Source organism: Candidatus Omnitrophota bacterium (assembly GCA_003598025.1).
GTDB lineage: Bacteria > Omnitrophota > Gorgyraeia > Gygaellales > Profunditerraquicolaceae > Profunditerraquicola.
Map to the genome: position 1 here is coordinate 288,358 of QZKH01000006.1, position 85,669 is coordinate 374,026.

Here is an 85,669-nt window from a genome sequence, read left to right on the forward strand (position 1 = left end):
GAAGGTTACCGGGGCAGAAGGAATGATCCGGCTCACATAAGCACTCTTGTAGCCGAGATGGCAAGGATCAAGGATTTGAGTATTGAAGAGGTAGCTTCTGTAACGACAGCAAATGCAAAGTCATTTTTTGGGTTAAAATGAATTCAAAGGTTTCAGTAGTTAAATGTAATGATTATAGCCTTGATGCGGTTTATAATAGCGTTAAGGAAGCTGTCGGTATTTTGGGCGGCTTAGATAAATTTATAAGGCCTAAAAGCAGGGTTCTGGTAAAGCCAAACCTGTTAATGGCTGTACCGCCTGAAACAGCGGTAGTCACTCATCCTTCGGTGGCCAGGGCAGCGATACGTCTGCTTAAGGAGCTTGATTGCCGAGTGGTTGTTGGTGATGGTCCCAGTGTATGGGGAGGCAATATTGAAAATATCGAAGATGTATATAGGATATCCGGGATAGAGCATGCTTGCAGAGAAGAGGCGGTAGAGTTAATAGATTTAAAAAAGAGGCGCTGGAGAAAAAAATTCCCTCTGGCAGCAGTATTGGATGAGTGTGATCATGTTGTTAATCTGCCTAAGGTCAAAACCCACAATTTTACTGTCATGTCTTGCGCAATAAAGAATCTTTTTGGCCTAGTCAGCGGCACATATAAAACAGAGCTGCACAAGATATATTTTGAGCAAGATGATTTTGCTGATATGCTGGTTGATATATATGAAGAAGTAAAGCCCTGCCTTTCGATTGCAGACGGGATATTGGCTATGGAAGGCGACGGCCCAGGGACATCGGGTAAGCCCAAGGCACTGAATCTTTTGCTTGCCAGCAGCAATGCAGCGGCTCTGGATTCAGTGGTATCTTTAATAATGGGCATGAACCCGCAAGATGTGCCGACAATACGTAAGGCAGCCTCCAGGGGCTTAGGGCCGGCGGATATGGATAATATAGAAATACTCGGCCAGGACATAGACAGCATAAAAGATAAATCATTTTTATTACCGCAGGCCAGTTTTGTTAAGGGAAAGATCCCTAAATCAGTATTAAGGTTAGCTAAAAGCCTTATTAAATATTATCCGTGCGTTGAAAGGGATAACTGTATATCTTGTGCTGCCTGTATAAGAGCATGCCCTAATAAATGCATATCTTTTAAGAGGGAGATCATTTCTTTTGACTATAAGAATTGTATTTCCTGTTTTTGCTGCCAGGAGGTTTGTCCGAAATCAGCGATAAAAACAAAGAAGAGCATCCTGGCTAAATTGATCGGTTTGTAGAATATGAGCTTTCATTCTAGATTAGCTAGCTTAAGGGACAGGCTTGATCGCGAAATAACTTATGGTACGATTATAAAGGCAATGAAGCTGGCAAGGCAAGGTTTACTTAAAGCCGAAGAAGCAGGCTTATTGGCAGAGCAAAATTATTTCAGGGGACAAATTGCCCTTTTGCGCAAAAATTACGCTACTGCTATAGAGTATTTTGATTCTGCCATCAAACTAAACCCTAAAGACGGAGCTGCTTATAATGACCGGGCTCTGTGTATGGTGGAGCTGGGAATAATAGAAGAAGCGTTTGAGTATTTTGATAAAGGTATTAATGCCGAACCCGATTATTCAACTGTTTATCATAATAAAGCCTGGTTGTTAAATAATATCGGCCGGTATACGGAATCGGTAGTTTATTTTAATAAGGCCCTTAGCCTTGATAAGGACAGGGCAGTAACTTATGACGGCTTAGCTGATAGCCTGTATAATTTGGGCGATATAAAGGGGGCATTGAAGGCGTATAAAAAAACCTTGTCTTTACTTAAAGATGGTCAATGCCGTTCAATAAAAAACCAGATAATTGAAAAAATAAGACTGCTGGAAGGTGAAATCCAGAATCAGGGAGAATATGGGTATGGGCATAAAGACAATTGATTGGGCAAATAATAGTATAAAACTTATTGATCAGACACTCTTGCCGGGCCAGTTTAAATATATTTATATTGATGATTTAAACGGGATTTGGAATGCAATAAAAGAAATGAAGGTGCGCGGCGCACCTGCCTTAGCTGCAGCTGCGGCTCTTGGTGTTTATGTTGGCTGTAAGGACAGCAGGGCCCGGAGTTTTAGCGAGTTTAGCGGAGAAGTAAACAGAATAATCGCTTTTATAGGTTTAAGCCGGCCGACTGCCAGGAACCTTTTTTGGGGCTTGGAGAGGATGCGAAGAGTAGTAACTAATAGTTACGGCTTGAAGCTTGCGGAGATTAAGAATGCTCTATTAAACGAAGCCAGGGCTATAATTAATGAGGACCGTAAAGCCTGCAGGAGCATCGGAAATCATGGAGCCAAGCTGTTTAAAAACGGGGATAGTGTTCTTACTATCTGTAATACCGGCATATTGGCGACCGTGGATTACGGCACTGCCCTGGGAGTGATATATAGCGCAGTTAACAGCGGAAAAAAAATAAAAGTATATGCCTGCGAGACCAGGCCTATGTTCCAAGGAGCAAGGCTGACCAGCTGGGAATTGAAGAGGCACAAGATCGATGTTACACTGGTATGCGACAGTATGGCAGCAGCCCTTATGAAGCAAGGGAAAATAGATAAGGTTATAGCTGGCGCTGACAGGATCGCAGCTAATGGAGATACCGCAAATAAAATCGGCACTTACAGCCTGGCAGTATTAAGTAGATATCATAATATACCTTTCTATATAGCTGCCCCGGAATCAACTATAGATAAAACATTAAGAAGCGGCAAGCATATCGTTATTGAAGAGCGTAACCCTAAGGAGCTGACGGACATGTTTTTTAAAAAACCAATAGCGCCAAAAGGGGTAAAAGTCTATAATCCAGCTTTTGACATTACCGATAATAAACTGATAAGTGCAATAATCACCGATAAAGGAACAGTATTTCCACCTTTTAAAAATAAGCTTGTGAGATTGTAAATGACAAAAAATAAGCTGATCAGCAGCCTGGGAGAATTTGGCCTTATTAATAGCTTTAGCAGCAGGATTAAAAATGATTCTTCTGTTTTAGTGGGCCCGGGAGATGATTGTGCTGTGATAAAATGGGACAAGGCTAAATTATTGCTTTTTAGCTGTGATATGATAATTGAAGGAGTCGATTTCCTGGCTCGGGATAAACCAGAGTTAATAGGCAGAAAGGCTTTGGGGGTATCAATAAGTGATATAGCCGCCTGTTCAGGCGTCCCAAAATATGCCGTAGTTTCCATCGGGTTGCCCAGAAAATCTAAACTTGAAAAAGCAAAAAGAATATTTAATGGCCTCAATTCTATTGCAAGAGAATATAGTATTAACATTGTCGGCGGTGACTTAAGCGACAGTGATAGGCTTGTTATTGATACGAGCATATTAGGATTTGTAGAAAAACGCAGGCTTGTATTGCGTAGCGGTGCTAAGCCCGGTGATGTTATATTTGTAAGCGGTGCGCTTGGAGCTCTCGGGTCCGGAAAGCATTTTAAATTTATTCCCCGGGTAGAAGAAGCAAGATACCTGACCGCAAGATTCGATATTAGCGCAATGATAGATATCTCTGACGGCTTGGTGCAGGATTTAAAGCATATAACAGATAGAAGCTCCGTTGGTGCATTGGTTTATTATTCAAAGATACCACTGGCAAGGGGCGTTAAAGATGCAAGGCGTGCGCTTGCCTCAGGTGAGGAGTTTGAGCTGTTATTTTCTTTGCCGAAGAAGCAGGCAGCCAAGCTTATCATGGAGAGAAAATATAAATTTACTCCAATAGGAGAGGTAGTTGACAAGAAAAAGGGATTAAAGTTAATCGGACCTTCAGGCAGGGAAATGGATATTTGCCGATTCAGCGGTTACAGGCATTTTTGACATATGAAAATAATTTCTCATTCTCCGGAAAATACCTTTAAACTTGGAAAGAATCTTGCCCGCTATGTTTCTAAAGGCGACATCATTTGTTTGTCGGGACAGCTGGGTTCGGGAAAGACTGTATTTGTCAAGGGTTTAGCTGCAGGCTTAGGCATAGATAAAGAAGAGGTTATCAGCCCAACTTTTGTTATAGTCCGTAAATATGAAGGCAGGATTAAGTTGTTCCATTTGGATCTATATAGAATAATTATGCCTTTTGAGTTAGCAGATTTAGGCTATGATGAGCTGCTTTATAATGATGCAGTTTCCGCCATAGAATGGCCGGAAAAGCTCGGAAATTTGATGCCCGAGAATTTTTTAAAGATAGACATATCTATTATTGATAACGGCAGGATTCTTGGGTTTGTTCCCATGGGCAGGCATTACCAAGAAGTAACCAGGAGCTTTTATGAGGATATTAGGAATAGACACAAGCAGTAAGAATTTTTCGTTAGGCCTATTTAAAGATGGAAGGGCATATTCATACAATCTGGAGACCGGAGCCAAATTATCGGGATTAATTCTAGAGGCTATTACTGAGACCGTTAATTCAACCGGATGCAAGATAGGTGAGATCGATTATTTTGCCTGTGGTTTGGGCCCGGGTTCATTTACAGGCATAAGGATAGGCGTATCTGTCATAAAGGCGCTTAGTTGGTCGCTAAGAAAACCTTCTTTTGGATTTTCCAGCCTTGATGTTATTGCCAGGAATATGGCGTTTTCAGACGGTTATATTGCAGTCGTTACAGATGCCAAGAGGGGCCTGGTGTATCACGGTTTGTATAGGATAAAAGATCACTCCTGCCTGAGAGTCGGAAAATTGAAGTTAGCCAATATAGATTCTATCTTAAGCGGTATAAAGCATAAATGCATATTTACCGGAGACGCTATAAGTTTCTATAAAGAGAAAATCTTAAACAGCCGTAAATGTTCGGCATTAGCTGATAAGGACATGTGGTATCCAAAGGGCCATAATATAATTAATCTATGCTTAGAAAGGGTAAAGAAACCATTCAAGGAAGATTTGAACCCTATTTATCTGTATCCTGAAAATTGCCAGGTTAAGAGGGTGAATGTATCTTGAGGCTAATTCAATAGTGACGGATTTTAATTATTGTATCATTGAGATGAATGTTATTTATATCGGAGCGTATGAATGAAAGATCGGCATGCTATAGGGTTTAGGCCAACATGGGCTGAAATAAACCTGAATAACCTTGAGTATAATTTTAAACAGTTATCTAAGATTGTCGGCCCTGGCGTTAAAGTAATGGTTACAGTCAAGGCCGATGCTTATGGCCATGGGTTGATTAAGGTATCCAAGAAGCTTGAGGCGCTCGGGGTCGATTATCTGGGAGTAGCCTCTATAGATGAAGGCATAATGTTGCGTAAAGCAGGGGTCAATACGCCTATATTAATATTAGGGGTGGTGCTTAAAAATGATATCGGCCCGATATTTGAATATGATCTCAGTGCCACGGTTTGTTCTAAAGAACTGGCAATTGCCCTGAATAAAAAGGGCAGAATGCTGTTTAAGGCTGCCAAGGTGCATGTAAAGATAGATACTGGCATGAACAGGATAGGCGTATTATCTGAAGACGCAGTCAGGTTCATAAAATGGCTTAAGAAAATGGAATATATTGATATAGAGGGGGCTTTTACTCATTTAGCATTCGCAGATTTAGACCGTAATTTTACCAATAAACAAATAAATATATTTAGCAACATTATAAGTTCTCTTGGCAAAAACAATATCAATATCCCTATAATTCACGCTGCTAATAGCATGGGTGTTATTAATTACAAAGACAGCCATTTTAATATGGTCAGGCCGGGATTGGTAATATACGGGTTGTATCCTGTCCGCGATCTAAAAATAATACTTAAACCGGTTTTAAGCCTTAAGACAAAAATAATTTATAAAAAAGTGGTGCCAAAAGGCTCAGGTATCAGCTATGGCCATATCTATATAACAAAAAAAAGGACGACTATAGTCACATTACCGATTGGTTATGGAGATGGCTATCCGCGCATTTTATCAAATAAGGCAGATGTTTTAATAGGCGGAAGGCGCTTTAGGATCAGCGGAAGAATATGCATGGACCAGATTATGGTTGATGTCGGAGATTTTCCTGTTAAGGTTGGCCAGGAAGTGGTTTTGATAGGCAGGCAGTTAAATAATGAAATCAGTGCTGAAGAATTATCCGTTAAAAGCAGTACCATACCTTATGAGATAGTTTGTGGATTAGGCAGCAGGATACCGAGGGTGTATATAGATTAGTTCACTGTTTACAGATCACAGTTCGCGGAGATAGTTAAATATTGCTGTGAACTAGTTAGGGTATTTTACTTATTAAATACAGGCCGATGCTTAGAGCGATGATATGGCTTAGTGTTGCTGCAGTTAAGGGGGGCAGTACTCCTTTTTTCCCCAAGGCTATACTTACCGCATTCATGCCATAATAGAGGAATCCCATCATAATTGATAACCCCAATGATGATATCCCCGCAGCACGCCTTCTTATAACGAATGAGAACGGTATCCCCAGGATTATTATTACCAGGCTGGTAAACGGAGAGGCAAATCTCTGGAAGAGCTCTACCTTGAGGTTGTTTATGACGTTTTCTGCCCCGCTTTTTGACAGCCTCCATATGTAATCATCAATTTGCGCGATGGTCATTAGATCTGTCCGCTGTCTTTGGCTAAGAAAGTCTTTTGGGGTTTCAGCTATGGCCATTATTTCCTGGTCAAAATAAACCGGCTCATCTTTAATCTGGCCGTTCTGGTCGAAATTATAGGTTATACACTGAAAAAATTTCCATAACCCATTCTCATATACCCCTTTAGAGGCCACTATTTTCTTTACTATATTCTGTTTCTGATCTTGCTCGAGTATGGTGATCCCAAACATGGTATTCGTGGCAACGGAAAATCTCTTAATGAAAAAAAGCCTGTTTCTCAACCCATACATGGAAAGATTAGTGATATCCTCCTGTTTTGTTTCTGTTGATTTCTTTGGGTTGCTTTTTTCCATATCTTCTTTTATTGCTTCCGTAGTCGCGGAGGCATTCGGGACAAATTTGTCATTTACCCAAAATACAAGCATGCTTATTATAGCTCCGAAGAGCACCACTGTTTTAGTAATCTGGAATATACTCATCCCTGCAGAGCGCATTGCAATAAGCTCATTGCTGGTATTTAGCTTGCTAAAGGTATATAGCGTGCTCAATAGGCATGATATGGGCGTGACTTGGACAAATATTATCGGCAAAAATGAAAGGTAATATTTAATCAATACAGATAATCCTACTTTCATTTTAAGGAAATCATCCAAGTGCGAGAATATATCTACGACTACATAGAGGAAAAGGAATGTCAGGGTGCAGCCGATAAATATCCCGACTACAGATTTTAAAATATATCTATCTAGTATGCGCATATTTTATAGGTAAGAAAGGCGCCGATTAAGATAAATAAAATATTTGGCAGCCACATAGCGATCATCGGATCCATTTGCCCCTGTAAACTCAAGGCTTCTGAGCCCATTAATAAAAGGTAGTATATACCTACGACGACAAACGCTATGCCGAAGTTGATGGATTTTTCCCTTCTTTTTGTCATGATCGCAAGAGGCACACCTAAAAGTATGAAGACAAAACAGGAGAAGGCCAGTGATATTTTCTTGTTTATTTCGGTTATAAGAGGAGAGGGGTCAATACCTTCCTTTTTGACGGTATTTACTTCCTTTTTAAGCTCTTGTATTGTCATATCTTTAGGTTTTTTGTTTATCTCTTTGCTATCCTGGGCATTATTCATATTCAGGGTCATGAAGTAGGTCTTAAAGTTGAGTTTGTAAAAATTACTTGGGTTTTCAGGGTCAGGTTCATCAGAACTCCCGTCAATCAATTTAAGCTTGACCATATTTTTTTCTGGATCTGCAACAAATTCGCCTCTTTTTGCAACGATTGTCCTGGTCGGTTTATCATCTCCCTGGGGTTCATATATACGTATGTTGCTTAATTTATTCTGATCAATACGATAGATAAATAAAATATATTTCTCAAAGGAATCAATGAAGACCCCGGGTTCAAGGGCAGCGGCAGGGTTTTTAATCCCTACTTCAATGAGAGTTTTTCTTGCCGCGAAATGTGCATAGGGGATAACCCTGTCGTTAAAGACCACCAGGACCAGGCTGAGGAGTGTGCCGGTAATCAGAAGGGGAAAAATAAGTTTAAAAAGGTTAATTCCGCTTGCCTTAATAGCGATTATTTCATTATCGCTGGATAACCTGCCAAGGGAGAGTAAAACGGCGGTCAATGCTGATATTGGCAGGGTGTAGGTTAACAAGTAAGGCGCCATAAATAAGAACAGTTTTGCTACATTGAAGATATCAACACCCTTATTGATTATCAGGTCGGCGATCTTGATCAGATTACCGATAAGCATTACGAAAGTAAGGACCCCCAGGCTTAAAAATAAAGGGCCCAAGAATTCTTTTAAAAAGTAATCTCTGAGTATTTTCATATTTAATTTGCTAGCGTTAAGGCAAATACTATATTAGCTCCGGATTTTTTTAAAACACAGGCTGCTTCAGAAAGAGTAGCGCCGGTTGTAAACACATCATCTACGAGCAGTATATTCTTGCCCTTGATTGCAGAGGTCTCTATTGTGCGGAAAGCGTTCTTGATATTTATAAAACGCTCTTGTCCGTTAAGTTCTGCCTGTGATCTGGTGTTGACTACTCTAGATAAGGCGTTGTTTAAGACAGGTTTACTTAATATCATGGAAAGACGTTCCGCTAAGAGCTGCGACTGGTTAAATTCCCTTTCTCTGAGCCGTGCGTTGTTTAGCGGTATAGGAACCAGGAAATCTATAAACCTGATCGGTATCTCATATTCGTTAATAAAATTAATCAGTAGGTTCGCCAGCGGCTTATTTAAAAATTTTTTATTATTATATTTAAAATTATGTATCAATTTTTTTATAGCCCCTTCATATCTGTACGGGCTGAAGGCGCGGTCAAAATAAACGTTTGACCTTACGCATCCATCACAAATACTTTTATTAATATTTTTTCTCTGGAGTTGCCTTCCGCATTGCTGGCAAAATGGCGGTTTATTTCTGCCGATTTTTTCCCAGCATTTTAAGCAGATCAGTTTTTCAATGGAGGCATCTTCCGATATTTTTGTATTACAAGCGATGCAAACCCTGGGATAAATAATGTCTTTTATGCCCTTTAAGAGGCTAATAAACATAACGATATGATACCAATGAAATAATGCTTTGTCAAAAGGTTATAGATAGTTCATAGATAATGGTTCATAGTTCATGGTTCATAGATCATAGATAATCTCTATTTCTTCGAATGCGACTATCAACCATGGACAATGAACCCTGCCTACCGGCAGGCAGGCGTGAACTAACTCATTGACACTCCCAAAACAGGATAGTACAATATTAATTTATGGAAACCCAGTTAAGGGATATAAACTATTATCGAGGGCGGTTGCATTCTCTTTTAAAAAGAGAGGCGCTCAAGAAAGGGAAGTTTGTGCTATCTTCAGGAAAAGAAAGCACTTATTATTTAGATGGGCGCATAGTCACCCTTTCTTCAGAAGGGGCTTATTTAGTAGCTAAGATTATCATCGAAATGATCAAAGGATTGAATATATCTGCTGTAGGAGGGCCCACCCTGGGAGCTGACCCGATCGTAGGGGCCCTGGCCGCAATCAGCTACCTGGAGAAAAGCCCGGTGAATACTTTTATTGTTCGTAAATCTGCAAAGGGCCACGGCATGCAGAGGCTAATCGAAGGCCCTAAGTTGAATCCGGGGGCTAAAGTTGTTCTTGTTGACGATGTTGCTACTACAGGCAAAGCTATAATTGAAGCTAAGGCAGCTTTGGACCAAGCCGGCCTGAAAGCGGATACTGCAATTGTCGTTGTCGATAGATGCGAGGGTGCGGATAAGAACCTTTCTGAACACGGAATAGTTTTAAAGCCAATTTTCAAAATATCTGATTTTGATATTTAATATTTGCACCACTCAATTTGTAAATGCAAAAAATCATCGTAATAGGCGCTGGCCCTGCAGGGATGATGGCTGCTATAAAGGCATCTCAGTCAGGCACACCGGTAACTCTTATTGAACAGAACCCTTCCTTAGGCAAGAAACTTCTTATAAGCGGTAAAGGCCGCTGCAATCTTACCAATGCGGTCGAATTAGAACAATTCCTGGCCAGGTTTTCTAATAATGGCGAATTCTTAAGGGACGCCTTTAAAGTATTCTTTAATAAAGAGTTAATAGAATTTTTCCAAAGCAGAGGCCTCGGGATAAAGGTCGAGAGGCAGCAGCGCGTCTTTCCCGCTACCGATGATTCTGCAAGTATAGTTCAGGTACTGGCGCGCGAACTTAAGGCAAGTAAGGTAAAAATAATGTTTTCTACGCCGGTCAAAGATGTAATAGCTGAGGATGGTATGGTCAGAGGGGTAAGGCTTTTTGATAACAGTTTGCTTGAGACGGATCGATTGATAATGGCAACAGGAGGAATTTCGTATAGCTTTACCGGTTCCGACGGTAAGGGCATAAAGATTGCCCTGAGGCTTGGGCACAGGGTTGTTGCTTTAAGGCCGGGATTGGTAGCTTTAGATACAGCTGAAGATTTTATCAAAGATTTAGCAGGCATAACTTTAAAAAATATCCGTTTACGTTTTAAAGGGGATAAAAAGAGCATTGTATCAGATATAGGGGAGATTCTTTTTACGCATACTGGTATTTCCGGACCACTTGTGTTTACTTATAGCGGCAGGATAGTAGATTGGCTTAAGGACGCAAAAGAGGTCGTTGTCGAAATAGACCTTAAGCCAGCCTTATCGGATGACCAGCTTAACCTGCGATTGTTGAGGGATTTTAAAGGAAATGGCAAGAAAGCTATCAAGAATGTGCTTAAGCTTTCTTTACCACAGAGGTTAATAAGTGTTTTTCTTTCTCTGTCCGGTATTGACGGGGATAAGAAAATAAGCTATATCTCGGCAGAGGAGAGGAAAAAACTTTGTAGTTTGTTTAAGTCATTTACGTTGAGGCTGGTTAAACCCAGGCCTATAGAAGAGGCAATGATCACTCGGGGAGGGGTGTCTCTTAAAGACATTAACCCGCGTACTATGGAATCTAAGATTGTCAAAGGATTGTATTTTGCAGGCGAAATGATAGATGTTGATGCTGATACAGGAGGATTTAATCTGCAGGCAGCTTTTTCTACCGGATATTTAGCCGGTAAAAGCGCTTCAGCCAGTTAATATGGAATTAATATATTTAGCTTCCAGATCTGCTGCAAGAAGAAAGTTGTTAAAGAGCCTTGGTTTACGTTTTAGGGTTGTTCCTGCCAGGATCAACGAAATAATGCATTCTCCTTCAAGAAACTATCCTCATATAGTTAAAGCGAATGCTTTGATGAAAGCAGAATCTGTTGCCCGAAAGATAAAGAAAGGCATCGTAATCGGAGCTGATACTATAGTTGTACAGGGAAATACAGTCTATGGCAAACCCAGGACTCTTAAAGAGGCAAAAAGGATGCTTATCAGGCTTTCAAGTAAACCTCACTGGGTCTATTCCGGTTTTGCAATAATTGACCTAGAACGCAATATAAGAAAGACAGGTTATGATAAAACAAAGGTCTATATGGATAAATTAAGCCCTAAACAGCTTAAGGATTATTTTTCAAAGGTGCACCCCTTAAGCATGGCCGGAGGTTTCGATATCCAGGGCCAGGGTGCACTTTTTATACGTAAAATAAATGGTTGTTTTTATACGGTGGTGGGTATACCTATCAGTAAGCTATTCGCTGCTTTAAGAAAAATCGGAATATTATTATTTTTATTTGTTTTACCCGTACTAATAAGCGGTTGTTCTACGGAGTATAACATAGTGACAGGCAGGCAGGAGGCCTATTTTTACAGTACGGACAAAGAGATACAAATGGGAAAGAACATTTCAAAAGAAGTAGAGAAAGAATATAAGCTTGATGAAGACCCTTTGGTCCAAAAGCGGGTAAGGGATATAGGCAAAAAGATAGCTCTTGTCTGCGACAGGAAGGACGTAAGTTATATTTTTAATGTTATTGATGATGAAGAGGTAAATGCCTTTGCCTTACCCGGAGGTTTTGTATATGTTAATAAAGGGCTCATTGATAAAGTTGATAATGACGATGAGCTGGCTGCGGTATTAGCCCATGAAGTAGCTCATGTAGTTGCCAGGCACAGCATAAAGAAATTGCAGGCAGTAATGGGGTATTCTCTTTTAAGGATTGCTGTTGCAAGCGTGCCTGATTCTTCCGGTGCAGGTACAGCAGCAGATTATGCTTTTACTGAGATACTTTTAGGTTATTCGCGAGATGATGAATTGCTTGCCGACCAGCTTGGCGCACGATATACAGCTTTGGCAGGGTATAAACCAGGAGCGATGATAGATTTCCTGGAAAAGCTCCAGGAGATTAATAAAAGAAAACCGCTTAGGCCAAAAAATTACTTTAAGACGCACCCCTATGTTCCTGATAGGATACGGATAGTCAAGCAGGAGCTCGGACAGGATATGGACTTTAACGATTATATTAATATTGAAGAAATAAAGAAAAAATGAAGAAGGCTGCAGTCATTTTACTTATGTTATCAGTTTTTATCTCTTTTTATTGTAATATTTATGCGCAAAATTCCGGAGGAAACATTATGAATGATAAAAAGAATCCTTTTGGTGTCCTTGAGTTTTTCCATTGGAACCACGCATGGAACAAATATAAATATAACAATACCGATACTATTAAGAAATCGGTGGCGCTTTTAAAGGAAGCCGGCATAGGTATAGTGCGATTGGATTTTTTATGGTCTGATATTGAACCTTTTCAGGGCAAATTAAACTTTAGCAAATACGATGATATAGTAACTATTCTAACCGATAACGGTGTTGAAATACTGGGGATACTTAACTATAGCACTGATTGGGCTTCACCGGATAAGAAATGGAATTCTCCGTCAACTGACAATGGCATGTTCATTAATTATGTTACAGAAGTCGTGAAAAGATATAAAGATAAGGTAAGCTATTGGGAGATCTGGAATGAGCCAGACTCTCATATCTACTGGTCGCCCCAGGATGGATTGAAGCAGTATTGCAGCTTGCTTAAGGATTCTTATAAGAAAATAAAGGAGATAGCTCCGCAAAGCATAGTGTTAAACGGCGGCCTGGCTAATGGCCCGGCAAGTGTAAACAGGCTTTACGATAATGGGGCAAAAGATTATTTTGACGTGATGAACATACATATTTTTGATTCTCCATTAATAGAAGGGTCGTCAGTGAGGGTACTTTCTCAAATAAGGCTGACTGAGAAAATAATGCGCAGGAATAATGATTCTGATAAGCCTATTTGGATAACTGAGTTGGGTTGCCCGGGAGTTGCCCCCGGTATAAAGACTAAGGATTGGTGGATGGGCAAGAACCCCAGCGAAGAAGAGCAGGCTGCCTGGCTTAAGGAAGTATATGCAAAAATATTGAAAGAGACTCAGGTCGAGCGCATTTTCTGGGCATTTTTCAGGGATTGTAAAGACCACTGGAAAGATGGGGTCGATTATCTGGGTTTAATAAGATGGGATTTTTCAGCTAAGCCAGCCTTTGCCGAGTATAAGAAAATCATCTCTTCTTGGAATAATTTACAGCGGTAAGTTATCTGCTCTAAACTGTCAACCGTGCACCGTAAACTAAAATCAATTTTATCATGAGCAAGTTAAGAGATATAAAAATCCAGTATTTAAAAGGGGTTGGGCCGAAAAAAGCAGCTATTTTTAAGAGTATTGGCATCAGCAATATAGAGGATCTTTTTTATTATTTCCCTAAGCGTTATCAAGACAGGACAAGTTTTTTAAATATTTCTCAGCTTGCTGACGGTCAGGTCTGTACTATAAAAGGTACGGTTTTGGCCACAAAGCGCAGGGTATCTTTTAAAAGGCGCGGTTTAAATATATTTGAAGCAGTAGTTACTGATGGTTCGGGTAAAATCAGCTGTGTTTGGTTCAGCCAGCCGTATTTAAAAGAATATATTAAGCCGCAAGATGAGATTATTTTATACGGTAAAATAAGAAGCTACAGGGGCAGGCTGCAAATGAATGCCCCTGAATTTGAGGTTGTTGAGGAAGATGCCTCTTCCGAGCCCGCAGGTATTGTGCCGGTTTATACCCTTGCCGGCAATATGACCCAGAGATATTTTAGGACTCTATTAAGATCAGCGCTTAAGGAGTTTTTGCCTCAGGTTATAGAGTTTATACCTTATGATGTAAGGTCGCGCAATAAATTGTTGAATCTGCCAAATAGCCTCACTAATATACATTTCCCGCAGGATCACCAGATGCGTAATCTTGCCTATCAAAGGCTGTCATTTGAAGAATTTTTACTTTTCCAAATCCCGATAATATTACTAAAGCTTTCTAAAAAAGAATCCAAAGGGTTTATCCATAGAGAAAAAGTTGATTTAGTTTCGGATTTTATTAACAGCCTTCCGTTTAAGCTTACCGCCGGACAGGAAGGTGTTATGAAAGAAATACGGCAAGATTTGTTAAACAGCCCGCCTATGCAAAGATTGTTGCAGGGAGATGTCGGTTCGGGCAAGACCGTAGTAGCAACGGCTGCGGCAATGATCGTGGTAGGCGCAGGCCATCAAGTAGCCTTCATGGTTCCTACAGAATTGTTGGCCAGGCAGCATTTTGAAAAGATATCCACCCAGATTGCCTCCATGGCTTACCATGGCAAGCGGATCAAAATAGGACTTCTTACCAGCAGCCTCTCAAAAAGCGAAAAATCAAAGATTTATGCTTCTTTATCTGCCGGTTCAATCGACATTTTAATAGGTACACATGCTCTTATCGAGGAAGATATAAGATTCAAAGAATTAGGTTTAGTGATAATTGACGAGCAGCATAAATTTGGCGTAGGACAGCGTGCGCTTTTATCGAGAAAAGGCAGTAACCCTGATTTACTTATCATGACAGCTACGCCTATACCGCGGACATTAGCTATCACTATGTATGGCGATTTAGACATTTCTGTTTTAAACGAGTTGCCTCCGGGCAGGCCTGCGATAGAAACAGTCCATTTTACATCCAGCCAGAGGCCGACGGCATATTCTATCGCTAAGCAGCATATGGATAATGGAGGGCAGGTTTATATAGTTTATCCGGCAATAGAAGATTCGGATAAACTGGAATTAGAAGGGGCGAAAAACAGGTTTGAAGAATTGAAGAGGGGACAATTAAAGGACTATAAACTGGGACTTATACATGGCCAAATGACAGATATCCAGCAGAACAGGATAATGTTTGATTTTAAGGACGGTAAATTGGACGCTTTGGTATCAACCACGATTTTAGAAGTAGGTATTGATATACCGAATGCCAGTTGTATCATAATAGAGAGGGCTGAAAGGTTTGGTTTGAGCCAATTACATCAGTTGCGCGGCCGCATAGGCAGAGGAAGCAAACCCTCAGTATGCATCTTGATAACTGACCCAGAGACAGAAGAAGCTAGGGCGCGGATGCAGGCTATGGTAAAATATAACGATGGATTTAAGATAGCTGAAGAGGATTTAAAAATCCGCGGCCCGGGGGAATTCTTCGGGCAAAGGCAACACGGTTTGAGCGAGTTAAAAATAGCTAACCCGTTAACACAGATGCGCCTGTTAAAATTGGCAAGGCAGGAGGCTATCAGGATTATCGGGCGCGATCCTGTGTTAGCCGATAGAAGCAATCTTTTGTTAAAGCAGGAGCTCATCAAAAGATTCCCTGGTTATGAAAGGCTTAAAGTAATTTCTTAGTTGATATGATGCGTATAACTTCAGGAGCCAATAGAGGCAGGTCGTTAAAAGTACCTAAAGGCATAAGGCCTACTCAGGAAAAAGTAAGAAAGGCCGTTTTTGATATATTGGCTGATGTAGAAGGCCTGAGTTTCCTGGAACTGTTTGCAGGATCAGGAGCGGTAAGTTTTGAGGCAGCTTCCCGCGGGGCAGGGCCGTTAACTATTGTTGAAAGCAACGCCGGATGCGTTAAAGCGATAAAGGGCAATATGGAGGCTCTTGGGGTTAAAGACGCCCGGGTGCTGGCAAAAGATATAGTATCGGCTATAATCGCCTTGCAGAATAATGGTAATAAGTTCGATATAATTTTCTTAGATCCGCCTTATTATAAAGATTTGGCAAAAAAAACCTTGCAAACGCTAAGTGCTTATGATATATTAGCGCCCAATGGTTTTATTATAATACAACATTTCAAGAAAGATTCGCTTATTATCCCGCAAGACAAGTTTAAAATTGTTAAGCAGTCAACTTATGGGGATACCATATTGACTTTTTGCAGGAGAATTGCTGAATAATGTGCCAAAAAGCTGTATATCCAGGAAGTTTTGACCCCATAACCTACGGGCATATTGACCTTATTAAGAGGGCCCAAGAGATTTTCTCTGAGGTTATAGTGGCAGTTGCAAATAATAGCCAAAAGGCCCCGTTTTTCAGCGTTAAGGAGAGGCTTGAACTGCTTGAAAAGGCTACCCGTGGCATGAATGGGGTGCAAATAGATAGCTTTGACGGGTTGGTTGTGGATTATGCCCGTAAACAAAAGGCTAAAGTGATTGTCCGCGGCTTAAGGATGATTTCAGACTTTGAATATGAATTTCAAATGGCTTTAACTAACAGGAAGCTCTCTCCTGATATAGAAACAATCTTTCTAATGCCTCAGGAATCTTATAGTTATCTTTCTTCAAAGCTCCTCAAGGAAGCCGCCTCTTTGGGTGCTGATTTATCTAACTTCGTGCCTGATTTTGTGGTAAAGGCGCTAAAAGCTAAGCTTCAAAAGAGCAAGTGAAAATCAGTATTTTGAATATACCACCTGAAGGTGTGGTTATAAAGGAACTTGTTCCCGCTAAAAGCCTGGATTTAGATACTGATTTAGTTAGCTTTGATACGCCTTTAATGGTTACTGCTGAGGTATCACGCATCACAAATGCAGTAAGTGTCAACTTTAATTTATCGGCAACAATGAATATTACCTGCAGCAGATGCCTGTTGCAGAAGCAGGTTGAGCTGGATAGAAGCTTTAGAGTCGATTATCCTTTGGATAAACACGAAACTGAGATCGATTTTAGCAGCGACATAAGGGAAGAATTGATTTTGAGCTATCCGATTAAGACCCTCTGTAGCAGTGATTGCAGGGGGATATGTTTAAAATGCGGCAAAAACTTAAACGAAGGAGGGTGTAACTGTGCCATTACCTAAGAGAAGACATTCCAAATCACGCGGCAGAAAACGCCGTACACATTGGAAATTAAAAAAGCAGAATTTGATACCTTGCCCGCAATGCAAGCAGCCAAAACCTGCGCATCAAGTCTGTAAACAATGTGGATATTATTCCGGGCACCAGGCTATTGAAATCAAAATAAAAGAAGAAACAAAGAAGAAGGGTTAAATATCATGAGAATAGTTGTTGATGCTATGGGCGGTGATCATGCACCTGATGTCGTAGTCGAAGGTGCTATTGCTGCCGTAAACGAATACGACAACGTCAAAGTCATACTCGTTGGCGATGAATCAAGAATTGGCCCGTTGCTTAAAAAGGCCAAATTTGACCCTAACAGGATTGAGGTAAAACATTGCAGCGAAGTTATAGAGATGCATGAATCTCCTGCAGCAAGCGTCAGGCGTAAAAGAGATTCTTCAATAGTGGTAGGATTAAATCTGGTCAAGGAGGCTAAAGGAGATGCTTTCTTTAGTGCCGGCAACACAGGGGCAGTCGTGTGCGCGGCAACCCTAAGCCTGAGAATGTTGCCCGGGATAGAACGCCCGGGTATAGCTATAGTGACCCCAACCCTTAAAGGCATTTCTTTGATAATAGACGTAGGGGCCAACATTGATGCTAAGCCGATACAATTATTACAGTATGCAGTCATGGCAGATGCCTATTACAGGTATATACTTAATAAAGATAATCCCAGCGTAGGCTTATTGAATATAGGAGAGGAAGAAAGCAAGGGAACGGATTTTGTCAAGGAAACATTTGAATTGCTTGAGAAGAGCAATCTGAATTTTATCGGTAATGTTGAAGGAAAAGACCTGTTTTCCGGCAAAAGTGACATAATCGTATGTGACGGATTTGTTGGCAATGTTGCCTTGAAAGTATCGGAAAGCCTGGCAGAGGCGATGCAGGAATTTCTCAAGAAACACCTTTTAAGCACATTAATAGGAAAGTTGGGTGTTGTATTGCTGAAAAGCAGCCTGATGAGATTCAAGAAAGAGATCGATTATTCTGAATATGGAGGGGCCCCATTGCTGGGTGTTGACGGAGCGGTTATAATCGGCCACGGGCGTTCTAACGTTAATGCCATTAAGAATGCAATAAGGGTTGCCGAAGAAGAGGTTGACCGCAGGTTTAATGAGAAAATAATAGAGGCGCTTTCAAAAACTGATAACAAGGTAACTTAATATGAAAAAAGTGGGAATAATAGGGTTAGGCGAATATTTGCCTAAGCGCGTGCTTACCAATGCCGATCTTGAAAAGATGGTTGATACTTCCGATGAATGGATAACTACCCGTACCGGAATCAAAGAGAGAAGGATCGCTGACAAGGGTGAGGCAACCAGTGATATGGCCACTAAGGCGGCCAAGGAAGCATTAAAAGAAGCAAAGCTTAAGGCCCAGGATTTGGAGTTGATAATAGTGGCAACTATTACGCCAGATATGTTTTTCCCTTCTACTGCGTGTTTTGTCCAGGCAAATCTTGGCGCTAAGAATGCTGTTTGCTTTGATATATCCGCAGCTTGTTCAGGATTTGTGTATGCGCTTATTACTGCCCAGCAATTTATTGCCAGAGGTGCGTATAAAAACGCTTTAGTAATAGGTGCAGAAGCGCTTTCCTGTGTAACCGACTGGACAGACCGTAACACCTGCGTTCTGTTTGGTGACGGAGCTGGTGCCGCGGTGATTTCAGAAGTAAATTCAGGCGGGATAATTTCTTTTTATTTAGGCAGTGACGGTTCATATACGGATTTATTGATGATACCCGGAGGCGGTTCCAGGAATCCTGTCAGCAGCAAAACTGTCTCAAACCGGCTCCATTATATAAAAATGCAGGGTAACGAACTTTTTAAGATAGCTGTAAAAACGATGACGGAAGCGGCTAAGGTCGCAATTGAAAAAGCCGGCCTTAAGCCTTCTGATATTGATCTGGTTATACCGCATCAGGCAAACGTGCGTATAATATTGGCTATGGCCAAAAGGCTGGAGTTTCCAGAAGACAAGATTTATTTGAATATAAGTAAGCGCGGCAATATTTCTTCTGCTTCTACTATTACGGCCCTGTGCGAAGCGGCTAAAGAAGGCAGAATAAAGAAGGGTGATTATATACTTTTGGATGCTTTTGGCGCAGGCCTGGTTTGGGGTGCCTGCGTGATCAAGTGGTGAATATGATTAATAAGTCAGGTATATTATTTGCAGGCCAGGGAAGCCAATATATAGGTATGGGTAAAGATTTGTATGATGCATTCCCTGATGCAAAGCGTATATTTGATGCAGCTGATGAAGCTTTGGGTTTTTCTTTGAGTAAACTTTGCTTTGAAGGCCCCCAAGCAGAGCTTACCAAGACCCAGAATTGTCAGCCGGCTATTTTGACTATGAGCATTGCTTGCTGGCAGGTCTTTATTAAAGAAACGGGTTTTGATTTATCCGGTGCTGGTTTTACTGCCGGACTGAGTTTAGGAGAATATTCGGCTTTAGTCGCAAGCCAGGCCTTAAATTTTAGAGATGCAGTAAGACTTGTAAGGCGCAGGGGCCAGTTTATGGAAGAAGAGGCTTCTAAAACCCCGGGTAAGATGGCTTCAATATTGGGTTTAGACCTCAAGCTTATAAAAGAAGTGTGTTCATCAACCGGTGTGGAGATAGCTAATATTAATTCTCCGGGGCAAATAGTTATTTCTGGTGCCGGTCAGGATATAGACAAAGCTGTGGTTGAAGCTGAAAAGAAGGGTGCCAAAAGAGCGATTTTGCTGGATGTGAGCGGAGCTTTCCATTCTTCTTATATGAAGGGTGCCGGGGTAAGGCTGGCAGCAGAACTTGATAAGGTGCAGGTAAATCCCCCCAAGATACCTGTTATAAGCAATGTAAGTGCACTGCCCGTCACCTCTACGGAGGAGATTAAACTAAATCTGATAAAACAGGTAGCAAGCAGTGTGCTTTGGGAAGATTCTATGCGGTTTGCCATATCATCGGGCGTCTTGGATTTTTTTGAGTTTGGCCCGGGAAAGGTCCTAAAAGGTCTCATGCGCAGGATTAATGAAACTGCTAAAGTGGTTAATGTGGAGAAAAAAGAAGATATTATTAATTTAGCAGAAAAAAGGAGTTCATAATGCTTTTAAAGGATAAAGTATCCCTTATCACCGGTGGAGCAAGAGGCATAGGCCGTTCGATAGCGTTAAAGTTGGCAAAGGAAGGCTCAGACATAGTTATTTGGGATGTGAACATTGATGAAGCCAAAAATACCTGTAAAGATATCGAATCTCTCGGAAGGAAAACTCTTTACGATCAAATAGATGTGACTAATTACGAAAAAGTTGAAGAAGGGATTAACAAAATTCTTGACAAATTTGGAAAGGTTGATATATTAATTAACAATGCAGGGATTACTAAGGATGGACTCATCCTTAGGATGTCTGCTGGTGATTGGGATGCAGTTTTGAATGTAAACCTAAAAGGCACATTTAATTGCACAAAAGCTGCTTCCAAATCCATGATAAAAGCGCGATATGGCAAGATAGTAAATATCGCTTCGATCATTGGTATAATAGGTAATGTTGGGCAGGCTAACTATTCTGCTTCTAAGGCCGGGATAATTGCTTTGACGAAATCAACCGCAAAAGAGTTGAGTTCCCGTAATATAAATGTCAATGCAGTTGCGCCGGGTTTTATACAAACAGAAATGACAGCGAAATTGCCTGACGAAGTTAAGCAGAAAATGCTGACTGCTATTCCGCTGGGCAGGTTTGGTACCCCGGAAGATATTGCCGCTACATGTTTATTCTTGGCTTCTGAGGAATCAAATTATATCACCGGGCAAACGGTTATTGTTGATGGCGGGATGGTAATGGTATAATTTGTGGGTAAACACAAGGAGGAAAAAAGAATGTCAGTTCAAGACAAGGTTAAATCAATAATTGCTGAACAACTGGGAGTTAAGCCTGAAGAGGTTACGCCTGAGGCATCCTTTATCGATGATCTGGGCGCCGATTCTTTGGATACCGTAGAATTGGTAATGGCGTTGGAAGAAGAATTTGGCGTTGAAATACCGGATGAAGATGCCGAGAAAATAGCAACAGTCGGCGACGCAGTTAAGTACATTGAAGAAAAGACTGCTAATAAATAACGCCTTGAGATATATTAAGTTTATATAAAATACCCCGCTCGCATTTAAGCGGGGTATTTGCTAATGGACAAAAAATGAGCACAGATAAAAGAAGAGTTGTGGTAACAGGATTAGGGGTCGTTTCTCCTGTAGGCAATGATGTGGCTAGCTTTTGGAAGTCATTGACCGAAGGCAAATCCGGCGTAGGCAAGACTACAACGCTGGATGTATCGGCTTTTGTCAGTCAGATCGCCGGAGAAGTTAAGGGTTTTGACCTTTTACAGTATGGTTTTAATAAAAAAGACCTGCATAGAATGGAGAAGTTTGTCCAGTACGCTCTGGCCAGTTCCATACAAGCTGTTAATGATTGCGGTTTTGAACTTGATAAAATAGACAAAGAAAGAGCCGGCGTGCTTATTGGCTCCGGCATAGGAAGTTTGAGGATTATTGAAGAAGAATATAAGTTATTCCTGGAGAAGGGGCCTTCAAGAATATCTCCTTTTCTGATACCTATGCTTATAGTAAATGAAGCTTCGGGCCATGTTGGGATGAAATTCGGCTTTAAAGGCCCGAATTTATGCATAACTACAGCATGTGCTTCTGGTTCTCATGCTATAGGAGATGCTTTCCGCATTATTCAGAACGGAGAAGCTGATATTATGATTACCGGCGGTACCGAAAGTTGCATAACAAATCTGGGCGTCGGCGGTTTCTGCGCCTTAAAAGCTTTATCTAAAAGAAATGATGAACCGCAGAAAGCCAGCCGTCCTTTTGATGCCCAAAGGGATGGTTTTGTTATGGCTGAGGGCTGCGGAGTTGTTGTTTTAGAGGTTTTGGAGCACGCCAAAAAGAGGGGCGCAAAAATTTATTGTGAAATTTCCGGATATGGCAGGTCTGCAGATGCCTACCATATAACTGCTCCGGACCCTGATGGCAGCGGGGCTTCTCTGGCGATGAAATGGGCGATGCGGGATGCGCAAATCGGCCCCCAAGAGATCACTTATATTAATGCACATGGGACTTCTACCAAGTTGAATGATAAGGTGGAAACCATGGCTATAAAGACGGCTTTGGGCGAACATGCCAAAAAAGTAATGGTAAGCTCAACAAAATCCATGACCGGGCATTTATTGGGGGCAGCAGGTGGTGTCGAATTCCTGGCATGTTGTTTAGCTATAAGAGATAATGTAGTCCCTCCGACGATAAATTATGAGTATCCGGATCCTGATTGCGACCTTGATTATGTGCCTAATAAAAGCCGTAAACATAAGGTTGATGTTTGCATGTCAAATTCCCTGGGATTCGGAGGCCACAACGCTACTCTTATCGTAAAGAGATTTAAGTAAGATGTTACATATGGCTGCTCAGGGTTAATTAAAGTTACAGAATGTTGCATAAATAACTTCATGTAGCTTTAATTAACTTTACGCTTTATATAACATAACAAAATATTATATGGCATACACAATTGCAGAAAAGATACTAATCGCACATAGCGGCAAAAAAGATATTCAACACGGAGAATTCATCGAAGCCAGAGTGGATTTGGCTTTGGGCAATGATATCACTGCCCCCTTAGCCATAGAAGAATTCAGGAGGTCCGGTTTTAAGAAGGTTTTTAATCGTAACAGAATTGCTCTTGTTCCCGATCATTTTACCCCTGCGAAAGACTTAAGAAGCGCTAACCAATGCAAGGTACTTGCTGATTTTGCAAAAGAACAAAAGATTAAAAATTATTTTGAGGTAGGATGCATGGGTATAGAGCATGCCTTATTGCCGGAAAAAGGATTAGTTTTGCCTGGTGATTTAGTTATCGGCGCTGATTCCCATACTTGTACTTACGGGGCTTTAGGTGTTTATTCGACCGGTGTCGGGTCAACTGACTTAGCCAGGGCGTTTATCGACGGCAAAGTCTGGCTTAAAGTTGCCCCTACGGTTAAATTCGTATTCAAAGGGAGATTAAAGAAATGGGTTACCGGAAAGGACCTGATATTATATACTATAGGTAAAATCGGGGTTGACGGAGCTTTGTATAAGGTTATGGAATTTTCCGGACCTGTAATCCGGAAATTGCCGATTGATGATAGGTTCTCGATGTCAAACATGGCTATAGAAGCGGGTGCCAGGGCAGGATTGATTGAACCGGATGAGATTACTTTGGAATACGTAGAAGAGGCTATGAGGAATCAGGGGGACAAGGAATCAAGTGGTCGGGGGGCGAAGGCGATAAAAAATAAATCGAAGATACTTTATTCCGATAAAGATGCTAAGTATGATAAAGTTTACGAATGGGACGTATCTGAGCTTGATCCGGTTGTTGCATGCCCTCATCTGCCAAGTAATGTTAAGCCGGTAGCAGAGCTTAAAAACATAAAAGTTGATCAGGTCGTCATAGGCTCCTGCACAAATGGCAGGATAAGCGATCTTAGGATAGCAGCAGGAATATTAAGAAATAAAAAGGTAGCCCCGCAAGTAAAGCTTATTGTGATACCCGCTACTCAGAAGATATATCTTGAGGCTGTTAAAGAAGGATTGGCTGAAATTTTTGTGAAAGCAGGAGGCGTGTTTTCTACTCCTACCTGCGGTCCGTGTTTGGGAGGCCATATGGGTATACTTACCGAAGGGCAGACTTGTATCGCAACAACCAATAGGAATTTTATCGGCAGAATGGGCAGCCCTAAATCATTTGTTTACCTGTCCAGCCCTGCTGTTGCTGCAGCTTCTGCGATAGCCGGTTACATCAACCACCCCGCAAGAGTATGATTATAAAAGGCAAGGTTCATAAATTCGGCGATGATATAAACACAGACGATATAATTGCCGCTAAATATTTGGTTTCAACCGATCCTAAAGAGCTCGGAAGCCACTGCATGGAAACGATTGCTCCTGATTTCTCCAAAAAAGTCGCAGATGGCGATATTATTGTTGCGGGCAAGAACTTTGGATGCGGTTCTTCCAGAGAGCATGCACCGGTTGCCATAAAGGGATGCGGGATATCTGCAGTTATCGCTAACAGCTTTGCGGCGATTTTTTTCAGAAATGCAATAAATATCGGTTTGCCTTTTCTGGAGTTAGAAAATACGAAAGAAATAGAAGACGGAGACATTATTGAAATAGATCTTTCAAGTGGTATAATAAAGGATATAACTCAAAATAAAACTTATAAAACTCAGGCTTTTCCAGTATTCTTACAGGAGATAGTACAGCAGGGAGGATTGATCGCCTGGGTTAAGTCAAAGGCCAGGAGGGCGTCACCATGAGAGTGGAAAAGGAGAGGCGCAAGGTCAATATTTTTTGTGAAGACAAAATACTTCTTAGGGGTTTTATTCATATCAATCCAGGCGAAAGAGTAATTGATTTTATCAATGACCTCAAAGAGGACTTTATTGCGGTTACCGTAGTGCAGGTGTATTACCCTGATACAGGCTTGATTTCTAAGAGAGGGAAATCAGAAGAAAAAGGCCTGATTATATTGAATAAAGCGAAAATAAACTGGATTGAAGAAGTAACCAATTAATTAAAGGATTGCTATGTATAAAATTGCCGTGATACCGGGTGATGGCACCGGCCCGGAAGTTATAGCTGAGGGTTTGAAAGTATTGGAATCTGCAAGCAGGAAATTTTCATTTGAATATAAAGCCGATGCTTTTGAATTCGGCGGAGCAAGATACCTTAAGACCGGTAAGACTTTGGAAGACAAAGATATCGACAATCTTAGAGAGTATTCTGCCATATACCTTGGAGCGATAGGCCATCCTGAGGTCAAGCCCGGGATATTGGAAACAGGCATACTTTTAAGATTAAGGTTTGCTCTCGACCAATATATAAATTTAAGGCCGATAAAATTGTACAATTCCAATTTCTGCCCCCTTAAAGACAAGAAGCCGGAAGATATTGATTTCGTTGTGGTACGCGAGAACTCTGAGGGCCTTTATAAAGGAATGGGTGAGTTCAGAGATAAGGGTACCAAGGACGAAGTAGCAATACAGTTGTCTTATAATACCCGTAAGGGTGTCGAACGCTGTATAAGATATGCTTTTGAGTTTTGCCGAAAGCGTAATAAACGCAAGAAGCTTACTCTCTGCGGTAAGACTAACGTCCTTACCTATGCCTGGGATTTGTGGGAGAGGACATTTTATGAAGTAGCCAAGGAATATCCCGATATAGCCGTTGATTATGCACACGTGGATGCGACTACGATGTGGTTTGTCAAGAATCCGGAATGGTTTGATGTTATTGTTACAGATAATATGTTTGGAGACATAATAACTGACTTAGGTGCAATGATCCAGGGAGGGATGGGTATTGCCGCCGGCGGAAATATTAATCCGGGCGGTGTATCTATGTTTGAGCCTATCGGAGGCAGCGCACCTAAATATACAGGCAAAAATGTAATTAATCCCTTAGCGGCAATTTGTGCATTAGGTATGATGCTGGAAAGCCTGGGAGAGGTAAAAGCCGCAAATGCTATAGAGGCTTCGGTAATTAATTTGGTGAGGACGAAATTAAAATCTTTAGCCGCAGGGAAGATGGGTTTCTCCACATCTGAAATCGGAGATATAATCTCTAAATCACTATGAAAAAATATAATATTGCTGTAGTAGGAGTCGGTGCTGTAGGTATAGAAATGTTGCGTGTCCTTAAGGCGCGTAATTTTCCTGCCGGAGAAATCAAAGTTTTGGCCCGTTCTTCCAGGGATATTGTTGTAGACGGGGTTAAATATTCCGTAGAGGCAATCGGTAGCAACTCGTTTAGGGGAACAGACATTGCTTTGTTTGCCGGTACTGAGGGAGAAAAGGGGGCAGCCGTAACTTTTGCCAGGGAGGCTGTAAAGTGTGGTGCTGTGGTTATCGATAACGGTGCCGATTTTAGAATGGATAAGGATGTGCCTCTGGTGGTTCCGGAAGTAAACGGCCGGGATGTAAAAAAGCATAAAGGCATCATTGCCAATCCTAATTGTTCTACCATACAAATGGTGGTAGCGCTTTGGCCGATTTATAAAAAAGCAGGCATTAAAAGGATAATCGTTACCACTCTGCAGGCTTCTTCAGGTGCTGGTAGGTCTGCCGTTGAGCAGTTAAAGGAAGAAATAAATATGATAGCTGCCGGAGGATTTGATAAGGTAAACGTTAATGTCGATAATCCTAGTATGCCGCAGCAACTGGCTTTCAATGTATTTCCTCAAATCGGAGGATTTACTGAGTGTGATTACACAAGCGAAGAGTGGAAGCTGGTAAAAGAGACGCATAAAATAATGCATGACAGTAAGATTAAGATTTCAGCCACTACAGTCAGGGTCCCGGTCAGGACCGGGCATTCAGAATCAGTATATATAGAGACTGTAAAACCGATATCAGTTGCTTTAGCTAAGAAAATATTAGCCAAATCAGAGGGGATTGTTTTAATCGATGATCCCAAATCAAACCTTTATCCTATGCCCAAGGATGCTGAAGGCAAGGATGAAACTTTTGTCGGCAGGATACGTAAGGATTGTTTTGTGAAAAACGGCATGTGGCTTTGGGTTGTTGCAGATAATCTCCGTAAGGGCGCTGCTACAAATGCTGTTCAGATTGCTGAAATTCTAATTAAATGAAACAAGGCAATGCTGCAAAGCCCAACAAGACGGTTAATAACCTGAAGCGCAATATCAGGCTTGGAATAGAATACGATGGCACAAATTATTGTGGCTGGCAGACTCAGACCCGCAGCAAGCTTAAGCCCAGCATACAAGAGGTAATAGAATCCGTCCTTACTAAAATCCTCCAGGAAGAAATTAATATCACTGGCGCCGGCAGGACCGATGCCGGAGTGCATGCTTTATCACAGGTAGCTAATTTTAAGACCCATTCAAAATTATCATTAGTCAAAATTAAAAAAGCACTAAATTCTTTGTTGCCTAATGATATCGCAGTAAAAAACATAAAAGAAGTCCATATTGATTTTCACAGCAGGTTTAATGCTAAATCCAAATTGTACAGGTACATCATAGTCAACTCATCGGATAGGTGCGTATTTTTCAAGAAATATGCATACTTTTGCGCTTATGGCCTTGATATCAAGCTTATGCGTAAAGAGTCGAATTCTTTGCTGGGCAGGCATGATTTCAGTTCGTTCTGTGCAAGCAGCAGCTCTGTAAGAGATAAGGTCAGGACGATATTCAATGTCAGCTTAAAAAAAATAAAGCCAAACATATTTGGCTTGAGCTATAATGTCACGGGCAATATCATTGCCCTGGATATAGAGGCGGATGGTTTTTTGTATAATATGGTACGCAATATTGCGGGTACGCTTATAGACATTGGAAGAGGCAGATTAAAGACAGGTATTAAGAGAATATTGTCTGCTAAAGATAGGCGCTTGGCCGGGCAAACCGCTCCTGCCTGCGGGCTTTTCTTGGTAAAAACTACCTATTAAACCCCATCCTGGTGCTTAAACAGTTGGTTATAGGTATAAAAAAATTGTAAAATATATTGACTTATATAGCAGATATGTTATACTTTTAGTTCATTATTTTTATAGGAGAGTTTTATGAACAGGACCTTTATAGCTAAAAAAAGAGAGATAAAAAGAGGGCAGTATATTGTAGATGCCAAGGGCAAGATACTTGGCAGGCTTGCTGTAAAGATTGCCGTTATTTTAAGAGGGAAACACAAACCCGAATTTACGCCGCATATAGATACGGGTGATTCTGTGATCGTGTTTAATGCGGATAAGATAAGAGTTACAGGCAGGAAAATGACAGAAAAGGTTTACCGCAGGTTTTCCGGATATCCCGGCGGCTTGCGGGAAGTCAGCCTTGAAACCTTGCTTAAGAAAAACCCTTCTAACGTTATAAGGCTTGCGGTTAAGAGGATGCTGCCTTCAGGGCCTCTTGGCAGGGATATGATAAAGAAATTGAAGGTATATAATACAGAGCAGCACCCGCATAAAGGCGGCAATTTAATTAATTTGGAGGTCTGATTTTTTATGGAAGCAGCAACGCAATCTAAGGCATTAGGCAGAAGGAAAGAAGCTATAGCAAGGGTGAGGGTTATGCCTGGCTCTGGCAGGATTTCTGTTAACGGTAAGGATTTTTCAGAATATTTTATCAGGGAAACTGACAGGATTATCATAAAACAGCCTTTAATGGCTACAAATACTTTGGATAAATACGATATTTTCGCAAATTTAAGTGGGGGCGGTTTAACTGGGCAGGCTGGTGCTTTGAGGCTTGGTATTTCTCGCATATTAGCTTCATTTGACCCGAGCTTTAAGGATTTACTCCGTAAGCAGGGTTTTATCACGCGTGACCCGCGCATGAAAGAGCGCAAAAAATACGGCCGTAAAGGAGCACGCAAGCGCTTCCAGTGGACAAAGAGGTAAGGAATGTTAGTTCATAGTTCATAGTTCATAGTTCATAGATGTGAGATAAGAGATCCCGCTGGATAAGCGGGATTTTTTATTTTACGGGGATATTAATCGACGAGAAATTTCTTGACTATGCAATTTTTTTATTCTAAGATGGTCAATAAACGATGGAGAAATTAGAAATGAATATAAAAGTTGGTATTATCGGGGCTACAGGGCATACCGGCGAAGAATTAATCGGCATACTTCTTGGACATCCTTATGTTTCTATATGCGGACTTTATAATACCGGCAAGGACCCGCAGGTGATTTCGCAGGTTTTCCCGAAATTCAAAGGTAGGCTTGACAGGGTCTGCAAAAAAGCTGATTTTAAGGAGATAGCTGATAAGTGCGACCTGATATTTTTGGCTTTGCCCCATACAGTTTCTATGGATTTTACGCCGAAATTACTTAAGATCAATAAGAAAATAATCGACCTTAGCGCAGATTACCGGATTAAAAATACCAGGGTTTTTGAGAAATTTTACGGGAAGAAACATAAGGATAATCTTGGTTTGCGTAAGGCAGTTTATGGTCTGCCCGAGATTTATAGGAATAAAATCAAGCATGCTAAACTTGTGGCAAACCCAGGGTGTTATCCGACTGCTGCAATATTAGCTTTGGCGCCGTTAGTTTCTTTGGGATTAGTGGATAACAGTTCCATAATAATTGATGCCAAGTCAGGTGTTTCCGGGGCGGGAAAGAAGCTTACGAAGGAATTTCTATTTTCTGAGGTAGCCGGTAATTTCAGCGCATACAAGGTTAACACCCATCAGCATATGCCGGAGATCGAGCTGTATCTAAGCAGGCTTGCCTCATCCAAGGTAAAAATTAAATTCGTGCCGCACCTTCTCCCGATAAACAGGGGGATAATCGAGACGATATACGTAAACAAGAGCCATGCAGCTAAAGGTAAGAATATCTTGGGGATATTCAAGAGTTTTTATAAGAATGAACCTTTTATCAGGATCAAAGAAGAGGGTAAATTCCCCAAAGTCAGTGATGTGTATGAAACCAATTACTGCGATATAGGGATAAAGGATTGCGGTGATTCGGTTATAATAATAGCGGCAATAGACAATCTTTCAAAAGGCGCTTCCGGGCAGGCTGTACAAAACATGAATATTATGTATAAGATCCCCGAGACTACGGGGTTGTTATGAACATACTGAATAAAGCTTATTTACCCTGCGGGTTTAAGGCAGCGGCAGTCGCTTCAGGCATTAAGAAATCCGGAAAATTGGATTTAGGTTTAATTATTTCTGAAGTCCCAGCTAAAGCTTCCTGTGTTTTTACTGCCAATAAGATTAAAGCAGCCCCTTTAAAAATTGACAAAGAACATCTTAGCAAGTCTAAATTCTTCCAGGCGATTATTGTCAATAGCGGCAATGCCAATTGTTTTACTTCCGGACAGGGGATTAAAGATGCGTCTAGAATGGCAGCTATGGTGGCTGAGCCTTTAGGCTTGCTAAAAGAAGCGGTATTAGTTGCTTCTACCGGGATAATAGGCAAAAGGATGCCTATGGAGAATGTAAGTAGGGGTATCATTAAGCTTTTTCCTTTACTTTCAGCGAGCGGCATAGATAAGGCCAAAAAAGCGATATTAACAACAGACACCTTTGCTAAAGAGATAACCGTAAGATTTAAAATAGGTTCAAAAGTCGTTACTATTTGCGGGATTGCTAAAGGAGCAGGGATGATCTCTCCATCGATGGCCACTATGCTTTGTTTTGTCCTTACCGATGCTAGTATCACCCAGAGGGCGCTTGATAAATCTTTAAAAGGAGCGGTAGAAAGTTCTTTTAATAGCATAACCGTTGATGGTTGTATGAGTACGAATGATAGTGTGATGGTTTTAGCTAATTCCCTTGCCGGCAATAAGCTTATTGATAAAGGGGCAGCTTTTGGGATTTTTACCAAGGCGCTGAACACTGTTTGTTTAGAGTTAGCTAAATTGATTGTCAGAGACGGCGAAGGCGCAACGAAATTCATCAGGATAAATGTTAACGGTGCTAAAAGCTATGGACAGGCAAGAAAAGGGGCTTTAGCTATAGCAAATTCAGATTTGTTTAAAACAGCCATATACGGGCAGAACCCAAACTTTGGCAGGATAGTCGCCAGCCTTGGCGCATCAGGTATTTTGTTGAACGAAGACAAAATCAGGATTAAGGCCAGTTCTCTTGCGAAAAAAGATATTAACATAGATGTTTATTTAGGGGCAGGTAAATACTCCGCTACTGTTTATACCAGCGACCTTACTCCTGAGTATATAAAAATTAATGCTGAGTATAACTAAAGGAAGATAAATATGGAAGAAGCGATTAAAAAAGCTAATGTTCTTATTGAGGCCCTGCCTTATATTAAGAAATTTCATAAAAAAATCGTCGTAATAAAATACGGCGGCAGCATATTAAGCGAAGAGAAGATCAGGAGAGGTATACTCGAAGATATTGTCTTCTTAAGCTTCATGGGCTTAAAGCCGGTTCTTGTTCACGGTGGCGGGCCAAATATAAGCGACCGGATCCGGGAGTCAGGTAAAAAGACAGAGTTTATCGACGGTATGAGAGTGACCGACGAAGACACATTAACTATCGTTGAAGATGAGCTGGATAAACTTAATAAGATGATTGTTGCGGAGATAGTTCAGATTGGCGCTAAGGCCGTAGGGTTAAATGGCAAGGAAAATATAATCCTGGCTAAAAAAAAGAAGGCCAAGATTGACTTAGGGTTGGTCGGCGAAGTTGCTCAGGTTGTCACAGATAATATTTTGGACAGGCTTAAGTCAGATACTGTTGTTGTGGTATTGCCCATGGGCACAGGCAAGGATAAAAAAACATATAACATAAATGCCGATGAGGCAGCTTCTAGTATAGCTTCAGCCTTATCAGCCGAGAAGCTGGTTTTGCTTACCAATGTAAAAGGGATCATGAGGAATCCGGATGATCCGCATTCTTTTCTTTCGACGCTGAATACTGAGGAGGCAAAGGGTCTTATAAGCGAAAATGTGATTAACCAGGGTATGATACCGAAGGTCCAGGCCTGCGTAGATGCCTTGAATAACGGGGTTAAAAAGACGCATATCATTGATGCGCGTATACCGCATGGTCTGCTACTTGAAATTTTTACCGATGAAGGTATCGGCACAGAGATAGTGAAATGAAATTAGAAGATATATTACAATCATATAGTGATTTTATTATGCCTACATACAATAAGACACCATTGGTCTTCACAAAGGGCAAGGGCAGTTGGTTATGGGATATACATAATAAGGCATATTTAGATTTTTTCCCGGGGTGGGGCGTTAATAACCTTGGGCATTGTCACCCTAAGGTGATGCAGGCAGTCAGGGACCAGATATCAAAGCTGATATTCATACCTAATAATTATTATCAAGTCCCCCAGGCCGTATTAGCAAAAGAATTAATCAATGTTATTTTTCCTGCTAAGGTATTTTTTTGCAATTCAGGCGCAGAGGCTAATGAAGCAGCAATAAAATTCTCGAGGAAATTCGGCAAGGGCAAGTATGAAATCATAACTTTTACAAATTCATTCCACGGCAGGACTCTGGCAGCACTCGCAGCTACGGGGCAGAAGAAATACCAGGAAGGCTTTGAGCCTTTACCTGCCGGATTTAAAACTGTTGAGTTCAATGATATAGAAGCAGTTAAGAGGGCAATCACGGATAAAACAGTAGGTATAATGCTTGAATTGATCCAGGGCGAGGGTGGTATAAATGTCGCCTTAAGGGATTTTGTGGTGGAGCTAAGGAATGTCTGCGATGAAAAAGGTTTGCTTTTGATTATCGATGAGGTTCAAACTGGCATAGGAAGGACAGGCAAAATGTTTTGCTATGAGCATTACGGTATAAAACCGGATATTCTGACTTTGGCAAAGGCTCTTGGCGGCGGCTTGCCTATAGGCGCAATGGTGGTTAAAAAGGATATTGCCGATCTGCTTTTGCCCGGCATGCACGCTTCTACTTTTGGTGGCGGGCCGGTTATTTGTAAAGCAGCTTTAGCGGTATTAAGGTCGATTAAGAAAGAAAAGATCCTTAAAAACGTAGAGGTTGTAGGTGATTACCTTTATAAGAACCTTATGAAACTTAAAGAAAAATATTCGGTTATCAATGATGCCAGGGGTCTTGGGCTTATGTTCGGAGTAGAGCTTAATATAGAGGGGAAACCGATCGTCGAAAGGTGTATTGGAGAAGGGCTGTTGATTAACTGCACCCACGGTTCGGTTTTAAGGCTTATGCCGGCATTAAACGTAACTAAAAGAGAAATTGATAAAGCAGTTCAAATATTAAATAAAGTAATGAAGGATGTTTGCCATGGATAAAGATCTTATTTCAATCGTAAACCTTAAAAGGAGCCAGATAGAGGATATTCTTTCTCTAACTGATAGCTTGATTGCCGATAGGCAAAAGTTCTCCCGGCATCTGACCGGCAAGACTTTAGCGCTGATATTCCAGAAACCTTCTAACCGGACCAGGGTTTCTTTTGAGGTTGGCATGTATCAATTGGGAGGTAATTCTATTTATCTTTCTCCCGGCGAGATCAACTTGGGAGTAAGGGAGTCGATTAAGGACGTGGCTAAAACCCTTTCCAGGTATGTCGACGGTATTGTAATAAGGACTTTTGAGCATGCTAATGTGGTTGAACTTGCTAAGTATTCTTCTGTTCCGGTAATAAACGGCCTGTCAGATTTCTCACACCCATGCCAGGCACTGGCTGATATTTACACGGTTACAAGGAAACTTAAAGATAGGCAGAAAATAACGCTAGCTTACATAGGAGACGGAAATAATGTAAGCAATTCTTTACTGTATGTTTGTGCAAAGCTCGGTATAAATATGAAGATGGCTACTCCAAAAGGTTATGAACCGGATGGAGGAGTCCTTGAAGGGGCTGTAATTTTGTCTAAAGAGACAAATTGCCTTATCAGCCATTCCTATGATCCGGCAGAAACAGCAGAAGGAGCAGATGTTATATATACAGATGTCTGGACAAGCATGGGGCAGGAGAAGGAAGCAGCCAAAAGAAAGAAGGCATTTGAGAAATTCCAGATTAACTCTAAGTTAGTTAGCTTGGCAAAGGCGGGCGCATTGATTATGCATTGTCTTCCCGCCCATAGAGGGGAAGAAATTACAGATGAAGTCATTGACGGAGCTAATTCTATAGTGTTTGACCAGGCTGAAAACAGGCTCCATGTGCAAAAGGCGATATTGATAAAATTATTAGGAGACAATAAATGAAGAAAGTTGTACTTGCTTATTCAGGGGGGTTAGATACTTCTTGCATTGTTAAGTGGCTAACTTTAAGAGGATATGATGTGGTATGTTTCGTAGCGGATTTGGGCCAGGGTTTAGGAAGCGGCGAGGATCTTAAAGCTATAGAGAAAAGGGCTTTTTCTGCGGGGGCTTCCAAAGTTTATATCAAGGATTTACAGGAAGAGTTTATAGATGATTATATTTTGCCTGCGTTAAAGGCTAATGCAATATACGAAGGCAAATACCTGCTTGCTACAGCCTTAGGAAGGCCGTTAATTGCCAAGCATTTAGTTGACCTGGCGCATAAAGAAAAAGCTTCTTATGTTGCGCATGGTTGTACCGGAAAAGGCAATGACCAGGTTAGGTTTGAAGTAAGTGTCGGCATACTTGACCCGGGCTTAGAGATAATTGCGCCTGTCAGGGAATGGGAGTTTAAATCCAGGGATGAGGAAATTGAATACGCAAAAATGCATAATATCCCCATAGATGTGAGCAAAAAAAAGCCGTACAGTATTGACAGGAATATTTGGGGTATCAGTATAGAGGCAGGGGTATTAGAAAATCTGGAGCAGGAGCCTCCGGAAGATGCCTACATGATCACTAAAAACCCGGGCGGGCAATCTTCTTACCCTAAATATGTGGAAATCACCTTTGATAAAGGAGTGCCAAAAAAGATTGACGGTAAATCCTATACGTTAAAGAACCTGATAATACAGCTTAATGAGGTGGGCGGGACTCATGGCGTAGGCAGGGTTGATTTAGTTGAGAACAGGCTGGTAGGTATTAAATCCAGGGAGATATATGAGGCGCCTGCTGCAACCATACTTTTTGCCGCGCACAAAGAATTAGAGAGCCTGGTGTTAGACAGGGAATGCGCCCATTTTAAGGAGCTGGTTTCCATGAAATATTCCGAAATGGTTTATTATGGCTTATGGTTCTCACCGTTAAAGGAAGCTTTAGACGGGTTTGTAAATTCAACCCAGAAAAGCGTAAGCGGTACTATTAAACTTAAACTTTTTAAAGGCAGCTGTGTAGCTGTTGCGAGAAAATCATCACATTCCTTGTATAAGAAGGAGCTGAGCACTTACGGCCAGGATGATAAATTTAACCAGAAATTAGCAGAGGGGTTCATCAAGATCTGGGGAATGCCGTATAAACAATAGTTCATGGTTCATAGTTCACGGAATAAATCTTAGAGAGGTAGAATATGACAAAGAAATTATGGGGTGGAAGGTTTAGTAAGAAAACCGATCCTTTGGTAGAAGAGTTTACCAAATCCGTACAATATGATTATAAACTGGCTGAGTGTGATATCATTGGCTCTGTTTTGCATGTCAGTGTTTTAAAATCAGCAGGTTACTTAAATGCACAAGAAGCAAAGAAGCTCACAAAAGAATTAGAGCAGATATCAGCTGGACTTAAGAGCGGCAAACTCAAGATTAATAAGAACGATGAGGATATCCATACTTTTATTCAGAATGCGCTGCAGAAGAAGGTAGGTAGTTTAGCTTTAAAGCTGCATACTGCCAGGTCAAGGAATGATCAGGTTGTATTCGCAACAAAATTATATTGTAAATTTGCTATTACAAAGCTTAATTGTAATATAGAGTCGTTAAAAGCTGCCCTAATTAATGTAGGTATGGAAAATGCTAAAGTGATATTACCCGGTTTTACACATATGCAGCATGCACAGCCTGTATCTCTTAAAGATTATTTTTCAGCGTATGAGGAAATGCTTGAAAGGGATAGCAAAAGATTGGATTATATTTTTGATAATCTGGAAATAAACATGGGCTCCGGAGCTCTTGCAGGAACGCCCATAATGGCAGGCGAGTATAGTATTAAGGCCGGGAAGCTAATAAAAACTTTAGGCCTGGATACAGAATTGAATATTCATCCGACTAACAATTCACTGGACACCGTAAGCGACAGGGATTTCGTAATCGAGATTCTTAGCGTCTTAAGCACTATAGGTATGCATTTATCAAGGTTAGCCGAGGATTTGATTATATGGTCTACAAAGGAATTTGACTTTGTTGAAATTGATGAATCTTTCTGTACGGGCAGCTCGCTTATGCCTCAAAAGAAGAATGCTGATACATTAGAGCTTATAAGGGGTTATTGTGGCAGGTTATATGGCAATTTAGTAAGTGTGTTAACGATGATGAAAGGCCTGCCTCTTACTTATAACAGGGATATGCAGCTGGATAAGGAGCCACTTTTTGATTCTTTTGAGATAGTTGAGAAAGAATTAAAGATACTTACCGGCCTTATCAGTACTTTGAGGTTTAACAAAGATAAGATCGAGGAACAGCTTAAGGATGAATCTCTGTATGCTACGGACTTGGTTTATTACCTGGTTAATAAAGGTGTAGCTTTTAAGGATGCGCATACGATTATCGGCAAGCTTGTTAAATACTCTCTTGATAATTCCATTGAGATTAAAAGCATGCCGGAGAGCTTGCTTAAAAAATTCTCAGGTAAGATTGTGAAAAAAGATATAATAAAGCTATTTGACCCGAAAGTTTCAGTAAATTCCAAAAAGTCCATTAACAGGCAAAAAAGGAAATAGCAGCATGCATGAATTTAAATTCAGAAATAACCATTTTTTCTGTGAGAACGTAAAATTAGAGGATTTGGCTGAGAAATTCGGCACACCTCTTTATGTATATAGCTACCATACCTTGATCAGCCATTTTGTGAAATTACAGCAGGCTTTTAAGGCGGTTAATCCTTTAATATGTTTCTCGGTAAAATCAAATTCTAATTTGGCTGTTCTTAAAGCCTTGGTTGATAAAGGCGCAGGCCTGGATATAGTCTCAGGAGGCGAGCTATACCGTGCGCTTAAGGTAGGCTGCCCGGCAGAAAAGATAGTTTATGCATCAGTCGGCAAAACTGATAAAGAGATAGAGGATGCTTTACGGGCAGGCATATTGTTTTTTAATGTTGAATCTTTGCCTGAGCTTGCCAATATTAACCGTATTGCAGGTGCTTTAGGTAAAAAAGCGCAGGTAGCAATAAGGATAAACCCGGATGTAGAGGCGAAAACCCATAAATTCATAACCACCGGTAAAATTACTAATAAATTCGGTATTGATTTTGATTCTGCTTTAGGTTTCTTAAAACTAAGGAGTAAATTCTCCAATTTAAGAATATCAGGGATACATATTCATATAGGTTCTCAGATAACCGAAAGCGCGCCCTTTGTTGCTGCAATAAACAAAGTAGTAAAATTCATAAATGTTGCCCGCAGGCAGGGGATTGGGCTTAATTATTTGAATATAGGCGGAGGCCTAGGAATTATTTATGATAAAGAAACTCCCCAGACTGCCGCTAAATATGCTTCCAAGGTCCTGCCCTTGCTTAAAAATACCGGCTTAAAAATCATTCTTGAGCCGGGAAGGTTTATCGTAGGTAATGCCGGAGTATTAGTGACAAAAGTGCTTTATGTCAAATCGAGCCCCAAGAAAAAATTTGTTATTGTTGATGGCGGTATGAATGACCTTATCCGCCCGGCTTTATATGACGCTTATCACCAGATAGTTCCATTACACACAAGGTCACATGGTCACATGGTCGCAAGGTCACAAGAAAAAGTGGATGTTGTAGGGCCTATCTGCGAAAGCGGGGATTTTTTTGCAAAAGAGAGGAAGCTGCCGAAACTGAAAGAAGGCGATTATCTTGCAGTAATGGGCGCAGGGGCATATGGTTTTAGCATGTCTTCCAATTATAATTCACGTTTAAAGGCTGCTGAGGTATTGGTGGTCAAAGACAGGGTATTTTTGATAAGAAGAAGGGATTCTTATGATGACATAATCCGTAATGAGTCCATTCCTTCTTTTTTGCTGGGGTTATAGCATGAAAAAAGACGTACTTTTTACAAAGATGGTGGCTTCGGGGAATGACTTTGTGGTGATAGAAAATAGTTCGCGGTTCACTGTTCACAGTTCACGGAAATCGGTTCAGGATATTTGTGACAGGAAGTTTGGTGTCGGAGCTGATGGGGTATTAGTTCTTGAAAGAAGCAGAAGAGCAGACATACGCATGCGCATATTTAATGCTGACGGTTCTGAGGCGGAGATGTGCGGAAATGGGGCGAGGTGCGTTGCATTATATACAAGCCAGAAGCTGAGAAAAGAAAAACTCACTATAGAAACAAAAGCCGGAATACTCGATGCTATAGTCAAAAAGGATAATATCAAGATAAAGCTTACGGATCCGCAAAGCCTGAAATTAGACATGCCTGTTATTATGAAGAAGCGCAAGCTGAAAGTTAATTTTATAAATACGGGCGTGCCGCATGTTGTAATTTTTGTTGAGGGGTTAAATAATCTTGATATAAAGCCGATATCGGTATTTATAAGGTACCATAAAAGGTTTATGCCTGCGGGGACAAACGTAGATTTTGTTGAAGTCTTAAATAAAGATTCTATCGCAATCCGTACTTACGAAAGAGGCGTTGAGGATGAAACCCTTGCCTGCGGCACAGGTTCAGTCGCTTCGGCATTGATATTTTCCGTAAAGTCCGGTTGCGGGAACAGGGTTAATGTCAAAACCAGGGCAGGAGAGATCCTTAAGGTGTATTTTAGCAAGAGGGCAAATAAATTTGAAGATGTATGGCTTGAAGGAAAGGCATATAAGGTGCACAAAGGAGCATATCATGTTTAAGGGGTCTATAGTTGCGATAGTAACACCGTTTAGGAACGGAAAAGTTGACGGTAAAAAATTCAGGGAGTTGATTGATTTTCAAATTAACAACGGCACCCAGGGGATTGTTCCTTGCGGGACTACCGGTGAATCAGCTACTTTATCTTTTGAAGAACACTCCCGAGTAATTGAGTTAGCTGTTGAGCAGGCAAAAGGCAGAGTCCCTGTTATTGCAGGCACAGGCTCAAATTCAACCGATGAAGCAGTAATGCTTACCAGGCATGCCGCAGAAGCAGGGGCTGATGCTTCATTGCAGGTTTCGCCATATTACAACCGTCCGACTCAAAAAGGGCTGTATCAACATTTTAAAGCTATAGCGGATGCAGTTGATATCCCGATTATTCTTTATAATATCGCTTCAAGGACGGGGGTCAATATTGAACCTGAGACGATAGCAAAACTGGCAAGTGATTGTAAAAACATTGTAGGCGTGAAGGAGGCATCAGGTAATCTTGATCAGATGGCAAGGATTAAGTTGTTATGCCCGGAGAACTTTGATCTGATTTCGGGTGACGACAGCCTGACGCTGCCGATTCTAAGCATAGGTGGCACAGGCGTGATTTCTGTTGCTGCTAACATTGTGCCTAAAGATGTATCATGCCTTGTTTCAGAGTTCGAAAAGGGTAATATTGTCAAAGCCAGGAATATTCATCTCAAGCTGCTGCCTTTGATTAAAGCCTTGTTTATAGAAACAAACCCAATCCCGGTAAAGACTGCTATGGGATTGATGGGTATGTGTGAGCCGGGACTAAGGCTTCCAATGACTGAGATGCTTCCGGAGAATTCGGAAAAACTAAGAAAAGCGCTTAGTGACTATAAGTTGATAAGCTAAGCGTAATTACAGGAGATAGTAATGATTAAACTCGGGGTAGCAGGCGTTTGCGGGAAAATGGGAAAAAGGATAATTGAGCTTGCGTCTTTGGACAGGGACTTTGAAGTTAATTTTGCTTTAGAGAGGAAAGGCATTCCTCAGATCGGCAAGGAATTAGGGAAAATAAAGATTTCTTCTAATCCTGACGGGCTGTTTCTTGTTGATGTTTTTATTGATTTTACCGTAGCTGATGCCAGCGAAGCCAATCTTGACTATGTGGCCAGGCACAAGAAAGCCCTTGTTTTGGGTACCACTGGTTTTAATGAAAAACAAATAGAGAAAGTCAAAGAGGTTTCTAAAATTGTGCCGATAGTATTTTCGCCCAATATGTCTGTGGGCGTGAATGTCCTTTTTTCTATTTTACCCAAGATAGCTTCAGCTCTTGGCAAAGATTATGAAGTCGAAATAATAGAGGCGCATCACAAAAACAAGAAAGACTCGCCATCAGGTACTGCAAAAAGAATGGGCCAGGTTTTGGCTGATACTACGAATAAGCAGATACCAATACACGCAGTCCGCCTTGGAGACATTATTGGTGACCATACAGTGATATTTTGCGGTAATTCTGAGCGGATCGAGATTAAACACCAGGCTCATTCCCGCGACTTGTTCGTATTAGGAGCTTTAAAGGCGGCAAAATGGATTCACGGCAAGCCGGCAGGGTTATATACGATGGAGGAAGTATTAGCCAGTTCATAGTTCATTGTTCACAGTTCATAGAATGATGGAGAAGGAGATGTTTAAGATTTCTAAAAGATTAAATAGTTTACCACCGTATCTATTTGCGGAAATAGATAAGGCGAAAAGAAAAGCAAGGGCTCAGGGAAGGGATATTATTGATTTAGGTATCGGCGATCCTGACCAGCCGACCCCTAAACATATAATCGATGCGCTTTCTCTGGCAGCGAATGATGCCGCTAATCATAAATACGCCCTGGACCAGGGCATGCCTGTATTACGAAAAGCGATTTCTAATTGGTATAAAACAAGATTTTCGGTTGGCCTGGATTATGAAAACGAGGTTTTACCGTTAATAGGCTCAAAGGAAGGTATTGCCCATTTCCCGCTTTCTTTCCTGAATGAGGGCGATTATGCCTTAGTCCCTGACCCATGTTATCCTCCATATAAAGGAGGGACTATACTTGCCGGGGGCAAACCTTATCTGATGCCTTTAAAAGAAAATAATGGGTTTTTGCCGGACCTCGGTAGTATACCTTCGGCAATAGTTAAGAAATCAAAAATAATGTTTCTTAATTATCCAAATAATCCTACAGGTGCTACGGCAGATAAAGATTTTTATAAACAAGCTGTTTTATTTGCTGCAAAGCATAAAATTATCATAGTTTCAGACCTGGCTTACTCTGAAATGGCATATGACGGTTACCGGCCTCCAAGTATTTTAGAAGTAGACGGCGCAAGGGATGTTGCGATAGAGTTTCATTCACTCTCTAAAACTTATAATATGACCGGTTGGAGGATAGGTTGGGCCTGTGGTAATGCCGGACTAATCCAGGCATTGGCAAAAGTAAAGTCAAATATTGATTCCGGGATATTTTCAGCTATACAACTTGCAGGGGTTAGCGCATTAGAAAGCCCGGTTAAATTCATAGAAGATATGAGAGTGATATATTCAAAGAGAAGGGATGTTTTAGTCTCAGGGCTTAAAGAACTTGGTTTAGACCTGAACTTACCCAAAGCCACTTTTTATCTATGGATAAATACCCCTAAAAAAATGAAATCAATTGATTTTGCCAACATATTGCTTGAAAGAGCCGACTTAGTTGTTACCCCAGGAGTGGGTTTTGGCAAATATGGAGAAGGTTATATCCGTATGGCGCTTACCGTACCAGAAGACAGGTTAAAAGAGGCGGTAGCAAGGCTTAGAAAAGTAATTTAATGGCAGTCTGTTATTTAGGCATAGGTTCTAATTTAGGAAACCGTAGAAAGAACATCGAATTAGCTTTGAAAAAAATTAAGAGTATAAAAGGTTTAAAAATAATAGCTACCTCAAGTATCATATCTACAGCAGCAGTTGGCGGGCCTGTCAATCAAAACCGCTTTCTTAATTGCGCAGTAAAAATACTCATCAGAATCACTCCCCTCTATTTACTGAAAAAACTTAAAGAAATCGAGAAAGAGATGGGTCGCGTCAAGACTGTACGCAACGGCCCGCGTATAATCGATATAGATATACTTTTATTCGGTAATCTTATTATTAACAAGAAAGAGTTAAAGGTGCCGCATCCGAGGATGTTCGAGCGTGATTTCGTAATGAGGCCGTTATTGGAATTGATATGAAAGTCATTTGTTCGGTAAAAAAAATGCAGGAGATGTCTTTGTCTTTAAACAGAAAGGGGAAAACTATAGGTTTTGTCCCGACAATGGGAGCTTTGCATAAAGGGCACATAAGTTTGATTCGCAGGGCATCTTTGGATTCTGATGTGACAGTTGTCAGTATTTTTGTAAACCCTGCACAATTTTCTCCGAGCGAAGATTTCAAGAAATACCCCCGTGATTTCTCCCGCGACAAGAATATTTGCAAGAAAGAAAAAGTCGATGTGCTGTTTTATCCTTCGGCAGGCCAGATGTATCCTCCGGGTTATAATACGGTCGTAAAAGTCAGCCAGATGGATAATACGATGTGCGGTAAATCAAGGCCGGGTCATTTTACGGGAGTAGCAACGGTAGTATTAAAGCTTTTAAATATAACCCAGCCTACAACCGCTTATTTTGGGCAGAAAGACGCACAGCAAGCCGCTGTAATACAGAGGATGAGCAAGGATTTAAACCTTCCTGTTAGGATCAAAGTTTTGCCTATAGTAAGAGATAATGACGGGTTGGCTTTAAGCTCAAGGAATTCTTATCTTGATAAGGGGCAGAGGCAGGATGCATTAATCCTCTACAGAGCCTTAATGCTGGCAAAAAATATGATCAAAGGCGGAGAAAAAGATGTTAAAAAGATAATCAGGGCGATGAATACCATGATATCCGGCAATAAGAATATCCGTCTGGATTATATTGTTATAGTTGACCCGTTAAATTTAAAGCCAAAAAATATATTAAGCGGAAATTGCCTTATAGCTTTAGCAGCCTGGCTAGGCAAGACCCGTCTAATCGATAATATTATTGTAAGGAACCAGGGTTTATGAATAGAAAATTAAAAATAGGCATAGCCGGATGCGGAGCCATAGGAAAAACTTTGGCTAAAATGATTATTAAAGATAATTCGCTCGGTGCAAGGTCGGTTTACCTTTTTGATATCGATGATTCAAAGAGCAGCAGTTTATCCGAAGGTATTTACGGTGATAACAGGGCCTCGGCCAGAAATATCGAGGAATTGATAAATAAATGCAACCTTATAGTAGAATGCGCTTCAAGCAAATCGGCTTATAGCATTGCTAAGAAATCCCTATCCTGCGGCAGAAACACATTAACCATGAGTGTTGCCGGGATTATCGGCCATTATAGTGAGCTGGCAGCTCTGGCAGGCAAGAATAATTGCAGGCTTTTTATCCCAAGCGGAGCGATTGCCGGTCTCGATGCGGTAAAAGCATACAAAACCATAGGAATTAAGAAAGTCACTCTTGTCACGACCAAGAACCCCCGTTCATTTAAAGGGGTAAAATATGTTGAAAATAAGCAGTTCTCGTTAGATAATATAAAAAAAGACAAAGTTTTATTTTATGGCAGCGCTTACGAAGCGGTAAAATATTTTCCGCAAAATGTAAATGTCGCTGCAGTTTTAAGCCTGGCCGGCATAGGCAGCAAGAAGACCTTGGTCAAAATCATAGCTTCACCATATATTTCAGAGAATATGCATGAGATTAAGCTGGAATCAACTGCCGGCAGGGTGAATATCCGAGTTGAGAATGTCGTGCATCCGAATAATCCCAAAACAAGCTATCTGGCTGTTCTTTCAGCATATGCAACTTTAAAACAGATAATGGACCCTGTCAGGGTCGGAACATAAAATTTATAACGGGAGGAGGTGAAGAAGAAAATGGCCGAGAAACTAGTGAAATTAGGGATAAAGCGCCAGAAGGGTTACCTTTATTATGTTGACAAACAGGGTGACGTCTCCTGCGCTAAGATGGCAAGAGGTGCAAAAAAAGGAGGTAGCCCTAAGAAAGTAGCAAAGTGCGGTATCAAGAGAAAGGAAGGCTACCTTTATTTTATTGACAAAAAAGGTGATATATCTTGCGCCAAGATGAAAAGAGGCGGCAAGAAAAAGAAGAAGAGATAAACACAGTAAAAAGCCCCTGTTGAATTTATAATGCATTTAATATAGCCTAGGCAGATTTACAGGGGCTTTTTATTTTGGTATAATCAGCGGTATTATGGAAAATAATATTGTTATAAGAGGCGCCAGAGAGCACAACCTTAAGAATATAAATTTAAGCCTTCCGCGCAACAAGATGATAGTAATAACCGGGCTATCCGGTTCTGGTAAGTCCAGCCTGGCGTTCGATACCATATATGCAGAAGGGCAGAGAAGGTATGTAGAAAGCCTTTCCGCATATGCCCGTCAATTCCTTGAACAGCTGCAGAAGCCCGATGTGGAGTACATAGAAGGCCTGTCTCCGGCAATAGCAATAGAGCAAAGAGCTGCTTCCGGGAATCCGCGTTCAACAGTCGCCACCCAAACAGAAATCTATGATTACATAAGGCTTCTTTATTCGCGCATAGGGGCTGCTTATTGTTATAAATGCAAAGAGCCTATAAGCAGGCAGAGCCCGCAGGAAATAGTCAATAAAATATTAGATATTTTTTCAGGTAAAGATATACAAATATTGGCCCCGGTTATAAAAGGGAGAAAGGGGCAGTATCTGCAGGTCTTTGATCAGATACAAAAATCCGGTTTCGTACGTTACCGTGCAGATGGCCAGGTATATCAGCTTCCGGAAAAACCAAAACTTGCAAAATACAAACAGCATAATATAGATATCTTAGTCGACAGGATTATTGTTAAGGAGGATGCTAAAAGCAGGCTTACGGATTCTATAGAAACCGCGCTAAAAGCAAGCAAGGGGCTGGTGATTGTGAACTGTGCTTCTCTGAAACAGGAGATTTCCTTCAGCGAACAATATACTTGCTCAAGATGCGGACAAAGCTATACCGAAATTGAGCCGCGTATCTTTTCATTCAATTCTCCTTATGGCGCATGCCCGGAGTGCAACGGCTTAGGCACAAAGTTTGAATTTGACCCTGACCTGGTTATACCCGATAAAACAAAATCAATAAACGGAGGAGCAATTGCCCCCTGGAAAAGAGGCGGCAGGGGGTATATTTTGTATTATAGGTGGCTGATCAGGGAGCTGTCCTATAGGCTGAAATTTGACCTGGATACGCCTTTTTCTAAATTGCCAAAAGATATCCAGCGTTCTATTCTGTTTGGTTGCCAGGAAGAAGTGTCCGGGAAGCCATTTGAAGGCGTAATCCCTCATTTGGAAAGAATATTTAAGCAGACAGACAGTGATTACCTGAAAGAAGAAATTTCCAGGTTTATGTCCAGCCTGTCGTGTCCGGCATGCAAGGGGGCCAGGCTTAAAAAAGAGAGCCTGTCTGTTTTTGTAGATGGCAAGAATATATGGGAAGTAACAAAAATGCCCATTAAAGATAGCTATCGTTTCTTCTCAGAATTAAAATTGAGCGACACGCAGAAGTTGATAGCAAGATTGATATTAAAAGAGCTTACAGATAGGCTTAAGTTTTGTATAGATGTCGGGTTGGATTATTTGACTCTCGACAGGAAAAGTTCTACCCTTTCCGGCGGGGAAGCCCAGAGGATAAGGCTTGCAACGCAGGTAGGTTCAGGATTGGTTGGTGTATTATATGTTTTGGATGAGCCCAGTATAGGACTTCACCAGAGGGATAATAGGAAGCTTATTTCAACGCTTAAAGCCTTAAGGGATTTGGGCAATACTTTGATTGTTGTTGAGCATGATGAATACACTATGCTGGCTTCTGATCATATTGTAGATTTAGGGCCTGCTGCCGGAAGAAACGGAGGTAAAGTCGTATTTTCTGGCTCGCTGCAGGAGCTCTTAGAAAATAATGAGTCGCTCACTGCTAAATATTTAAAAGGGGATTTAAAGATAGACTCGCCTGTTGCCAGAAGAAAAGAGGGCGAAAATAAGTTTATCGAAATAAAAGGAGCCAGGGAACACAACCTTAAAAATATCGATGTCAGGTTTCCCTTGGGATTGTTTATCGCAGTAACGGGAGTTTCTGGTTCCGGTAAATCAACATTAATTGACGAAATATTATTCAGAGGGCTTTCCCAAAAATTATATAATTCAAAAGAAAAGCCAGGGCTGCATAAAAGCATATCCGGTTGGCAGAATATAGACAAGGTCATAGTGGTTGATCAGTCTCCTATAGGCAGGACACCCAGGTCTAATCCCGCTACTTATACGGGGGTTTTTACGCACATAAGAGATATTTTTAGCCGCCTGCCTCAGGCTAAGGCCAGAGGTTATAAGCCGGGCAGGTTTTCCTTCAATGTTAAGGGCGGCAGGTGCGAGGCCTGCCTGGGTGACGGGATAAAGAAAATTGAGATGCATTTCCTTGCCGATATTTATATAAAATGCGACGTGTGCAAAGGAAAGCGTTTCAATGACTCGACGTTGGAGGTAAAATACAAAGATAAATCAATCTCTGATGTGCTGGATATGACGGTTGAAGAAGCAATCGGTTTATTTGAGAATATCCCCAGAATAAAGCATACTTTGAATTATCTTTATGAGGTAGGTTTAGGATATATCCAGCTTGGGCAGCCTGCCACCACTTTATCAGGAGGCGAAGCGCAAAGAATGAAGTTATCTGCAGAGCTAAGCAGGCGTGATACAGGCAGGACTCTTTATATATTGGATGAGCCTACTACCGGGCTGCATTTTGCTGATGTAGCCAGACTTATTTCAGTCCTGCAGAAATTAGTGGACAAAGGTAATACCGTCGTAGTGGTGGAACACAACCTTGATGTTATAAAATGCGCAGATCATATTATAGACTTAGGCCCTGAAGGCGGGGATAGAGGGGGCCGGGTTGTAGCTAGCGGTGTGCCTGAAAACATAATTAAAATTGAAAGTTCATATACTGGTCAGTATCTTAGAAAAATCTTGAGCGCCAAATAGCAGCATGTTATAGTCTATTTATGAAAATAAAATTCAAATTAACATCAATTTGCAGGTTGAGATTAATTTTCTTGCTTTCTTTCTTATTTACTGCTTGCTTTATTATTGCCAACCAGATGCCAGTCATCGCTGCAGAAGAACATAAGGAAGAGGAATCATTCCTTGTAGCAAGGAAGGCTTTTGATGACGGTTTTTATGATGTCAGTCTTGGTTTGCTGGCCAGGTTTATAAATGAGAACCCTTCATCAAAAAAAATCAGCGAGGCCAAGCTTCTAATCGGGCAGTGTTACTATTACCAGGGCAAGTATCTGGATGCCCTTGCCAAATTTGATGAGCTTTTAAAACAGCCGTCTGCCTTAACTATAAAAGATGCAGTATTGTATTGGATAGCAGAGGTGCATTTTAAAGGCAACGATTTCAGGAAAGCAAATAAATTTTATCAAAGAATAATTGATGAACATCCTAATTCTGAGTATTTGGCTTCTTGCTATTATTCAATCGGCTGGTGTTATTTCCAGGGGCAGGAGTATGAAGAGGCCTTAAAGAGCTTTGAGAAAGTAGAAAAAGATTTTCCTTCCAGTGTCCATGCTGATGATGCTGCACATAAGATTATTGATTGCCTATATAATTTAAAAGATTATTCTTCGTTAAAGAGCAAAATAAACTCTTATATTAAGAAGACAAAAGATAAACAAAGGCAGGCATATTTAAACTTTTATCTTGCGGAAGCAGATTACTATTTAGGAGATTATAATCCGGCAATAGATGAATATTCAAAGGCACTTTTATTAACCGATGAAGCCTACTTAAAGTCATTGTGCAACCTGGGTTTGGGATGGGCTTATTTAAAAGCAAAAAATTATCAACGCGCGGATGAGGTATTCCAGAGCGTAAGTACTGATACGCTCGAGAAAAAAAGCAGGGATGCTTTATTGTTAGGTGAGGCAGTATTGTTGTCCGAAACAAATATGCTTAATGAAGCCAGGCTTGCTTATGAGAAATTAATAGCACACACCGATGATCCTTTTGTCCTTGCCCAGGCTTACCTGGGGAAATCCGAAGCTTTTTATAATCTTGCCGATTATGCAAAAGCAATTGATACATATAAAGAGGCTTTAAGCCGTTTATCGGATGGGCCTGTCTCTGAATATATTGATAAGATCCACTATGGTTTGGCCTGGGCTTATATAAAAGAGGGTTTGTTTAAAGAGGCCATCGATGAGTTCAATAAAGTCGCCAAACAAAGCGAGGATAAAGTAATTAAGATCGCCGCCCTTTGTCAGGTCGGGGATACTTATCAGGATTCCGGAGAGTATCAGAAAGCCATAGAGACTTACGATAAGTTATTAAGAGATTATCCCGTTTCGCTATATAACGATTATATTCAATATCAACTTGGAGTAGCATTTCTTAAAAGCTCCAAATATGATGCGGCAATAATGGCATTCAGGAAGCTCGAAAATGATTTCCCTAATTCTAAGCTTCTTGATGAAGCTGCTTATGCTTTGGGCCTAGCTTATTTTCAGATGAAAGATTACAGCGCAAGTGAAGAGGCTTTTAGAAAATTAAAACAGGAATTCAAATCCAGTAATCTTGGAGCGCAGGCTACATATCTATTAGGGACGAGCTTGTATAATCAGTCTAAATTCCAGGAGGCAATAGAGGTGTTTAAGGATATCGCGCGGCTTTATAGCGGCGATAAAGAGCTGATGCAAAAAGCTGAGTTTGAGATAGCAGAATGCTATTATCAGATGGGTAACGAAAAAGAGGCGATTTCAAGATTTAAGGCTTTGCGTTCCAAATACCCTGATTCAAACTTGACAGCTGAGATCATGTGGTGGCTTGGGCAGTTTTACTACCGCAGCAAAGAGCTGGCACTCGCAAAGAGGTATTTCATCTCTATTATAAGAGATTTTCCTAAGAGCAGCCTTGTAGCTTCCAGCTATTATGCATTAGGGCTGATCTCTTCCGATGAAGGGCAGTATCAGCAGGCACTGGATAATCTTGAGAAAGTAATCAGTTTATCATCTTCGGATTTAGCTGCCCAGGCAGCAGTTGCAATGGCGGATATCTATATTAAACAGGGTGATTATGATTCTTCGCTTAAGATTTGCAAGCAGCTTATTACAAAATACAAGAATCTTCACAGTATAATATACCCCAAGATAGCCGATATATATATTCTTATTAGCGATTTTAAAAACGCTGCTTGGTATTACCGTTTGAGCCTTGATGCTGTGCCGGTTAAAGAAATGGCACAAATACAATTCAAGCTGGCTGAGAGCATTCAATCGCAAGGTTTGGATGATGAAGCTATTGCAGAATATTTCAAGGTTGGTTATATGTATTCTGCTAATGATGAATTAAACCTGAAATCACTTTTAAGAATAGCAGCCATATATGAGAAAAATGAACGGTTCAGAGAAGCCAGGGATGTATACCGCAAGGTAGTGGCTTTAAATGTATCGGAATCAAAATACGCCCAGGAAAGGATAGATTGGATAAATACCCAATTAAGTAAATAGTCAGCAAAATTTAAAGGAGGGAAATTATGGATTTGTATAAGATGAGTTTATTGCAAATTTTTATTGCCGGAGGGCCGGTAATGTGGCCGATAATGCTATGTTCGGTTTTTGCGTTAGCTATCATAATAGAGAAATTTTGGCATATCCATAGAGTAAAGATCGATACAAGCCAGTTTCTTTCCAGTATATTGGATAAAATCAAAAGGCATGAGATAAGGGAGGCCCTGGAAATCTGCGATAAAACTAAGAGCCCGGTTTCCCATATCTTAAAAGCAGGCATACTTAAACACGATAGGCCGCGGCCGCAGATAAAGGAGGCTATTGAAGACGCTTCTCTATACGAAATACCTAAGCTTGAGAAGAATCTTTCTACCCTGGCGACATTGGCACATATTTCGCCGTTACTAGGCCTTTTAGGCACAGTAACAGGTATGGTGCGTGCCTTCCAGGTTATCCAGGCGAAAGCAACTACTCTTCATCCTGTATCTCCCGGGGACCTGGCTGGAGGCATATGGGAAGCTTTATTGACTACAGTGCTAGGCCTGATGGTTGCTATTCCTACTTTTGTTGCCTACAATTATCTGGTAAGCAGGATAAACAGTTTTATTTTAGAGATGGAAAAAGCCGCCACAGAATTGATAAACTTTTTGACAGATTAAGGAGCAGGCGATGAAGTTCAAACGTCATATGGAATTAGAGCACGGCTTAAGGCAGATTGATATAGCCCCGCTTATTGATGTGGTTTTTCAGCTGTTGATATTCTTTATGCTTACTTCGAGTTTTATAATGCAGCCTGGGATCAAAGTCAGTTTACCTAAGGCGGTCACAAGCGAAGTGGTGAAGCACGAAAATATAGAAATAATAATTTCTTCAGAGAATATTACTTATTTTAATGGCAACGTTGTTAATACCGGCGAATTAAAAAAGTTGATTAAACAGGCCTCTAAAAGGAATAATTCGGTTTTAATCAAGGCTGATAAGCGGGCATCACTGGGCAGGGTAGTGGAGATATGGGATTTATGCCGTGACTCGGGCGTTGCCCAGATTAACATCGCCACCAATCAGGAATGAGGTCCGGTTTGTTGAGGAAAGCTATTTTTTTGTCAGCATTAGGGCATTTCTCAGCATTTGTTTTATTTAGTTTCTCATTCGGCAGCAACCTAAGCCCCTTAAATGCACCCCAAATATTGTTCTGGGGCTCATTCCTAAAACAAGCCGACTTAAAAATAAATCATAGCTATGTTGAAACACCGGCTGCTATAGAAAAAATACAGATATATCTGCCTAGGTCCTCCGCGTTCAAGATAAGCTCTGCTGAAATGTCAGTTTTTACTAAACCGCAATTACGCTGTTTTTATAATGATAAAAAGATGAGTTTCGCACAAAGGGCTGTTTATAATAATACTGATGATAAAAAAAGCAGGGTAATAATATTCAAACCGGGTTTGCCGGAAGATCTAATGATATATTTTAAAGACCGGCAGCAGGCTTATCTTGAACTTGCCTACACTTCTGGAAACCCTGATAATCCCGGACTTTTGTTAATAAAGCGTAAGATATCTTCAGGCAATCTGGAAGTTGATTTGCTTTGCATGCGTTATTTAAGCCACTACCTTTCATTAAGAAGGGATCTTTTTACTTCCAATAAATGGAACAAAGCCAGCATAGAGCTGGCGCCAAAATAATGATAAATGTAAATTTCTATTGGGCCATAGCGTTTTACATAATATTATTTATAAGTGTAATAGTAATAGCGTGGTTGCTGGCAAGGGATGATAAAGATAAAGATTTATCGGTTGATCAAAAATTTATCTGGTTTTGTTATTTCTGTACATATACATATATAAATACCCGGGATAACCGTATATCAATATGCCCGCGCTGCGGAAGCTACAACAAGAAATGAAGCTCCTCATGCTAAAGCCCGAGGCTTCTTGGAGCGAAATACTGAGCGTACACACCCCATCCGCACCTTGAAAGGTGAGGTTCTGTGGCCGCGAACGTATAAATTCCAAATACCAATTATTATTAGTTCACAGATCACGGTTCACAGTGGACAGTTCACAGCAATATTCTGTGAACCATGAACCATAAACTGTTAATCATGGCTGCCGCCTGTCTACCGGCAGGTAGGGCAGGCAGGCATGAACCGTAAAGTCGCCTGCAAGCAGACGTAGTGCTCAATACGCTATACGCAATACGCCTAAGCTTTATTGTGTCTTTGTGACGTGTGACCTTGTGTCCCAAATTATCAAAATTTATGAACTAGTAAAATAGTTATTGACAGCAAGTTTATTTTATCTAAAATAAGTATCGGAGGTTAATATGATTATAGAAATAGGAATAGTTGCTGGGGACATTTGGCATTATTTGGATCAACATGGCGAAGTCACTCTTGCTGAAATAGTAAAAGGTATAGATAAGCCGCGTGATAATGTTCTGATGAGCATTGGCTGGCTTGCCCGCGAAGGCCACGTATTATTACAAAAGGCAAATAACGATTACTTAGTCAGTTTAAGAAAAGATGGTTAAGACTCTCCGTTCTAGAAAAGGGGCGGCCCTTTTTGTCGTTTTAGGCACCTTATTAATAGTTACAGTTCTGGCTAATGTAGCCCTTACGCTTATCGCTAACCAGGCGCGCCTTACCCACCACCAATTGAGCAGAATCCAGGCTTATTATGCCGGTATGGCAGGTATTAATTTAGCCTATCAAATGATGCTGCAGAATGATGCCTGTTGGCCGATACCTGGTGCTAGCAGCAGCTACACCAGGACTATTTGCCCTACATGTAACACCGGTTGTAACGTTGTTGAAACCCAGTTCCCTCATACTATCAATAGTGTAACTGTCTTAGTCCAGGGCAGGAATTTGTGTAATCCTGTACCACCTACCGGCATACCTGCTTGTATCTCTTCAACAGTAGATTATACTGCTCCATAACTAAATAATTAAAACTAAGTAAGTTTAAGTAAGTATATTACTATTTTGTATGCTTTAATTAATGGTTAATATCCCGTCGATAAAATATCTTGTAATTAAAACTAAGTAAGTTTAAGTAAATAAACATAAAAAAACACTTGACAAAATAAGACTTTTAGGTTTTAATGATAACCGTTATTGTTTAGGATAGGAAAGGTTAGCAAAGTATGGCAAAACTGATAGATATTGATGATTTAGCAAGTTATCTTAAGCTTAAAAAGCAAACCATCTACAACTGGCTCCATGAGGGCAAGATTTCCGGGATAAAAGTAGGCGGCGTATGGCGTTTTGACCGCAGAGAAGTGGACGCCTGGCTAAGAAGCAAGCGTAAATCATACAAAGTAGGGGATAAGCAATGAATTCTTTAGGTATATATTTTGGTCCTAAATTTATAACTATTGTGGAGTCTAAGGGTAAAAGGGTCTCTAAAATAGTAAATATACCCCAGTCAGCAATAGTTTCTTCAAATGTTGATGAAAAAGTGCCTGAAGAAGTCAGGACTGTAGCTGTTTTTAAAGATGAATTAAGAAGGAACAATATCACAGCATCTGAAGCTACTTTGTGCCTGCCCGGAAGCGACCTGTTAATCCGTACTTTCGAAATTCCTCAATTGCCTGCCAGAGAACTAAAAGACGCGATCAGGTTTGAATCAAAGAAATACATACCTTTAAAGCTTGAGGATCTGGTTATAGATTCTCAGTCAAAACTGGATAAGAACAAGCGAAACCAGGTTTTATTTGTAGCAGTAAGAAAAGATGTGTTGGATAAATATATCTCAGTTCTCAGTCAGCTTGACATAAAAATCAATTCAATAGAATACTCTGCTTTCAGTATATTGAGGTTTTTCAAGCTTAGTAAAATGGCTTATAAAGATACGGTAGCATTGGTTGCCATTGATGCTGAAGAGCAGGATGAGGCTAACTTCGTAGTTTTAGATAAGGATTTTCCTTTATTCAGCCGTGATATCTCTCTCTACAGCGAGCAAACAGAGGTTGAAGGCGCGGCAGTTGACCAGGCGCAACCAGCCACAGGCCCAAGCAGGCTCATGGATAAGCTTTCCAGTGAACTTAGGGTTTCTCTTGATTTTTACAACCGCAAGTTCCCAAACAAAAAGATCAGCAAAGTATTTTTGATAAGCCCTCAGCCTTATATTGAGCTGGAAACATTTCTTAAAGAAATTGGCATAGAAACCCAGTTTGTCGATCCTCTTAAGTTCAGCGGTGCAGTATTATCTCTTGGCGGAGTAAAATCATTCGGTAGCTCTCTTTCAAAATCCGTAAATTCATCGGTAAAGATTAACTTGATGTCGGCCAAGGCGCATAAAGAAAAAGTTACCAAAATACCGGTTGCCTTAGACTTGCAGGGGATCTTAAAAGACGTAAAATTTGATGCCAGGTTTATATTTATAGGTATATTTATATGTATTGGTGCGTTATTCTTAGGCGTATACCGTTCTGCGCCGTTACAGCGTGAGTTAAAAAGCATAAAAGCAATGAGCCCGCAGATCTCGGGCATTCCGGCCAGTGCTTCTTATCAGGAGCTTGAGTCTTTAAAATCGGAATACCAGACAAAATTGAATGTGTTAAAAAAGGAAATCATAGACAGAAGAATATCTTTGACTGAAGCGCTTGATGCTTTGCCGCGTATTGTCCCCGGTTCCGTATATCTTAGAAAATTCAGTTTTGAAAAGCGGGATGACCAGGAAACCCATGAATTAATGCTGGAAGGGGTAGTTTTTCCGGAGCAGGGCAAAAGTGATTTTGAGGTCGTAAATAACTTTATCTTAGGTCTTCAGTCTGACCCGGTTTTTAGCTCGTATTTTAAAAAGATTGAAGTAGTTTCCATGGATACAGCGGAAAATATGGTGGTTGGCTCAAAAGAGAAAACTACTAATTTTATAATTTCTTGCAAATAAATACAGGATTGGAATATGGCTATTGATATCGGCAGGAACAAGAATAATCTGATTAACATCGCGGTGGTATTACTGGCTTTCGTTATTGCTTTTAACATTTATAAAAGCCAGAGTCGCTCTTTGAGCTTATTAAGGCAGAATATTGAAGATGAGAAAAGGAAGAATTCAGTTTCCGAAGAGGTTATTTTGCTGAAGAAAGAAGTCCTCAATTACAATAACTTCTTTAAACAGAATGACCTTAGTAAAATCATCAATATTATAGCCGGGATTGCCAAGGAAACAAATGTGCAGATTTTATCCATGAAGCCTGAAGAAAGCGTTAAGGCCGAACAAGACCTATATTACGAATACAGGTTTGACGTAAAGTTAAGCTGTAAAAGCTTTCATGATCTTGGCCGCTTTGTAAATAGGCTGGAGGATATGCCTGATGATATTTATTTTTCTATTTCAGGCCTCGGCATATCTTCTCCCTTTGCAGGCGGGGTAGTGAGCCAGACGCAGGCTGATCTGGGCTTAGAAGTAGATTTGAGTTTGAGGATTTATTACGTAAAGATTTAATTGTCATTCTGAGGTTAGATATGGGTAAGAAAAAAAATATTCTATTTTTTTCGGCGGTTTTAATATTAGGGTTAACGGCAGATGCCTTTGCGCAGGAAAACGTACTGAACCTTGACTTAGGAAGTATGCTTAAGCTTCCTAAGGAATATGCCGCCACTAACCTGAGGGACCCGTTTGAAAAGAGGTATAAGCAGGAAGAACAGAGGGCAGAAGAGGGCGCGTCAGGAGAGGCCGTTAATCTGCCGGAATTAAAGGTGCAGGGATTGATATGGGGCTCTGAATTGCCTCAGGCAATCATAAATAATAAAGTAGTTAAGGTTGGCGATACTATTTCCGGCGTAGAAATTCTGGAAATTAATGATAAGGGAATTACGGTATTATTTGATTATATAAAATATGATTTACCTGCTCCTGCGAGTGCTTATGTTACGGCGTTAACCGAAGCACAGACGCAGACAAAAGGAGGCCATAATGAAGAACGATAAAATCAGATTCTCTTTCTTAATCGCGGTTATGCTGATGCTTATGCCTGCAGTCGATTCCAGGGCCAATATGGATGCGCTTTATATGGGAGTAGACAAAACTATTTCCATGGATTTTCAGGATGCAAGCCTGAAAGACGTGATTAAGGTTTTTGCAATCCAGTCCGGCTTGAATTTCGTTGCTTCTGAAACCGTTCAAGACAGGAGAATAACGCTTTATTTTGATAAAGTTCCTTTGAAGGAAGCCATGGATAAGATATTTAAGGCCAACAGCCTTAGCTATGATTTAGATAAAGATTCAAATGTGTTCGTAGTCAAGGATTACGGTATGCCGCGTATTGAGACCGAGACTAAGGTTTTCTATCTGAAATATGCTACAGTTTCCAGTTCTTCTCTTAAGGAAGAGATGTCGAACAATCTTACCGGCGATAAGCAGAGCTCGGAGTTAGAGAGCGATTCAGGCTCTGGCGGCACTGAAGAAAAAGGCAAGTGGAAAATTGAAGAAGACTCAGGCATTACCCAGATTATCAAAAAGATGTTATCAGAATATGGTTCAGTTGTTGAAGACTATCGTACTAATAGCTTGATCGTAACAGATATACCCAGCAAAATGCCGATAATTACAAAGGCAATCGCAGCTTTGGATATTCCGGCTCCCCAGGTTATGCTTGAGGTAGAGATGCTGGATGTTAGCAAAAATTCAGTAGATAAACTGGGTTTCAAATATGGGCAAAGCCCCTTTACGGCTATTTTAACCGGCGCAACCAGATATACAACATTCCCCTTTAGCAGTTGGGTCGGCGGAGATCATAACGAGGGCACTACCAATCCTGCCGGGACCATAGCCACAGGCAATATCGCTATTAATACAGGCAATAATACATATAGTATAATTATGGATTTCTTAAAAACACAGACAGACACCAAGTATCTGGCCAGGCCCAGGATACTTACCTTAAATAATGAAACTGCAGAGATAAAAATTTCAACTAATGAAACTATAGGTGTTACGGTCCAGACTTCTACTACCGAAGGTACTGCTCAGACTTCTCAAGGTGTCCCGGAAAGGACTTTAACCGGCGTTACGTTGAGAGTTACGCCTCAGGTTAACCTGGAAACAGGCGAGATTACAATGTTTGTTTTACCGTCTGTAAAAGATACCTCCACGAGCACATTCACGATACAGGGTAGCTCTACACAATTTTTCAGAGACCCGGAAGAGCGTTCTACTAAGTCAGTCGTCAGGGTTAAAGACGGCGATACTGTTGTTTTGGGAGGATTGATCAGGAACCAAACCACAGAAGTAGTTACTAAAGTCCCCATTTTAGGCGATGTGCCGGTATTAGGTACTTTATTCAGGCATAAGTCAAAAGACCCGGGTAAGCAGAGAGAGCTTTTGGTGTTTATCACCCCGCGTATTGTCAAAGAAGATAATAAGATAGAATTAGCTCAGGTGGCCAATGTTAATACCCCAGATAGAGAGCAAAGCTTTTTTACAGTCGCTGACCGTCAATCAAATATCACCTCAGTTCTGGATAAATTCGACACCAAAAAGAAATAAATGCCTAAATCAAAATACCTGAAATTGGGAGAACTCTTGGTAAAAGAGAACCTTTTGACCGAATCCCAGTTGGAGAAGGCTATTAGCGTCCAAAGGCAGGAAGGCCTTCGTCTAGGGGAAATAATAGTCAAATTGGGCATGATTAAGGAAGACCAGCTTGTATCTGTTTTAGGTAAACAGCTGGGTATACCTTATTTTAGTTTTGGGACCGGCATGCTTAAGCCAACCTCTGATCAGGGGTTGGATCAATTGATCCCGCAGGAATTCGCGCTGAAAAATTCAATTCTTCCGTTATCAAGGACCTTGAATTCATTGACCGTAGCAATGGCAGATCCTTTAGACCTGATACTTATCGATAATCTGAAAAAACTGACTAATTGTGATATAAACCCTATTATTGCTACAAAGACTGATATCCAGAAAGCAATCGAAGAGTTTTATGGTAAATCGAGGATGCTTGAAGAAGCAGTGGAAGCCTCATATGACATAGACAGCTATTCAGTTGAGAAAGATGCAAACGTTGAGCAGGAGCTAAGCCTTGATAAATTGATCGCCCGCGCAGAAGAGGCACCGGTTGTAAAGCTGGTAGACCTTATAATCAGGCAGGCGATTTCAGAACGTGCATCAGACATACATATTGAGCCTTTTAAAGACAGGATATCCTTAAGGTACAGGATTGATGGTAAGCTTTATGAGATTCCTCCTCCGGCAAAACACCTGCACCTTCCGATAATATCAAGGGTCAAAATATTGAGTAAGCTTGATATTGCGGAGAAGCGCCTCCCTCAAGATGGGGCTATTTCGGTAAAAATTGACGAAAGGCAGATCGACCTGAGAGTTTCTACTATTCCTACTATTTACGGTGAAAAAGTGGTTATGAGGATCCTGGACCGTAGCGCTGTTGTGCTTGACTTAGGAGTGATGGGGTTTGAGCCTAAGCAATTGGAAGATTTAAGAAGGTGCATAAAAGCGCCATATGGGCTTATTTTCTTGACCGGCCCTACGGGTAGCGGGAAAACAACCACACTTTATGCCATATTAAATGAGATTAAGAGTCCGGATAGCAACATAGTCACTATTGAGGATCCGGTTGAGTATAAACTTGATGGTATAAATCAGGTGCAGATAAAGCCGGATATCGGCCTTACTTTTGCTGCGGCATTAAGGAGTTTTTTAAGGCAGGACCCGGATATTATGCTGGTAGGCGAGGTCAGGGATCTGGAAACAGCAGAGATATGTATGAGATCAGCCCTTACCGGGCATTTAGTTCTAAGCACCCTGCACACAAATGATGCGCCTTCAGCGGTAAGCAGGCTTATTGATATAGGAATCGAGCCGTATCTTATAACTCCTTCCTTAATTTGTGTTGTTGCGCAGAGATTGTTACGTAAACTTTGTCCCGAATGCAAAGAGGCTTATGAACCGACTCCTGAACAACTTGGCGGAGTTAAGCTTAATAGTGATTTGATTTATAGGGCTAAAGGCTGCTCTAAATGCAGCCAAATAGGGTATAAAGGCAGGACGACAATTTCAGAAATCATGGTGATGAACAATGATATCAGGGATTTAGTATCGCAAAGGGCATCATTTCAGAAAATAAAAGAAGTAGCCAGGGCAAAAGGCATGCAGACTTTATATGAATCCGGGATAAGAAAAGTAGAATTAGGTATTACATCTTTAGAGGAAGCGCTTTCGGTAACATTAGGAGTGGAATAATGGCTAAATATTTTTATACAGCCAGAGATGCTACTGGCAAAAAAGTCATAGGTTCAGAAGATGTGCCAAGTGAGGATGAGCTTATAAGCAGGCTGCAGGCGCAAAATTTAATTGTTATAGATGTCTCATCAGCCTATAAAGAAGGCGTAGTAGAACCCAAAGCCGTTACTGAAAAGAGAGAACAAACCAAGATAAAATTTCATTCAAAAAAAGGCCATGGCAGGGTTACTACTCAGGATCTTATGCTTTTCTGCCGGCAGCTTACAACCTTGCTTGGCGCCGGCGTTACTATCCTGAAGAGCCTTGATATCATAACTAAACAGGTGTCAAGCCGGAAGCTATTTGAAGTAATAAAGGGCCTGCAAAAACATATGGAAGCGGGTTTGAGCCTTCATGAAGCAATGGCTAAATTTCCTAAAGTATTTTCTGAATTATGGGTTAATCTGGTTGAAAGTGGAGAGGCCAGCGGTAACTTGCCGGTTGTTTTAAACAGATTAGCTTCTTATCTTGAGAGAAACGCCGCTTTTAAAGCGAAAATAATTTCAGCTTTGATTTATCCTTGCATACTCCTGGTTGCCGGAACAGGAGCGCTCTTGTTTTTAACAATTAAGATTATCCCGACTTTTGCCGAAATATTTGATAGTTTTAACGTCACTCTGCCATTTATAACATTGATGCTGATTAAGACCAGCGATATCTTGCGCAAGTACCTGGTTGTATTTATAGTAATCGTTGTTTCCGGTTATTTTACTTTCAGGCAGTATATACGCACCCCTATGGGCAGAAGGCAATGGGAGTCATTTTTATTGAAGCTGCCGGCTTTCGGCGATTTTTACAAGGCGCTACTTACCGAAAGGTTTTCTTCAGAAATGTCAACGCTTATTGAGAGCGGTGTGCCGATAATGTATGCTTTAGAGATAGTAGAGCGCAGTGTCGGTAACCTGACCATGGGCGATATCATAAAAGACATAAAAGAGGCGGTAAGAGACGGTAAATCATTAAATAAGCCTTTTGATGACAGCGGTTTCTTTGAGCCGATGGTGACGCAAATGGTAAGTGTTGGCGAAGAAATCGGAGAATTGCCCCAGATGTTTAAAAGGATCAATACTTTTTATCAGGAATATGTTGAGACGGCGCTGGCGCGTTTTACTTCCATGTTTGAGCCGCTGATGCTGGTTTTTATAGGTGGAGTAATCGGAATTATGGTCGTAGGCATGTTTTTACCCATATTTAAGTTAACGCAGATGCGCGGATAAAAGCATTGCTTTCATAATAACCTTATTATATAATATATTTCGAAAGGAGGGATGAATACGGGATAAACTCGATTTTTTCTTCTTTTAAAATCATTTTATAAAGAGAGGAGTTCAAATGAATAAGAAAGGTTTTACGCTTTTGGAATTAGTAGTCGTCATAATTATTTTAGGTGTTTTAGCTACGTTGGGTATTCAACAGTATGGTAGAATGGTTGAAAGGTCAAGAGGCGCTGAGGCGCGTACCATTTTAGGCCAGATACGTTCAGCTGCAGCAGCATATCAGTTGGAAAGAGGTAATACCAACGGGTTTAATGCTGTGCATGCCGGCATAGGAAACTCTATTGACCAGGTTCCGAACGCTTGCAGGACCACGCATTTCTTTAGCTATGCAGTGGCTTCTACAGCTACGACAGTTACAGGAACAGCAACCAGATGTACGTCTGGCGGAAAGACTCCTAATGCTGCTACAGCCCTTACCCTTAACTTAAACTCCAACTTTGCTTCCGGAGCTGATACTTGGGGTGGCACAGGCGGTTATTAATCGATAGTGATTATATTAGGAGAGGGCGTAAGTTTCTTACGCTCTCTCCTAAATTTGGGAGAGAATATGAATAAAAAGAGTTTTACTCTTCTGGAGTTGCTTACAGTAATCGTAATTATCGGGGTTTTATCAACTCTGGGGATTAACCAATTTCGCGCAGCCAGAGAAATGGCTTTACAGCGAGAGGCAGTAGCTAATGTGAGATTAATAGCAGCTGCTGAACGCATAAGCAGGATGGAAACAGGTGCTTTTGCAGCATGCACTTGTACGACTGCAGCAAATTGTATTGCCGCAACAGGTTGTAACACACTTTTACGTCTTCAGCTTAATACTACTAATTGGGATTATTCAGTAACAGTGACTGCAACTAATTTTGTAGTAACTGCAGTAAGGGGAACTTGTACTTATACATACAATTTTTCAACGGACGCAATTAGCGTTAGCGCCGGATGTTCATATCATCCTCCTTCATAAATATGCATAACATATGCAAAGAAAAACTTTCCAGAGGGTTATCAATGATGGAGATACTCGTATCTTTGGCTATACTCTCCATAGTTGTAGTCGGCCTGATAAATGTTTTTGTCGCCAGTAAAGCTTTGGTCCTGCATAACAGGAACCGTATGGCAAGCGGCCAGTTAGGCAGGGCTTTTTTAGACCCCCTGCAGTTAGATGTGAACCAGTCTACCTGGGGGGCTTCCTGCTTGACTTCAGGCGCAGGTTGCGTGGGAGCCCAGAATATTAATATCGGCGGCCGCAGTATAAACTTCACTCCTAATTATACAAGAGCTCTGGATACTCCGGCTACCGGAGTTAACAGAGTTGTCGTGACCATTAACTGGGACGATGATGAATAAACAAGATAACAGTGCGATAACCCTGATTGAAATCTTAATCGGAGTAGTTATCCTCGGTGTTATTGTCCTGGGCATGGCCAGCATTGATTCGTTCACCAATTATCATTTCTTTAGTTCTGACAGAAGGGCTAAGGTCCAAAATGACGTATCTGTTATTTTAGACCATATGAATAAAGAGATTACAAGAGCCATCGGAAATGAGCTTATTAACGGGGCTAACACAGTGCTTAATGTAAATCCTTTTCCTAGCGGTGATTCGGCCATAAGAGTTTATATTGATGCAAGCGGTAACGGCCAGAGAGAGGCTCCTCAGAACGGCCCGGCGGCAAACGAGGACCATACGATATATTACAGGCTAAATACTTCTGGTGCTACTCAAGAATTTGAGTTTTGCCAGATTGCCAGAAGGGGGCCTGAGAATGCTAATTCCACAAATTGTTTATCAGGCCAAGATATTGTATTGGGCACGTCTATAACTGAACTTACCATACTTCCTACCCCTACGACTTTTAATGCATCAGGCCAGCTGCAGGAAAATCATATCCGGATTCGTTTGACCGGGTGTTGGGACCCGGACGGTACTCCTTATGCATGCGGAGAAGCAATCAATCCTACGGTTTCGATGGAGACCACAGTAGTCATGCCATCGGTTTCTGTGAATTAACCCCCCTATAATTAATGCACATTTTTTCTAATATTGCTTTATAATTATTAGGATTTGTGATAAATTAATCGCATATTATTTAATTAAGAAATCTTAGAACGTCGGGGGGCTGTAGCTCAGTTGGGAGAGCACCTCGTTCGCAACGAGGGGGTCGGGGGTTCAACTCCCCCCAGCTCCACTTCAAATTTTCCGACAAGGAAAATTTGAAGTGGCACTAAACGAGCGTAAAACGGTCCGACAAGGACCGTAGCGAGTTCAGTGCCTTGGATTTTGATTTTCCGACAAGGAAAAAATTGGTGGATTCTGAGCGATTGTCGCTAGGCAAGATCCTTCGGGTTAAAAGGCCAGGCCCCCAGGATTGATTTGCTGTAGCTGAAAGTAAGGCAAATCAGCAAGCCAAGGTCTCCTTTGCATAACGGATCGTAAAGTGTGCCTTTATCAGGCAAGCGAGTGAAGGAACATCCGTTAAATTTGCCATGAATATGAAGAGATGCTTACTAATTTTTTTACTCATTTGTTTAGTCTTTAGCATATCTTATTCCTCCGAAAAGCCGCAAGAAGCACTTTTCTATAAGAAATTAGAAAATAATGCTGTGCAGTGCTTGCTCTGCCCCAGATTTTGTCTTATTGCTGAAAATAACAGGGGATTTTGCCGGGTAAGAGAAAACAAATCCGGCAAATTATATTCTATTTCTTATGCCAGGCCCGTAGCAATACATGTGGACCCTATTGAAAAGAAACCTCTTTTTCATTTCTTACCTTCATCTAAAGCATTTTCTATAGCTACCGCAGGATGTAATCTGAGATGCCAGTTTTGCCAGAACTGGGAGATATCACAAAGAAACCCGGATGAAATAAGGTATGAAAATTTAGACCCCCAGCAAATCGTTAGCATGGCTGTTGATTCGGGCTCTCCCGTAATAGCCTACACATATACTGAACCGACAATATTTTATGAATATATGCTTGATACAGCCAGGCTAGCAAGGCAAGCTGGTTTAAAAAATGTAATACATTCCGCAGGTTTCATCAATGAGGAGCCCTTAAGAAAACTGGCCAAATATCTGGATGCTGCGGATATAGATTTAAAGGCATTTAATGATGATTATTATGCTAAGATTTGCGGAGGCTCGCTTGAGCCGGTTTTAAATACGCTTAAAGTGTTAAAGAATGAAAATGTTCATTTGGAAATAACCACTTTGATCCTTCCCGGCTTAAACGACAATCCTGATGAAATACGGGCAATGTGCAAATGGATTAAGGAAAATCTTGGGGCTGACACCCCTTTACATTTTTCCAGGTTTTTCCCTATGTATAAACTTATAGCGCTTAGCCCGACTCCCGTATCTACGCTTGAGAAATTAAGGTCTATTGCCATGGAAGAAGGTTTGGAGTACGTATATATAGGTAACGTCGGCGGAAATGCCGGAGAAAATACCTATTGCCCTAAATGTAAAAAGACCGTTATAGGGAGAAAAGGGTATTTTATAGAACAAATAAATGTTGAAAACGGAATGTGCAAATTCTGCAAAGAGAAAATTGCAGGAGTATGGAATTGATATGCCGAGGCTTATAAAATTAATAATTATTACTATAGTTTTTCATTTTTCTACAGTTAATCTTGCTTTTGCTGAAAAAGTTGTGCCTCATACTGCCAGTGGCACGTTTTATCCTGCCGCTAAACGGGAGTTGTCATTACTGGTTGATAAATTAATGGCGCAAGTTGAAAGCCCGACTTTTCCCGGAAGAGTATTTGTTTTGGTGTCGCCTCATGCTGGTTATGGATATTCAGGCAAGATAGCAGCTTCAGCATATGCTCAAATACGTAATAAGCCGTATAATCTGGTAGTAATAATAGGCCCAAGCCATTATTTTGCATTTAATAAAATTGCTGTTTATCCGGAAGGTTATTTTTCTACTCCTTTAGGCAATCTTAAAATAGATGAAAGGTTTGCTAAGGCACTCTTAGAGAGCAGCCCGGATATAATAGCTGAGCCTGGAGCTTTTCAAAAAGAGCATAGTATTGAAGTACAGTTACCGTTTCTAAAGAAGGTTTTACCTGATGCTATGATTGTCCCTGTAGTTATGGGTGATTGTACATTTGTTGACTGTAAGCTACTTGCTGAATCTCTAAAAAAACTGATTGAAGGCAGGGACGATGTTTTAGTCATTGTTTCTACTGATATGTATCATGGTTACGATTATGAAGAGGCTTCCAGGACAGACCAGGCTACAATAGAAGTAATCAAGCAGATGCAGGCAGAGGAGCTTTATTATGGCTTAAGGGAAGGTAAATATCAGATGTGCGGAGGTTTTGGTATGGTATCGGCGCTTATTCTTGCTAAAGAGCTGGGCCACAATAAAGTTAAGGGCGTCGATTACACTAATTCAGCGGTGGTCACCGGCAAGAAAACAAAGGGGAATTGGACCGTCGGTTATTTTAGCTGTGCAATTAATAATAAGGAGGATACCTTTATGTTGAGCCCTAGCGATCAAAAAAGATTATTGGATATAGCCCGGCTTGCAATATCGGAATATTTATTAAAAGGCAAAAAAGTTGATTTAAAAGAGGAGCTTTCTCCGTTGAATGTCAAGACAGGCGCTTTTGTGACTTTGCATGAGCATGGAGAATTGCGCGGTTGTATCGGCAATTTGACTTCAGATAAGCCGTTGTATCTTACTGTGCGCGATATGGCGATTGAAGCTGCTGTCGGAGACCCGAGATTTCCAAAGCTGACCGAGCAGGAATTAAAAGATGTAGAATTAGAGATCTCCGTTCTTTCACCTCTAAAGAAAATTGATGATGTTAAAGAGATAGAGATGGGTAGAGACGGTGTATTAATCCGCAAAGGATTTAATAGCGGGGTATTCTTGCCGCAGGTTGCCACAGAGACAGGCTGGGACAAGGAAGAATTCTTGTCTTATCTTTGCCAGCACAAGGCAGGCCTTGCGCCTGACGCATGGAAAGATAAGCAGACAGATATCTATACGTTCACCGCGCAGGTCTTTTCCGAAAAATAAACTTATTCATATGATAAGCGCAGTATTAATGTTTTTTTTATTAGGGCTTTCTTTTGGAAGCGGGCCATGCCTTTTAAGCTGCGGTCCGATAATACTACCGCTCATTGCTGCAACACAGAAAAGCATACCAAAAAGCATTTTGCTTTATTTGTTTTTTTCTGTTGCCAGGGTAGCCGTTTATATGGTCTTATCTTTCCTGATTTTTAAGTTAGGTAAAGATTTGTTTGAGGCACACTTTTCCGGCATGGTTAAGTATTTCTATTTAACCGGCGGGATATTGATAGTAAGTTCGGGGGCGGCGCTGTTATTTAAAAACAACCTTCAGGAGTCTCTTTGCAGCAGGTTTGTTAAATCCTGCTTTGGCGGCAGCGCCAGGCCCGCAGTTATTATGGGGGTTGTCCTTGGCGCCCTTCCTTGTCTGCCTCTTGTGACTGTTTTTTCTTATATAGGTTTTGCATCTAAAAGCCCTCTTGCGAGTATTTTATATAGCCTGTCTTTTGGCATTGGAACGGTTTTATCCCCATTATTAATAATGTCTGCCGGCGCTGGTTTTATCGGAAAGATTTTTCAAGATAATATAAAATTTGTCCGTGTTTTAAATTATTGCTCTGCAATAATCATTATCGTTTTGGGGCTGCAAATATTGCTTAATGCATTTATTGGATTATGGAAAGGACTATAATATGGCAAGGTTATTTTTATCTGATCCAAAAGTAATTAGCGGGAGAATATCCATAGAAGAACCTGCAAGTATACATTACCTTAGGGATGTATTGCGTTCCAGGCAGCACGATACAGTAATAGTTTTTGATGGTAAGGGCAGGGAATATATATGTTCAGTTGAAACCATTTCTGAAAAAATAGTACTTATAGTCAGAGAAGAATCCGCAGCCGTTAAGAGAGAAGGCAACGTTGTAATAACCTGTGCCTGCGCAATCCCGAAAAACTCACGGATGGATGATATTATCGATAAGCTTACCCAGCTTGGGGTAGACAGGATAATACCTTTGATTACCGAGCGTACCCAGGTAAAACTGGATAAGAAGAGGCGATTGATTAAGCATGAACGTTGGGAAAAGATAGCAATTGCGGCTTCGCAGCAGAGCCAGAGAGTATCTCTGCCTAAAATAGATTTGGTTACGGAGTTTGATGATTTCATTTCCCTAACTAATAGATTTGATGTTAAACTTATGCCAAATCTCGTCGGTAAGACTAAACATTTAAGCCAGCTGTTAAATTCATTAGGAAAGAACATTCTGGTTGCAATAGGCCCGGAAGGAGATTTTAGCCAGGCTGAAGTCGATACCGCAATAAAAAATGGATTTATATCAGTCTCGCTTGGCGATACGGTATTACGTGTTGAAACTGCGGCAGTGTCTATAGTAAGTTTCTTAAGGCTGGTTAGCTATTAATATGAAAACAGTAAAATTATTTACATTAGGCTGCAAGGTAAACCAATACGAAACCCAGGTTATCAGGGAAAATATCCTTAAGGCGGGATTAAGGGAAGTTAACAACGGCCTGGGCGCGGATTGCTATATCATCAATACTTGTACCGTAACTCATAAAGCTGATTCTGAGTCTTTAAGATTGATACGTATAGCTAAAAAGGAGAACCCGCAGGCAAAGATTGTCGTCACAGGGTGTTTCACTGAAAAAGACCGGGGTCTGATAATCTCAAAGTTTCCCGGTATCTTAATAGTTACTAATAATCAAAAACATAGAATTAAGGAAGTATTATTTGAAACAGACCGTAATGAAAGCCAGAGTTCTGATTGCCAGGGGGTTTCTTATTTTGAAGGGCATACAAGAGCTTTCATAAAAATACAGGATGGATGCAACAATTTCTGTGCTTATTGCAAAGTGCCTTTTGTAAGAGGCAGGTCAAAGAGCAGGCATCTTAAAGAAGTAATCCATGAGGCCCAAAGGCTGGCTGATAATGGGTACAAGGAAATAGTATTAACCGGGATTTGCTTAGGTGAATATGGGCGCGACCTGGACGGGGATATAGATTTGACTGGTATAATTTCTGCTCTTGAGAAGATCAGCAGTATAAGGCGTATCAGGCTTAGTTCAATAGAAATTAATAATATTTCCGAATCTTTGATAAAAACGTTAGCTGGCTCATCTAAATTATGCAAGCATTTACATATCCCATTACAGAGCGGCGATGATTATATCTTATCAAGAATGAACCGCAGGTATAATAGCAGCTACTTTCTCCGGGCAGTTGATGCCATAAGGAAAGCTGTGAATACGATATCTATTACAACCGATGTTTTAGTCGGGTTTCCGGGAGAAGAAGAAAGCCATTTTAATAATACTGTTGCCGTATTAAGGCAGATAAACCCCTTAAAGACCCATATATTTCCATATTCTGAAAGAGCAGGGACACAGTCTAGCCTGATGAGGCCTTTAGTCCAAGCAAAAATTGTCTCTAACCGTATTAGTTGCCTTAAAGAAGAATGCTTAAAATTGTCTATTGCCTTTAGAACTAAATTCATTGGTCAGGAAATGGATGTCATAATTGAAGATAAGTTTAAGGAGGGGGGGTATTTTTGGCGTGGTTATACTGGTAATTATATTAGAGTCTTACTTGATGACAAAGATGAAAAGCTGGAAAATTCAGAAATAAAAGTTATTTTAAGCCATATAATCAGCGATGAATATGTAGCTACATTACCATTGACAAGACAAAGGGATATGATAAAATAAAGCAGCTAATTTCTTATTTATCCCGTATCATTTCAAAAAGGCAGGAGGGAATTGATGAAGAAGAAATTCAGAGTTTTAATAGTGGCCTTTTCCCCAATATTTTTTTTACTCTTCTTAACTATAACCTTGCCAATATCTGGTTTTACCCAGGAAACAATGACGATCACAACTTATTATCCTTCGCCTTTTGGCAGCTACCGGGAATTAAGCTGGGGCACTGGCAATACCAGGGGCCTGCTAAAGGCGGATCAGGGCTCCTCTATTGAGTTAGGCGGCCAGGGAACACCATACATTGATTTCTCTAATGATATGAGCAGTGATTTTGATGTAAGGTTGCGTCTTACGGATAACAACTCGCTTACAGTGGAAGGCGGGTTTTTATACGGGGGTATAAGTTGCAGGCTCGTTACATATAGTTCTACGACCGGAGTCTGCACATGTGGAGATTGGGATTGTAATGGCTCTATAGATGAATCTAACTATTGGTTGGCAGGCCTTATTTATCAATCGGTTACCATACCTACTAGCGGCAGATATCTTTGCTGCAGAAGGAATTAATCCTTTATTTATAAACTTTTATGGAGTTTGAACTTAATACCGAAATATACCCTAAAGATGTGATAATGGAGACATGCTTCCGTTATCTAGACAGGGTTTTTGTCTACCTGGATAAAGGCAGCAATGGTACGATAAAAGTTTATATCCAGCCTAAAAATACCGCCAATAGACTTACGCATATAAAAGAAGAATTCCTTAACGACCTTATATATACCAGGGTAAGGTACCAGATACACAACAACAATAAAAATATAACCGAGTTTATCATAAAACGCGCTTTATACTCTGCGACGTTATCTGAAGAAGAGAGGCTGAAGGTACTGGAAAATTATATAAAAAATGATAGCATCGGAAAAAGTTTTGATGACCCGGAAGGTATAGCTGTTCCCTGGGAAGAAAAATTCGCGCATAATAAAGCTGATAGTAAACATAAATCGCGCCCAAAGAAGCATCCTGCTAAATGAGTCTAAAGATAAGCCAGGAAATAAAGTTCCATAAGGATATTTATCCAAAAAGAGCCATTGAAGATTCATCCCTGGCTTTTGGAGATTTTTTTGAATCCCGCATAAAAAAAACGGGAAGCTATTTTGTCGTCGATATAAAAGGTTATATCGCTAAAGATAGAGAACAGGAAATAATAAACGAATTTAAGAATTATGTTTTAGCTGAGGCCAAACGATGTCTTTAGCCAATTGCCAGGTTGATGAAAAAAAAGTTCACAACCTGCTTTTTAAGCCATTTAAGAGCGGATTCTTGATAACAAATAGTTTCGGCAATTACCATTTTCTGAACAGGGAAGAGTTCGCATCTTTTGTGCAGGGAGACACCAGTGTCCTAGCTAAAGAAAAAATAGATGGATTAAGAGAACAAGGCTTCCTGCGCGATTCTCTTGATTTCTCAGCGCTTACCAAAAAATACCTTTCCCGTAAAAGCTTCCTTTTTCAAGGGCCTTCTTTGCATATAATGGTTGTAACTCACAGGTGTAACCATAAGTGCCTTTATTGTCAGACCAATTCTAAGCCGGCTACGGAGAGTTTGTCTGATATGCAAAAACAGGTTTCTGACAAAGTGATAGATTTTATCTTTGAGTCACCGAATAAGAATATAGCAATTGAATTCCAGGGCGGCGAACCGCTGTTAAACTTTGATACGATTAAACACGCAGTTTCATACGCAAAGAAAAAGAATGAGATTGCTGGGCGCAATCTCTTGATAGTCCTGGTTACCAATATGAGCAGGATGGATAAGGATAAACTAAAATATCTGCTGGAAAATAATATCGGTATCTGTACGTCTTTAGACGGCCCCGAAGCATTACATAATAAATACAGGTTATTTGGCCAGGGCAATAGTTACAATGAGGCAGTTAAATGGATTAAAGTTGTTCATGAAGAAATTAATTCCGGAAGATACCACGGTTATAAACATCGCTTGGAAGCTTTGACTACAGTTACGCGTGATTCCCTTTTACAGCCAAAAGAGATCATTGATACTTATTTAGATAATGGTTTTAAGGGTATAGACTTAAGGCCAGTCCAGCCGTTCGGAGTCGCTGAAGGCCAGGCATGGCAGGGCATTTCTTTTACTGCTGAAGAATTTATGGGATTTTATAAAAGTGCTTTAGATTACATAATCAAACTCAACTCCGAAGGAAAATTTTTTTATGAAAGAAGAGCTCTGATATTTTTAACTAAAATACTGACTGATACAGACCCTAATTTCTTGGATTTACGTTCTCCGTGCGGTGCCGGCATAGGGCAGATGGCTTATGATACTAATGGCGATATTTATACCTGTGACGAAGGCAGGATGTTCGCTGCGCTAAACCCGGCTGATTTTTCATTTCGTTTAGGTAATGTTAGCCAAGACCCATACAGCAGTATTATGAAAAGTAGCAAAATTGAGGCGATGTGCCTGGCTTCCTGTTTGGATAACTTACCGCACTGCAGTAGTTGTGTGTATAAGCCTTATTGCGGTGTGTGCCCGTTATATAATTATGCAGAGCAAAAAGACTTATTTATGAAATATAGAAATCAAAGATGCAGTATAAATGAACAAATATTAGATTACCTTTTTTCTCTTTTAAGAAAAAAGGCGAATATGGCTATCTTTAAGAATTGGATTGAAGGGTTTCATTATAAACAAGGGGAGGTAGGCGTATGAAAAATAGAATATTGCTGTTAGGTATTTTTGTCTTTCTTTTTTATAACACTGTTTTCTCAGAGAACCGCACTACGTCAATTAAGACTTACACGCCTGGCTCAAGAGAAGAGTGTTTAAGCAGCCTGGATTTAGACTCTTTAGGCAGGGAGACGTTGCAGGATTTCAGCACTCAATTGCAGGAATATTTTACGGCAAAAGCCATTTTATTTTTCAATGCGGATGAATGCAATAAACTTAATGATCACTGGTCCAAGGAATGCAAGAATTTATATGAAAAATATCTTTTTTGGATGAATCTGGTAAACGGTATACCTGCAGATTTGAAAACCCTTGATAGCTGCAGCCGTTATTTGGGGCTTGATAAACCCCAATGTATGCGTTTTATCAAAGCTTTCCAAGGGCGCGATTTAACTTATTGCGCCAAAAACAATAATTGTATTGCTACTTTTAATCTGGATGAAAGCTCGATGCCCAGCCAGGATGATAAAAACTTTATAACGACAATTAAAGCTTATAGGGATAATAATATAGAGTTATGCAGGAAGATGAGGGGAGGCAGCAGCAGCCTTGTATCAAGGCAATTTTGTGAAGCATTGGTTAACGGAGATACAGAAGGGATAAAATCATTTATCTCTAAAGGAGATTTTGATAAAATAAAAAAGAATATATGCGAAGGCCGGCCTACAGAGAGCCAGCTTTTGTCAGGACAGAAAGAATGATTTTCTTTTATCTTTTGTATGTATTTAAATAATGTATAATATTCTGATTTAAAACACAGATTTATAATCTAATTCGGGAGGCCATAATGGTAAAAAAGAAACGAATACCGCAGATCAGAAAAGATCTTAAAGACTTCTTGATTTCCGAAGAAGGAAAAATTACTAAAAAAGACATTACTAAGGTCGGCCTTTCTTTGATAGCCATATCTATGATGGTTACCCCGGAGAGCGCTTATCCCCAGACGCATACCAATATGTTTTTTTCCAGCGCTGGAGGCAGCGGGCATAATTCACATACTTCACATAGTTCGCATGGTTCGCACGGCAGCCATTCCAATGCTGTTGCAGCAGCCGTTACTGTCGTTGTTGGCGTTACGGTAACAGCAGGTGTTGTTACGGTTGCCTGATTATATCCTCTTCGGTTATTCTCCCTCTTTAAACTTCTATGGGCAATAAAACTGTAACAGTAGCATATTTTAATATCTCTGACCCTGGTTCAAGCGTTATCCCAACTGAGGAAGCCGCTGCTTATCATTATTCCTTCTCTACATATCTGCCTAATGGCCCGTTATCTATCGCAACTGTCTTAAAAAGAGACGGGCATAAAGTAATCTTTAAGGACTATCAATTCAGCGCAATCGGTTCGTATAGGAAAATTAGCGATATTGCAGAGTTCTTTATGGATGATTCTGAAGTTTTGTGTGTAGGATGCATGTGCAATATGTTGCCGTATCTTATAGCCGCCCTGAAAATCTTAAAACGTAAATTCCCGGATAAAATAATTATATTAGGCGGACCTGGGCCATCAGATGTATATGAGCCGTTAATGAAGAATTTCAGCTTTATAGATTTTATTGTGCGGGGCGAAGGAGAAGAGACGATAATAGAATTGATTAATTCTTTAGACAATCCAGGAAATTTTTCAAAGGTTAATGGAATAAGCTATAGATATGCGGGCCAAGTATACCATAACCCTGACCGCCAGCTTATGCCGTCATTGGATAGCGTACCGGACCTCGACCTTTCTTTGGTAAGTTCAAAGTATAATTTCTTCTATTTCTTTACTTCAAGGGGCTGCCCTTTTAACTGCGGGTATTGTAATAACGCAAGTTTTTGGAGAAGAAGGGTAAGGCAGATAGGCTTAAAAAGGGTTTTTGATGAAATTGGCCGTATTATAGAGCGTTTTGGGGTCAAAAACATAGGGGCAGGCGATGACACGTTCTTTGCTTCCAGCCGGGAAAGAATAGAAGAGTTCGCTACGCTCTATAAAAAAAACGGGCACACTTTTAGGTGGAGCGCACACCACCGCATAAATTTATTTGATGAAGGTGTAATGGATTTAGTTAAGGATATGAACATGAAAGAGATACTCATGGGTATTGATTCAGCTTCTAACAGGATGCTTAAAGCATTAGGGAGAAATTATACTATAGAGCAGGCATTAAAGGTGTCAAAGCTTGCTTTGAAATATATTAATGCATTAAGAGTTACTTTTATATATGGTTTTCCTAACGAGACATTAGAGGATTTTTTGCTCACCCTGGAGGCAATTTTATGTTTAAGGGATCCAAGAATAAGCGTGGATTTAATACTATTGGCCCCGCTTAAGCAAACTCCTATTTGTGAAGGATACTCAGGAAAGATGAGCTTTTCAAAGGGTCCGGCTGAAGTTGCCTATACGTTTCGGACTAAACTAGAAGATGGGAATGTCAACGTTAGCCGGATTACCAGGGCCTATAATTCTGTTTTTTCTCTTCCATTGGGAATACCCTATATGCCGGAAGTTGATAGTCTTATTTCTAAATTTCCGGATGCTTTTATTTCATATTATAATTATGATTCAGAACTTACGCTTAAGTTTGAGATAATACAGGAGTTCCTGCGTTTTTTAGAAAGTGAAGACAGGATAAATGAGGCCATAGCAAATGTTCAGGGACGATTGATCTATTTTGGCAAAGGGCGCGTAAGGCAGATAAGCATTAAAAAATAGAAAAGTATGGATGTTACGATCGTTAATTTCGGTTTGCCAGCAGCAACTTTAATCAGACCAGATGAACTTTTTATCATAAAATCTATACCTGTAGGTGCTTTAAGTATAGCTACGGTACTTAAAAAAACAGGGTATAATGTCGTTTTTAAGGATTATCAATTATCGGATTATGATGATCCCCTGGAGCCGAAGAATATAATTGAATTCCTCAGTGATTCCTCTTCTTTGCTCTGTATCGGATGCGCTTGCAACCTGCTGCCATTCCTGGTATCAGCTTTAAAAAAAATAAAAGAAAAAATCCCTGATAAGAAAATTGTGCTTGGCGGCCCAGGGCCAAGTGATGTATTTGAATTCTTGCTTAGGGATTTCCCTTTTCTTGATTATATCGTTAGAGGCGAGGGCGAGTTTACGATAGTTGAATTAGTCGCAGCCATAGAAAATCAAAAGAGCTTAGAAAATATAGAAGGGTTAAGCTTCCGTGATAACGGAAATATAATTCATAATCCGGCCCGAAGGTTGATAGCAAGGCTTGATGATTTGCCGGATCTGGATATTTCTTTGCTTAATCCCGGTTACAACATGTTTTATATTTTTACAGCCAGGGGATGCCCTTACGACTGTACTTATTGTAATAACGTCACTTTCTGGCAGCAGCGGGTAAGGCCATTGAGCATAAGAAAGGCTTTTAACGAAATAGGGTTAATCAGAGATAAATTCAAAGGCATAAATATAGCTGTAGGCGATGATACATTTGGAGTTAATAAAGATGTTTCTGAGCGGTTCATCGAAGAATATAAGAGAGTGCATTATGATTTTGCATGGTCGGCTACGTACAGGATAGACCTTTTTGACGAAATGTTCATAAAAAAAATGGCGGCCATAAACATGCAGTCAGTAGTTTACGGTGTTGAGTCTGGTTCAAATAGAATGCTTAAGCGCTTGGGTAGAAATTATAAAATAGAAGATGCCATTAATGTTGTGTCAAAAACGTTAACTTATTTAAAGACCGTGGCAGTATCTTTTATATACGGGTATCCGTTTGAGACAGTTGAAGATTTTCTTGAAACTCTGGAGAGTATACTGAAATTTCATAATTTAGGCGTTTTTATCAGGTTGAATCTTCTCGGGCCTTTAAGGCAAACCAGATTATTTAAAGAGTATAAGGGTGGCTTGGAAAATTCCAGCGGTCATTCATATTTAATTACACCTTATGTAAAAACAAAAATCATGAGAAAAACTACGGATACTGGCAGGCTCCAGAATTTGAATAAAATAGGTACTGGGGTTCCGGAGGTAGACAGGTTGATTAAGAACTTTCCAGACAGTTCGGTTTCTTATTATTTATATCCTTCAGACTTGGAGCTTAAGGAGCAAATAATAAAAGAATTCCTGACTTTTATTGAGAATGCCGGTACTATCAGTGAAAAAAGAGTAAGCGTTAAAGGATATCTAATATATTTCAGCAAAGACAGGGTCAAATTATTAAAATCCCCGCGCAAGGCCTATACTAGCAGGGTAGGCTGTAAAACTAAATGAAAAAAGCAGATATAAAAGTCGGTTTTCTTTGTAATAATTATTGTTTGCATTGTGTACAGGGAGATAAAAGGGCAAGGTTCGGTAACAAAGGGTTAGAGCATATTAAGGATGAATTGATTATGGCCCGAAAGAACTGTACTGATGTGGTTTTTACCGGAGGCGAACCGACAATACATAAAGATTTTCTTAAACTTGTCGTATTTGCAAAGGCGCTTGGTTTTAAGCAGATTCAATTACAGACTAACGCCAGGATGTTTGCTTACAAAGATTTTGCCAGAGAGGCAGTATTAAGCGGGATAAATAATTTCTGTATCGCCGTACTCGGCCATAAGTCCTATTTGCATGATTCGTTAACCGGAGTAAAAGGGAGTTTCAGGCAGCTGGTAAAAGGCGTTGAAAATTTGAAAGCTTTAGGTGCTGATATATCAGATAACACTGTTATTACTAAGAAAAACTACAAATATCTTGCGCATATCGCAAGATATTTGGTTACTTTGGGCGTCAGGCAATATCAATTTGCCTTTATCCACCCTTTAGGAAATGCAAAAGTAAACTTTCAGTCTATTGTTCCGAGGTTCAAAGAGGTGATGCCGTATGTAAGGAAGGGGTTGGATATAGGGATAAAGAGCAAAGTGACAGTTATGACTGAAGCTATTCCTTATTGTTTTATGAAGAAATACGAAGATTATATTGCAGAGCGGATCATCCCGGAGACAGAAGTATTTGATGCTGATTTTTATATCGGCAACTATTCTGAGTCCAGGAAAGCCAATGGCAAGGCCAAGGGTCCTGCCTGTAAGCGTTGTTATTATGATAATTTATGCGAAGGGCCATGGAAAGAGTATCCAGAGTATTTTGGCTGGAGCGAATTTAAACCGGTCAGAAGGCAAAAAAATGGCAAGAAAGCAGGATAATTTATACGTTCGCGGCCACAAAACCGCACCTTCGAAGGTGCGGATGGAGTGTGTACGCTCAGTATTTCGCTCCAAGAAACTTCCGGCTTTATCCCGAGGAGCTTCATTTAAGAATCATTTCCAGGAGAAGATTAATAAGACTGTCATTGTCAGCGGATATATTTGTAATAACCACTGTAAGTTTTGCAATAACTCCGGCAAGAGAGTAATAGGCGACAGAAATACAAGCGAAATAATACAGGCTATAATCGGAGCCAAAGAAGGGGGAGCTTCCTATCTAGAGATTATCGGAGGAGAACCTACGATCAGGAAAGATATATTTGATATCGTAAGTTTTGCAAATAAGCTTAAATTTAATACTATCTCTATTACGACTAATGGCAGGATGTTTTCTTATAAAAAGTTCGCATCTAAAATCATAAAATGCGGTTTAAACAGCCTGGTTTTTTCTATACACGGACATAATAGCCTCTTGCATGACAGCCTTACTCAATCAAATGGCAGCTTTAAGCAGCTGCTTTCAGGTTTAGATAATCTGCGGGATATAGGCTTTAATAATCTTGGGTCTAATACTACTATTGTCAAAACTAATTACAGATATTTGCCTGAAATCGGCGGGTTTATCTATAAGCTGGGGATAAGAAACAGCGAGTTTATCTTCGTCGATCCTACTTATGGAGGCGCGCATGATAATTTTCTTAAGCTCGTTCCCCGGATATCTAAGGCAGCGCCTTTTATTAGAAAATGCCTGGATATAGGCCGTCAGAAGAATGTTTCGCACTGGCATGCCAGGTATGTGCCACTTTGCCACTTCGTAGGCTATGAAGATCAGATAAGCGAGATATACGAGAAATCAGTTTTTAAGACTCAGCATATAGCAGCTGATTTTATAAATCTCAACGTAGAGGCATCGCGTATGAAAGTGGGCAGGATAAAAACAGATAGATGCAGAGGATGCATCAAGTTTTCTGCTTGTGAAGGTATCTGGAGGGAATATTTTTCCAGGTTTGGAGATAGCGAGCTGACCCCTATTACGTAACGGAGAATATTTATGCCCGTGGTCCCTATTATAGATAAATGCAATAACTACTGTCTGATGTGCACCAATCCTGCTGCCGGAGAATGGAAGCAGAGTTTCAGTTTTAACGAGATCGCCGGAAGGATAACGAATTTCTTTAATGGCCAGCAAGAGTTCTTAGAGAATTACCGTGATAGTTTTTCTCTTACCGGCGGCGAGCCGACTATATCAGCGGATTTACCTAAGCTAATAGAATTGATAGATTATTTTCAAAAAGGAGTCAGTATAAAATGCCTGACTAACGGCCGCATGTTTGCTTATCCGGAATATGCAAGGTCGATTTTAAAATCTTGCGTACATTTATCGCTTGCTATTCCTTTGCACAGCATTGACGGAAAAATCCACGATAAAATTACCAGGGTGCAGGGAAGTTTCTTACAGACAGTAAAAGGCTTAGAAAATATTTTTAAATATAAGAGGAGTATTCATAATGTTGAGATCAGATTTGTAATCCATGCATTGAATTATACTGAAATTCATAAGATGGCAAAATTTATAAAAAAAGAGTTTCCTGGGGTGTCAAAATATGTAGTCATATTTTTTGAAGTTGAAGGGCAAGCTCAAAAAAACTTTAAACTGCTTAAGATCTCCTACGGTGACGTTTATCCGTATCTGGAGTCCTTACCGTTAAGCCTGATTGAGAAGCCGGAATTGCAGCTATTCCATTTTCCGTTGTGTGTCTTACCGTATAATTTATATCGTTGTGCATGGAGGACGCTTCCGGGAAAGGATATTAAATTTGTCGCTGCTTGCCGAAGTTGCCAGGTAAAGAAATTCTGCCTGGGCGTGCCTTTATTTTACAGCAAATTTGTCGGGATAAAGGAATTCAAAGCCGTGGGCGCAAGTTTAAAGATCAAGGCCAATGCCAATCCTTATAACCCGGTAAAATCAGTTAAGAAGGCCTATGTTTAAAAATGATATTGTTTATACATTCCTGTTCCTGCCTGTGATGATTTTTATCGGATCTATAACAATTTATCAGGACATTAGGTATTCTAAAATTAAAAATGTATGGGTTGCCTCCGGCATACTTTATTCCGTAGCTGTATATTTTACCGCAGAATTAATCTCTGTTTTAGACCCGAATTTATTCCCTCCGTTTATCGATAAAATCATTCATCCTTTGGTTTGGAAAATAGAAAGATGGGCTATTAATTTGTTGTTAAGCGTGATCTTAAGCTATTTTTTATGGCATTTTAAAATATGGGGCGCAGGAGACGCCAAGCTTTTTATATGCTATGCCGGGTTAATTCCTTTGGGCCAATACTCCAAGGTATATTTTAATTACAGTTTTGCTTCTTTATTACTGCTTATGGCCATTTTTTTACCTCCGACAATCAAACTTTTTTTAAGCTCAACCTGGGCATTTTTCAGTGATACGAGTAAGTACAATATTAAAAAATTGGCTGTGCGAGAGTTACATAAAATCAATAAGAAAGACATGTTTGAAGCTTTCCTCGGCTTAATGATGTTTTTTCTGTTTTTGAAAATAATTGGAGATTTTATACGTGTTCCTTGGAATGGGTTCTTAAACCAAAACAAAGCCATGGTATTATTGGGCTTTCTTTTTATCCCTTTTTCAAAATTAATTTTCAAGAATATAGTTATGCTTTTATTTAGTATTATTATTTTACTGATCTACGTATTTGCAAGAATGCACAGCCCGATACTTTGGTTGACAGGTGAATTATCGGTTTCTTTGCTAAGAGCATGCGTTTTACTGATATTATTTCCTCTAGTCAAAAAGACGATTAATTATTACATACGGCGAAATGTCCAAAACCATTATCCATTTGCTCACTGGATGTTTTTGGGCGCGCTTTTGGTTTGGTTATTTTGATACCGCTGGTTAATAAAAAAGTTGAAACTGTTTGTTAAAGTGGTAAACTGTACGTGAGATCAACCTCTATTAGCGCGGAAGGTTAAAAAGCTTATATCTGGGATATAAAATGAAACACATAATTATAGGTTTGATAATATTATTTGCTATTTCGGGCACACGAAATTCATCCGCTCAAATTGCGCAAACAGGCTCGAGTTTGCAGCAGGCACTTGATGAAAAGAAGGTGCTTAATTTTGTTAAAGAAAGATATCCGGATATTTACGAGCCGATGTTGAAGGCTAAAGAAATTGATTCAGATAGTTATTTGAGCATGCTTTTACTCTTTGAAAAGAACATGAGTGCTAAAGAGAGCCTTAGTGGCAATGGATTAAAGCTATACGAGGGGATTGAAAAGGCATTGAATAAAAGAGGCTTTGAGCCGAAAGATGAAAAAAAGGTATTGGAATATATCAGGGATACGAACCCTGCCTTGAGCCAAAATATGGCTTATTGGAAAAAGATCAAAAGCCCTCAATATGAATATTTTATCGGCCTCTATAGCGAAATTATTAACCTCTCCCAGCAAGCCAAAATAAATTATCCGAATTATTATCGCGCTATCAGGGATATACAGTCCAATACTTCAACCATGCAGAGTGTTTATGATGCGTTTATTAAAGGAGAGATTACTAGAGCCGAAGCGAAGAGAAAGTTAACTAGGCTTATGCCGGACAATTACAGTAACCCTCAGATTGCGGCACTATTTAATAGCCAATTGACTAACATGGAGAGCGATATTGCCAGATTAAAAGCTATGAGTGCGAAGAAGGATAGTTCTATACCTATCGCGGAGATTAAGAAGCGCATTGATGACATCGAAAAAGAAAAGAGAGCATTAAAAAAAGCTCTTGGCGGCGACAGCAGGGAATATACTGCGATATTAATCGAAAAGCAATTAAACAACCTGGAAATTGCCAGAAACAAGATAGCAGGATAATTTGTTTGCCGAGATTATTTAATGCCTAATAAAAAAGGAGCAGAACATGGTTTATTTCCTTAAGAAGCTGCGTTATTTTTCTTATCCGACTATTTTCTTTTTTCTTTTCCTGATAATGCCTGATATAGGTTTTGCGCAGGAAACGGTGACTATAACCACATATTACCCTTCTCCCCAGGGGAGCTATCTGGATTTAAATGTCCAGGGAACTCTTTTGGTTGGGACAGGGGTCCCTGCTTCTCCTGTTGTAAGCCCGAGAATAGAATTTTCCCACAACACCGCTAGTAACCGTTTCCATTGGAACATCGACCAGGAGGGTGGTGCAAACGCGGCTAACCCCGTACTTCGTTTTTTCACTGAATCAAATGATAATACTACCGAGACAGAGAGGTTATTGATCGACAATAATAGCCTGGTATTTAACGATTCTACGGGTACTCAACATCTTTCGGTTGACCGCGATTCAATTATTTTTACTGGACGTGATAACACAGGGGATTTGATACTTAGGGCGCCTTCAACCGATTCTCTTGACGCAGGTGATATAAGATTCCAGAGCTCAACAGGCAACCAGCGGGGTCGCATTTGGACGGATGACGGAGCACTGGACAGGGTATATTTAAGTTCCGGCAATAATGTCCCTAATATTATAATCGGCGAATTGGGAAATGTTGCTATAGGTCCGTTAAGCCCGGCACCTAATGCACTTTACGCTTTAAATGTAGGCGGCATTCTGGAAGCAGTTACTTTTGGGCCGCTGCTTTGGGTCGAAATTCAGTCTGTTATAGTAGCTACGATATTGGCAACCATAACCGTAGGTTTTGTTATTGCTTTGCTCGCCAGCTCTTCAATACGCTTTAAGAAAAACGTTAAGCCATTAAATGGAGCGCTTGATAAAATCCTTAAACTACGCGGGGTAGAATTTGATTGGAAAGAAGACGGACGTCATGATGTAGGGATGATCGCCGAAGAGGTAGGCAGAGCATTCCCCGAACTATTAACATATGAAAAAGACGGCAAGACCATAAGGGGTTTTAGGTATGATGGTCTTATAGGTGTGCTTGTCGAGGCTATCAAGGAACAAAACAAATTAATCAATAAACAGGCTGAAGAATTAGGTAACCTTAGAAGCAGGGTTGATAGGTTAGAAAAATCCCTTTCAGTTGCAAGATAGTTATTAAGCTTGCTTAGATAGGATGATGGCGCTTTTTTCGTTAAAAAGGCGCCATTTTCTGTTATATAAAAAGAAAGCGCTTTCCTTGACATAACCCCTTACATATGTTATACTTTAAAAAATTTTCCAAATAATTATATATAGTTAAAAAGGAGAGTTCCATGCTGGTAGAGAGCGTTAAGAATTTTAACTGGGTGGATATACTTTGCATAACTCTTTTATTCAGAATATGTTACATAGGGTTTAAAAACGGTTTTGTTGTTGAGGTGTTTAAATTTTTTGGAGCAATACTGGCAATATTTATTTCCTGCCATTATTATACTGTTATATCAGATTCTCTTGTTAAGCGCTTTGGCTTAAAGAGCGTTCCTTTACAGTTTGTGGATTTTATTGTTTTTGCAGTATTAGTGAGTTTGAGTTACGCAATTTCAATTCTGTTAAGAGAACTGCTTTCACGTTTTATAAAGCTGGAGGCAGTGCAGACTTTAAATCAGTGGGGCGGCTTAGCTTTGGGGATAGCCCGGGCATTTCTTGTCACAGGGATAGTTGTATTCATGCTGTTTATCTCCTCGGTAAGTTATTTGAATAATAGCGTAAAGAACGCTTTCTTCGGCAAAAGTTTTATTAATATAGCCCCAAATACATATTCATGGATTTGGAATAATTTAATGTCAAAGTTCTTGATCCAGGATGAATTCAATAAGACTATCCTTGAAGTCCAGGAAAACCTGAAAAAATGAAGCTTTCGCAGCTATTCAGCCAGATAATCAAATTCGGGATTGATAAAGACCCAAGAATAAAAAAACCGCAGGACGGTAAATACTTTCCTGACAGCGCTATTTTAAATGGCGACCCGGATTTAGATATTCGTAAAATTATGGTTGGTATTGATATCGAAGGCCCGGAGCTTATATTGGCGGATAAGCTAAGGGAACAGCAGGGCCTTGATCTGGTTATCTCTCACCACCCGGAAGGCGCAGCTTATGCATCTTTGCATCAAGTAATGAAACTGCAGGCAGATGTTCTGAATAAAATGGGGTTAAAATTTGACTTAGCCAGGAAACTGCTTGATGAACGGATGCGCGAAGTAGAAAGAAGGGTTATGTCTCAGAACCATATGCGTTCTGTTGATATCGCAAAGCTTCTTAACTTAGCATTTATTTGTGTTCATACGCCAGCTGACAACCACGTTTATAGTTTTATGAACCAGTATCTTAGAGAAGCAAAGCCAAAAAAAGTCAAAGATATAGTCGGGTTGCTCATGCAATTGCCTGAATACAGTCAGGCGGCTGATAATTTTTGCGGCCCTAAGATAATTTTGGGGAATCCTAATAGGCCGGTTGGGAAAGTATTAGTTGAGATGACCGGCGGTACAGAAGGCCCGAAAGAAACTTATGATAAACTGTATAAGTGCGGGGTCAGGACGCTTGTGTCTATGCATTTGAGTGAAGAACACTTTAAGAAAGTAAAGGATGTAAACCTCAACGTAGTTATAGCAGGCCATATTTCTTCCGATACTTTGGGTTTGAACCTTCTCCTTGACAGGCTCGAGAAAAAAGAAAAATTTCAATTCATTGACTGCTCGGGTTTCCGTAGAATAAGGCGTTAATTTAAAATTTTTACCATTTTAAAACTATGGCTTCTCGTTATCCTGAAAACATTTTGGATGAGATCTTAACCCGTATTAATATTGTAGAGGTGATACAGGACCACATCCCTCTTAAGCGCGCAGGGCGTAATTTTAAAGCGAATTGCCCTTTCCATCACGAGAAAACACCATCTTTTATGGTTTCTCCCGATAAGCAGATTTATCATTGTTTTGGGTGCGGGGAGTCCGGTAATGCGTTTAAATTTTTAATGAAATATGACCGGCTTGATTTCCCGGAAGCAGTAAGAGCGTTGGCAAAAAAAGCAGGCGTAGTCTTACCTGAAATTGATGCAGAAGACAAGAGGTCGGGCAGCCTTAATACCCAACTTTATAATTTGAACGGACTTGCTGTAGAGTATTATTCAAGCCTGCTTAATGCAAAAGAGGCGAAGAATGCACGCCAGTATTTTGTTAATAGGGGTATCAGCAAAGATAGCGCGTTTATGTTCAAGCTGGGTTATGCATCTGACAGCTGGGATGGCTTGAGCCTTTATCTAAGGAGTAAAGGATTTAATCTTTCTGTTATTGAGAAGGCGGGTTTGGTTATACCGCGTGAAAATGGCGGTTATTACGATAGATTCAGAAACCGGGTTATTTTCCCTATACTTGACAACAGGGAGAGAGTGGTGGCTTTTGGAGCGAGGGTGCTTGATAATTCTTTGCCCAAATATATAAATTCACCTGAAACCCCTATATATACAAAGGGGAAGAATCTTTACGGCCTGCACTTATCAAAAGACTCTATCCGGGAAAATGATTATGCAGTTATCGTTGAAGGGTATCTTGATTTTATTATGCCCTATCAGCACGGTTTTAATAATATTGTAGCTTCTTTAGGTACCGCATTGACAAGTGAACAGGTAAACCTGTTAAAAAGGTATACACATAATGCGGTCATGGTTTTTGACCCTGATACCGCAGGCGAGATAGCTACTATGCGCAGTCTTGATGTTTTTATAGAATCCGGGATGAGCGTAAAGATAGCTTCTTTGCCAAAAGGATATGACCCGGACAATTACGTCAGAAAAGAAGGTATTGAAGAGTTCAGGGCAAAGATCAGGTCAGCAGAAAGTTTATTTGATTATAAGTTAAGGATGCTTAGGTCAAGGTACGGCATAAAAGACCTGGAATCAAAAGTTAAGATAGCAACAGAAATGCTGTTTTCAATTAATAAGGTTGATAACGCAGTTTTAAGGACCGAATATGTGAGACAGCTGGCTGACAGGCTTGATTTTAAGGAAGAGGCTTTGTTATCGGAGATGAGAAAAATAAAGAGCGAAAAAGGGAACAGTAATTCTTCCTTGGCTGTCACTAAAGTAGCTTCTGCCGGAATCAGCCCTACCGAGAAACTGCTTTTAAAGTTAATGCTTGAAGAAGAAGAATTGAGCAGGTTCATCAGGGAGAATATTGAACCCGAACATTTCTCAAGCCAGAGTGCTGCGAGGATAATTTCGCTTATGTTTGAACTTATAGACCAGGGTAGGAGCGCTAATGTAAATACGCTGGCTAATTATCTTAAAGATGATTCTATACTTGAGGCCTTATGCGAGTCAGTATTTCTTCCTGATATTTCAGATGAAGAAAAAGAGAAAGTAGCCCAGGATTGCATTACAAAGATAAAGAAGGAAAGGACGATGATGAAGCAGCAGGAGCTGCATAATAAAATAAAACTTGCCCAGTCTAGCGGTGATCACGATAAGATAAAATTGTTGATGCAAGAATTCCACCAGTTGATAAAAACAAAATAGGGCGGTATTAAATTTAGGTCGAGATATAAAATTCAAAAAACGGAGAGCCTGCATATGGAGAGGAAAGAACACAGAAGTAAGAATGTTGAGAAAATAATTGCATTAGGTAGGCAAAAAGGTTTCCTTACTTACGACGAGGTTAACAATCTCTTGCCCGATGATGTTGCTTCTTCCGAGGAGATCGATGAGATATTTGATATATTGGGCAAAGAAGAAATAGAGATTATTGAGACAGAAGAGCAGAAGAATTCAAGGCTTCAGAGCCGGGCGCTTAAAGAACAGCTCAGCGATATATCCTCTGCTGAGGTCAGGTCTGAAGAAAGGTTCCTTCCTTTGGATGACCCTGTTAAAATGTACTTAAAGCAAATGGGATCGATCTCTCTGCTTTCCAGGGAAGATGAGATAGAGCTTGCTAAGAGGATCGAAGAAGCTGAGTATAATTTTAAAGTCTCTGCTTTGGCTTCCAGGTTTATAAGAAATGAGGTATTGAAGGTCGCACAAGATATCCTAGAAGAGAAGGCAAATCTCGAGGACATAGTAAAAGAAGATATCAAGATCAAGAGGAATAATGTATTGAGGCGCATAAAGAAATTAGTTTCACGGATAAGGAGGAAGAGGGCTAAACCGGTAAACATAGACCTGTTTTTGCAGTTTAATTTCGTTATATCGGTTATTGAGGCATCTGTCAGAGATTTTAACTCTTTGATAAGAGAGCTGGATTATATTCAACGAAAGAAGAGAGGCTCTAGTAGCAGGAAAAAAGCAATCCTCAGGCAATTGGGAGGGGGTTCTTATGATAAAGTAAAACAACTGCAGAAATCAATTAAGGCCACTCTTCTTAGATTCAACCGTACCAAAAAGAAGCTTGTTGAAGCTAACCTTAGGCTTGTTGTCAGCATTGCCAAAAAATATACAAATAGAGGTTTATCTTTTCTGGACCTGATTCAGGAGGGCAATATCGGGCTGATGAGGGCAGTTGAGAAGTTTGAATATAAGCGGGGATATAAATTTTCAACTTACGCTACCTGGTGGATAAGACAGGCGATAACGCGTTCAATAGCTGATCAAGCCAGGACCATAAGAATACCTGTGCATATGACTGAGACGATTAATAAGATAATACGTTTCTCAAGGATCTTTGTGCAGGAAAAAGGAAGAGAGCCTACTCCTGAAGAGATTGCTTATAAGATGAGGCTGCCCCAGGAGAAAGTCAAGGCTATATTAAAAATAGCTCAGGAGCCGATATCATTACAAACTCCTATAGGAGATGAAGGGGATACTCATTTTGGAGATTTTATTCAGGATAAAAAAGCCATTTCTCCTGCGAATGCTACAGTTAGGTCTATGCTCAAGGAAGAAATGGAATCAACACTCTCTACCCTTACTGATAGGGAGCGTAAGATATTGATATTGCGCTTTGGTATAAGTGACGGTTGTCCACGCACATTGGAAGAAGTGGGTAATATTTTTAAGGTCACCCGTGAGAGGGTGCGCCAGATAGAAGCAAAAGCCCTAAAGAAATTAAGGCATCCAACTCGTTCTAGAAGGCTGCGTACCTTTCTGGATATGACCATTGCTCATCAAAGAGAGTACTAAGGCGCGTTAATCATTCTGCCGATATTTTTGACTATAATTTTGGCTTGCCAAAATTCCTATCTCATAGTAATATATACTTCTTACAAAAAATCGGTAATATCCGGACCCATAGCTTTCTTTTGTCCCCCAACCAAAGAAACTTTGGGGCTTCAGAGAGACTGCTATGTAGGATTATTATAGATTCGGGCCCATAGCTCAGCGGTAGAGCAGCTCCGACGCTCACTTCCGGTTCGGTCGGAGCCCCGACTTCTGACGTTCACTAAGATTCTGTCGGAACGTCGG

The 85,669-nt window shown here is 40.4% G+C and carries 92 protein-coding genes and 1 tRNA gene (1 of these 93 cut by a window edge); 90 read left to right on the plus strand and 3 right to left on the minus strand.

Annotated elements, in window-relative coordinates:
• From C4533_06725 to alr, 8 genes are all read left to right on the plus strand, one after another.
• On the plus strand, window positions 1-141 hold the final stretch of the coding sequence (locus C4533_06725; protein RJP28163.1) for a TatD family deoxyribonuclease. Its footprint begins 621 nt before the window's first position; 141 of the gene's 762 nt are visible here — the last part of the coding sequence; its start codon lies off the left edge, out of view; it ends in the stop codon at window positions 139-141.
• Window positions 138-1,259: a DUF362 domain-containing protein gene (locus tag C4533_06730; GenBank protein ID RJP28164.1), complete on the plus strand. Its 1,122-nt coding sequence runs from the start codon at window positions 138-140 to the stop codon at window positions 1,257-1,259. The genes C4533_06725 and C4533_06730 overlap by 4 nt, the downstream gene beginning before the upstream one ends.
• A gap of 3 nt (window positions 1,260-1,262) precedes the next feature.
• Window positions 1,263-1,901, plus strand: coding sequence for a tetratricopeptide repeat protein (locus tag C4533_06735; protein RJP28165.1), 639 nt, complete (start codon window positions 1,263-1,265; stop codon window positions 1,899-1,901).
• Window positions 1,876-2,916, plus strand: coding sequence for an S-methyl-5-thioribose-1-phosphate isomerase (mtnA, locus tag C4533_06740; protein RJP28166.1), 1,041 nt, complete (start codon window positions 1,876-1,878; stop codon window positions 2,914-2,916). Before C4533_06735 ends, mtnA begins: the two co-directional genes overlap by 26 nt.
• A complete protein-coding gene (locus tag C4533_06745) occupies window positions 2,917-3,828 on the plus strand; it encodes a thiamine-monophosphate kinase (protein ID RJP28167.1) in 912 nt (303 codons plus the stop codon). It begins immediately after the preceding gene.
• A gap of 3 nt (window positions 3,829-3,831) precedes the next feature.
• Window positions 3,832-4,308: a tRNA (adenosine(37)-N6)-threonylcarbamoyltransferase complex ATPase subunit type 1 TsaE gene (gene tsaE / locus C4533_06750; protein ID RJP28168.1), complete on the plus strand. Its 477-nt coding sequence runs from the start codon at window positions 3,832-3,834 to the stop codon at window positions 4,306-4,308.
• Window positions 4,277-4,951, plus strand: a complete 675-nt coding sequence (tsaB, locus tag C4533_06755; GenBank protein RJP28169.1) for a tRNA (adenosine(37)-N6)-threonylcarbamoyltransferase complex dimerization subunit type 1 TsaB — start codon at window positions 4,277-4,279, stop codon at window positions 4,949-4,951. The genes tsaE and tsaB overlap by 32 nt, the downstream gene beginning before the upstream one ends.
• Before the next feature lie 72 nt (window positions 4,952-5,023).
• Window positions 5,024-6,148 carry an alanine racemase gene (alr, locus tag C4533_06760; protein RJP28170.1) on the plus strand — a complete coding sequence of 375 codons (1,125 nt, stop codon included), beginning with the start codon at window positions 5,024-5,026 and terminating at the stop codon, window positions 6,146-6,148.
• Window positions 6,149-6,203: 55 nt separating this feature from the next.
• Here the strand turns inward: alr and C4533_06765 are convergent, their stop codons facing one another.
• From C4533_06765 to C4533_06775, 3 genes are read right to left on the minus strand one after another with little or no spacing between them, the layout of a single operon-like run.
• On the minus strand, window positions 6,204-7,307 hold the full coding sequence (locus C4533_06765; GenBank protein RJP28171.1) for a YjgP/YjgQ family permease: 1,104 nt from the start codon (window positions 7,305-7,307) through the stop codon (window positions 6,204-6,206).
• Window positions 7,295-8,392 carry a YjgP/YjgQ family permease gene (locus C4533_06770; protein ID RJP28172.1) on the minus strand — a complete coding sequence of 366 codons (1,098 nt, stop codon included), beginning with the start codon at window positions 8,390-8,392 and terminating at the stop codon, window positions 7,295-7,297. Before C4533_06770 ends, C4533_06765 begins: the two co-directional genes overlap by 13 nt.
• Window positions 8,393-8,394: 2 nt before the next feature.
• Window positions 8,395-9,123 (minus strand): ComF family protein, encoded by a 729-nt coding sequence (locus C4533_06775; protein RJP28173.1) that lies wholly within the window; start codon window positions 9,121-9,123, stop codon window positions 8,395-8,397.
• Between the two features lie 209 nt (window positions 9,124-9,332).
• Here C4533_06775 and pyrE point away from each other — a divergent pair, with 209 nt between their 5' ends.
• The 82 genes from pyrE to rpoD all read left to right on the plus strand — a co-directional run bounded on the left by pyrE (window position 9,333) and on the right by rpoD (window position 85,387).
• Window positions 9,333-9,899 carry an orotate phosphoribosyltransferase gene (gene pyrE / locus C4533_06780; protein ID RJP28174.1) on the plus strand — a complete coding sequence of 189 codons (567 nt, stop codon included), beginning with the start codon at window positions 9,333-9,335 and terminating at the stop codon, window positions 9,897-9,899.
• A 23-nt stretch (window positions 9,900-9,922) separates the two neighbouring features.
• The gene (locus C4533_06785) at window positions 9,923-11,161 is read left to right on the plus strand and encodes an NAD(P)/FAD-dependent oxidoreductase (GenBank protein RJP28175.1); all 1,239 of its coding nucleotides are present in this window, start codon (window positions 9,923-9,925) and stop codon (window positions 11,159-11,161) included.
• Between the two features lies 1 nt (window position 11,162).
• Window positions 11,163-12,500, plus strand: coding sequence for a septum formation protein Maf (gene maf / locus C4533_06790; GenBank protein ID RJP28176.1), 1,338 nt, complete (start codon window positions 11,163-11,165; stop codon window positions 12,498-12,500).
• Window positions 12,497-13,576: a hypothetical protein gene (locus tag C4533_06795; protein RJP28177.1), complete on the plus strand. Its 1,080-nt coding sequence runs from the start codon at window positions 12,497-12,499 to the stop codon at window positions 13,574-13,576. The genes maf and C4533_06795 overlap by 4 nt, the downstream gene beginning before the upstream one ends.
• 53 nt (window positions 13,577-13,629) lie before the next feature.
• The gene (gene recG, locus C4533_06800) at window positions 13,630-15,717 is read left to right on the plus strand and encodes an ATP-dependent DNA helicase RecG (GenBank protein RJP28178.1); all 2,088 of its coding nucleotides are present in this window, start codon (window positions 13,630-13,632) and stop codon (window positions 15,715-15,717) included.
• Between the two features lie 5 nt (window positions 15,718-15,722).
• Window positions 15,723-16,271 carry a 16S rRNA (guanine(966)-N(2))-methyltransferase RsmD gene (gene rsmD, locus C4533_06805; protein ID RJP28179.1) on the plus strand — a complete coding sequence of 183 codons (549 nt, stop codon included), beginning with the start codon at window positions 15,723-15,725 and terminating at the stop codon, window positions 16,269-16,271.
• Complete coding sequence (locus C4533_06810; GenBank protein RJP28180.1) at window positions 16,271-16,759, plus strand: pantetheine-phosphate adenylyltransferase; 489 nt, start codon at window positions 16,271-16,273, stop codon at window positions 16,757-16,759. The genes rsmD and C4533_06810 overlap by 1 nt, the downstream gene beginning before the upstream one ends.
• Window positions 16,756-17,169, plus strand: coding sequence for a DUF177 domain-containing protein (locus C4533_06815; GenBank protein RJP28181.1), 414 nt, complete (start codon window positions 16,756-16,758; stop codon window positions 17,167-17,169). The genes C4533_06810 and C4533_06815 overlap by 4 nt, the downstream gene beginning before the upstream one ends.
• Window positions 17,156-17,359: a 50S ribosomal protein L32 gene (locus C4533_06820; protein ID RJP28182.1), complete on the plus strand. Its 204-nt coding sequence runs from the start codon at window positions 17,156-17,158 to the stop codon at window positions 17,357-17,359. The genes C4533_06815 and C4533_06820 overlap by 14 nt, the downstream gene beginning before the upstream one ends.
• 5 nt (window positions 17,360-17,364) lie before the next feature.
• On the plus strand, window positions 17,365-18,372 hold the full coding sequence (gene plsX / locus C4533_06825; GenBank protein RJP28183.1) for a phosphate acyltransferase PlsX: 1,008 nt from the start codon (window positions 17,365-17,367) through the stop codon (window positions 18,370-18,372).
• A 1-nt stretch (window position 18,373) separates the two neighbouring features.
• Window positions 18,374-19,351, plus strand: a complete 978-nt coding sequence (locus C4533_06830; protein RJP28184.1) for a ketoacyl-ACP synthase III — start codon at window positions 18,374-18,376, stop codon at window positions 19,349-19,351.
• 5 nt (window positions 19,352-19,356) lie between these two features.
• Entirely contained in the window at window positions 19,357-20,292 is a 936-nt protein-coding gene (fabD, locus tag C4533_06835) for a [acyl-carrier-protein] S-malonyltransferase (GenBank protein ID RJP28264.1), read from the plus strand.
• Window positions 20,292-21,035, plus strand: coding sequence for a 3-oxoacyl-[acyl-carrier-protein] reductase (gene fabG, locus C4533_06840; protein RJP28185.1), 744 nt, complete (start codon window positions 20,292-20,294; stop codon window positions 21,033-21,035). Before fabD ends, fabG begins: the two co-directional genes overlap by 1 nt.
• A gap of 30 nt (window positions 21,036-21,065) precedes the next feature.
• Window positions 21,066-21,305, plus strand: coding sequence for an acyl carrier protein (locus C4533_06845; GenBank protein RJP28186.1), 240 nt, complete (start codon window positions 21,066-21,068; stop codon window positions 21,303-21,305).
• Window positions 21,306-21,379: 74 nt separating this feature from the next.
• Complete coding sequence (gene fabF / locus C4533_06850; GenBank protein ID RJP28187.1) at window positions 21,380-22,630, plus strand: beta-ketoacyl-[acyl-carrier-protein] synthase II; 1,251 nt, start codon at window positions 21,380-21,382, stop codon at window positions 22,628-22,630.
• 109 nt (window positions 22,631-22,739) lie between these two features.
• Window positions 22,740-24,047, plus strand: coding sequence for a 3-isopropylmalate dehydratase large subunit (gene leuC / locus C4533_06855; GenBank protein RJP28188.1), 1,308 nt, complete (start codon window positions 22,740-22,742; stop codon window positions 24,045-24,047).
• Window positions 24,047-24,544 carry a 3-isopropylmalate dehydratase small subunit gene (locus tag C4533_06860; protein ID RJP28265.1) on the plus strand — a complete coding sequence of 166 codons (498 nt, stop codon included), beginning with the start codon at window positions 24,047-24,049 and terminating at the stop codon, window positions 24,542-24,544. Before leuC ends, C4533_06860 begins: the two co-directional genes overlap by 1 nt.
• On the plus strand, window positions 24,541-24,801 hold the full coding sequence (locus tag C4533_06865) for a hypothetical protein (protein ID RJP28189.1): 261 nt from the start codon (window positions 24,541-24,543) through the stop codon (window positions 24,799-24,801). The genes C4533_06860 and C4533_06865 overlap by 4 nt, the downstream gene beginning before the upstream one ends.
• 13 nt (window positions 24,802-24,814) lie before the next feature.
• Window positions 24,815-25,864, plus strand: a complete 1,050-nt coding sequence (locus C4533_06870) for a 3-isopropylmalate dehydrogenase (GenBank protein ID RJP28190.1) — start codon at window positions 24,815-24,817, stop codon at window positions 25,862-25,864.
• Window positions 25,861-26,877 carry an aspartate-semialdehyde dehydrogenase gene (locus C4533_06875; protein RJP28191.1) on the plus strand — a complete coding sequence of 339 codons (1,017 nt, stop codon included), beginning with the start codon at window positions 25,861-25,863 and terminating at the stop codon, window positions 26,875-26,877. Before C4533_06870 ends, C4533_06875 begins: the two co-directional genes overlap by 4 nt.
• The gene (gene truA, locus C4533_06880; protein ID RJP28192.1) at window positions 26,874-27,698 is read left to right on the plus strand and encodes a tRNA pseudouridine(38-40) synthase TruA; all 825 of its coding nucleotides are present in this window, start codon (window positions 26,874-26,876) and stop codon (window positions 27,696-27,698) included. The genes C4533_06875 and truA overlap by 4 nt, the downstream gene beginning before the upstream one ends.
• A 114-nt stretch (window positions 27,699-27,812) precedes the next feature.
• Complete coding sequence (locus C4533_06885; GenBank protein ID RJP28193.1) at window positions 27,813-28,244, plus strand: 50S ribosomal protein L13; 432 nt, start codon at window positions 27,813-27,815, stop codon at window positions 28,242-28,244.
• Window positions 28,245-28,250: 6 nt separating this feature from the next.
• A complete protein-coding gene (locus C4533_06890; protein RJP28194.1) occupies window positions 28,251-28,646 on the plus strand; it encodes a 30S ribosomal protein S9 in 396 nt (131 codons plus the stop codon).
• 167 nt (window positions 28,647-28,813) lie between these two features.
• Complete coding sequence (locus C4533_06895) at window positions 28,814-29,833, plus strand: N-acetyl-gamma-glutamyl-phosphate reductase (protein RJP28266.1); 1,020 nt, start codon at window positions 28,814-28,816, stop codon at window positions 29,831-29,833.
• Complete coding sequence (gene argJ / locus C4533_06900; GenBank protein RJP28195.1) at window positions 29,830-30,966, plus strand: bifunctional glutamate N-acetyltransferase/amino-acid acetyltransferase ArgJ; 1,137 nt, start codon at window positions 29,830-29,832, stop codon at window positions 30,964-30,966. The genes C4533_06895 and argJ overlap by 4 nt, the downstream gene beginning before the upstream one ends.
• A 12-nt stretch (window positions 30,967-30,978) precedes the next feature.
• The gene (gene argB, locus C4533_06905; protein ID RJP28196.1) at window positions 30,979-31,830 is read left to right on the plus strand and encodes an acetylglutamate kinase; all 852 of its coding nucleotides are present in this window, start codon (window positions 30,979-30,981) and stop codon (window positions 31,828-31,830) included.
• The gene (locus tag C4533_06910; protein ID RJP28197.1) at window positions 31,827-33,011 is read left to right on the plus strand and encodes an aspartate aminotransferase family protein; all 1,185 of its coding nucleotides are present in this window, start codon (window positions 31,827-31,829) and stop codon (window positions 33,009-33,011) included. Before argB ends, C4533_06910 begins: the two co-directional genes overlap by 4 nt.
• The gene (gene argF / locus C4533_06915) at window positions 33,004-33,927 is read left to right on the plus strand and encodes an ornithine carbamoyltransferase (GenBank protein RJP28198.1); all 924 of its coding nucleotides are present in this window, start codon (window positions 33,004-33,006) and stop codon (window positions 33,925-33,927) included. The genes C4533_06910 and argF overlap by 8 nt, the downstream gene beginning before the upstream one ends.
• The gene (locus tag C4533_06920; GenBank protein RJP28199.1) at window positions 33,924-35,105 is read left to right on the plus strand and encodes an argininosuccinate synthase; all 1,182 of its coding nucleotides are present in this window, start codon (window positions 33,924-33,926) and stop codon (window positions 35,103-35,105) included. Before argF ends, C4533_06920 begins: the two co-directional genes overlap by 4 nt.
• A gap of 44 nt (window positions 35,106-35,149) precedes the next feature.
• Window positions 35,150-36,514: an argininosuccinate lyase gene (gene argH, locus C4533_06925; protein RJP28200.1), complete on the plus strand. Its 1,365-nt coding sequence runs from the start codon at window positions 35,150-35,152 to the stop codon at window positions 36,512-36,514.
• A gap of 4 nt (window positions 36,515-36,518) precedes the next feature.
• Window positions 36,519-37,799 carry a diaminopimelate decarboxylase gene (lysA, locus tag C4533_06930; protein ID RJP28201.1) on the plus strand — a complete coding sequence of 427 codons (1,281 nt, stop codon included), beginning with the start codon at window positions 36,519-36,521 and terminating at the stop codon, window positions 37,797-37,799.
• Between the two features lies 1 nt (window position 37,800).
• A complete protein-coding gene (locus C4533_06935) occupies window positions 37,801-38,610 on the plus strand; it encodes a diaminopimelate epimerase (protein RJP28202.1) in 810 nt (269 codons plus the stop codon).
• Entirely contained in the window at window positions 38,603-39,481 is an 879-nt protein-coding gene (locus C4533_06940; protein ID RJP28203.1) for a 4-hydroxy-tetrahydrodipicolinate synthase, read from the plus strand. Before C4533_06935 ends, C4533_06940 begins: the two co-directional genes overlap by 8 nt.
• A gap of 21 nt (window positions 39,482-39,502) precedes the next feature.
• Window positions 39,503-40,219, plus strand: a complete 717-nt coding sequence (gene dapB, locus C4533_06945) for a 4-hydroxy-tetrahydrodipicolinate reductase (protein RJP28204.1) — start codon at window positions 39,503-39,505, stop codon at window positions 40,217-40,219.
• 37 nt (window positions 40,220-40,256) lie between these two features.
• Entirely contained in the window at window positions 40,257-41,417 is a 1,161-nt protein-coding gene (locus tag C4533_06950; GenBank protein ID RJP28205.1) for an LL-diaminopimelate aminotransferase, read from the plus strand.
• On the plus strand, window positions 41,417-41,818 hold the full coding sequence (gene folK, locus C4533_06955; protein ID RJP28206.1) for a 2-amino-4-hydroxy-6-hydroxymethyldihydropteridine diphosphokinase: 402 nt from the start codon (window positions 41,417-41,419) through the stop codon (window positions 41,816-41,818). The genes C4533_06950 and folK overlap by 1 nt, the downstream gene beginning before the upstream one ends.
• Window positions 41,815-42,669, plus strand: a complete 855-nt coding sequence (locus C4533_06960; protein ID RJP28207.1) for a pantoate--beta-alanine ligase — start codon at window positions 41,815-41,817, stop codon at window positions 42,667-42,669. Before folK ends, C4533_06960 begins: the two co-directional genes overlap by 4 nt.
• The gene (locus tag C4533_06965) at window positions 42,666-43,490 is read left to right on the plus strand and encodes a DUF108 domain-containing protein (GenBank protein ID RJP28208.1); all 825 of its coding nucleotides are present in this window, start codon (window positions 42,666-42,668) and stop codon (window positions 43,488-43,490) included. Before C4533_06960 ends, C4533_06965 begins: the two co-directional genes overlap by 4 nt.
• Window positions 43,491-43,520: 30 nt before the next feature.
• Window positions 43,521-43,763, plus strand: a complete 243-nt coding sequence (locus C4533_06970; protein ID RJP28209.1) for a hypothetical protein — start codon at window positions 43,521-43,523, stop codon at window positions 43,761-43,763.
• 94 nt (window positions 43,764-43,857) lie between these two features.
• Window positions 43,858-46,653 (plus strand): excinuclease ABC subunit UvrA, encoded by a 2,796-nt coding sequence (gene uvrA, locus C4533_06975; protein ID RJP28210.1) that lies wholly within the window; start codon window positions 43,858-43,860, stop codon window positions 46,651-46,653.
• Between the two features lie 20 nt (window positions 46,654-46,673).
• Entirely contained in the window at window positions 46,674-49,178 is a 2,505-nt protein-coding gene (gene bamD, locus C4533_06980; GenBank protein RJP28211.1) for an outer membrane protein assembly factor BamD, read from the plus strand.
• Window positions 49,179-49,204: 26 nt separating this feature from the next.
• Window positions 49,205-49,837: a MotA/TolQ/ExbB proton channel family protein gene (locus tag C4533_06985; GenBank protein ID RJP28212.1), complete on the plus strand. Its 633-nt coding sequence runs from the start codon at window positions 49,205-49,207 to the stop codon at window positions 49,835-49,837.
• 10 nt (window positions 49,838-49,847) lie between these two features.
• Window positions 49,848-50,249 carry a biopolymer transporter ExbD gene (locus C4533_06990; GenBank protein ID RJP28213.1) on the plus strand — a complete coding sequence of 134 codons (402 nt, stop codon included), beginning with the start codon at window positions 49,848-49,850 and terminating at the stop codon, window positions 50,247-50,249.
• Window positions 50,246-50,863 (plus strand): hypothetical protein, encoded by a 618-nt coding sequence (locus tag C4533_06995; GenBank protein RJP28214.1) that lies wholly within the window; start codon window positions 50,246-50,248, stop codon window positions 50,861-50,863. Before C4533_06990 ends, C4533_06995 begins: the two co-directional genes overlap by 4 nt.
• Window positions 50,863-51,084: a hypothetical protein gene (locus C4533_07000; GenBank protein ID RJP28215.1), complete on the plus strand. Its 222-nt coding sequence runs from the start codon at window positions 50,863-50,865 to the stop codon at window positions 51,082-51,084. The genes C4533_06995 and C4533_07000 overlap by 1 nt, the downstream gene beginning before the upstream one ends.
• Window positions 51,085-51,503: 419 nt before the next feature.
• The gene (locus tag C4533_07005; GenBank protein RJP28216.1) at window positions 51,504-51,710 is read left to right on the plus strand and encodes a hypothetical protein; all 207 of its coding nucleotides are present in this window, start codon (window positions 51,504-51,506) and stop codon (window positions 51,708-51,710) included.
• The gene (locus C4533_07010) at window positions 51,703-52,119 is read left to right on the plus strand and encodes a hypothetical protein (protein ID RJP28217.1); all 417 of its coding nucleotides are present in this window, start codon (window positions 51,703-51,705) and stop codon (window positions 52,117-52,119) included. The genes C4533_07005 and C4533_07010 overlap by 8 nt, the downstream gene beginning before the upstream one ends.
• A gap of 206 nt (window positions 52,120-52,325) precedes the next feature.
• Window positions 52,326-52,517 (plus strand): DNA-binding protein, encoded by a 192-nt coding sequence (locus C4533_07015; GenBank protein ID RJP28218.1) that lies wholly within the window; start codon window positions 52,326-52,328, stop codon window positions 52,515-52,517.
• On the plus strand, window positions 52,514-54,073 hold the full coding sequence (locus tag C4533_07020; protein ID RJP28219.1) for a hypothetical protein: 1,560 nt from the start codon (window positions 52,514-52,516) through the stop codon (window positions 54,071-54,073). The genes C4533_07015 and C4533_07020 overlap by 4 nt, the downstream gene beginning before the upstream one ends.
• Before the next feature lie 15 nt (window positions 54,074-54,088).
• Window positions 54,089-54,631 (plus strand): hypothetical protein, encoded by a 543-nt coding sequence (locus C4533_07025; protein RJP28220.1) that lies wholly within the window; start codon window positions 54,089-54,091, stop codon window positions 54,629-54,631.
• 20 nt (window positions 54,632-54,651) lie between these two features.
• Window positions 54,652-55,116, plus strand: coding sequence for a hypothetical protein (locus C4533_07030; protein RJP28221.1), 465 nt, complete (start codon window positions 54,652-54,654; stop codon window positions 55,114-55,116).
• Window positions 55,103-56,674, plus strand: a complete 1,572-nt coding sequence (locus tag C4533_07035; GenBank protein RJP28222.1) for a hypothetical protein — start codon at window positions 55,103-55,105, stop codon at window positions 56,672-56,674. The genes C4533_07030 and C4533_07035 overlap by 14 nt, the downstream gene beginning before the upstream one ends.
• Entirely contained in the window at window positions 56,675-58,390 is a 1,716-nt protein-coding gene (locus tag C4533_07040) for a type II secretion system protein GspE (GenBank protein ID RJP28223.1), read from the plus strand.
• Window positions 58,390-59,646: a type II secretion system F family protein gene (locus tag C4533_07045; protein RJP28224.1), complete on the plus strand. Its 1,257-nt coding sequence runs from the start codon at window positions 58,390-58,392 to the stop codon at window positions 59,644-59,646. Before C4533_07040 ends, C4533_07045 begins: the two co-directional genes overlap by 1 nt.
• A 115-nt stretch (window positions 59,647-59,761) precedes the next feature.
• The gene (locus tag C4533_07050; GenBank protein RJP28225.1) at window positions 59,762-60,187 is read left to right on the plus strand and encodes a prepilin-type N-terminal cleavage/methylation domain-containing protein; all 426 of its coding nucleotides are present in this window, start codon (window positions 59,762-59,764) and stop codon (window positions 60,185-60,187) included.
• 66 nt (window positions 60,188-60,253) lie between these two features.
• The gene (locus C4533_07055; GenBank protein ID RJP28226.1) at window positions 60,254-60,661 is read left to right on the plus strand and encodes a prepilin-type N-terminal cleavage/methylation domain-containing protein; all 408 of its coding nucleotides are present in this window, start codon (window positions 60,254-60,256) and stop codon (window positions 60,659-60,661) included.
• Window positions 60,637-61,044, plus strand: coding sequence for a prepilin-type N-terminal cleavage/methylation domain-containing protein (locus tag C4533_07060; GenBank protein ID RJP28227.1), 408 nt, complete (start codon window positions 60,637-60,639; stop codon window positions 61,042-61,044). Before C4533_07055 ends, C4533_07060 begins: the two co-directional genes overlap by 25 nt.
• Window positions 61,034-61,708 carry a hypothetical protein gene (locus C4533_07065; protein ID RJP28228.1) on the plus strand — a complete coding sequence of 225 codons (675 nt, stop codon included), beginning with the start codon at window positions 61,034-61,036 and terminating at the stop codon, window positions 61,706-61,708. The genes C4533_07060 and C4533_07065 overlap by 11 nt, the downstream gene beginning before the upstream one ends.
• Window positions 61,709-61,813: 105 nt before the next feature.
• Window positions 61,814-61,886: transfer RNA gene (locus C4533_07070), tRNA-Ala, on the plus strand.
• A 304-nt stretch (window positions 61,887-62,190) separates the two neighbouring features.
• The gene (gene amrS / locus C4533_07075) at window positions 62,191-63,267 is read left to right on the plus strand and encodes an AmmeMemoRadiSam system radical SAM enzyme (protein RJP28229.1); all 1,077 of its coding nucleotides are present in this window, start codon (window positions 62,191-62,193) and stop codon (window positions 63,265-63,267) included.
• Window positions 63,209-64,729: an AmmeMemoRadiSam system protein B gene (gene amrB / locus C4533_07080; GenBank protein ID RJP28230.1), complete on the plus strand. Its 1,521-nt coding sequence runs from the start codon at window positions 63,209-63,211 to the stop codon at window positions 64,727-64,729. The genes amrS and amrB overlap by 59 nt, the downstream gene beginning before the upstream one ends.
• A 10-nt stretch (window positions 64,730-64,739) precedes the next feature.
• Window positions 64,740-65,411, plus strand: a complete 672-nt coding sequence (locus C4533_07085; protein RJP28231.1) for a sulfite exporter TauE/SafE family protein — start codon at window positions 64,740-64,742, stop codon at window positions 65,409-65,411.
• Window positions 65,380-66,141 carry a 16S rRNA (uracil(1498)-N(3))-methyltransferase gene (locus C4533_07090; protein ID RJP28232.1) on the plus strand — a complete coding sequence of 254 codons (762 nt, stop codon included), beginning with the start codon at window positions 65,380-65,382 and terminating at the stop codon, window positions 66,139-66,141. The genes C4533_07085 and C4533_07090 overlap by 32 nt, the downstream gene beginning before the upstream one ends.
• 1 nt (window position 66,142) lies before the next feature.
• The gene (gene mtaB / locus C4533_07095) at window positions 66,143-67,444 is read left to right on the plus strand and encodes a tRNA (N(6)-L-threonylcarbamoyladenosine(37)-C(2))-methylthiotransferase MtaB (GenBank protein ID RJP28233.1); all 1,302 of its coding nucleotides are present in this window, start codon (window positions 66,143-66,145) and stop codon (window positions 67,442-67,444) included.
• Between the two features lie 54 nt (window positions 67,445-67,498).
• Window positions 67,499-68,002, plus strand: a complete 504-nt coding sequence (locus tag C4533_07100; protein RJP28234.1) for a hypothetical protein — start codon at window positions 67,499-67,501, stop codon at window positions 68,000-68,002.
• A 20-nt stretch (window positions 68,003-68,022) separates the two neighbouring features.
• A complete protein-coding gene (hxsD, locus tag C4533_07105; GenBank protein ID RJP28235.1) occupies window positions 68,023-68,466 on the plus strand; it encodes a His-Xaa-Ser system protein HxsD in 444 nt (147 codons plus the stop codon).
• Window positions 68,463-68,690: a hypothetical protein gene (locus C4533_07110; protein RJP28236.1), complete on the plus strand. Its 228-nt coding sequence runs from the start codon at window positions 68,463-68,465 to the stop codon at window positions 68,688-68,690. Before hxsD ends, C4533_07110 begins: the two co-directional genes overlap by 4 nt.
• Window positions 68,681-70,165 (plus strand): His-Xaa-Ser system radical SAM maturase HxsB, encoded by a 1,485-nt coding sequence (hxsB, locus tag C4533_07115; protein ID RJP28237.1) that lies wholly within the window; start codon window positions 68,681-68,683, stop codon window positions 70,163-70,165. Before C4533_07110 ends, hxsB begins: the two co-directional genes overlap by 10 nt.
• Window positions 70,162-70,884 carry a hypothetical protein gene (locus tag C4533_07120; GenBank protein RJP28238.1) on the plus strand — a complete coding sequence of 241 codons (723 nt, stop codon included), beginning with the start codon at window positions 70,162-70,164 and terminating at the stop codon, window positions 70,882-70,884. The genes hxsB and C4533_07120 overlap by 4 nt, the downstream gene beginning before the upstream one ends.
• Before the next feature lie 86 nt (window positions 70,885-70,970).
• The gene (locus C4533_07125) at window positions 70,971-71,291 is read left to right on the plus strand and encodes a hypothetical protein (protein RJP28239.1); all 321 of its coding nucleotides are present in this window, start codon (window positions 70,971-70,973) and stop codon (window positions 71,289-71,291) included.
• Between the two features lie 38 nt (window positions 71,292-71,329).
• Entirely contained in the window at window positions 71,330-72,874 is a 1,545-nt protein-coding gene (locus C4533_07130) for a radical SAM protein (protein RJP28240.1), read from the plus strand.
• Window positions 72,875-72,880: 6 nt separating this feature from the next.
• Complete coding sequence (locus C4533_07135; protein ID RJP28241.1) at window positions 72,881-74,410, plus strand: radical SAM protein; 1,530 nt, start codon at window positions 72,881-72,883, stop codon at window positions 74,408-74,410.
• Window positions 74,407-75,324: a radical SAM protein gene (locus tag C4533_07140; protein RJP28242.1), complete on the plus strand. Its 918-nt coding sequence runs from the start codon at window positions 74,407-74,409 to the stop codon at window positions 75,322-75,324. The genes C4533_07135 and C4533_07140 overlap by 4 nt, the downstream gene beginning before the upstream one ends.
• Window positions 75,137-76,363, plus strand: coding sequence for a radical SAM protein (locus tag C4533_07145; protein RJP28243.1), 1,227 nt, complete (start codon window positions 75,137-75,139; stop codon window positions 76,361-76,363). Before C4533_07140 ends, C4533_07145 begins: the two co-directional genes overlap by 188 nt.
• A 12-nt stretch (window positions 76,364-76,375) precedes the next feature.
• On the plus strand, window positions 76,376-77,314 hold the full coding sequence (locus C4533_07150) for a radical SAM protein (GenBank protein RJP28244.1): 939 nt from the start codon (window positions 76,376-76,378) through the stop codon (window positions 77,312-77,314).
• Window positions 77,307-78,242, plus strand: coding sequence for a hypothetical protein (locus tag C4533_07155; protein RJP28245.1), 936 nt, complete (start codon window positions 77,307-77,309; stop codon window positions 78,240-78,242). The genes C4533_07150 and C4533_07155 overlap by 8 nt, the downstream gene beginning before the upstream one ends.
• A gap of 109 nt (window positions 78,243-78,351) precedes the next feature.
• Window positions 78,352-79,221 carry a hypothetical protein gene (locus tag C4533_07160; GenBank protein RJP28246.1) on the plus strand — a complete coding sequence of 290 codons (870 nt, stop codon included), beginning with the start codon at window positions 78,352-78,354 and terminating at the stop codon, window positions 79,219-79,221.
• A 46-nt stretch (window positions 79,222-79,267) separates the two neighbouring features.
• A complete protein-coding gene (locus C4533_07165; GenBank protein ID RJP28247.1) occupies window positions 79,268-80,395 on the plus strand; it encodes a hypothetical protein in 1,128 nt (375 codons plus the stop codon).
• 161 nt (window positions 80,396-80,556) lie between these two features.
• A complete protein-coding gene (locus C4533_07170) occupies window positions 80,557-81,135 on the plus strand; it encodes a CvpA family protein (protein ID RJP28248.1) in 579 nt (192 codons plus the stop codon).
• A complete protein-coding gene (locus tag C4533_07175) occupies window positions 81,132-82,004 on the plus strand; it encodes an NGG1p interacting factor NIF3 (GenBank protein ID RJP28249.1) in 873 nt (290 codons plus the stop codon). The genes C4533_07170 and C4533_07175 overlap by 4 nt, the downstream gene beginning before the upstream one ends.
• A gap of 26 nt (window positions 82,005-82,030) precedes the next feature.
• Complete coding sequence (locus C4533_07180) at window positions 82,031-83,791, plus strand: DNA primase (GenBank protein RJP28250.1); 1,761 nt, start codon at window positions 82,031-82,033, stop codon at window positions 83,789-83,791.
• Between the two features lie 54 nt (window positions 83,792-83,845).
• The gene (gene rpoD, locus C4533_07185) at window positions 83,846-85,387 is read left to right on the plus strand and encodes an RNA polymerase sigma factor RpoD (protein ID RJP28251.1); all 1,542 of its coding nucleotides are present in this window, start codon (window positions 83,846-83,848) and stop codon (window positions 85,385-85,387) included.
• Window positions 85,388-85,669 lie beyond the last annotated feature (282 nt).

Excerpts from the sequence above, each read along its gene's own strand:
- C4533_06950 (RJP28205.1), top strand. The coding sequence starts at position 40,257 with ATGTTTAAGATTTCTAAAAGATTAAATAGTTTACCACCGTATCTATTT.
- C4533_07025 (RJP28220.1), top strand. The coding sequence starts at position 54,089 with ATGGCTATTGATATCGGCAGGAACAAGAATAATCTGATTAACATCGCG.
- C4533_06935 (RJP28202.1), top strand. The coding sequence starts at position 37,801 with ATGAAAAAAGACGTACTTTTTACAAAGATGGTGGCTTCGGGGAATGAC.
- C4533_06830 (RJP28184.1), top strand. The coding sequence starts at position 18,374 with ATGAAAAAAGTGGGAATAATAGGGTTAGGCGAATATTTGCCTAAGCGC.
- plsX (RJP28183.1), top strand. The coding sequence starts at position 17,365 with ATGAGAATAGTTGTTGATGCTATGGGCGGTGATCATGCACCTGATGTC.
- C4533_07085 (RJP28231.1), top strand. The coding sequence starts at position 64,740 with ATGATAAGCGCAGTATTAATGTTTTTTTTATTAGGGCTTTCTTTTGGA.
- C4533_06870 (RJP28190.1), top strand. The coding sequence starts at position 24,815 with ATGTATAAAATTGCCGTGATACCGGGTGATGGCACCGGCCCGGAAGTT.
- C4533_06965 (RJP28208.1), top strand. The coding sequence starts at position 42,666 with ATGAATAGAAAATTAAAAATAGGCATAGCCGGATGCGGAGCCATAGGA.
- C4533_07020 (RJP28219.1), top strand. The coding sequence starts at position 52,514 with ATGAATTCTTTAGGTATATATTTTGGTCCTAAATTTATAACTATTGTG.
- C4533_07015 (RJP28218.1), top strand. The coding sequence starts at position 52,326 with ATGGCAAAACTGATAGATATTGATGATTTAGCAAGTTATCTTAAGCTT.
- C4533_07005 (RJP28216.1), top strand. The coding sequence starts at position 51,504 with ATGATTATAGAAATAGGAATAGTTGCTGGGGACATTTGGCATTATTTG.
- pyrE (RJP28174.1), top strand. The coding sequence starts at position 9,333 with ATGGAAACCCAGTTAAGGGATATAAACTATTATCGAGGGCGGTTGCAT.
- C4533_07045 (RJP28224.1), top strand. The coding sequence starts at position 58,390 with ATGGCTAAATATTTTTATACAGCCAGAGATGCTACTGGCAAAAAAGTC.
- hxsD (RJP28235.1), top strand. The coding sequence starts at position 68,023 with ATGGAGTTTGAACTTAATACCGAAATATACCCTAAAGATGTGATAATG.
- C4533_07110 (RJP28236.1), top strand. The coding sequence starts at position 68,463 with ATGAGTCTAAAGATAAGCCAGGAAATAAAGTTCCATAAGGATATTTAT.
- hxsB (RJP28237.1), top strand. The coding sequence starts at position 68,681 with ATGTCTTTAGCCAATTGCCAGGTTGATGAAAAAAAAGTTCACAACCTG.
- C4533_07100 (RJP28234.1), top strand. The coding sequence starts at position 67,499 with ATGAAGAAGAAATTCAGAGTTTTAATAGTGGCCTTTTCCCCAATATTT.
- C4533_07125 (RJP28239.1), top strand. The coding sequence starts at position 70,971 with ATGGTAAAAAAGAAACGAATACCGCAGATCAGAAAAGATCTTAAAGAC.
- fabG (RJP28185.1), top strand. The coding sequence starts at position 20,292 with ATGCTTTTAAAGGATAAAGTATCCCTTATCACCGGTGGAGCAAGAGGC.
- C4533_07060 (RJP28227.1), top strand. The coding sequence starts at position 60,637 with ATGTTCATATCATCCTCCTTCATAAATATGCATAACATATGCAAAGAA.
- C4533_07010 (RJP28217.1), top strand. The coding sequence starts at position 51,703 with ATGGTTAAGACTCTCCGTTCTAGAAAAGGGGCGGCCCTTTTTGTCGTT.
- C4533_06920 (RJP28199.1), top strand. The coding sequence starts at position 33,924 with ATGAAGAAAGTTGTACTTGCTTATTCAGGGGGGTTAGATACTTCTTGC.
- argF (RJP28198.1), top strand. The coding sequence starts at position 33,004 with ATGGATAAAGATCTTATTTCAATCGTAAACCTTAAAAGGAGCCAGATA.
- C4533_06995 (RJP28214.1), top strand. The coding sequence starts at position 50,246 with ATGAGGTCCGGTTTGTTGAGGAAAGCTATTTTTTTGTCAGCATTAGGG.
- C4533_07065 (RJP28228.1), top strand. The coding sequence starts at position 61,034 with ATGATGAATAAACAAGATAACAGTGCGATAACCCTGATTGAAATCTTA.
- bamD (RJP28211.1), top strand. The coding sequence starts at position 46,674 with ATGAAAATAAAATTCAAATTAACATCAATTTGCAGGTTGAGATTAATT.
- tsaB (RJP28169.1), top strand. The coding sequence starts at position 4,277 with ATGAGGATATTAGGAATAGACACAAGCAGTAAGAATTTTTCGTTAGGC.
- C4533_07160 (RJP28246.1), top strand. The coding sequence starts at position 78,352 with ATGAAACACATAATTATAGGTTTGATAATATTATTTGCTATTTCGGGC.
- maf (RJP28176.1), top strand. The coding sequence starts at position 11,163 with ATGGAATTAATATATTTAGCTTCCAGATCTGCTGCAAGAAGAAAGTTG.
- C4533_06810 (RJP28180.1), top strand. The coding sequence starts at position 16,271 with ATGTGCCAAAAAGCTGTATATCCAGGAAGTTTTGACCCCATAACCTAC.
- rsmD (RJP28179.1), top strand. The coding sequence starts at position 15,723 with ATGATGCGTATAACTTCAGGAGCCAATAGAGGCAGGTCGTTAAAAGTA.
- C4533_07175 (RJP28249.1), top strand. The coding sequence starts at position 81,132 with ATGAAGCTTTCGCAGCTATTCAGCCAGATAATCAAATTCGGGATTGAT.
- mtnA (RJP28166.1), top strand. The coding sequence starts at position 1,876 with ATGGGTATGGGCATAAAGACAATTGATTGGGCAAATAATAGTATAAAA.
- alr (RJP28170.1), top strand. The coding sequence starts at position 5,024 with ATGAAAGATCGGCATGCTATAGGGTTTAGGCCAACATGGGCTGAAATA.
- argH (RJP28200.1), top strand. The coding sequence starts at position 35,150 with ATGACAAAGAAATTATGGGGTGGAAGGTTTAGTAAGAAAACCGATCCT.
- C4533_06730 (RJP28164.1), top strand. The coding sequence starts at position 138 with ATGAATTCAAAGGTTTCAGTAGTTAAATGTAATGATTATAGCCTTGAT.
- argJ (RJP28195.1), top strand. The coding sequence starts at position 29,830 with ATGAACATACTGAATAAAGCTTATTTACCCTGCGGGTTTAAGGCAGCG.
- C4533_06990 (RJP28213.1), top strand. The coding sequence starts at position 49,848 with ATGAAGTTCAAACGTCATATGGAATTAGAGCACGGCTTAAGGCAGATT.
- C4533_07090 (RJP28232.1), top strand. The coding sequence starts at position 65,380 with ATGCATTTATTGGATTATGGAAAGGACTATAATATGGCAAGGTTATTT.
- recG (RJP28178.1), top strand. The coding sequence starts at position 13,630 with ATGAGCAAGTTAAGAGATATAAAAATCCAGTATTTAAAAGGGGTTGGG.
- C4533_06910 (RJP28197.1), top strand. The coding sequence starts at position 31,827 with ATGAAATTAGAAGATATATTACAATCATATAGTGATTTTATTATGCCT.
- amrB (RJP28230.1), top strand. The coding sequence starts at position 63,209 with ATGTTGAAAACGGAATGTGCAAATTCTGCAAAGAGAAAATTGCAGGAG.
- C4533_06735 (RJP28165.1), top strand. The coding sequence starts at position 1,263 with ATGAGCTTTCATTCTAGATTAGCTAGCTTAAGGGACAGGCTTGATCGC.
- truA (RJP28192.1), top strand. The coding sequence starts at position 26,874 with ATGAAACAAGGCAATGCTGCAAAGCCCAACAAGACGGTTAATAACCTG.
- dapB (RJP28204.1), top strand. The coding sequence starts at position 39,503 with ATGATTAAACTCGGGGTAGCAGGCGTTTGCGGGAAAATGGGAAAAAGG.
- fabF (RJP28187.1), top strand. The coding sequence starts at position 21,380 with ATGAGCACAGATAAAAGAAGAGTTGTGGTAACAGGATTAGGGGTCGTT.
- C4533_06885 (RJP28193.1), top strand. The coding sequence starts at position 27,813 with ATGAACAGGACCTTTATAGCTAAAAAAAGAGAGATAAAAAGAGGGCAG.
- C4533_07140 (RJP28242.1), top strand. The coding sequence starts at position 74,407 with ATGAAAAAAGCAGATATAAAAGTCGGTTTTCTTTGTAATAATTATTGT.
- folK (RJP28206.1), top strand. The coding sequence starts at position 41,417 with ATGGCAGTCTGTTATTTAGGCATAGGTTCTAATTTAGGAAACCGTAGA.
- C4533_06890 (RJP28194.1), top strand. The coding sequence starts at position 28,251 with ATGGAAGCAGCAACGCAATCTAAGGCATTAGGCAGAAGGAAAGAAGCT.
- argB (RJP28196.1), top strand. The coding sequence starts at position 30,979 with ATGGAAGAAGCGATTAAAAAAGCTAATGTTCTTATTGAGGCCCTGCCT.
- C4533_06795 (RJP28177.1), top strand. The coding sequence starts at position 12,497 with ATGAAGAAGGCTGCAGTCATTTTACTTATGTTATCAGTTTTTATCTCT.
- mtaB (RJP28233.1), top strand. The coding sequence starts at position 66,143 with ATGAAAACAGTAAAATTATTTACATTAGGCTGCAAGGTAAACCAATAC.
- C4533_06940 (RJP28203.1), top strand. The coding sequence starts at position 38,603 with ATGTTTAAGGGGTCTATAGTTGCGATAGTAACACCGTTTAGGAACGGA.
- C4533_07120 (RJP28238.1), top strand. The coding sequence starts at position 70,162 with ATGAAAAATAGAATATTGCTGTTAGGTATTTTTGTCTTTCTTTTTTAT.
- C4533_07030 (RJP28221.1), top strand. The coding sequence starts at position 54,652 with ATGGGTAAGAAAAAAAATATTCTATTTTTTTCGGCGGTTTTAATATTA.
- amrS (RJP28229.1), top strand. The coding sequence starts at position 62,191 with ATGAAGAGATGCTTACTAATTTTTTTACTCATTTGTTTAGTCTTTAGC.
- C4533_07155 (RJP28245.1), top strand. The coding sequence starts at position 77,307 with ATGTTTAAAAATGATATTGTTTATACATTCCTGTTCCTGCCTGTGATG.
- C4533_06970 (RJP28209.1), top strand. The coding sequence starts at position 43,521 with ATGGCCGAGAAACTAGTGAAATTAGGGATAAAGCGCCAGAAGGGTTAC.
- C4533_06765 (RJP28171.1), bottom strand. The coding sequence starts at position 7,307 with ATGCGCATACTAGATAGATATATTTTAAAATCTGTAGTCGGGATATTT.
- C4533_07150 (RJP28244.1), top strand. The coding sequence starts at position 76,376 with ATGCCCGTGGTCCCTATTATAGATAAATGCAATAACTACTGTCTGATG.
- C4533_07180 (RJP28250.1), top strand. The coding sequence starts at position 82,031 with ATGGCTTCTCGTTATCCTGAAAACATTTTGGATGAGATCTTAACCCGT.
- C4533_06865 (RJP28189.1), top strand. The coding sequence starts at position 24,541 with ATGAGAGTGGAAAAGGAGAGGCGCAAGGTCAATATTTTTTGTGAAGAC.
- C4533_06785 (RJP28175.1), top strand. The coding sequence starts at position 9,923 with ATGCAAAAAATCATCGTAATAGGCGCTGGCCCTGCAGGGATGATGGCT.
- C4533_07055 (RJP28226.1), top strand. The coding sequence starts at position 60,254 with ATGAATAAAAAGAGTTTTACTCTTCTGGAGTTGCTTACAGTAATCGTA.
- C4533_07000 (RJP28215.1), top strand. The coding sequence starts at position 50,863 with ATGATAAATGTAAATTTCTATTGGGCCATAGCGTTTTACATAATATTA.
- C4533_06960 (RJP28207.1), top strand. The coding sequence starts at position 41,815 with ATGAAAGTCATTTGTTCGGTAAAAAAAATGCAGGAGATGTCTTTGTCT.
- C4533_06770 (RJP28172.1), bottom strand. The coding sequence starts at position 8,392 with ATGAAAATACTCAGAGATTACTTTTTAAAAGAATTCTTGGGCCCTTTA.
- leuC (RJP28188.1), top strand. The coding sequence starts at position 22,740 with ATGGCATACACAATTGCAGAAAAGATACTAATCGCACATAGCGGCAAA.
- C4533_07050 (RJP28225.1), top strand. The coding sequence starts at position 59,762 with ATGAATAAGAAAGGTTTTACGCTTTTGGAATTAGTAGTCGTCATAATT.
- C4533_07145 (RJP28243.1), top strand. The coding sequence starts at position 75,137 with ATGCTGATTTTTATATCGGCAACTATTCTGAGTCCAGGAAAGCCAATG.
- C4533_07170 (RJP28248.1), top strand. The coding sequence starts at position 80,557 with ATGCTGGTAGAGAGCGTTAAGAATTTTAACTGGGTGGATATACTTTGC.
- uvrA (RJP28210.1), top strand. The coding sequence starts at position 43,858 with ATGGAAAATAATATTGTTATAAGAGGCGCCAGAGAGCACAACCTTAAG.
- C4533_06985 (RJP28212.1), top strand. The coding sequence starts at position 49,205 with ATGGATTTGTATAAGATGAGTTTATTGCAAATTTTTATTGCCGGAGGG.
- C4533_07035 (RJP28222.1), top strand. The coding sequence starts at position 55,103 with ATGAAGAACGATAAAATCAGATTCTCTTTCTTAATCGCGGTTATGCTG.
- rpoD (RJP28251.1), top strand. The coding sequence starts at position 83,846 with ATGGAGAGGAAAGAACACAGAAGTAAGAATGTTGAGAAAATAATTGCA.
- C4533_06775 (RJP28173.1), bottom strand. The coding sequence starts at position 9,123 with ATGTTTATTAGCCTCTTAAAGGGCATAAAAGACATTATTTATCCCAGG.
- C4533_07165 (RJP28247.1), top strand. The coding sequence starts at position 79,268 with ATGGTTTATTTCCTTAAGAAGCTGCGTTATTTTTCTTATCCGACTATT.
- C4533_06845 (RJP28186.1), top strand. The coding sequence starts at position 21,066 with ATGTCAGTTCAAGACAAGGTTAAATCAATAATTGCTGAACAACTGGGA.
- C4533_06895 (RJP28266.1), top strand. The coding sequence starts at position 28,814 with ATGAATATAAAAGTTGGTATTATCGGGGCTACAGGGCATACCGGCGAA.
- lysA (RJP28201.1), top strand. The coding sequence starts at position 36,519 with ATGCATGAATTTAAATTCAGAAATAACCATTTTTTCTGTGAGAACGTA.
- C4533_07130 (RJP28240.1), top strand. The coding sequence starts at position 71,330 with ATGGGCAATAAAACTGTAACAGTAGCATATTTTAATATCTCTGACCCT.
- C4533_06875 (RJP28191.1), top strand. The coding sequence starts at position 25,861 with ATGAAAAAATATAATATTGCTGTAGTAGGAGTCGGTGCTGTAGGTATA.
- tsaE (RJP28168.1), top strand. The coding sequence starts at position 3,832 with ATGAAAATAATTTCTCATTCTCCGGAAAATACCTTTAAACTTGGAAAG.
- C4533_06745 (RJP28167.1), top strand. The coding sequence starts at position 2,917 with ATGACAAAAAATAAGCTGATCAGCAGCCTGGGAGAATTTGGCCTTATT.
- C4533_07040 (RJP28223.1), top strand. The coding sequence starts at position 56,675 with ATGCCTAAATCAAAATACCTGAAATTGGGAGAACTCTTGGTAAAAGAG.
- C4533_07135 (RJP28241.1), top strand. The coding sequence starts at position 72,881 with ATGGATGTTACGATCGTTAATTTCGGTTTGCCAGCAGCAACTTTAATC.